This window comes from Vibrio aestuarianus, assembly GCF_012395185.1.
In the GTDB taxonomy this organism is placed as follows: Bacteria; Pseudomonadota; Gammaproteobacteria; order Enterobacterales; family Vibrionaceae; genus Vibrio; species Vibrio aestuarianus.
This window is the reverse complement of the sequence record NZ_JAAZTU010000010.1, coordinates 1-115,343: the sequence shown is the minus strand read 5'-3', so window position 1 is coordinate 115,343 and position 115,343 is coordinate 1. Positions and strand designations below refer to the sequence as shown.

Genomic DNA, 115,343 nt, shown 5'->3' with positions numbered 1-115,343 from the left:
TCAAGAGCGGCCATACAACCAGTACCGGCAGAGGTAATTGCTTGACGATAATTATGGTCCATAACATCACCAGCGGCAAAAACACCTTCGATGCTGGTTTGTGTTGCGTTGCCGTTAAGACCTGATTTCACAACAATATAGCCATCTTTCATTTCAACTTGGCCTTTGAATATTTCAGTATTTGGTTGGTGGCCAATAGCAATAAATGCGCCCATTACCTCAAGCTGCTCGGTTTCATCAGATTGAGTATGTTTCAAACGAACACCGGTTACGCCCATATCATCACCTAACACTTCGTCTAATGTACGGTCGGTATGGAGAATGATATTGCCGTTTTCAACCTTATCCATCAGGCGGTTGATTAGGATCTTTTCTGCACGAAATGAATCACGACGATGGATAAGGTGTACTTCAGCGGCAATATTTGACAGGTACAGTGCTTCTTCAACGGCGGTATTACCACCACCGATAACCGCTACCTTTTGGTTACGGTAAAAGAAGCCATCACAGGTTGCGCACGCTGAAACCCCACGTCCCTTAAAGGCTTCTTCAGACTCCAAACCCAGGTAACGCGCCGATGCTCCGGTTGAGATAATAAGCGCATCACAACTGTATTGCGCACTATCCCCTTTAAGCTGAAATGGGCGCTGTGATAAGTTCACTTCATTGATGTGGTCAAATATGATTTCAGTTTCAAAACGCTCGGCATGCTCTTTCATTCGCTCCATCAACGCAGGCCCTGTTAGGCCTTCTGCATCTCCTGGCCAGTTTTCCACTTCTGTGGTTGTTGTAAGCTGACCACCTTGCTGCATACCAGTAACAAGTACAGGGTTGAGATTAGCACGAGCCGCGTAAACGGCGGCGGTATAACCCGCAGGACCAGAACCAAGAATAAGAAGTTTGCAATGTTTTACGTCGCTCATGTGCGCTCCAGTATCGAAGATGCTCGAAAAATTAGGTTCGATTGTAGGGAATATCTATGGGCAATAAAAGAATTAACAAGCGGGTTTTTAGAAATAAATAGTTATATGACTGAGGGACTTGGGAATGACTAATGAGCTTGATGACGCAATGCTGTACCGCAAAACTCAAAATATTGCACAAGCCAATCTTTGGGACATTATTTAATCAGCGTTCTGCGAACCTAGAGCAAGGATATTCGGTAGACATCGGCATAGTGGCGCCTATACTTGTCTCTTCTCGTTTGTATTTGATAGTAAAAATTAGAACCTGTTCTGAAATGACAAGCTTTCTAGTTTGACACATTAAATTGATTTTTAACGTTAATTAAAAGGTTGCCAATGAAAGAGTTAATTATCCACATTATTACGGTGTTTATGGGCTTTTTTGCCATCATGAATCCGATAGCAAACACACCTATATTTCTTGGGCTAACCAGTGGCGACGATAGAGATACCGTTAAATCGATAGCATTTAGATCGGTGTTCATCGCATTTATTATCGTGTCGATTTTTGCGATATCAGGAAAAATCATTTTTGATATGTTTGGCATCACTTTGTATGCGCTGCGCATTACTGGGGGAGTGATCGTATTTCTGATTGGCTATCGCATGCTACAAGGTGAATCTTCACACAATAATAGTCAGAAAAAAGCCGGAGAGGCAGTACAGAAAGACAAAGATGTCGCATTAGGGATCGCCGTTTCACCTCTTGCTATGCCTATCTTGGCGGGGCCTGGCACTATTGCGACAGCGATGAACTTCGCAACAGAAGGCGGCATTGCTGAAACCGTTGTCACTATTATCGCTTTCGGATTATTGTGCGCATTAACCTGCATACTTTTCCTGTTTGGTGAGCGTTTTGTTAAAGCGATTGGGCCTAGTGCACTCAACGTAGTAACGCGAATGATGGGGTTGATACTGGCTGTTATTGGTACACAAATGTTGATCGAAGGAATCCACCAAGCCTACCAATCTTTAGGTATTTAATTTATCAAACTGAGTGAGTCCCCATCAACATATATGGTGTTGATGGGGAATAAGCGTCCTAATAACATCAAGTTACTGGCAATCATTTCGATTCATTATGCTTTTTCTGTGTCAATGCTCTGCACCATCTCTTCTTCATTTCAGCTTTAGACTCACCACACTGGGGACTGTTCTTAACTGGCTGATTTTTAAATGTTTAAATATCCATCTAGTGACCTTATCTAAATAATCAATAGTGAAGACTGTTGTTTTGGTTTTTATGGCCAGCTTGTGGTTGATTTTTGGATTTATATTTTTTATTTGATTAAATTATCGGAGTTAATGTTCGCTATATCTTGAATTTGTAATATTTCAACGTATCCTTAATGTAAAATTATTGTTAAATAAAGATTGAAAGTATGTGCTTTCATTAAGGAGTCGATGATGTTAAACGCACATGAAAACACCCTGCATATTACTCGATTGAGCCAAGAGGCGATTCAACAATTAGCGCCATCGTTTGCTCAACTGCCTCATACAGAACATGCTGACGGCCAGTACCGTTTGCGTCGTTATTCGGTGATTCGATTGATTGATGGAAAAGTTGAACCGCTGGACAAGCACGATTTTATGCAAACGGATCAAATCAATCATTTTCAAGGCAACGTGATCCGCCATTTTGATCCCATTTTGCCCTCAACACTACAAAGCTCGGCAATGAATGAAGTGTGTACTCTGTTCGTTCAATCTAATGGATTGCCTAATGGGCAAGAAATTGAAATTCACCAAATTCGAATTTCAGCGGTTTATGATGAAACACAAGTCGCTCCAGAAGGGGTCCATCAAGATGGTTTTGACCATATTGCCTTGGTTGGCATTAATCGCCATAACATCGTGGGTGGTGAGATCATGCTGTATAACGACAGTCATGAGGCTCCTTTCTTTCGTAAGATTTTAGATGATGGGGAAGTTGCGATGCTTGCTGACAGTAAATTGTGGCACAACGCCAGCCCAATTCGTTCTATTGAACATGGTGAGGAAGGTCATATGGATGTGTTTGTATTAACGGCAAAGGGGGGTAAACATGACCTTCACTCCTGAAAAAGTTCGATCGCAGTTTGATGCATTGTCTCAACAGTATGGCGGCAAGCCAGTCAGTTTTTTAGATGGGCCCGGTGGCTCTCAAGTACCTCGCACTGTATTAAGTGCAATGATGGAGTATTTAGGACACTTTAATTCCAATTTAGGAGGGCATTTTTTTTCTAGTCGACACACGACAGATTTAATGCAGCAAGCACGTGAATCGGCACAAGCTTTGCTCAATGCTGAATCATCGGACAATATTGTCTTTGGCGCGAATATGACCTCACTCACATTTCAGCTTAGCCGCGCTATTAGCCGTGATTGGCAACCGAATGATGAAGTGATCGTAACCGCTTTAGATCATTACTCGAATGTTTCCAGTTGGCAACAAGCCGCGCAAGATAAGCAAGTTATCGTTCATCAGGCCAAAGTTGTTCAAGATGATTGCTCGCTGGATATCGAACATTTACTTTCGCTGCTAAATAGCAAAACTAAATTGGTTGCGATTACTTATGCATCAAACACGACAGGCTCGATAGTCGATGTAAAGCGCATTATTGATGCTGCGCATCAAGTGGGAGCCATGGTTTATGTTGACGCCGTTCATTACGCTCCTCACCATTTGATTGATGTTCAGGCTTTAGGTTGCGATTTTCTTGCCTGTTCAGCGTATAAGTTTTTTGGACCACATGTAGGGATCGCCTACATTGCCTCACACTGGTTACACGCACTGAAACCTTATAAAGTAGAACCTGCAACCAATATAGGCCCTGGCCGTTTTGAAACCGGAACGCAGAGTTTTGAAGGGCTAGCTGGGGTTATTGCTGCGGTGGAATATTTGGCTCAATGGGGCGATCCACACCGTACTCTCAGACAGCGTTTAGTAGAAAGTTTTGCGCAATATAATCAGCATGAGAATCAATTAAGCGAGTATTTTCTATATAAACTGCAGGCATTAAAGTCAGTTACGCTTTACGGCATTGATAAAGCTGACAGCCAATTACGCACCCCTACTTTTGCTATTCGCTTTGCACATCATCATCCAGAACTCATAGCGAAAACCTTGGGTGAACATAATATTTGTGTGTGGAATGGGCACTTTTATGCGCTAGGTTTAGTGCGTCAACTTGGTCTTGAAGAGAGTGGGGGCGTCGTACGCATCGGTTTTATGCATTACAACACGCGAGAGGAAATAGACCGACTATTTGCTGTGTTATCAACGTTTGATTAATGAGAGTCAAAAACCTCATTCAGCGAATGAGGTTTTCTATAAATAGACGCAAGGTTAGTTTGAAACCTCGACCTCATATGAGGTGAATTTACGAATATTGATTACGCCAGTGTCAAACAGCAAATATTGACCTTTGATGCCTTGTAAAATGCCTGATACGACCGGGTTTTTATCAAAATTGTGTGAGACAATTTTTTTCGGATGCTGCTCTACTGGGTATTTGATAGCAGTTATGTTCTCATCCAAAGTTTGGATCGCATCTTCACCAAATTGCACTTTAAGTTGCGCAATTTTGTCCTCAATCAGAGGACGTAACTGGGCAAATTTAGCTTCAAGCGTTATGGGCTCACCATCACCTTTCAGTAATTCACGCCAATTTGTTTTATCAGCAATATGTTTTGCAAGCTCTACCTCCATCAAACCGGAAAGATAACGCGTTTTCACTTTGAATATTGGTAACCCTTGTGTTGCACCTTGATCAATCCAACGTGTTGGAATTTGTGTGTGGCGGGTGATCCCTACTTTCAAACTAGAGGTATTAGAGAGGTAAACATAGTGGTCAACCATGCAGTTTTTGTCAGCCCATTCAGGTTCACGACATGTTCCTTGATCATAGTGACAGGTTTCAGGCTTCATGATGCACATATCGCAACTAGCGAGTTTTCTCATGCAGACAAAACAGTGCCCTTGAGAATAACTTTTCTTGGTTTTTTTACCGCATGAACAACAATAAATATTACCCGTGTGAGTGAGTGTTAATGACTGGCCGATGAATTGATTGAGGTCAATCAGTTCATCCCCTACCGGTAATTGATAAGAGACGTGATCATTGAGACTAGAATGTAATTTCTTCAGTGTACCTGTCGCTAAGAGAGACATGACATATACTCATTATTGTTAGTTTGAACCATTCTAACAGAAAAAGAGCTGCCTTTGGCGGGGGTGTGTTTAGACCGTGATTGATTTTATTTAAGCGTTGGCTAAATAAGTATTTATTGAAGTTGGTCGTAAAATGGAATGATAAAAGTCAATTAAACATAGAAATTTTGGCACCAATGTATTAAAAACAAGACATTGTTACTGTTTTTTCATTGGGCAAAAAAAGTAAAGACAATGTTTAACCTTCAAGGAGTGAAGGTTAAACATTGTTAGGGGGTAATTACATGACGGCTTTCCCCAGATTTCTGGTCGGATTGATGCTCTTAACGGTCATTATAGTAGTGACATATCTTGCTATTGGTGATCAAAAGGTACTAAAAATCACACCCTCTCAATACTCTTTTCATCCAACAAATGATCAGTTTGATGGGGGGCTATCGACATCTGAGCTAAGTCTTCAAAATGGGCAAGCACATCTTAGTTGTGATTTGTTACCAAGTAACTACCAGTGGCCTTATTGTGGGATTTCTATTCACGCTAATGATGATCCTCGGGTCGGTTTGGATTTGTCTGATTATCACACCGTTAGGTTGAGTATTGATTTTACGTACAGTCAATCAGCCTCTCCTCCTGCGATACGTTTTTATCTGCGAAATTTTAATCATGAATATTCAACCATTGAGAATGAATATACACATAAATACAATGGGTTAGAGTTCTCGCTTGGGGATAAAAGTGAGATTGAAATTCCGATGGCAAACCTTCAAGTCATGACGTGGTGGTTGGTGGATAACCGCATTGGTATTGAACATTCTGCACCCGAATTTAGTAATGTGAATAAAATTGAGTTTGCTACAGGGTCTGGAAGTGAACTCGGCCATTATGAGATGCACGTCAATAGTGTGGAGTTTATCGGCGCTTATGTTAACGGCGAGCATCTATTTCTATTTTTATTGAGCTTTTGGATGTTGGTTGGTTTATCTATTTCACTCAATGAGATGCGAAAAAGTCGGCATGAGGCCCAACTTGCACTACAGCGCCAAGAGCATTTAAAAATTATTAACCGTACACTTCGTTCTCAAAATATTAAGTTTGCCGAAATGGCCCATCGCGACTCTTTGACCGGTGCGTTAAACCGCAATGGGATTCGAGAGTGGTTAAATGAGTACGCACACAAGGTGCGTTGGTCTGATACTCAATTTTGTATGTTGTACATCGATATTGACCATTTTAAACGTGTCAATGATAGCTATGGCCACACGACCGGAGACGATATTTTGCGAGAGTTTGCCATGGTAACAATGAGTATTCTTCCGGAAAAAGATCGCTTAGTTCGGTGGGGTGGGGAAGAATTTATTGTATTTTGCGTTGACACTTCGCTCCAAGAAGCTTGTGCTAGAGCTGAAAAATTAAGGCGCAGAGTTGAAGCACACCTTTGGGTTCATGGTGATAAGTTAACGTGCAGTATTGGTGTTGCTATGATGGGGGACGAACGTATCACTGAAATGATTGCCAGAGCTGATGATGCTTTGTATCAAGCAAAAAACAAAGGGCGTAATCGTGTTGAGATTAACTACGGGCTTGTACAACGAGAAGCGAGTTAGTTGCGTTTTTCAGCGTGAGAATCATCAATCATGATCGGTTCTTTAGGCCCCAGAAACCTCGGCTGTGTATGGATGATATAGAGGTCCAAGAAGGCTTTTGTTCGAGCAAAAACCTCGCGTAACCTCACTTTAAAACCAGAGCTATTGGTCGGGCCAGACACGGCTAAACATTGGGCGTTAATGTTATGGTGGTTCGCAATGAATAGCGCGCGCTCACAATGAAATTGCTGAGAAATGATTAAGAAGTTATCGGTTTCAAAAATACGCTTCGCTCGTATGATGGAATCTAAGGTTCGAAAACCAGCATAGTCCAAGTAGATACTTTCAGTTGGAACTCCCGCTCGTAATAAGTCACGTTTCATTGTCCAGGGTTCATTGTATGAACGGTGGGCATTGTCGCCACTCAGTAAGAAGTTTTTAACTTTTCCTTGATCATAGAGAGAAATAGCCGCCTCTACGCGGTGGGTATAATATTCATTGAGTATTTTCCCCAAATATTTGCTGGTTCCAAGTACAACCGCGACTTGGAACTCACCAACTTGCGACTGGTCAGTCAAAATTTGCTCAGACGCTTGCCAGCTTACCCAGCGATCGATACCAACAACGCCTACACATAGCAAAATCAATAAAACAGATGCATAACGAAGTGGTTTGGAAAGATATTTTTTCCAAAAATTCTGGAGTTTATGTGAGAGGGAAGAGTTTAACACTAAATTTGACGGTTCCTTTGCGCCCATATTCCGATAACAGTAAAAGATAACATAACAATGCTAAACATCATGCCTTGTTCTAACTTTGAAAGTGTCTGAGCAAGGTAAGGGCTTGCTTTGATAATGATCAAACCGTAACCAAAGGCGTTAATCAATATAAATGCCAATGTACGTACAACAAAGTGCTGATTGCGCATTAATCGACGCATAAAAGCGTTGATATCCGAGCCTAGCATCACCAATAAACAGGCGATGAAGGCTGTAGAAATCTCACCCAGATAGGGAGCAATATAGTGCCCTGCAGGGGCCAAAAAATTCATCATATTGATTCACAAATAAAGCCGCTAGCGTTTTGCTCGGCAGTGCGTTTCCCTTACTCATTGAAGTTGTAGCGAGGCATGTTGCGCTTGCTAACCCCAATCACAGCGTTGATTTAGTGATTGGGGCAGTAGTTTACTTGTCGCTAACCTGCAATTGGATAATACAACGGATTGCTTATCAGTTAGAACGCTGTGCGTTTATAACGGCGATAGGTCGGTTGCCAGAAATGCTGCTCGATGGCACTTTCTAATACATCGTCAGAGATTTCAAGAGCAACACCCTGTTCAATTGCCTTTTTAGCGACAGCGAAAGCGATTTTTTTAGAAACTGAGTGGATCGCTTCTAGTGGTGGAAGCAATGCGCCGTGGCCGTTTAGTGCCAGTGGTGAGCACAAGGCTAGTGCACGACTGGATTCCATCAGCATTTCATCGGTGACGCGGCTAGCGTTAACCGCTAGCACGCCTAAGCCGATGCCTGGGAAGATGTAGCTATTATTGCACTGCGCAATCGGGTAGGTTTTACCATTGTGCTGAACAGGATCAAACGGACTGCCAGTAGCAACTAAGGCTTCGCCATTTGTCCAACGAATAATGTCGTTCGGTGTCGCTTCTACGCGACTGGTTGGGTTGGACAATGGGAAAATGATCGGACGTGGGCAATGCTTGTGCATTTCAGTGATCACTTCTTCACTGAACAAACCAGGGGCACCAGAGACGCCAACCAAAACGGTTGGTTTACCATTACGCATTACATCGTGAAGTGAGAAGCCGCTGCCTTCAGTCACCCAATCTTGTGTATTGGTATTTTTTTGCACTAGACGTTGTTGGAAGTCGAGTAAGTTAGGCATCCCTTCCTGTAATAGACCCCAGCGATCCACCATGTAAACTTGAGAGCGCGCTTGTGCATCAGAAATGCCTTCAGAAACCATTTGTGCGATGATCGCTTCAGCAATACCACAACCAGCAGAACCTGCGCCTAAGAAGGCGATACGTTGTTCTGATAGCTGACTGCCTGCCGCTTTACAAGCTGCCAATAATGAACCGACGGTAACTGCAGCGGTGCCTTGGATATCATCATTGAAACAACAAATGCGGTTTTTATAACGTTCAAGCAGCGGCATGGCATTTTTCTGTGCAAAATCTTCGAATTGGATCAAAGCATCAGGCCAACGACGTTGTACCGCTTGAATGAATTCCTCCACAAAAGCGTCATATTCTACACCAGTAATTCGCGGATGACGCCACCCCATGTACATAGGATCTGCAAGTCGTTGCGGGTTGTTGGTGCCAGCATCAAGAACAATCGGCAGTGTGTAAGCTGGGCTAATACCGCCACATGCGGTATAAAGTGCCAGTTTGCCGATCGGAATTCCCATGCCGCCAATGCCTTGGTCACCTAAACCTAGAATGCGTTCACCATCGGTCACCACGATGACTTTCACGTTATGGTTAGCGGCATTATTTAATAAGTCATCAATACGATCTCTATTTGGAAATGAGATGAACAAACCGCGTCCACGGCGATAAATATTCGAGAAATTTTCACATGCGGCACCCACCGTTGGTGTATAGATGATAGGCATCATTTCAGTAATGTGATTTTGTACCAAACGGTAGAAAAGTGTCTCATTGGTATCTTGGATATTGCGTAGGTAGATATGCTTGTCCATATCACTTTCGAAGCTACAGTACTGCTGATAGGCACGTACCACCTGTTCTTGAATGGTTTCCGTTGTTTCAGGAAGCAGCCCTTCTAAATTGAACGATCTGCGCTCTGACGCACTAAATGCACTGCCTTTATTGAGCAGTGGGGTACTGAGTAGAGCAGGGCCAGCATAGGGTATATAAAGAGGGCGTTTGTCGTTATTCATTGTAAGCCTATTATAGGGTGGAGAGGAAACTCGAAAATGATAACGGTTTACTCATGATATTGTAAATAGATGGGCCATGATACATAACGCAGAATACTGAACTAAAGGGGACAAAACGTTATCTTGCACCTACTTCAAGTTGTTTGAGTATATAATCCTCTACAAATGTCTTCAGACTCTTATTTACATGCAATTTTTACCTATTGATACGCTTGAAACGTCATTCAAATCAGAGCTACTTGTTCAGCATTTAGTCGTTGAAGCAGAAACGGGGTCAGGGAAGTCGACTCGCTTACCTTTGTGGTCATTACATTTGGGCAGAGTACTAGTGATTGAACCAAGACGTATCGCTTGTACCTCGTTGGCAAGTTTTCTGGCCAATGAACGTAATGAACCTGTAGGTAAAACGATAGGTTATGCGATCAAGTTAGAGCAGTATTTCGATGCCAAAACACAAGTTGTATTCGTAACACCTGGTGTGGCTTTACGTTGGTTTGCTGAAAATAAATTGCATGATTTCAAGGTGGTCATGGTTGATGAATTTCATGAACGCCGCTGGGATACCGATCTATTAGTGGCATTGCTCAATCAGCAGCAAACACATCGTATCGTTTTAACTTCAGCAACGATTGAGGGAGATAAGCTGGCACGTTATATTCGTGGTAAGCGGTTAGTGGCGCAAGGTCGAAAGTTTAATGTGGCTGTTAACTACCGTGCCAATGACAGCCGCCAGCTTCCAGATGCAAGACATTTAGAGCAGCGAGTGAAGGCGGAGGTCGTTAGTGCTTATGGAGCAACTCAAGGTGATATCCTAGTTTTTCTCCCTGGTCGTAAAGAAATTCAGCAATGCCAACAGGCATTATCTAACATCGAAGATTTACTGGTGCTGCCACTTCATGCGGCGGTGTCAGAGCATGAACGTGAGCTTGCATTAACGATCCAACCGCAACAAAAAGTCATTCTTGCTACCAATGTAGCGGAAACCTCACTCACTATTCCTAATGTGACAGTTGTTATTGATAGTGGCTTAGAGCGCAGAACTGAGCAACGCAATGGTCGTACCACTTTAAGTTTAAAGCATATTTCTAAAGCTAGTGCCAATCAGCGCTCGGGACGGGCAGGGCGTGTGATGGATGGAACCGCGGTGCGGCTATATGGTCAACATGCCGCACTTGCTAATGTCACGCCACCAGAGCTACAACGCGAGGAATTGGTTGAAGCTATGCTTGCGAGCGCGAGTTGTGGTTATCCGTTGTCGAGATTAACATTTCTAGAGCCGTTGCCAGAAAAAGCACTAAAGAGTGCACTGACTATATTGCGCCAGATGGACGCCATTGATGAAGATGGCCAAGTTACAGAGCATGGCTTACAACTCGCGCCACTTCCTATTGACAGCTTATATGCCGATTTAGTCACGCGAATGCCTTCAAAAGCATTGAAAGAAGCGATGGTTGATTTAACCGCTGCCCTTTCGGTCTCTGCTTCACTCTATTCGTTATCCAGTAATGAGGAAGCATTAGATTCCTTAGTACAGCAAGAACCTTGTCAGTGCGATGGGCAATTATTGATCCGAATAGTTCGTGGAGAAACTTTTAGCGGGGTAACGGTTGATCAACAGGTTCTTAAGGAAGCAAAGGGACTTTCAGCACAAATGAGAGCAATCTTCGTGTTGCCCCACCTAGACGTTGCCTCCCGTTATCAAAGATCTAGTTTGGCAAAAGAAATCGCTCGTTTACACCCTGAACTCGTTTTTGTTCGTCGAGAAAAACGTCGAGATGCGCTTGGTAATGGCCAAATGGAAGTTATGCCAGCAAGAAACAGCCGTTTTAGCCAAGAGTGTCAAGCAGCATTGGTATTAGACCAACACAGTTTGGCCGGGCGAGGCGTTAAGCAAACGCTGACCTTAGCGACAGTAATGATGCCAATTGATCTGGCGATAATTGATGAACTTAATTTGGGAGAGTGGCAGCAAGATGATGTTATTTATGAGAATGGCAAACTCAATACTCGTTTGAATCTGATCTACGCGGGACGCAAAATTGTAAGTCGACAGGTTGAAGCTTGTGGTGAGTTTGCCATTATCCCCTTAGTTGAAGCGGTTAAAAATGGCGATATTCTACCGGGTTTAGCTCAGACTCGGATGACAGAGATTGCGCATTGGCGCTTATATGTTGAGCTTGGTTTGGATGAAACAAAGACTTCCCACCACAACATGACTTTTGATCGTTGGTTTAAAGATCAGCTTAAAACATTAGAAGTTAGCAGCTTAGAAGATCTATCGATATTTGATGTCGACGATTTTGAGTTTGATGGTATTCCATATTGGCAGTATGAGGATTTTGCTAATACTTACCCCTTTGAGCTTTATCTAGGTGATCTTAACTTAAGCGTTGAATACCATGTTGCTAAGAAGCTCATTTATCTTGTGTATAAAAGTGGTTTACGAAAAGGTGATCCTAAACGTTGGGAGTTACCAAGATGGCAAGGCTTTAGAATTCAATATAAAAAAGCGAGTCGTATTGTCGATATAAGGTGATGTTTTCCTTCACTGTTTGAAATATTAATCAATCAGGCACATATGTCGTAAAGTCTGTTTGTGTTTTGTTACATAACTGATTTTTATATAGCTATTTCGCGGGAAGTTTGGGCATAAAAGACGATTTTTTTATATCCTATTGCTATATAGATAATCTTATATGATATTGAGTACAGTATGCTGCTAATTTGTCGGAGGACAAAATGAATACACAAGAAATAAATCGTGCCGTGTTCGATTACACGACATTTCTTGGTGCTTCGTGTAATAAAAAATGGACTTTTATTGAAGCGATGACGTCATTTGCGCCGATCTTTGGGATGATGTGGAAAGACAGCATTAAAGAATTATCGACTCCAGAAGATCGCTTGTGGGAAATGGCGCTAAAATCGTTGTCACCACGTCGTAGTGATGAATCTAATCTCATTTCATTAGTGAAACTTGCGAAGCTAGAAGGGATCGATGAGCTAACTTTAGTGATGCCATATCCATTAGACTCGGAGCAGATTCAGGCGATTGAGAGTAAAAGCAAAACACTCATTCGAACGACCAAACCAGATGAGTTTGTCATTACGCTATAGATAGTATATGTCTACATATAATAACGGGGCGTATAGCCCCGTTGTCTTAAATACCAGCCTATCGACCTAGTTAATTAAGCCATATTGCGTACTTAAAATATCAATGATCTCTTGTTTTGGATTTTTGCTAAGTTCGACAGGGCGACCAATGATCTTTTCCGCAATTCCTAAGTATGTTTTTGAAATGTCCATCAGTGCTTCCAAAGGTAAAGCATTATCACGAGCGAGTGCCTCACGCTCAGTCATTCTTTCTTTATTAAGTAAGATATCGGGATCAGGAAAATAGTTAAGTAAGAATTGGCGGAAACCTTCTTTGGAATTTTCAACGATTTCCCCATGCTGGTAAGCATTATTATCCCAAATACGAGATGAATCTGGCGTACCGACTTCATCCATATAAATCAGCTTTTCAACACCGTTGGTATCAGCCACGTAACCAAACTCAAATTTAGTATCAACGAATATTTGATCCACCTTTGTAAGTGCTTGACTTATAACGCCAAAACCTTCCTTCAGTAGTTTCTCATAAAGTGCAATATCGTCAGCGCTGTTGAAGTTGAAGGCAGAAAAATTTTCTTCAATGTTGCGGCGGGTTATGTTTACATCGTCAGCTTCAGGTACGCCCGGTATGCCTTTTAAAATGCCTTTTGTTGATGGTGTAATTAGCATTTCAGGTAGGGCTTTATCTTTTTGTAGCCCTTCCGGAAGCTGAATACCACAGAATTCACGCTCGCCTTTCTCATACGCACGCCACATTGAACCAGTAATGTATTGGCGGCAAATAGCCTCAATTTTTACTGGTTTGGCTTTTTGAACAATCCACACGAAAGGGTGAGGGATATCTAGGATATGGCTATCAGCTAAGCCATTATCTTTAAACAATTTAAACCAATGGTTTGATATCGCATTCAATGCTGCACCTTTACCGGGAACACCTTTGATGTCACCTTCAGCGTGCCAAATACAATCAAAGGCCGATATTCTGTCGCTAATGACCATAATTGCCAAAGGGGCATCTGGTGCGACGTTGTATCCTTTTTCTTGAATTAAACGGCGGCTGTCTTCTGCCGTTAGCCAATAAACGGAGCGGACTTTACCACTGTGAACAGGTTGGTGAGTGCGAATTGGGAGGTCGTCATTGACGGCAAGAACTTGATCAGCGAGGCTCATTTAGACATTCCTATCTTTTTCAAACGTCATACAGAGAAGATATCTCTAGCATAAAGCAGGTATGGATATCGATTAACTGTGCGCATCATACCAGAACTATTGCTCGCTGCCAGATAAATAGCAATCGTTTGCTTTGTATCTGGCTACTTTATTGGATTTTGAGTTTATAGAAAGAAATAAAGGAGAAAAATAATGAAAAAACCTTCCCAGAGGGAAGGCAAAAGACAGTGTATAAACGTTGATCTTAATTAATGGAATTGTGGATGTCTGCCTTCAACGAAAAACACTTCACATTGATGTTCTGCCGCCAACTGTTTCAATAATGCTTGGTTAACCGTTTCGATGCCGTTTGAGGCGATAACGGCGCTAGCATTACCTGATCGAATTGCTTTAATCACAATCTCTAACTCAGATAGAGATTGAGAAGGTTTCATATGAATTACTCTATCGCAATGTATGTTAAAGGAAGCAAATTGTTGGTATTGAGGACGAGGGCATTCAGCGGTAAATAATATCCACTGTTGTTGCTGTTGAGACAGTCCAGCCAATGTTGACATCATGTTCTCTACAGTACCCTTTTGCGGACGTGAAGAAGTATACCGATGATGTCTAACTAGAGTGTGTGATCTAAAATTTGCTTGAAACATAACACTGTCCTTTTACACATGCTGTATGTGTATACAGTATTTTAAGAGGTTGGTTTGATCAAGTTATTTTTGTTGTTTTTATCAGCAAAAAAGATCGATTTAATTATAGTTTTTGTTTTAATTTATTGATTTAGTTTGAGTTTTTTGAAAACTTCGTCTGTTTAAAAAAACAACGACATTACAGGTTTTGTGATCTAGATAGACTAAGGATGACCGTAGTAATACCTGTATATCCATCAGTTACGCGGGATTGAAGTTCGATAGCTTACGTGGATAAATCAAAAAAGCGCCAAAAGGCGCCTTTCTGTCGAACATATATGACTTTACTGTGAAAGTGACTGTCGTTCTCTTACTGCTTGTTCTGCAATATTAAATTGTCTTACGTCCATTCTTGCAAACTCATTACAGTTTTCACATGAGTTGTGCGATTTCCCATCAATATAGTTGTGTTTAGTTAGTAGCTTTGGTTGTTTACACCAATCGCAGATACCTTCAATCGTAAACATTTTATCTCCCCACCTAGACTATTTAGGTGCAATTCTCACGCGAGATTATCCCATATTAAAAACAGATAAGTTAACTATTTGTTACTAAAATTGAGATGGAGATCGATTGCATTACCTTTATTTTATTAGGGTGAAGGTTAGCTATGAAACATCCAGAAATGAAATTTACTTTTTATTAACACTGCACAAGATGATTTTTAACGCAGCATTCAAACGTTTCATTTCATCTTGAGAACCTTTTAGATCAGGATGATAGATTTTTGAAAGTTGTTTATAACGGAGCTTAATGGCTTTTTCATCGGGAAGAGCCGAGGGTTTGAATCCAAATAGCGTACATGCCAGCAACAGTTTTTGATCTTGCGATTGGTTTGCATGCAGCTGTTGCAGTCTTTTGAGTTCTCTAAATAGGGTTTCTAATTGTCTCTTTTGTTGTTTGATGACGAAAGCTTGGGACTGATTGTCTTTTTGTAATTTATTGTTTGTTTGATTCTTATTTTCGCGGTGTCTTTTAATCAAAAATCGACAGATGTACCAAGTGACTAAGCAGATGATCGCTAGCACAATCAATGATAAGTAATCAGTCATGATGTCGGCTTGCGGTTTTGTTGTTGATGCTGAACTTATTGATGCTTCTTCTTCAGAAGTGGTGGTGAATGCACTGTTTAGTTGTTCAATAGAAGAAATTTGTTTGGCTCGTTGTTTATTAAATTTTTCCTCGAGCACTCGAGCATAACCTTCTTCAGCTTGAGTATTTTCGGCTGCCGCAGCATGGTACCAAATTTCTGAAAGTTCAAGTGGCGATGGGGATGATGGCAGTGTTTCATACAGCTGAGCAAGTCGCAGTTGAGCATCAATGTTGCCAGTGGTTGCCAGATCGGTTAGCCAGAAAATAGCTTGGGAGGTACTTTGGGTCGTTCCTAAACCTTTGAGATAGGCATCGGCCAATTTGAGTTTAGCCTGAGGGTGATCATTATGCGCCGCTTGTTGATACCAATAAAAAGCATTGTCCAGATTTTTCACAACACCATTGCCTTGTTGGTAACTCAAGGCTAACTGATATTGTGCATTCGGGTTCTGCTGCTGTGCTTGAGCGGTCAGTTCTGTCAATGAATCAGCCATAACAAATGAAGAGATTAATAGGCATAAACTCAGGACAAATCTCAAATTATCACCTTCAAGTTACGGTTTATGGCTATACACACTTTAGTTGAATTGCATCAGATAAACAGAACATCAACAAGTATTTCTGATTATTTGAGTCTCTTGGGGACTGGAGCGCCATCTATAGGGCGACTCACCGATATCTTGCGACCTTTTTTGAGCCCCGTTTCGTAGTCTGCGGTGATATTTTTCATCGCATCTCTAAGTTGCTGTTTGAAGGTTTCGCGATCAATGTTCTTGAATTCTTTGTCGATGTAATTATTGATTTTATTATTCGATTCATCATCAGCGGTAATGGTTGGCAGCTTTTCGAGAGCTCCTTCTATCCAACCCGATACAAACGAATTGACGCGACGAGTGACCTCTGTGTTAGACGTGCCACTGCCTGCAAAACTATTTCTAAATTGACCTGTGTGCTCATTCATTTCACGATAAATGATGTCAAAAGCAAAAGCGGCAAAAATAGCGCGATCAGCCTCACCAATAAACTCGACACGCTTAAGACCTTTATGGTTCAGCAGTACCGCTTCAACGCCAAACTTGGTGTTAATACCACGAATGACACGTAGCAATGAAGAGCCAATAGAAGTAGGCAATAAGTGAGTGGATTGGGTTTTGCCCATCTTGATAAATTCAATATCATCTTTATCAAGTCCATACTTGAGCATGAGGCGGTGAGCCATTTTGATGGCATTAGCCGCTTCATTCACATTAGCGGAATTACCAAGCTCAAGGCATTTAGCGATTTTCTTTAAGGCTTTTTGTTTATCCATCAATTTGCAAATACAGTGCTTCAACTTTTAGAAAAGTTCGGCATTTTAGCGGTTTTAAGTAGGAAGTGAAAGCCAAGCAGAAGTCGCTGCCTAGTTTTAGGCAGCGAGAGTAGCGATTAAAGGGCGTTAAATCCCCAGTTCATCAAGTAAGTCAGTGGTAATATCTGTATTACTATTTTGTTGTTCGTCGCGTTTTGCTTTCTCTGAAAGTTTTTGTTGAGTCGCTTCTAAAATGGAATCAGGGCTTTCATCTTCTTGGATCTCAAACTCTTCAAGTTGGATAAACTCTGTTTTATCCATCGCTAACTCAAGATAGAAAATATTGTTATTTTCTGTCGAGAAGGTTACTCGGCGGGCTTGAGGTCGGTCTAAATTCGTATCAACAGACAAAATAACCTGTTTATTTAACGACAGCATTTTGGGTTGGTTTTGAGTGATGTTAGTTTGCAGTTCTTTACGGATTTTGTTGGTGAAATCACCCACGAGTTGGTTCATCAATTCACCAAGCACGTCACCCACTTCATCGGAAGTGTGTAATACCGCAAGTTCTTCCTCTGGCATCCCCATATTGCGCATATAGCTGGTGTATATTTCTAATGCTGCTTTAGCTGTAAAGTTAATCACCACCAGTCCAGAGAACCCCCCATCAAACAGTACAAAACAACCGAAATCGGGCTTTAGTGATGTCTTGTTGATTTTTTGCACCATGGCTGAGTAGGCGACATTGGTTGCTGTCGCTGAGCTGAGTACGCCCGATACAGATTGGCAAAGTTTCAACAAGATGTCTTCGGTCGTAACAATTTTATTTTTTTTCATTCTTATATCCGTAATGTGCAATGGCTTAAAAAAGGCTGATATTGAATCCAATAAGAAAAATGCAACCCATAGATCCATTCTTGCATTGAGATTCTGATTTGATCACCTTTTTAAATGTTGTAAAGTGACGAAATTCAAAGATTAATATCAAATTAACCATTAACCCACAGCTGATTGGATCAGCGCAGTAGGGGCAGGAAGCAAATGTTACCAAGACTTCACCACCAATCAGACGTCGATCCCGTTGTTTTGAGCTTTTTACAACAACTCAAAGCAGAGGGGTTTAGCGGCGATATTGAATCACAATACTCTAGTCGACTCGCCGTTGCTACTGACAACAGCGTTTACCAGCAATTACCTCAAGCGGTGGTCCACCCAAAATCGACGCATGATGTATCTCTTATAGGTAAGATTAGTTCAAAACCTGAATTTGAGAGAGTCACATTTTCACCGCGCGGTGGTGGTACGGGGACCAACGGCCAATCGTTAACGAAAGGCGTTGTGGTTGATTTGTCTCGCCATATGAACCAAGTTATTGAAATTAATGCAGAAGAAGGATGGGTACGTGTTCAAGCTGGTGTTGTGAAAGATCAGCTTAATGATGCGGTACGCCCTTATGGCTATTTTTTCTCGCCCGACCTTTCAACCAGTAATCGCGCTACATTGGGTGGCATGATTAATACTGATGCTTCTGGACAAGGGTCATTGAAATATGGCAAAACCTCAGACCATGTGCTGTCGTTACAAGCGGTATTTGCCGATGGATCACAGCTTGAGTCTGATATGTCACTTGGTATGGCTGAACAAGGTTCATTTGCAGAGCAAGCGTTACAAGTGACCGAAGCGGTGTGCCGTGAAAAGCGGGCGCAAATTGTTGCGAAATTCCCAGCACTTAACCGTTTTCTGACCGGTTATGATCTCAAAAATGCCATTGATGAAGAAAGTGATTCGTTTAACCTGACCCGTGTATTGTGTGGTGCAGAAGGATCTCTGGCATTTATTACCGAAGCCACGCTAAACCTAACCCCTATCCCTAAAGCACGTACGTTAGTCAATGTGAAGTACAATACTTTTGATTCAGCACTGCGTAATGCTCCTTTGATGGTCGAAGCCAAAGCGTTATCGGTTGAAACGGTTGATTCAAAAGTACTGAACCTGGCCAAGCAAGACATCGTTTGGCACAGTGTTAGTGACTTGCTCGCAGATGTCCCAGGCAAGGAGATGCAAGGCATCAACATGGTTGAATTTGCAGGGCAAGATGAACAAGAGGTTTCGGAGCAAGTTCAAGCACTAACAGCGCGCCTTGAGAAAATGCTTACCAATCAAGAAGCTGGCATTATTGGCTACCAAGTGTGTAGTGATTTAGCTAGCATCAACCGTATCTATAACATGCGTAAAAAAGCGGTTGGCTTATTGGGCGCGGCAAAAGGCCGAGCAAAACCAGTCGCATTCGCCGAAGACACGTGTGTACCGCCAGAAAACTTAGCAGACTTTATTGCTGAATTTCGAACCTTACTTGATAGCAAATCGCTCAGTTATGGCATGTTTGGTCATGTGGATGCAGGAGTTCTTCACGTTCGACCAGCATTAGATTTGTGTGACCCCCAACAAGAACTGATGATGCATGAAGTGTCGGATGAAGTCGTCAAGCTTGTCGCGAAATATGGCGGTTTGATGTGGGGTGAGCATGGCAAAGGTTATCGCTCACAATACGGTCCTGAATTTTTTGGTGAGGAACTGTTTACTGAATTGCGACGAGTCAAAGCGGCGTTTGACCCACACAATAAGATGAACCCCGGCAAAATATGTACTCCTCTCGATACTAATTTTGAATTAGTGAAAGTGACGGATACTAAACGTGGGTACTTTGATCGCCAAATCGATGTTCAAGTTCGTGACAGTTTCAAGCAAGCGATGGAGTGTAACGGAAACGGTCTCTGTTTTAATTATGATACTAGCTCTCCGATGTGCCCATCGATGAAAGTCACCGCTGATCGTCGTCAATCACCAAAAGGTCGAGCAGGGTTAGTCCGGGAATGGTTACGCCAATTAACGGAGCAAGGTGTTGATATTCTTGATCTTGAAAAACAAGTGCTAGAATCGTCACCTACCATCAAAACAATGATTGAGCGTGTTCGTAATTCATTAAATAAACGTCATCAATACGATTTTTCTCACGAAGTTTATGAAGCGATGAATGGCTGCTTGGCATGCAAAGCATGTGCTAGTCAGTGTCCAATCAAAGTGGATGTACCGAGTTTTCGTTCGCGTTTCCTCAATATTTACTATTCACGCTATCAACGCCCAGCAAAAGATTACTTGGTTGCAAATATTGAAAGCATGTTGCCGTTAATGGCGAAGGTACCACAAGTGGTAAATACTGCGCTTTCACAAAAGTGGGTGCAAAGTTTGACTGCATCAACGGTTGGGTATGTCGATGCACCGCTGTTGTCTGTGCCAACTTTGGCAAAACGTGTGGCTGGCCATAGCGTTGATTTTAACTTGCAGCGTTTGGCTGGATTATCTCAACAAGACCGTGATCAACATGTGATTGTGGTGCAAGACCCATTTACAAGCTATTACGATGCAGACGTGGTTGAAGATTTTATCCAATTACTGATCAAATTGGGCAAAAATCCAATTCTGTTGCCGTTTAAACCTAATGGTAAAGCACAACATATTAAAGGTTTCTTAAAACAGTTCACCTCAACAGCGCAAAATACCGCGGCATTTTTATCACAAGTGGCTGATCTTAATATTGCGATGGTCGGTGTTGACCCGGCTCTAGTGCTCTGTTATCGCGATGAGTACAACGAGATTCTGGGCGATAAGCGTGGTGATTTTGATGTATTGACTGTGCATGAATGGTTGTTGCCTCGTTTGGCCGAGTTTAATGCTAGTGAAGCTTTAGATACCGAGGCTTGGTATTTGTTTGCTCATTGTACCGAGAAAACAAAGTTGCCTAATGCAGAAAAAGAGTGGGGGATGATTTTTACTCACTTTGGCGCAAAACTTCATACCGTTCCTGTCGGTTGTTGTGGCATGGCTGGAACCTTTGGTCATGAACTCGATAAACTTGAAATGTCCAAAGATATTTATGGTTTAAGTTGGCAACCAAGTTTAGAAAAATTGCCGAAGGAGCGCTGTTTGATCTCCGGTTATTCGTGTCGTAGCCAAGTTAAACGCTTCGAACACTTTAAACCAAAGCATCCTCTACAAGCGTTGTTAGCCTTGGTGTAAATTATCCGAGTGTTGGTTAAGCAAATAGCCCAGTTTGTGACTGGGCTTTTTTCTAGATTTTATGGCTATACTTGGAGTTGCAGTAAGATTGAGAGAGTAAACGATGGATAAATTAGAACTTAAGATTCCACCAGTCGCGGTGTTTATCGTAGCACTGGTGTTGATGAATCGTCTTTCCCACCTCTTTGTTTTTGCCAGTATTACATTGCCTTTACCTGCGGTGGTATTTGCGATTTGCTTCGTGCTTTCCGGCATTGTCGGCTTGTGGGGCATTCATGAATTTCGCAAAGTGCAAACGACGGTTAATCCAACTAAGCCGGAAAACGCATCATGTGTTGTTGATAGTGGAATCTATCGTTACTCACGCAATCCTATGTATTTAGGGTTGCTTTTACTACTTTTTGCTACGGCTTATTGGCAACAAAACATACTAAGTTTTGCCATTGTCTTTTTGTTTGTGTGGTTTATGAATCGGTTACAGATCCTACCAGAAGAACGGGTTTTGGAGAGACTGTTTGGTGAGGAGTATGTGGATTATAAACAGCGAGTGAGACGCTGGATTTAAAAGCCCCGCCAAGTTGGCAGGGCTATGGGTGTGTATGGTTGTTATGCAGCTGCAGAAAACTTAGCTAGAAACATCTCTTTGCGTTCATTGAAGCGGTTAACCAAATCATCAACGGCATCTTGATCGTAAGGCTTGAGGCCACTTGCCACCATGCGTTTTACGCCTTTACCGACAACTTCGCCTTCCTCTTTAAAGACAAAATTCAGGGTAACTACGCCACGTTTACCATCCACATCAAAGGATGCACCGGAAAACGACACTTCAGGATGAGTTAGATCTAAGCGGTTAAATTCCACTTCCATGCTTTCATAAATAACCAATGGACGTTGGCAGTTGATCATCATCTGCGCTTCTTCCATTAGTGGAACCATGATGTGTGGGAAGTTCATGCCTGAGAATTGAACGTAATTAGTGACCACATGCTCGATAAAGGCCGCATCATGACTAACTTGGCCTTCACGGTTCATATGCAAGTATTCTTTACCACTCGTATCAACGACTGCACTTTCTTTATCACACTTATTTTCAATATGCAGTGCTATGCCGTCGTTCACCATGCCAGAAAAATTAAAACGCATTTTTTGGCTGATGCCTTCTTTTTGCAACAGCACTGCAAAGAGAAGATCGCCCGGCACACAGAAGCGCTTGCTATCTTCGTCGTGAATCGGATTGAAATCGCCCGCCACTTTTTTTGCAAAATGGCTCGCTTGTTGGCGAGTGAATTGGAATTGCTTGTCTTGATGTAAAAAATAAGGAGTCAGAAACATAATTTACGCTTTCTAGCCAAAACTGCGTTGGATTATAAGCGAAGAAAGCTGGATGAATGGTCTATCCAGTGAGATGAGCCTCACAAAAGGTGAGGCTCAGGTCGGTGTTTAAAAGCTCGGTAGTAGCATGTCGGGCATTAAGTGGTTATGAACGGCCAGCTTGAGTAGCGTATTGGCCTGTTCAATATCCGGTGAGAAGTAACGGTCTTTATCGTAAAACGGTACTTTCTCGCGCAGGATTTGTTTGGCTTCTTCGACTCGTGTTGATGACTTGTTGGGCGCTCTGAAATCTAGCCCTTGAGCTGCTGAAAGGTATTCAACGGCCAAAATTCCCCGTGTATTTTCGCTCATATCACGTAAACGGCGGCCAGCAAAAGTGGCCATGGATACGTGATCTTCTTGATTAGCTGAGGTTGGTAAGCTATCAACCGATGCCGGATGGGCAAGGGTTTTGTTTTCACTGGCAAGCGCTGCTGCTGTAACTTGCGCAATCATGAAGCCGGAGTTGACGCCGCCATTATCGACTAAAAATGGAGGCAGCTTGCTGAGTGCACTGTCGATCAAAAGTGCCATACGTCGTTCAGATAAGCTACCGATTTCGGCAATCGCGAGTGCTAAGTTATCCGCAGCCATAGCAACAGGCTCTGCGTGGAAGTTGCCGCCAGAGATAATGTCACCGTCATCGGCAAAGACTAATGGATTGTCTGAAACCGCATTGGCTTCAACTTGCAAAATTTCAGCAGAATTGCGAATTTGTTGTAAGCAAGCACCCATAACTTGCGGTTGACAGCGCAGTGAATAAGGGTCTTGTACTTTTTCACACGCGGTGTGTGAATCGCCAATTTCACTACTAATATCCAGCATATGTCGATAAGCTGTAGCGGCGTCCATTTGGCTACGATGACCGCGAACACGATGAATGCGTGGGTCGAATGGTCGACGGCTGCCTAGCGCCGCTTCAACTGACATGGCACCACACACAGTTGCTGATGCAAATAAATCTTCAGCAGCAAACAACCCTTCGAGTGCAAAAGCGGTAGAGGCTTGTGTGCCGTTTAGTAAAGCCAGTCCCTCTTTTGGTGCGAGGGTAATGGGTTCTAAACCTGCAATTTTTAATGCTTCTAAACCGGAAATCACCTCACCGTTGTGGCGTGCTTGACCTTCGCCCAGTAACACGGTGCTCATGTGTGCCAGTGGCGCAAGGTCGCCAGAAGCACCCACGGAACCTTTCTGTGGTACACAAGGGTAGACTTGGCTATTTACCAGCTCCATCAATGCGTTAATCACCGCAAGGCGAATGCCTGAAAAGCCTCGAGATAAGCTGTTGATTTTTAATATCATCATCAAACGAACGGTTTCATCCGACATGAATTTACCGATACCAGCTGCGTGTGAAAGGACAATGCTTCTTTGCAGAGTTTCCAGATCTTCAGGTGCGATTTTGGTATTGGCGAGCAGGCCAAAGCCGGTGTTGATGCCGTAAACGGTACGGTTTTCGGCGATAACTTGCTCAACCACTCGAGTGCTGGCTTCAATATCTGGTATAGCTCTTGGATCAAGCGATACCACAACCGGTGAACGACTGATTTGGCGCAATTGTTTTAGGCTTAGTTGCCCTGGTTTAATAACAAGATTCAACATTTTCATGGTCCTTACTTCAGTTGCGCAAGCTCTTGGTTAAGCATCGGTAGATCCAGTTTTTGTTCTTTAGCACAACGTTTCGCAATGTCATAACCCGCGTCAGCATGGCGCATCACGCCAGTTGCTGGGTCGTTGTGTAGTACGCGAGCAATACGTTGTGACGCATCGTCACTTCCATCGCAGCAAATAACCATGCCAGAGTGTTGAGAAAAGCCCATCCCGACACCGCCACCATGATGTAAAGAGACCCATGTCGCACCGCCTGCGGTGTTGAGTAATGCATTGAGCAATGGCCAATCGGAGACGGCGTCTGACCCATCCAGCATGCCTTCGGTTTCGCGGTTCGGGCTCGCGACTGAACCTGAATCTAAGTGGTCGCGACCAATGACGATTGGTGCTTTGAGTTCGCCATTTTTAACCATTTCGTTAAAAGCTTGACCGAGACGTTCACGATCTTTCAAACCAACCCAGCAGATACGTGCAGGGAGACCTTGGAAGTGAATCCGCTCACGTGCCATATCTAACCAGTTATGTAGATGAGGGTTGTCAGGGATCAACTCTTTGACTTTTTGATCGGTTTTATAAATATCTTCTGGGTCGCCAGAAAGCGCGGCCCAGCGGAATGGCCCAATCCCTTCACAGAATAATGGGCGAATGTAAGCAGGGACAAAACCAGGGAAATCGAACGCGTTTTCAACGCCTTCTTCTAATGCCATTTGGCGGATATTATTACCGTAATCAAGAGTTGCAGCGCCACGTTGTTGCAAGGTAAGCATTGCTCGAACTTGGATCGCCATTGATTGCTTGGCCGCTTTTACCACTTTGGCTTCATCTTCTAAACGAGTTTGAGAGGCGAGTTCCATGCTCCAGCCGAGTGGTAAATAGCCGTTTAGCGGATCGTGTGCTGATGTTTGGTCAGTAACCACATCTGGGGTGATATTGCGTTCGACTAACTGCGGGAAAACGTCCGCCGCATTACCGAGCAAGCCAACAGAAATCGGCGTGTCTGATTGCGCAATCATCGTTAAAGCCTCATCTATGCTGGTGGCTTTTTTGTCGACATAACCAGTGCGAAGACGATAGTCGATACGTGACTCATCGCACTCAACAGCAATCATTGAAAAGCCCGCCATGGTGGCAGCTAGCGGTTGTGCGCCACCCATTCCACCCAGACCACCGGTTAATACCCAGCGGCCTTTCGCATTACCAGCAAAGTGTTTTTTGGCAACTGCGACAAAGGTTTCATAGGTTCCTTGAACAATGCCTTGTGAGCCGATGTAAATCCACGAACCTGCGGTCATCTGGCCGTACATCATTAACCCTTGTTTATCGAGCTCACTAAAATGTTCCCAATTTGCCCAGTGTGGTACTAGGTTAGAGTTCGCAATTAACACCCGAGGCGCATTCTTATGGGTAGGGAACACGCCCACGGGTTTACCGGATTGAACCAGCAAGGTTTGGTCTTCCTCCAGACGTTCTAGCACTTCTACAATTTTATCAAAACATGCCCAATCACGAGCTGCTCGGCCAATGCCACCGTAAACGACGAGCGCATGTGGGTGTTCGGCTACGTCAGGATCTAAGTTATTCATCAGCATGCGAAGCGGCGCTTCAGTTAGCCATGATTTAGCGCGCAGTGTGGTGCCATGCGGCGCACGAATAGTACGTGTGGTATCCAGACGTTGACCTTGAGAGTGGTGCTGCGTCATGTTGAGACTCCTTGTGTTTGGTTCCATTGGCTATTGTTGTTATGTCGCCAAGTGTAGGGTTGTTCAAAAAAGTTAATTGTTGGTCATCGCGTTGGCGATGTCCCAGCACAGCCGTGCGGCAAGGCGTGCAGTTTGGTTGTCGACATCAAATTGAGGGTTGTACTCGGCGATATCGGCAATCAGCAATTTGTTTTTGTGATAAAGAATTTTATCGAGATAAGGGGCCAGCGCGTCATAACTGACACCGCGAGCCGCTGGGGCACTGACCCCTGGCGCGGTAGCCGCGGGGAAAACGTCTAAATCAATGGTGAGGTAAAGATAATCACATCGGTTGATAAAATGCTGTAATTCACGGAGGTGATCAATTGGGCTTAATGTCGAAAATTGAGAGTCTTCCATATACAAAACCCCCAGTTCTTGAGCTCGTTTAAACAGCGCTGGAGTATTACTGGCACGACTTACACCTAAGCAGGCGTAGTTAAAATCCCAACCCTGCAGCTGACAAAATGAGTGGATTTGATTGAAGGGTGTGCCTGAACTTGGTTTGATCTCTGCCGTGTCTGATTCAAACACGCGTAAATCAAAATGAGCATCGAAGTTGATGATGCCGATTGTCGGTTGTTTTGTTTGGTTGTGTTTAAAATGTCGAGCAAGGCCCTGAAAACTTGCCCACGCTACTTCATGTCCCCCGCCTAGTACTATGACGGGCATATGATTGAGTGCTTTAGCAACGATATCTGCACAGCTTGCTTGAGCCTGTTCAAGTTCGTCCCCTTCGCAGCGAATATTACCTAAATCGTAAAATGTTGATTTTTTATGCCACGCTAAATTAGCTAACGCTTGTCTGATTAGGTTCGGAGCATGTTGAGCTCCAATACGTCCTTTATTACGCGCAACGCCAGCATCGCATTCAAGACCGACGACAGCAACGGCGTGATGACGTTCAATATGTAGTGCTTGAAGTTCATCGACTTGGCAGCAGTGAGCCTGATGATGTACACGAGTGCCTAACTCGCCATCTTCCACATCATCACGACCTTGCCAGTTAAAGCTATGTTGGGTGCTAGGTAAATTTGGGTTAGTCATGAGTGAGTTCTCCATCAATTACGCGAGCATATAAACGAGGAATACCCACTTGATAACTTAAATCAGCAGGGTGGGTTATGTTCCAAATGGCTAAATCGGCGTCATACCCAGTTGCGATGACACCCCGCGACTGCGCGAAACCGAGCGCTTGCGCTGCATGCTGAGTCACACCACGTAATGCTTCCTCTGGGGTTAAATTGAAGAGAGTACAGGCCATGTTCATCATCAATGTAAGGTCTGCAAATGGTGAAGTGCCAGGGTTTATGTCGGTGGCAATCGCCATGGGAATAGTATGTTTACGCAGTAACTCTATTGGTGGGCTTTGGGTTTCACGCAAGAAGTAAAATGCGCCGGGTAGCAATGTTGCTACCGTGTTGGATTGTGCTAACGCTTTTACGCCTTGCTCATCCAGATACTCGATGTGATCAGCTGATAAACCCTGATAATGCGCCGTTAAAGCGGTTCCACCTGAATTTGATAGTTGCTCGGTATGGCCTTTAACCTGTAAACCATGTTTGATTGCTGCTTGGAAGACCTTTTCTGTTTGCGAGAGATTAAAGCCGATCGATTCGCAAAACACATCGACACTGGTTGCTAGCTTTTGTTCAGCAACTTGCGGGATGATTGTTTGGCAAATATGGTCGATATAGTCATCGGCGCGGTGTTGAAATTCTGGTGGAATGGCGTGGGCGGCGAGTAGCGTGGTGACGACTTTAATGCGGCGATGGTTTTCCAGCATCTTAGCTGCTTTGAGCATTTTTATTTCATCATCAAGCGTTAAACCGTAGCCAGATTTGATCTCTACAGAGGTGACTCCTGATCGGATGAGCCCCTCTAAACGAGGCAGAGCAAGCTCAACCAACTCTTCAACCGAAGCCGCTCTTGTCGCGTTGACGGTTGATAAAATACCGCCACCTTGTTTTGCGATCTCTTGATAGGGAATACCTTGCAAGCGCATTTCAAACTCATTGGCACGGTTACCGGCATAGATCAGATGCGTATGACAATCGATCAACCCCGGAGTTACTAGCTTATCTTGGCAATCAATAATTGGGCAGTCATAGTTAGGATAGACAGGTTCGTTAGCACTGAGCAGAGAGTGAATTTTTCCTGCTTGAATATAAATGGTTTGAGGCGCACTGGGTCGGTAGCCTTGTTTACCCTTTTCCATGCTGACAACTCGAGCATTAGTCAGTATCAAATCCATGGTTGCTCTCACTTTCTCTATGCAAGTTTACAAATGCTTAAATGTATATACAAATAAATAAGGCAAAAAGGCAGCTTGTGCAAGAGTAATGTTGCGGAACTGTGATCGAATGGTGAAATGTTAAACTTTAGCTGAGCAGTACTTTAGAGGTTAATTTGTACTTAGAACCTGGATGATAAAGCAGTGCAGAACTGACTAACTTATCGCCACTCCATGTTCTTCGATTTAACAGCAAGCAAGGCTCATTGCTCGTTAACTGTAATAATTGCTTGGTATGAGAATCAGGGATAATCGCTTCTACGGTATGCTCAATGGCGCTTAACGGGCAGTTTTGCGATAAATACTGGTTAGGAGTGATTAAAGAGAAATTTTGCTCAAGGTAGTGAGGTGCATAGCGGCAATTGACCCAGCGCACCTCTAGTTGTAAGGGTGAATTATTCTCAAAGTGTATGATTTCACTATAAAAAACCTGAGTTCCAAGCATGACGCCAAGTTTGGTCGCTACATTTTCGTCGGCGGCTAATGCTACTTGTTTGAGCACTTTGCTGTGGTAATTTTTCCCGCGGCTAATCACTTCATCAGCGATGTTGCGGATATCCAGCAGCGGTGATTCTGCTTTCTCTTCAGGGGCGCAAACAAATGTACCGAGCCTAGGCCGGCGTTGTAGTTTGCCATCAGAAACCAAGTCTCTAATCGCTTTATTGACGGTCATTCGACTGACATTAAATTGCTCAGTCAGTTCTAACTCAGTACTAATACGATGACCTACCGGCCAGTGACCCGTTTCTATATTATCTAAAATAAACTGTTTTATTTGTTTATATAATGGTGAGGCTGACATCGGTATTATCGGTTTTAATTGAATATACAAATAATTAATGAAGTGACTGAAAAATGCAATGTTTAGATACTGTCGATGCGTGATGTTACTACTCATCTCACATCAATAAACTTATTTGGGCTTTGGTGAATAACCCCTTAGAATGTTTTTGTTTGATAAATTAGAGAAAATATAAATGACTATACCCACTGAAATGACTTTTTTCGCGCGTTTCGAAGCGGATATTTTGGCAAAAAAGAAAGTGATCACCATTCGAGATGAAAGTGAGAGCCACTATCAGGCTGGTTCGATCGTAGATGTGAGCACGTTGGAAGAAGGGAAGTGGTTTTGTCGACTGAAAATTGACGCGGTAGAGCCTATTTTATTCAGTGAACTGAGTGAGTTTCACGCTGCGCAAGAAAACATGAGCTTGGAAACGCTCAAGCAAGTTATCCAAGATATTTACCCTGGGATAGAGCAGTTGTATGTGATTCATTACCAACTGGTGGAAAGCGATGCCAGACACAAATAGCACGACTTAAAAGTAAAGATATGCGTTACCTAGGTTAGAAACAGCAACGCCAATCAAAGCGATTGGCGTTGTATTCCGATATGGATACGATTAATCGCGTTTCCATAGGATATGGCAAAACTTTTTGTCTGGGTCGCGGCTGACGAGCATTCTTGCGAACACATCATCTAGCACATCGTCTTGTTCATTCACAAGGCCGATCAATACTTCCGCGTAATCTTCCTTATCAACGTCGAAACCCACGTGTTGAACCCAATCATCGCCTACATCAACTAACTCGGCAGCTCCGCGCTCTTCGAACTGCATGGTAAATAGAATTACATCTGCTGGTTCTAAGTTGTCAGGAGCCATCTCAAGGAAGATGTCATAGGCAGCGTCGATCGCGTCGTCGTAAGAAATTAAATCAGACATTATTATGCTCGGCTCATGTATTTGCGTTCAGCAGTGTTCACAATAATGCGATCACCCGTTGCTACGTATTCTGGTACTTGAACAACTAGGCCAGTGCTTAGTCGTGCAGGTTTCGTACGTGCTGATGCAGAAGCACCCTTAATAGAAGGGTCAGTCTCTTCAATCACAAGTTCTACTGATGAAGGTACATCTAGCGCAACCGCTGAACCGTCTACAACGACGACGAACATACCTTGAATTTCTTCAGTGATGAACAGTAGTTCGTCTGCGATCTCGTCTTTTTTGAACGTGAACTGAGTATAATCTTCATTGTCCATGAAAATGTACTCGTCACCGTCAACATAAGAAAACGATACAGCGCGACGGTTCATATCTACGGTATCAACAAAATCGTCAGCTTTTAGACGTTCATCAACACGAGTACCAGTGTTTAAATCAGTACAACGCAACTTGTAGATTTTAGAACCGCCACGACCACCTGGAGTAGTCACTTCGATATCTTTGATGAGTAGTGTTTTACCACCAGAAACGATGGCAAAACCTTTCTTTAATTCATTCGCCTTTGGCATGGAATTTTTCCTTCATACTTAATTTCGGCGCATTATACCTTGCAGCTCTAGAAAAGGAATATCTTGATTGATCGGTTTGCATGGTAGAACATGGCGTGCGTGTTCCATTTCTCTATTAATTAACGTTTTTTGTTATGTATTTATCGGTTATCGACCCTAAACAAGCTTTTCAAACTGAATACCAAGCAGCGATTGATGATCTCATCAGGTTTCTTCGTGCGGGTTTGGGGGACAATCTGCACAGTGTTTATTTGTATGGCAGTGTGGCGAGAAAAACAGCACGTTATGGTCGCTCAAATTTAGACGTTGTAGTGGTCACACACGCGGATTTCCCCGAAACTCGAACCACGTTACTCAACACCATTAAATGGCGTTTCCAAAAGAGTTTTCCACACATAACGGAAGTGTCGATAAAAACGGCGTTAGTATCGGAGGTTGCCTCGCTCGATAGTATTTTTACGTGGGGCTTTATGCTTCGCCACTGCTGTGTTTGTGTTTGGGGAGATGACTTAGCTGAGTGCTTTGGTGATTTTGAACCCAGTTGGGAGATTGCCAAGCATTGGAATATGGATGTTGAAGATTGGGTGCTTTTTTACCGCGATAAAATCGCCAAAGCCAATTCTGCCAGTGAGCAGAGCAAAGCACAGATTGTGATTGCTAAAAAGCTATTGCGGGCAAGTTATTCACTGGTGATGTACCGTGACAAAGGTTGGTTTGATGACCCGATTGAATGTGGTCAACAATTTCTTCGTTATCACCCAGAAAAGGAAGTTGAAATCAATAGGCTCGGTATTTTGTTATCTGGGCGGCCGATTGCCAAACGTTCGGTGATCGGTATTTTAGATTCCTATGGTCACTGGCTTGTAAAGCAGTACAAAAAAACAGAATTTCGGATTGGCTGATCGTGCGCTGGTACCATCGTATTAGCGCATGATAAATGATGACGTTGGTAGTACTTAGATATTTCGTTGCTAGCCTCTATTTTAGAAGAGGCCCAACTGAGGTTGACTAAGCTGTTCAAAATTCAGTTCAACAAAAGGCAAAATGGCTTCTGCGACGGGCTGCAATTGTTTATCGATATAGTGCTGATAATCGATAGGACTTTTTAAATACTCTTTAGGCTCAGGACCATTAATAGTGATTAAGTACTCAATGCGCCCTCGGTTTTGATATTGCATTGGTCGTCCGAGTCGCATGTTGATCTCATCGGCTAGGCGAGCTGCTCTGACTTGTGGTGGCACATTTTTTTGATATTCATGTAACTTACGTCGTAGACGTTTTTGATAAACCAGTTCATGGTCGAGTTGACCACTTTGTGTTTGCTCGACAATCTCTCTGATGAAAGCTTCGGGGTTTTCACCTTTAAAAATCATCGAATACAGCCGATATTGAAAGCGTTGTGCGAGCGGTGTCCAGTCGGTTCTCGCACTTTCAAGCCCTTTAAAAATCAGCCGTTCTTGTTCACCTTCACCAATTAATCCAGCGTAGCGTTTTTTAGAGCCGGTTTCTGAACCACGGATCGTTGGCATAAGAAACTTACGGTAGTGGGTTTCGTATTCAAGCTCTAAAATTGAGCTAAGCTGATACTCTTCTTGTAAATGCTCGGCCCACCATTGATTAATAAAGTCGACCAGTGCGTTGCCGATATCATCCGCTTGCTGCTGTGAGAATTCGCCACCTAAAGAGACAAAGGTTGAATCGGTATCACCGTAAATGACTTGATAACCCTTTTCTTCAATCAGCTTTTTGGTCTGCTTCATGATCTCATGCCCACGCATAGTGATGCTCGAAGCTAAACGTGTATCGAAAAAGCGGCAACCTGAAGACCCTAATACCCCATAAAATGAGTTCATGATGATTTTTATCGCTTGAGAAAAAGCTTTTTCATTGTTCTTCTTAGCGAGATCTCGAGCCGCCCATAAATTTTCGATCATCTCGGGCAGAAAGTGTTTGTTACGATGAAATTGCCCACCACGAAAGCCTGGTACTGCTTCGTTTTCATTGTTACCCACTGTGAGCTGTAATCCCTCAATTAACCCTAGCGGGTCGATGAGAAATGAGCGGATGATAGCGGGATAAAGACTCTTAAAATCCAGTACCAACACTGAATCATATAAGTTAGGGATAGAATCCATAACATAGCCACCGGGGCTAGCAACCCAGTTTTCCGGCTGTAAATTGGGCGCAATATAACCGGCACGATGCAATTGCGGTAGATACAGATTCGTGAATGCAGCCACTGAACCACCAACGCGATCTAACTCAACCCCAGTGAGACGTGAGCGCTCTATAGCAAAATCCAGTAAATGCGTATGTTGGAAAATCTTATTTACTAGCGCACAGTCTTGCAGGTTGTATTTAGCTAACGACGGTTTGTCTTTTCTAAACATGCGGTTTATTTCATCCATACGATCATGCACGTTGTGGATGTCTTTGCCTTCACCCAGTAATTCTTGAGAAACGGCTTCGAGCGACCATGAGCGAAAGTGGTAAGTCGCCGTTTTTAAAGTATCAATTCCATCAAGTACTACACGTCCTGGAATGGTGATAAAACCTTGCTGACTTTGGTTTGAAGTACGAAAGAAGCTGTGTTGATTACCACGTCCGATGGTTAATTTGGTGTTGTGCCATTCTGCTCGTTTGTGTAATAACCGGAAGTCAAAGTCAATCACATTCCAACCAATGATGACGTCCGGATCAAACGCCTTAAACCAGTCGATAAGCGCTTGCAATAAGGCACGTTCATCTTTTACCCATTGGATCGCTGTTTCACTGGGCTGCGGTTCGCCAATCATAATCACACGACTATCCATTGGGCTATCAAAACCAATTGAGTAGAGAATGCCTTTTTCTGAGCATTCTAAGTCGAGAGAGACGACTTTGAGGCTAGGAATGTAATGCCCGGGGCGACATTTGGCCTGTTCAACTTTTAAATAACGGCTTTGGTGAGTGAGTAAACCGGTGAATTCAACACTGCCTTTAATGAAGCGTTCCATCAGAAAGCGATCGGCCAGCTTGATATCATCTTCTAAAGTTTGAATCTGTTGCTGTTTTAAGAGGGTAATCAGTGCTGCATAGGTGTGGAGCGTCGGGCAATAGCAGGCGGCCAATGGGTTATGTTCGAAATCTTTTAATTCCAATGCCTTACAATCGACAGACAAGCTGTGTTGGCTTGCCAAACTCTGAACCTGTTCTATCTCCAGTTGGGAGATGAAAAATACTGGCTTTTCGCCACGGATGATCAACTGGCTCGGTCCTTGCGGAGTTGCTAGCCAAAGTTCGATATGAGTGGCACCTTTGATGTCTCTTGCATGACGAGTGAGCAAAAAGCCTTGTTGAATACTCAAGCGTGGTTGATCCAGATTGTAGTCATTTTCTTAAGCTGCATCATATCAGAGCTCAGATCCAAATACTTGGCTTCTCATATTCTGGTTAATGATATGTTGTTGCCTGCGACAATTCGATATGCCGTGTCAATCACTACCAACCAATTGATTTGCTTTTGTTTTGTTTTGCTATGAGGCTGGTTGCATTTTTATGGTGAGCTTCAAATTTGTCAAAAAATGATCTCAATTGATGGACACTTATTTGCTAATATAATGAAACTATTGATTTGTTGATAAATTCTCACGGATTGATTAGCAAGGTAAATAAGTACTTGCCAAAATTTCGGTTAGAGCACATATTCAGTGTAAGCAAAAACCAGATTTTAAGTTAATATAGGCAGCCATGCTGTTATCCACTACCAAGTGGGTGCAGAGCCAATAGATGAGTGTGGAGATACAAGAGTGATTAGTGTTTTCCTTGTAGATGATCACGAGCTGGTTCGCACAGGGATACGACGTATTATTGAAGACGTCCGTGGAATGAACGTAGTAGGGGAAGCTGTCAGCGGTGAAGAATCTGTAAAATGGTGTCGCAACAATCATGTCGACGTTGTTTTAATGGATATGAATATGCCGGGGATCGGTGGTTTAGAAGCAACGAAAAAGATTTTACGTTTTAACCCAGACGTAAAAATTATAGTGTTGACTGTTCATACTGAAAACCCGTTTCCTACCAAAGTGATGCAAGCAGGAGCCGCCGGTTATTTAACCAAAGGGGCTGGTCCTGACGAAATGGTCAATGCGATTCGGATAGTGAATAGTGGTCAACGCTATATTTCACCAGAGATCGCTCAGCAAATGGCATTAAGCCAATTTTCACCAGCTTCTGAAAATCCATTTGCTGATCTCTCAGAAAGAGAGTTGCAGATCATGATGATGATCACTAAAGGTCAGAAAGTGACGGATATTTCTGAGCAGCTTAACCTTAGCCCTAAAACGGTGAACAGTTATCGCTACCGTCTATTCAGCAAACTGGCTATTAATGGTGATGTAGAGTTGACTCACTTAGCTATTCGACACGGAATGTTAGACACTGAGACCCTGTAGTGACGATTCCGTTTGATTCGGCTGCTTTCCTTAAAACAGTCACTAATCAGCCCGGTGTGTACAGAATGTATAACGCCGAGGCTGATATTATTTATGTTGGCAAAGCTAAAGACCTCAAAAAGCGCCTTTCTAGTTACTTTCGGAAAAACATCGATAGCGAGAAAACGCGCGCGCTTGTTAGCCATATCGCCAAAATTGACGTTACCGTAACGCATACTGAAACGGAAGCGTTGATCCTCGAACACAATTATATTAAGCAGTATTTACCTAAATACAATGTGTTATTGCGCGATGACAAGTCTTATCCGTATATTTTTATCAGTGGGCATAAACACCCTCGGCTCTCTTTGCACCGAGGTGCAAAAAAGCGCAAAGGAGAGTATTTTGGCCCGTATCCTGATTCGGGTGCGGTTCGGGAATCTTTGCATCTCATCCAGAAAATATTCCCAGTTCGGCAGTGTGAGGATACGGTGTACAGTAACCGAACGCGACCGTGTCTAATGTATCAAATTGGCCGTTGTGCTGCGCCTTGTGTCAGCAGCATCATTTCTGATCAACAATATGCTGAGTTAGTCAATTTCGTGCGCTTATTCTTACAAGGCAAAGACAACCAAGTATTGGAAATCTTGATTCAGAAAATGGAGCAAGCGAGCCAAACGCTTCAATTTGAGCAAGCGGCTCAATTTCGAGACCAAATTCAAGCCATACGACGCGTTCAAGAGCAACAGTTTGTTTCCGAAGATAGCATGGACGATATGGATGTCTTAGGTTTTGCTCAAGAAAGTGGCATTGCGTGTATTCATATTTTAATGATCCGCCAAGGTAAAATCCTCGGAAGCCGCAGCCATTTCCCTAAAATTCCCAATAACACCACTCAAGAAGAGGTGTTCGATAGCTTTTTAAGTCAATACTATTTAAACCACAATGAGGCTCGTACGATCCCTAGCCGCATTATTTTAAATTCAGGATTGCTTGAAGATGCAAAGCCATTACAAGATGCATTGCAAAGTGTCGCTGGTCGTAAAATCTCTTTTCATGTCAGTCCTACTCGTACACGTGGTCGATACTTGAAATTGGCGAACACCAATGCATTGACCGCAATTACAACCAAAATTAATCATCGGATGACTATCGGCCAGCGTTTTAAAGCACTTCAGTCGGTATTAGGCGTTGAAAATATTATGCGCATGGAGTGTTTTGATATTTCGCACACCATGGGAGAAAGCACCATTGCATCTTGCGTGGTCTTTAATCAAGAAGGTCCGGTGAAGCAAGAATATCGTCGTTATAACATCACTGGCATTACCGGAGGTGATGACTACGCCGCGATGGGGCAGGTACTAGAACGTCGATATTCAAAACAAATTGATGTCGAAAAAATACCGGATGTGATTTTTATTGATGGCGGTAAAGGCCAACTCAATCGAGCGCATCAAATCATCACCGCGCATTGGCAAGATTGGCCTAAAAGGCCGATATTGATTGGTATCGCTAAAGGGATAACTCGTAAACCGGGCTTGGAAACACTGGTGACTATAGAAGGTGAGGAGTTTAATCTTCCTAGTGATGCGCCTGCTTTACACCTTATCCAACATATTCGGGATGAAAGCCACAATCATGCTATTGCTGGTCATCGAGCCAAGCGCGGAAAAACCCGTAGAACGAGTGCGTTAGAAGAGATTGAAGGGGTAGGACCAAAGCGCCGACAATCCTTATTAAAGTATATGGGTGGATTACAAGAGTTGAAGCGGGCAACTGTTGAAGAAATCGCCAAAGTGCCGGGGATCAGCCATTCTTTAGCTGAAAACATTTATCAGGCATTGAAACAATAAGTAAAATGACGCAACATTAACGCGCCATGGATAAGAGCCTAAAAATATGCGTTTAAATATTCCCAACATTTTGTCTTTGTTACGACTTTTCCTTATACCGGTATTTGTCGTTGTATTCTACCTTCCTTATGGCTGGGGGCCTTTTGCGGCAGCAATGGTGTTTTGGGTCGCAGGGTTTACCGATTGGCTTGATGGAATGTTGGCGCGTAAACTAGGCCAAACCTCTCGTTTTGGTGCTTTTATCGATCCTGTTGCTGATAAAGTCTTAGTTGCCACAGCACTTATTTTGATTACTGAGCATTATCATAGCATTTGGATTACCATTCCTGCGGTCACAATGATTGCTCGTGAAATCATTATCTCGGCATTAAGAGAGTGGATGGCAGAAATTGGCAAACGTGCCAGTGTGGCGGTTTCTTGGGTGGGGAAAGTTAAAACCGTTACGCAAATGTTCGCACTATGGATCCTTATCTGGCGTTATGACGATTGGATGGTCTGGTTAGGTTATGCTGCGCTTTATGTCGCCACAGTATTGACGTATTGGTCTATGGCTCAATATTTGATGGCGGCCAAAGATGACCTCCTCAATGAAGAACATCATTAAATAACGGGCTACGGCCCGTTTTTTACGTTTAGTCGGTTCTGTTATCGGTTTTTATCTGCGGTAAAGTACAGTTATCTCATAGAAATGACGCCATATTTTGCTATTAAATTGAGCAAATCAGCCGTTTTTGAATGCAAAGTAGTCAAACGATTTAAAAACTAAAAAAATAGTGTTGACTCATTTCATCGAATCCGTAGAATGCATCCCGTACTCAAGAGGAACGCAACAAAGTAGCGCTTCGATTGAAGTAACAGAGGCGCGTTGGCAGAGGGGCTATGCAGCGGATTGCAAATCCGTGGACCTCGGTTCGACTCCGGGACGCGCCTCCATTTGCGACACTAGCTCAGTTGGTAGAGCGCAACCTTGCCAAGGTTGAGGTCACGAGTTCGAACCTCGTGTGTCGCTCCAGAATTTTGCGATATTGAATCTAATTTCGATATCTTTAAGATGGTGTTACTTAATTTTGTAAACAGCATCGCAATCAAGAATTGCGTGCCCTGGTGGTGAAATTGGTAGACACAAGGGATTTAAAATCCCTCGACTTTCGAGTCGTGCCGGTTCAAGTCCGGCCCGGGGCACCATCTTTTAACTGCATAAGCAGTATGCGACACTAGCTCAGTTGGTAGAGCGCAACCTTGCCAAGGTTGAGGTCACGAGTTCGAACCTCGTGTGTCGCTCCAAAATTAAAGCCTCAGCGAAAATGCTGGGGCTTTTTTACATCTAAATACTCGGCATTTTTCCTTGCGCGTAGTGCAACCTTGGCAAGGTTGAGGTCACGCTTTTAGTTCAAAAGAAAGCGAACCTCGTGTGTCGCTCCAAAATTAAAGTCTCAGCAGAAATGTTGGGGCTTTTTTACATCTAAATACTCAGCATTTTTCTTTGTGCGTAGCGCAACCTTGGTAAGGTTGAGGTCACGCTTTTAGTTCCCCTATCTTAAATTTCTAATCTGTGATCGATGATGCTGATAGAGAACATATAGTTTTCATTTCTGACTCAGTGGCTGTGAATAAATTGATATATAATTCCACTACACCCTTCCTATTTGAAGTTGCAGCGGTGTTGGCTACGTTTGCTTACCCCAATCACATAGTTTATCTATGCTCATGGGGATTCTCTCACTTGCCGCCTACCTGCAACTCCTAGTAGTTTGGGTATATATTTTCATGGATTAGTGTTTATTGTCTGTATGGTTGCAGGCTTTATGGGTGGATAGTGTGACGAAATCATTTCTTTGGGATAAACATTTTGAAACGGGAATTGGCGATGTTGATGAACAACATCAATATTTGGTTGGGATCATCAACCAATATGGTGCGCTTATTTCTGAAAATAATATTGCAGAAGAAGATGTTCGAGTCGCACTTTTTGAACTTTCTCGATATGCCGAATTCCATTTTAAGGAAGAAGAGCAATTGATGAGAAACAAAGGAGTTTATCCTAGCCATATAGAACAGCATATTAAGGTCCATAGAGCTTTTATGGCTGAAGTTGCGAGTATGCAGAGTTTTATTCATCAACAGGATGACGGCTCGGCAGAACAATTGTTGGATTTTTTAATTCACTGGTTGGCTTATCACATACTCGGTATTGATCAAAACTTGGCTCGGCAGATAAAGGCTATTGAGTCAGGTCTATCGTCTGAAGAAGCGTACAGACAAGAAGAACGGCAGCGAGACTCTGCAACAGAGCCACTGTTAAATGCGTTGAATGGTTTATTTGAACAAGTATCGATGCGCAATAAGGAGCTACTAAAACTCAACCAATCACTTGAATATAAAGTTGAGGAACGGACTAAACAGCTATTAGAGGCGAATAAACGTTTAGAAGAGTTGTCGCTAACCGATGCACTGACGTCGCTTCCTAATCGCCGTAGTGCTATGCATCACTTGCATGTATGTTGGACAGAAGCTGTGCAACATCGATATCCATTAGTTTGCATCATGATCGATGCCGATCATTTTAAAGTAATTAATGATAGCTGTGGTCATGATGCAGGAGATAAGGTGTTGATTGAGCTGGCTCACGAATTAAAATATGCCTTCCGTAGTGATGACATTGTATGTCGTCTTGGGGGCGATGAGTTTTTCGTTATATGCCCGCATACTGATCTAAAAGGCGGCCTGCATATTGCTGAATCAACGCGCCAACGTGTTTCCAAAATGCGTGTTAGCACCGGGGCAACAGATTGGCGTGGAAGTATCAGTATTGGTGTCGCGGCAATCAGTGCCGATATGAAAATATACGATGAATTAATCAAAGAGGCGGATAACGCACTGTATAAGGCTAAACAAGCTGGTAAGAATTGCGTTTATCCAACGATGTAACTAAAGCTCCTTGATCATCCAGACATCGCAACCATTGTGCTCCGTACCGACCATCGGCTCATTTAAGTGGGAAAACCCAAGTTTCTCATATAGACGAATGGCCGATGTCATATTGGATAATGTGTCTAAATAACACGATTGATAGCCCATATCTTTAGCGTATTTCATGCAGGTTTCACTGAGTTTTATCCCTAATCCGTGGCCGCGACTTTCAGGCAACAAGAACAATTTTTTGAGTTCGCAAACCTCTTGACTGCTATTAAATGCAGCGATACCAGCCCCCCCCATTACTTTTCCATCCATTTTTGCGACCAGATAAATACTTTTTGTTTCTATGCCGTAGTATTGGCTCATTTGTTCAACTTCTGCATCTGAAGGGCCAAAACCCTCACCAACAGCGCCAAATTCTGCACCTACCGATTTGATGATGTGACAGATATCTTGATCATCGGAGGGTGTGATTTCAGTAATGGTAATGTCCATATGTGTTTCTCTTATTAAACATGATTGTTTGGGTATAGTTATTGGTCTTACGAATGGAAATATCAAGCTATTGATGGATGTGTTGACCGCGACAAATCAACAAAGCAAAGATAATGTGTTTTTTTTCACCAATAGAAAGGCTTGATATCATTTCAATTTGGCTTTAGTTGTGGCTTTAGATACTATGTGTAGCTATCTGAAAAATACAAAACATCCGATACGGACACTACCAACGGGTAGATGAGGAAACGATGCAACATCTAGAAGAGATTATTGCTAATGCGACCGCTGCGATCAACGCGGCGGATTCGTTAGTCGCACTTGATGAAGTGCGTGTTCAGTACCTAGGCAAAAAAGGCGAGTTAACGACTCAACTCCAAAGCTTGGGTAAATTGCCACCGGAAGAACGTCGTGCAGCAGGTCAAGAGATCAACGTTGCAAAAGGAACGGTTCAACAAGCGATTGCAGCTCGTAAAGATGAGCTACAACGTGCTGAACTAGAAGCGAAACTAGCTGCCGAAACCATCGATGTTACTTTGCCTGGTCGCCGTATTGAAAATGGTGGTCTTCACCCAGTGACTCGCACGGTTGAGCGTATTGAGCAATTCTTTGGTGAGCTTGGTTTTAATACTGAGTCTGGTCCAGAAATTGAAGATGCGTTTCACAACTTTGACGCGTTGAATATTGCGGAAGATCACCCAGCTCGTACTGATCACGACACCTTCTTCTTCAACCCTGATTTAATGCTGCGCACCCATACTTCTGGTGTGCAAATTCGTACCATGGAAAACGGCAAGCCTCCTTTCCGCTTTATCGCTCCAGGTCGCGTTTACCGTAATGATTACGATCAAACTCACACGCCAATGTTCCACCAAGTAGAAGGTATGTTAGTTGATGAGAATGTAAACTTTGCGCAGCTAAAAGGTATTCTCAACGATTTCTTATGTAATTTCTTTGAAGAAGAAGTTGAGGTTCGTTTCCGCCCGTCTTATTTCCCGTTTACAGAGCCTTCAGCAGAAGTGGATGTAAAAGGTAAAAACGGTAAGTGGCTTGAAGTTTTAGGTTGCGGTATGGTCCACCCGAATGTACTTCGTAGTGTTGGTATTGACCCTGAAAAATACTCTGGTTTTGCTTTCGGTATGGGTGTTGAACGTTTGACGATGCTTCGTTATGGCGTGAATGACCTACGTGCGTTCTTCGAGAACGACTTACGTTTCCTTAAACAGTTCAAGTAATTCAAAGGGTAGAGATACAATGAAATTCAGCGAATCATGGCTTCGTGAGTGGGTAAGCCCTGCGGTTACAACTGACGAGTTAACACACCAAATCACAATGGCTGGCTTAGAAGTAGACGATGTTCTACCTGTAGCTGGCGAATTCACTGGCGTAAAAGTAGGCCAGGTCGTTGAGTGTGCTCAACACCCTGACGCAGACAAATTGCGCGTCACCAAAGTTGACGTTGGCGAAGAAGAGCTACTGGACATCGTTTGTGGTGCATCTAACTGCCGTCAAGGAATTAAAGTTGCCGTGGCTACGGTTGGCGCCGTGCTGCCAGGTGATTTCAAAATCAAAAAAGCAAAATTACGTGGTCAACCTTCTCACGGTATGCTTTGCTCATTTACTGAGCTAGGTATTGACGTTGAATCAGATGGTATTATGGAATTGGCTGAAGATGCCGTTATCGGTACCGATTTCCGTGAATTCCTTAATCTCGATGATGTAACGGTAGACGTAGATTTAACCGCTAACCGTGCAGACTGCTTCAGTATTCGTGGTCTTGCGCGTGAAGTTGGCGTTTTAAACCGTGCAGATGTTACAGAGCCAATGGCTAAAGGCGTTACGCCATCTATTGATGATGTTGTCGCTATTGATGATGTTGTCGCTATTGATGTGCAAGCACCAGCGGCATGTCCACGTTATCTTGGCCGAGTAGTTAAGAATGTGAATGTTCAAGCGCAAACCCCACTATGGATGCAGGAAAAACTGCGTCGTTGTGGTATTCGCTCTATCGACCCTGTCGTGGATATTACAAACTACGTTTTGCTAGAACAAGGCCAGCCAATGCATGCTTTTGATCTAGCTAAGATCGATGGTGGTATTGTTGTTCGTTTGGCTGAGCAAGGTGAAAAGCTAACGCTTCTTGATGGTACGGAAGCTGAATTAAATGCAGATACACTCGTAGTTGCCGACCACAATAAAGCATTAGCGATTGCGGGCATTTTTGGTGGCGAAGGATCGGGCGTTAGTTCAGAAACAAAAGATGTATTGCTAGAGTGTGCATTCTTTGCACCGGATCATATTCGTGGTCGTGCGCGCAGCTATGGCTTACATACAGATTCTTCAATGCGTTTTGAACGTGGTGTCGACTATGCACTACAAGCAAGCGCAATGGAGCGCGCAACGGAGCTTCTAGTTGAAATCTGTGGTGGTGAAGTCGCGCCTGTGGTTGCTGTAGAGTCTGCAACAGACCTTCCAACGCCAAATACGGTTACATTACGTCGTACTAAGTTAGACAATTTGCTAGGCCACTCCATCTCAGATGCTGATGTTGTAGAGATTCTACAGCGTCTTGGTTTGACGGTAGAAGTGACTGATGAAGGTTGGAGTGCAACTGCACCGACATGGCGTTTCGATATCGCGATAGAGCAAGACTTGGTCGAAGAAGTGGGTCGTATATACGGCTACAACAACATCCCAAATCAAGCCCCTATTGCTGCGTTGAGCATGAATGATCATAAAGAAGCTAATTTACCGCTTAAACGCGTTCGTAACCTTCTGGTTGATCGTGGTTATCATGAAGCTATTACTTATAGCTTTGTTGAACCTGAACAGCAAAAGTTAGTGGTTCCTGGTATTGATCCATTGGTTCTGCCAAATCCAATCTCTGCGGATATGTCAGCCATGCGCCTAGGTCTAATTCAAGGCCTATTAAATACTGTTGTTCATAACCAAAAACGTCAGCAGCCACGTGTTCGTTTATTCGAATATGGCCTGCGTTTTATTCCTGAAGCAACGGCAGAAAATGGCATGCGTCAAGAACCGATGCTAGCGGGTGTTATCTCAGGCACTCGTGGTGAAGAACATTGGAATATGGAAACAGCGACGGTTGACTTTTTTGACTTGAAAGGCGACCTAGAAGCGATTCTAGAACTAACGGCTAATGGTAAAGCATACAGCTTTACAGCGGTTAAGCACCCTGCGTTACACCCTGGACAATCTGCTGCAGTTATTCTTGATGGCGAAGTTATTGGTGTGATTGGTACTGTGCATCCAGAACTTGAACGCAAGTTTGGTTTGAATGGTCGTACGGTCGTATTTGAGATTGAGTGGTCTGCGATTGACAGCCGAGTAATTCCAGAAGCAGTTTCGCTTTCTAAGTTCCCATCTAACCGTCGTGATATCGCATTGGTTGTCGATGACTCAGTAGCATCAGGCGACATAGTAAATGCATGTCGTGCAGCTGGTGGTGAATTGCTAAAAGACGCAAAACTGTTTGACGTTTACGTAGGCAAAGGTGTGGAAGAGGGTAAGAAGAGCTTGGCTATTGCGCTTAGCCTTCAGTCGCTTGAGCGTACATTAGAAGAAGCCGATATTGTTAGCGCGGTAGACGCTATTGTCTCTGCTGTTGGTGAGCAATATGATGCTGCACTGCGTGATTAATCACTACTTAACAAATTAGTGACAGGTAGCAGGCTCATTAGAGCCTGCTTTTTTATGCGTTGAACAATGAATTTCCCAGCCAACAAGTCTATGATTTTATAGAAAATAAATTTTTTCATAAAAAAATAATGATAGTTGTTCATAGTGTGAAATTCTGTGTCGGTTTGTGAATTCGACATAAACCACTAAATTATCAGTACTTTTTTGAAATCGTCAATGCCAAACACTAGCTATATAGCCATGATATGCGTCTTTTTGATGAAATTATTAATTTTGTTGAGAATAAAAAAGTTGGCGAAAATCAGAAGCTTGGCATACACTTTTCAAGTAGAGCCGATAGGTTGTTGATTGGCTAAGCGAAAATGCTTCGGTGCTGCTGATTGGCAGCAAGGTTTAACATAGCTTTGAGGGAAGTTTTATGGCGCTCACAAAGGCCGAATTGGCTGAAAACCTGTTTGAAAAGCTTGGATACAGTAAACGGGATGCCAAGGAAACGGTTGAAGTGTTTTTCGAAGAGATTCGTAAGGCGCTTGAAAGTGGCGAACAGGTAAAACTATCTGGTTTTGGTAATTTTGATCTTCGAGACAAAAATGAACGTCCGGGTCGAAACCCAAAAACAGGTGAGGATATTCCTATCTCCGCTCGACGTGTCGTAACGTTCCGCCCAGGGCAGAAATTGAAAGCCCGAGTCGAGAACATTAAAGTCGAAAAATAGACCGAGCAATAGACCACGCCTAGCGTGGTCTTTTTGCATTTATCCTAAATTAAGTTTTAAGCTGCTTGAATATGAGTAGTTATGTAAGGCTGCCATGCATTTTGATAAAGCTCTATAGATTGACGTCTGAACTGAGCTATCTTCGCCATTTCAAATTCATTCAACGCACGGCGTTCGCTGGCAGCGTTACGTTCAAATTGTTGGATTTTTTCATACAGTTCATGCTCTGGGCCATTTTTCACATCGGCAATCGCTTTGAGGTGTAATTGTACCTCAGCAATGACATTGGTCTTAGGCAGTTGGACTAGTAAGTTTAAATCGCGATAGCCAGAAGCACCTGGCGATTTAAAACGATTTTTTACTTTAACAATTGTTGCTTCACGGTTGAGTACCTCATAGGCTTCAACCAGGCTAGGTACGTCGTTAGCGACAATGGTTGCTCGAGCTAAATCGGTAATCCTATCTGCGCGCCCATCGAGTTCATGTGCAATTTTTGTCAGTGCGCGATCTCTTGATTTAACACCCGCGAAATATGCTTCGGTTGACGTTAATAGCGCAGCACTTTTACATAGCGTTTCAAGTTCAAACTGAGCTTGATGCGCTTTGCTATAGAGTACTTCAAAGTCGTTATATGGTTGCAAAGGCTGGGTGTTGGTCGATTGAATGCCATAGAGACCGCTAAGGCTATGTTTGAAGAGTTTTGATGATAATTGGTCTTGTTGAGACTCGTTGACTTCAGGAGCACTTTCCGAAATCAGTGGAACAGCAGCAAACGCTGGTGCACGGCTTAATACTAGTAGCATCAATGCTGTGGTTCGTAGAAATAAGCTCATTGACTCTCCTTACGGGACGTTTAGGCAAAAGGGAAACTTAAAAGATCCTAAAAACGTCTAGCTCGAATTATGCAACGAACCGGAGATGTCTAAAGACTATCTTGGGTTCAATCGGTGAAACTCAATCTTGATGAATCAGTAAAACTGTTAACTTTGAAGCTGCTCACGTAGTTTGACTTTAGTGCAGTGTTTTTTTCTCATCAAGTTGTACTCAAGTATAGCGGGTGAAGATTAACCAAACATGAATGAATTTGTTTTGATGCTACCGGATGCGCAATAGATAGGTTAGGCTAGTGAACTTACGTCGTTTAACGGCACGTATATATGAGTGATGAGAGCAAGCAATAAGATGAAAGATCCTGAGTTTTGGCACAATAAATGGGCTGCTAATCAAATAGGTTTCCACTTAGAGGATGTAAACCCACTGTTGATTGAGTTTTGGGGGCATACTAAGCCGCAGCGAGAAGATAGCGTATTTGTTCCTTTGTGCGGAAAGAGTGAAGATCTGATCTGGTTAGCTTCCAAGCATGATGTTGTTCAAGGTGTAGAGCTGAGTGAAATCGCGGTTCGTTCATTTTTTTCCGAACATTTTTATACACCACAAGTGACACGTATCAATAGCTGGCATGAACTTTACCAGTTTGATGAATTATCGATCTATTCAGGTGACTATTTTACAGCCCCTATTGAGGCGGTTGATATCATCTATGATCGAGCGGCTTTGGTTGCTTTGCCGCCAGAAATGCGAATTGAATATGCAAATAGGCTAAAATCACTTTTAAAGCCAAAAGGTCGCATTTTGTTGGTTAGTTTGGATTATGTTCAAGATGAAATGTCTGGCCCTCCTTTTAGTGTGTCTGAAGAGGAAATACGCCAGTTGTATTCGGGTTATACTGTGACCCATTTGTTACGTGATGATGCCGATGAATCACATCCTAAAATCAATAAGCAAGGGTTGACTCGTTTTGCTGAAGACGTATGGCTTATTGAAGCAAACTAATATAGTGAAAGTAAAAATAGGCAGGGTATCTGCCTATTCTATTTAGAGATCAATATAAGCTAATAAATGACTTTGACTTTTTTAGCACTATCAATCGCATCTTCAATTGCGCTTTCAACACAAGAGCGGCGCGTCAAAGTCACACCAAGTCGACGTCGGCCATCAATGTCAGGTTTACCAAACAAGCGAATTTGAGTTTTCGGCATGGCAAGAGCTTCGTCAATGCCATCAAAGCGAATATTGCTTGATGATCCTTGGCCAAGAACCACTGCTGAAGCACTGGGACCATATTGAGTAATGGAATGGATTGGCATGCCGGTAAAAGCACGAACGTGCAAGGCAAATTCAGACATGTCCTGAGAAATTAAGGTCACCATTCCCGTGTCATGTGGACGAGGTGAGACTTCGTTAAAAATGACTTTATCACCCTTTACGAACAGCTCTACGCCAAACAGACCGTAACCGCCCAACGCATTCACAACTTGCTCTGCTACGTACTCTGCAGCTTTAATGGCATTAGCTGACATGGCTTGAGGCTGCCAAGACTCACGGTAGTCACCGTCTTCTTGGCGATGTCCGATTGGGGCGCAAAAGTGCACACCATCAACGGCACGCACAGTGAGTAGCGTAATTTCGTAGTCAAAATCGATAAAACCTTCAATGATGACTCTACCTGCTCCTGTTCGGCCGCCTTCTTGAGCGTAAGTCCATGCCTTTTCCACATCCTCGGAAGACTTGATCACACTTTGTCCTTTACCAGACGAGCTCATGACGGGTTTTACTACGCATGGAATCCCAACTTGTTCTACTGCTGCGATAAAATCGTCGTGACTGTCGGCAAACTGGTAAGGCGATGTCGGTAAGGAGAGTGTTTCTGCGGCAAGGCGACGAATTCCTTCTCGGTTCATCGTCAGTTGAGTAGCTTTAGCTGTAGGGACAACGTTAAGGCCTTGCGCTTCCAATTCGACAAGTTTACTGGTGGCAATCGCTTCGATTTCTGGTACAACGTAGTCTGGTTTTTCTAGTTCAATGATTGCTTGTAACGCATCACCATCGAGCATATCTATTACATGGCTACGGTGTGCAATTTGCATCGCTGGTGCGTCGGCATAACGATCACATGCGATCACTTCTAAACCCAAACGTTGACATTCAATCGCCACTTCTTTACCTAATTCTCCTGAACCAAGCAGTAAAACGCGAGTGGCATTTTCACGTGTAGCAGTACCAAACATAGTGAATCCTTACATTCATGCAAAAAGTAATAGCGAAAACAGCCAGAATGATACTGAAAATCAGCACAAAAGCAAACGTTTGCTTTTGTGCTGTAATCAATATTTTTAGCGCATGTTAAAGAGTTCATTATGAAAATGACAGCGATCTAACCCCATGCTGATTAACTGCTCTTTGAGCGTTTGGCCAAAAATTTTGGGGCCACAAAAACTCACTTCACCTTGTTGTAAATCTAATTGGTTTGCGATTCGTTGGGCACATAAACGTTGGTTATGACTGGCGGTATACACTTGCAACGTCACATTGGGTAGTTTTGGAACCAGCCGATTGAGTAATTCAACAAAATATTGTTGATGGTCTGATTCACGGCAGTAATAGAGTGTGATGTGCTGGCTATTATTATGGGGAGTAGAGCTAAGTCTTTGTAACCAAGCAAGAAAAGGTACGATACCAATGCCAGCTCCAACCCATACTTGCTCACGACTAGTGGGTATGTTGAATTTCCCATATCCACCTTCAACCGTTACCTTTTGTCCCACGAAGATAGAGGTGACTAAGTGGTGGGTATAATCACCAAGATCTTTTACGGCAAACTCAATGTGATTGTTATGCCTCTGGTAAGACAAAATGGAAAATGGGTGAGGTGGCTCTTTATCATCAAAACTTAAATAAGCAAACTGCCCAGCTTGGTAAGAGAGAGGTTTAGATAGCTGAATTGAAAAGTGCACAATATCACCATGACCGCTTTCATCTAAGATCGGTTGAACATGGCTAACTTGCCCGGTCACTTTGTTTGCTTGCCCGATGCGTCCTGATAAGGAGATCAGGGCGCAAACCGAACCAAGTAGCGCTAGGCTAACAATGACGATATTCATGCCCATCGTTTCCGAACTAATATCAATTAAGACAATGGAGTGGAACGCTCCGGCCATGAAGATGACACCGCCAAGTTTGTGCGTGAATTTGAAATGGCGATAGCTGATCGCCTGAAACAAACTGATTCCAACAAAAATAACGAACGCGTAGAAAGCGAACTCTCCCACATCTTTAGCTAGTGCGGCCCAAGGAATAGCATCTTGTATTTGGTGGATACGATTTTGTCGGTGCGGTCGTTCGAGCCAACCCAATAATATTAGCCATTTGGGAATTTTCATAAGTAGCCAATGGCAGGTTAAAGCTATTGTGGCATGTATCCCGAGCGATTTATGTACCGCGTAGCTTTTATCCAGCCCGTCTAGCCATTGCTCCACTTTCGAAAAGCGCATTGCGGTCAGCATTGCAACACTCATATAGGCTAAAGCAAGGAAGCCAGTCAAGATAACAAAGTGATGTCGCCAGTAGAAGAAGTCTACGGTGTTATCCCATGTCACCACCACTGAGGGCAACCAAAGCAATAGGCAAACCAAGAAGATCATTTTCATGACTGATAACCCACAAAATTGACATGGTTATTATCTTAGACCTCTGGTGATGCTCTGTGAACCTAATTCACCAATCTTTACATTCAATGGTTCTTGCTTGTTCTATAAGTAAGATGAACTATAGCAAGAGGGCAACAGTGAGTAGAATTGGTAGTGTAATCAGGCAAAAGAAATTACCAAACAATACCATTGACGCGACGTTTGTTGGTTCAATATTAAAACGTTCTGCAAACAGATAGTTCATGACGGCAGGGGGGAGCATGGTGAACAAAACCATCATTTGTAGCTGCATAGTGGGTAATGGAATGAAGTAGTAAATCAGCAGAAAACTCACAGCCCCAGTGGCTAAAGATAACAAGCTAGAAATCACCCCGACTTTGAACCCTGATAATTTCAAATTGATCATCTGAGAACCGAGAGAAATTAACATCACGGGAACCGCGGCTTGCCCCAGTAATGACGTCGCTTCATAAAGAGGTTTCCAAACGGTAATGCCCAATACATTCAATGTCATAGCAATAGCGGCGGCGATGAATAACGGCGTAGAAATGATCTGCTTAAATGGATTGCCTTTACTAAGAAGTGCTAGGCCAAGGCTAATATGTAGACATGCTGAAACCACAAATAATAAGACGGCTGACCCTAATGCAGACTCGCCGAATGTATAGGTGAAAAGCGGAATCGCTAAATTACCGCTATTGCGAAACATGTGTAATGGAGCCCACGCCTTATAGTTAATTTTCATCATCAAACAAATGGGAATCATCAAAAGAGCGGGGATCAAAACGGCCACTAAGGAAGCTACAATCAAGGGAAGTTGCTGAGTGTCGAGTGGCATGGTTGCTAGAGATGAAAAAACAAGAGCCGGAACGAAAGCGTCCATATTGATGCGATTAATGGGGCGAAAATCTGGTTTTTGCCAACGACCTATCATGAACCCTACGCCCACTAAGGCTATGACCGGGAAAAGAATATTAACCACTTGCTCAAACATAAATCAATCCGTTGATCTTTAAATGAAACCCTTACGCTAAATTAACAGCCTTTCACAATGCCGTCATGGTTTTGGATGGATTTTTATTAAATGGTATGAGTATCGCTTGTTGTTTTCCGCCAATAAAAAATCCCCGATTGCTCGAGGATTTTTTATGCCACTATCATGTGGTTAAACCATCAGGTAGGAAACGGGAATATCAGGGTTAATCACTTCGAGAGTTGATTGTGTATCTGCGAGGTGACTAATATTTCCTTCGGCCATTTCTACTAGTGCCGCGGAAGTAATTTGGTCAAAACTCTCACCGCTCATCATTAACTGTGTCAAGGCAACTTGTAGTGGTGGTAGGCTCGGATTGAAAGCCGCGTTTTCAGCATAAGAGCCAATAAAGGTTTTGCCACTTTCGACTCGTAAGGCAACACCGCTTAGGTTCTTTGTGTAAGGGGCATAGCTGCGGTTTAGACCTGTTAGCGCGGCCAGTATTAATTGATCACCCTCACTGGTCATTTTGCCATGATCTGCACTCGCCATCAGGCCTGATTCGATACCAAGATCAGACGGTCCGAAGGAATCAGGTAAGTATTCCTCGAGAGATTTTTCGTCACGTTCTGGCAATTGGATGGTCAATGATTTAGCGGTGGTTAGCTCATTCATAAACTGACGGCAGTGACCACATGGGCTGAAATTCACGGTGACATCAGTTATACCTTGTTCACCTTTCATCCAAGCGTGGCTGATTGCGCACTGCTCCGCATGAACGGTTTGGCCTAACTGTGCGCCGGAAAACTCCATATTGGCACCAAAATATAAGCGACCTGATAAGCCTCTTACAATTGCTCCCACATAGAAGTTAGAAAGTGGCACATAAGCATAAGCTGCAGCGAAAGGCAGCAAGGCGAGGCGTAATTCCGAGTCTTCCAATCCAGATATTGCAAGCAACTGCTCAAACTGTTCTGGTGATAGAGTTGCATCAAAGTCATCTGACAGCATAATAGCGGCCAAAAACTCTGCAATCGGTTTTGGTGTATCAGCTAGTGCTTGTTCAATACGGCTTTTCATAGTGAATCCTTATCAATGTATTGAAGTCTATTCTAGGTGACAAATGAAAATTCTCCGTGATTATGATCACATTGATAAGTGTAACGATATTTCATTTTTCATAATTAGAGTGAGGTCACACATGATATCGATTGCAGCCTGAGATTAAGTGAAAGATGTCAAATACCTCTTGTCAATGTTTGTTTGTAATCTATCGGTTATTGTAATGATTATAGGGTTGCTAACCACACTGAAAAGGCAAAAAAGCTTGGCGCTAAAACCGATGTAATGACACCGCACACGACTAAAGCCAGAGAGCTGAAAGCGGCATCACGAGGATCTTTCTCAGCACAGGTTGCGGTACCCAAGGCGTGCGATACGGTTCCCATTGTTAATCCTTTAGCGATCGGGTGCGTAATACCTAACAGGTTATAGATAGGGTAGGCGAGAATCGCGCCAAATAATCCAACTATAACCACCAAAATGGCGGCAACCGCAGGTTCTCCTCCTAAGTTACTCGACACTTCCATTGCGATCGGTGTAGTTACGGATTTTCCCAGCAAACTGGCGATTAACTGAATATCGGCTTGCATATACACAGCGATCATACTGGCGGTCAGCATCGACATAACACTGCCTACACCACAGGCCAATGTAATGATGCGCCAGTTCAAACGTATTTGTGGCAGTTGTTCATACAAAGGATAAGCAAGCGCTACCACGGCAGGTTGCAATAGCAAACTTAACCATTGATTATCTGCATAGTAGGTTTCAAAAGGGACTTTAAAAAACAGCAAAATAGGAATAATGATTACAAGGCTGATTAATAAAGGGTTCATCAGTGGTGTTTTGCATTTTTTGCTAAGCCAGCGCGTGAAAAAAAATACCAAGATAGTTACTAGCAGCCACATTACTTATTCCCCTTTTTCAAAAAACGATCCAGCAGCCAGCCAAGAGAAACAAGCACAATTAATGTGCCACCAACGGCACTAGCAAGTATCGGTAACGCATTGTTAATGAGTATCTCAAAATGCTCCATTAAGCCAACGCTTATCGGAACAAAAAGCAAAATCATGTAACGAATAAACAGGCTAGCACTTGGTTTAACCCACTCTACAGGGACCAATCCACTGGCCATTAGTGCAAATAGGATCAGCATACCAATGATGCTGCCAGGAATAGAGATACCAAGCCAAGTTTGTAGGTTAATGCCCGCTAGTAGGCAAAGTAGAATTAGGCCTAATGAGACAATGTATTTTGCGAATGTATTCAACATAAAAATTGTGCCGTGTCTAAGTCAGAAACGTTGAGTGCTGTTGGTTAACAAGGTAAGACTGAATGAGCTAGGCAACCGCTTCGCATGCTGTTGCCTAAATAGTTAAATCGTCTTACTGCCAGCTAGTCATATTTTCAACGGGTAATAGTTTCCACGTAATGGTAAACGGATTTTAAAATAGCGATTTTCTTTTCGTCACTCTCATAGGTATGAACTAAGTTTTCCAAATTGAGGCTATATTCTTCAATACGATTTTCAAAATATTCACGGCAATGTGCAGCCCAACGCTGTTGTTCTTCATCGCTCAGCGTCAAAGGGTAGTTGCGCGCGCGATAACGAAATAGTAGGGGCTCAATCCGTTTATCACTAAAGCTAATCTCTAAAGCAGATAAATTTACCGGGTCGGTCTCACGGATAATATCCATAGCGGCTTTATCCGAAGGCGAAAAGAATCCGTCATACAGCTGGCTATCGACATCATCATTGGCCGGATACTCTCGCTCGATACTGTACAGGCCAACCAGTTTTTCCCGGATTTTAGGGTGTTGTTTAATCACGGCTAAGTTTTGTAAACATACCGTTCGATCAATCCCTATCTTTTCTGCATTTTCCGCGGTTAACGTTTTGGCCGGTGCTAAAATTGGGCATTTATTAAGGTGCACCAGCTTGATTGGTACGGGCTGCTCATCCGGTGCAAGATCGTCTCGTTTTGTGTATAAGCGTTGCTGTAACTCTTCGACGTTTAGGTCTATCAATGGCTGCGGGTTTTTCGCAAGATCAACCACAATCACTGCGTTTTGGTTAGTGGGGTGCCAGGCGATTGGTACAATCCAACTGGTGTATTGGCATTCACGGCCGAGCATGCCAGAAACGTGCATCAGTGGCGTCATGTTGACGATATCAACGAGGTCATTGAGTTTACGTTTGTGGCGCATATTGAAAAAGTAATCAAACAACTTAGGCTGCGCGGCTTTGACTTTCTTTGCAAGTTCGATGGTAGCGATAACATCGGCCATTGCATCATGAGCATTCGCGTGTTCGATACCGTTAGCGACAGATAAATGCTCTAATTTAAAACTGGTGAACCCATCTTCATTTTCTGGCCAGTTGATACCCTCTGGGCGTAATGCATGGCATGCACGCATAACATCAAGTAAATCCCAACGTGAATTGCCTTTTTGCCAGCTCCATGCATACGGATCAATAAAATTTCGGTAGCAAGTGTAGCGTGTGACTTCGTCGTCAAATCGAATGCTGTTATAGCCAAGGCTGGTGGTATTAGGGGTTGATAGCTCAGCGTGTATTTTAGCTATAAATTCTGGCTCGCTAATACCATGACTCATCGCTTTTTGTGGGGTGATACCAGTAATAAGCGCCGCTTCTGGAGAGGGGAGGTAATCAGCAGGAGGTTGGCAATAGATAACCAACGGCTCGCCAATAATATTGAAATCCATGTCGGTGCGAACACCAGCAAATTGGCTAGGGCGATCCTTTGCTGGGCTTACTCCCCAAGTTTCATAATCAAAAAAGAAGAAAGTAGGCGTGTGCTCTTGTCGCATTCAATAGTATCCAGTTGCTGAAAGGTTAGGTTTATTAGACCATTGCCCGTCTTACATAGCAATGTGTGAAGCGATATGGAGCTGTAATCATCAGCGAAAAAGAAAAAACCGATGCATAGGAATCGGTTGTTCACGAGTAATCAACAGTAAGCGCTTACGCTTGCTGCTGTTGCACTTGTGGTGTTTTCTCACCAAGCAGACGGCTAGTAATTGTCCCCGCAGTCATCGCCCCAGAGACATTCAATGCGGTACGAGCCATGTCGATCAGTGGTTCGATCGAGATAAGCAAAGCGGCAATTGTTACAGGTAAACCCATGGCAGGTAGTACGATAAGCGCCGCAAAAGTTGCGCCGCCACCTACACCGGCAATGCCAAACGAACTGATCGCAATAATACCAACAAGAGACAAAATAAAGTGGATGTCCATTGGGTTAATACCAACTGTCGGCGCAACCATTACCGCTAGCATTGCAGGGTAAATCCCCGCACAACCGTTTTGGCCAATTGTCGCACCAAAAGAAGCGGAGAGATTTGCTATTGCTGGTGGAACATTAAGTTTAGTGATCTGAGCTTCTACGTTCAAAGGAATGGTGGCCGCAGAGCTGCGTGAAGTAAACGCGAAAGTCAGTACTGGCCAAATTTTTTGGAAATACTCTTTTGGGTTTACACCGACAAACGACACTAAAATGCCATGTACGACAAACATAAGTGCAATTGCGACGTAAGATGCGACGATAAAGCCGAGTAAGTTCAGAATGTCACCAGCGCTTGATGTTGCAACAACCTTCGCCATTAAAGCGGCAATACCATAAGGGGTCAGCGCCATAACCATTTTTACTAGACGCATCACAATTGATTGCGCCGCTTCAACAAAAGTGCGAATCGGAGACGCGAGCTCCTCTTTTTCTTGCATCACTTTTCGTGCTGCAACACCGGTTAGCACACCAAAAATCACCACGGCAATGATAGAGGTCGAACGAGACCCCGTTAAATCAGCAAAAGGATTAGTTGGAATAAAGCTCAATAGCATTTGAGGAATGGTGAGATCACTCACCGTTGAAACTCGACTTTCCAATACCGCAATGCGCGCGGTTTCTCGTGCACCTTCAACCAAACCTTCGGCGGTGAGGCCAAAAGTTTGTGTGACAGCAATACCAATCAACGCAGAGATTGCAGTTGTGAACAGGAGGATAGAAATTGTCAGTCCCGAGATTTTACCCAGTGAGCCACCTTTATCTAATTTCACCACCGCGGCGATCATGGAAACTAAGACCAACGGCATGATGACCATTTTTAGTAGCCCAACGTAACCGTTACCAACAACATTTACCCAGCTTAATGTTTCTTTGATTATAGGGTTACCTTCACCAAAAACGAGCTGTAAAGCGAGACCAAAGGCACTACCAAAGATTAAACCGAGGAGCACTAGGCGAGAAAGAGTGTGGGCTTTTTTCTGTTGTCCGAATAGAAAAAACAGAATGCCAACAAATACCGCTAATGAGGCGATAACTGCAACTGACATGTGAGACATCCTTAAAAACTGGGGTACCCAGTGCGATAACGTTGCGTTTTTAAAACAACTTCACCGACTTTGGGTTTTATAAAAGAAAGAGTAATTGAGGGTGAACATATCGGACAAATAGCGTGAATGAAAATATGAAATAAATATTATTTAGAACAAAAGGTTATCAATACCTTTGTTTTGATTGATTTTAATGCACTTTGGTTGAAATCTGACTTATTTATCGGTATTTGTTAAGCAGTGTTAACATCTCGGAAGAATGTAGAACTTCAACATGGCGAACTTGCTGTTGAAAAAGGCTATATAAAAGGCTTCGCGCTACATCTTGAGCTGAGATCGGAATTAGGTTTCTCATCCGTCCGACCAATAGTGGTTTCATCAAGCAAAGGATACGCTGTGTCCATTTTTCATCGGTACGTTCAATAGCTCTTTTGCCAACCAGTGGTCCAGGCCTAACAAAAGTTATCTGTTCAAAACCCATGCGACGTATGGCTTCTTCCATACGTCCTTTACATCTTAAGTAATGAGATGATGATCGTGCTTTGGCCCCAAGGCTTGAAACCACCGCTAAACGCTTTACGCCAAGTGTTTTCATAGTTTGCGCGACTTGGCATACTAATTCGTAGTCTATTTTTTCTAACCCCTTTTTTGAGCCTGCTTGTTTTAATGTTGTGCCTAAAGTAATAACACCAAGCTCGGGGCTGATATTTTCTTCATCCCAATGAGTGATTTGTAAATCAGCTTGAATAAACTCGTGCAGTTTCTTGTGTTTAATTCCAGAGCTTTTTCGTACCAGCGAATAGATACGAGAGACGGCTTGTTCCTTTAGCATCATTTCTAATACATGCTGTCCAACCAGACCTGACGCACCAGCCATGATCACAGCCATACTTCGCTTATCCATCGTTGCCTCTATTTTCTTATGTTCATCACCATTGTATCTCAGTATTACTTATCTATTAGACTTATTATTAGCGTTCCGCTGAACTCACTTGCCGTCTACCCGCAACTTCAAGTTGTTTGGGTATATCTTGTTGAAGCATAGCCGATTTATCTCAATACAAGTAAACTATGATTTTTCACGGAAGACCTGAACAATAGATGTTAAAACAAAAACATAGACAAATTATTCGCCAGACCGTATTGGTGTTTGTTGGTGATGACTCGATTACAGACGCTGGAGTGACAGTGTAATGTTCAGCGCGTTAAGGTATCAACTGGAACTGTTTTGGTTGGCGTTAAGTTTTTTTTCACGTTTGCCAATCCCTGAAAAGACTCCTTATTCTAGCGATAGAATGAATCGCTCTGGACGCTATTTTGCTTTAGTTGGATTACTACTAGGTGCAATATGTGCAACATGCTACAGCGGATTGAGCCTTATTTTTCCAGCTGAGGTCAGCATTGCATTAACCATGGTCATTAGCTTATTGCTCACTGGCGCTTTTCATGAAGATGGTCTGACCGATATGGCTGATGGTATCGGTGGTGGAATGACGGTTGAACGCCGTCTCGCTATTATGAAAGATAGCCGTATTGGTACTTATGGCGCGTCAGCGTTAGTCATGGCGTTACTCTGTAAGTATCTCTTTCTCAGTACGCTAGTAGGGTACAGTAATCTGTTTGTGGTATGGCTGGTCGGTTATGGGTATAGCCGCGCCATTGCTGCATCGCTGATTTTTGATATGCCTTATGTGAGTGATCTCGATACCAGCAAAAGTAAGCCGCTTGCTAATAAACAGACGTTTTCAGAGCTATGTTTTTTACTGTTGTGCGGTTTATTGCCCTGCTTTTGGCTGGGTTTGCCTGTGGTTATCGCTTTGATTGGGTTGGCTATCGTTTTTCGCACTTTATTTAAATCTTGGCTAATGGCTCGCATCGGAGGGTTCACTGGTGACTGTCTGGGGGCTGCCCAGCAGATTATGGAGCTGTTGATCTACTTATTGCTGATTGCGTTTGCTCAATATGGTTTTCTAACGATGGGAGTGATCGAATAATGGTACATCTCATTTTAGGCGGTGCTCGTAGTGGAAAATCTCGATTTGCTGAGCAGAATGCTCAACAAGCCTACCATATGTTGTTAGCAGAACATCCACACGCACAGCTGCATTATGTCTCTACAGCCATTGCTTTTGATGATGAAATGCGTGCGCGTATTGCACATCACCAGCAGCAAAGAGACGATAATTGGCAAGAACATGAATGCCCTTATCAATTGGTTGAGCAGTTAAAAAATTTCTCATGCAGAGATATAGTATTGGTTGATTGCTTAACGTTGTGGATGAATAACATTATTTATAACCATGGACAGCAAGCCAGTGAGACACAAATCAAACAGCAGGTTAGCGGGTTGTGTGAAGCCGTTGAACAATCGGCGGCTAAGATTATTCTTGTCTCTAATGAGGTTGGTTTAGGTGTTATACCTATGGGAGAAGTCTCACGGTTATTTGTTGATAATGCAGGCTGGATGAACCAAGCATTAGCGAAAGTTGCACAACGAGTGAGTTTTGTTGCTGCCGGCTTACCGATGACGTTGAAAAGCTAGTGATGATCAATATCTACCTGCTGCGGCATGGAAAAACGCAAGGTAAGCCCGCTTTAAATGGCCGAACTGATGTTTTAGTGGCTGCACACCATCAGGATCAAATTTGCGATAAATTAATGGCTTCTGGCTACTCATTCCAACACCTTATTTCGTCACCACTCAAGCGTTGCTCGGATCTAGCCCGTCGCTTGGTCGCTAACCATGCTGTTAGACAGTGTGATTTCGAACTTGGTTTCCAAGAGATGGATTTTGGCTGTTTTGATGGTGTCCCATTTGATGAGCTCCAAGCACAGTGGCCTATTTTAGAAACATTTTGGGCAGATCCCGCCACACACCAATTGCCACAAGCAGAAAGTCTGGCGGATTTTCACCAAAGAGTCACCAATGCTTGGGAGCGTCGTTTAAAGTTATTGAGTAATGATACTTTGATTATTGCTCATGGCGGAACAATCCGGATGATCTTAGCGCATGTGTTGGGGAGTGACTGGCAAAATCCCGCGTGGTATTCCACATTACAGATAGGAAATCAGTCCGTTACTCATATTCAAGTGCTGAAAAAAGAGGCGATTCATTTAACGGTGAGAAGCATTGGAATTCCACTCTAGCAACATGTTTGTACATTACAGAGTATGGAGTAACTATTAGATTTAATGATAGAATTTTCCGCAATCAAAGCCGAGTATATGGCTTAGTGTGTTTTTCGAACAAGTTGATAAAGTTATCGCCAATTTTTAAATGTTTTGCCTCTGCATGTCTTAATAAGTGGGATCGTCTCTACATAATTCATCAGCACAATTCATTAACATACCGCTGTGCAATAAAGGAGTAACGCATGACGAAGTCCCTCTTCCGCCAATCTTTTCTAGCTGATAGCCTAGATTTAGGCCAAGAAATGGCCTCAGGTGAAATAAAAACTACAGCAGGTATTACACTCAAAGTGCTTCAGCGAGGCGTATTGGAAGTCATTCCCGTTAACTACAGTGCTAATAGTAAAAATATCATAATCTCTTGTGGTATTCATGGTGATGAAACGGCCCCAATGGAGTTAGTAAATAAACTGGTAGATGATACTCTATCTGGGTTTCAAGCGATCAAACATCGCTGCTTATTCATCATTGCTCACCCTCAAGCCACTAATCAACACACTCGCTTTGTACAAGAAAACTTAAATCGTCTGTTTGATAATAAAACGGGGAATCCGACGTTAGAGCGCGATATTGCACGAAACCTGAAACAGTTGGTAGGGCGCTTTTATGAAAACACGACGGAAGTTAGCCGCTGGCACCTCGATCTGCACTGTGCGATTCGATTGTCTAAACACTATTCATTTGCAGTGAGCCCTAAGTCTCGTCATCCAGTACGCAGCCATGCCTTAATGTCGTTTATCGATAGTGCGCATGTGGAAGCGGTTTTATTGTCGAACTCACCTTCTAGCACCTTTAGCTGGTATAGCGCTGAACATTTTGCGGCGCAGGCATTAACGCTCGAGCTTGGACAAGTGGCGCGTATTGGCGAAAATAATTTAAAGCGCTTGGTTGCTTTTGATTTGGCAATGCGTGACTTGGTTTCAGCTGAGACTCCCGAGCATTTACCCAAGAAAGCGGTAATGTATCGTGTTAGTCGCACCATAGTACGCATGCATCAAGACTTCGACTTTATGTTTGATGATAGTGTCGAGAACTTTACCGCGTTCAAGCATGGGGAAGTCTTTGGTCACGATGGTGATAAGCCGTTGATGGCGAAAAATGAAGGTGAGGCTGTTGTATTTCCTAACCGCAAAGTCGCAATAGGGCAGCGGGCAGCATTGATGGTCTGTAAAGTAGCGACACGTTATGAAGATGGTCAATTAGTCTACGATTAAACGATGGTTATCACTTTAAGGCGCTTAAGGTGACTGGTTGTGGCTATAGCGCTTTCTATTTTAATGGCTTAACGGTAAGGTTAGGCCATTATTGTTTCTCTTGTATACAAATAAGTGCATGAACTTCAATCAGTTACTCTTAAAAAAACAGCGCCGTTGGCATTTTGCCTTGTATTGGATGTTGGCATTGTTGGTCGGCTTTAGCGCACTCTATTTAATGATAGGAGAGGTGTTTATCTTTCCGTTTCAGGCTCTCACCTCACTTGAATGGCAACTTGTGGCACAGCTTCGAGCTCCTCGACTATTGTCCGCTATCGTGATTGGTGCATCGCTGGCGGTGTCAGGGGCAACCTTACAAGTCTTATTAGGTAATGTGCTAGCAGAACCTGGTGTGTTGGGTATTTCCGGAGGAGCCAGTGTCGCGATGGTCATTGTCTTATTCTTATTCCCAACCTTGGCTTCACCGGAAGTCTTTATGCTATCAGCGGTAATCGGCGCTATGGTATTTACCTTACTGCTTGTGAGCATGGCTAAAGCGATGCGTTTGAGTACGACTCGCCTTTTATTGGTTGGTGTCGCATTAGGTATTTTGTCTGGAGCGATCGTCACTTGGGCATTTTATTTTAGTGATGATCTCGGTTTAAGGCAGCTTGTTTACTGGTTAATGGGCAGTATTGGTGGAGCAAGTTGGTATCAGCATACGCTGTCGCTTGTAGCGTTACCGATTATTACGTGGCTTGTGCTACAGGGCAAAACCTTGGACAAATTAATGCTGGGAGAAACACACGCTAGGCAGTTAGGGGTTGATGTCGAACGGTTACGCTGGAAACTGATTTTAGCGGTGTCTGTATTGGTTGGTGCAGCAGTAGCTTTGGGGGGGGTGATAAGTTTTGTCGGTCTAGTGGTTCCTCATTTACTGCGTTTGGCGTTCGGTTCTGAAAATCGTTATTTGTTGCCGATGTCTGCATTGTTTGGTGCGCTGTTATTGGTGTTTGCCGATATTATTGCACGCACGGCATTAATCAGTGCTGAACTACCGCTTGGTGTGGTGACTACCACGCTCGGTGCTCCTATCTTTATTTGGATGTTATTAAAAAACCATGATTCACGTTAATACGTTGCAAGTAACCAGTTTACAAGTAGGAGCGCGTTTACTGCCGCTCTCTTTTCGTTGCAAAGCAGGAGAGGTGCTACACGTTATTGGCCCTAATGGCAGTGGTAAAAGTACTCTGCTTGCGGCATTAGCAGGCGTTATTGAAAGTAAAGGCATGGTGCAAATTGGTGATGTTAATATTAATGACGTGTCGTTAGAGACTTTGTCGTTACATCGAGCGTATCTTTCTCAAAGCGATAAGCCAGCCTTTAACCTACAAGTGTTTCAATACCTTTCGTTAGCCATTCCAAGCTGTGCAGATCTTCATTCAGAGGCCGTTAACCAAGCGGTTAATGACATTACTCGCCTGTTAAATATCGAAGATAAATTGCATCGTTCAATTCACCAGCTTTCGGGGGGGGAATGGCAACGTGTTCGCTTGGCCGGAATCTGCTTACAAATTTGGCCATCGATCAATCCATACGCCAAATTGCTCATTTTGGATGAACCGAGTGCACCGCTCGATATCGCACAAGAGGTTTTGCTTTATCGTTTAATTGAACATATTGCACAGCAAGGTATTGTGGTGATTATGGCTAACCATGACTTGAATCGGACATTGCGCCATGCAGACAGCGCACTGTTGCTAGAAAGGGGAGTTCTGCAAAGTTTAGGTGAGGTGGAAACAGTGCTCAGCAGTGAGCGATTAAGTCAGGTGTTTCAAATGCAAGTAAAACACGTTGATGTGGAAGGTAAACCCTATCTTATTTTTGATTAACCGTAGTGTATTACTTTTGTTCGACAGCACAACTCTCGTGCATTAAGCACAACTTTGGAGCATGTGCTTATCAGTGAGTCTAACTTGGTTGAAAAAAAGACTAACAAAAACAATGTGTTGAGTTAAACGAAAAGTTGGCATGCCAATCGCATTATTAGAATCGATACATTCTCGTTCTTGTTAGGCTTTTATAAGTCTCTTTAACCACCTTGCTCCCACAAGGTGGTTTTTTTTATTTATTGCGTCAGTGACGCTAGATCCGCTGGGCGGTAGTAAACCGATTTTAGAACTTTACCTTGGCGAATGGTTTTGGCGTCAGAAGCGAAGTCTTGTGCGCATTTCGCAATAATATAATCGCCTTTCTGTACTGCCATGAGTTCGATACCTTGCTCTGCATAATACGCTTTGGTCTCGGCATATTCCTTTTCATTACGGCACACTTTGCTCATGTTTGAGCTGTGTACTTCATCCCAGCACGGGATAAAATCGATACCACGGTTAACGGCAACATTAAGCAGCAAATCGATCAGGTAGCTGATTGCAAGGTTGTCAGCAATATTACTATGGCCTAGGTGGACTAAACGGCCCATCAACACATAAACCGTGTCGATAATCGCGTCAGCTTGTTCGGTTTTATTGTCGGCTTCTGCAAGTTCAGTCAACTCTTCAATCGCCAGTGAGGTATGTAGCGTGTCGGCTTTGCTGTCTAAACTGCCAGCATCAGCAACAGGTAGGTCAAAGGTGCTACGAAACTCTGTGATATCGCGGTAAAGGTGATCGTAAATCTCTTGAGTAAGCTTAGATAAATGCATTATCTCGGTCCATTGTGTTGGTTGGTATTGATTGCGTCGCATAGTAACAAACTGACGGCGATGCTGCGAATTATGCTTCGTGCTTCGCGCAGAAAATCACTGTCGACTATTTAAAAAAAGATAGGGGAAAAGTTGCTGACGTTCTTGTTCACTAAGGTTACTGACGCGCTCAATATTGGTGTCAGGTATCGCCTCTGGATTAGGGTAGTGCTTGAGCACCCTTTCCATGCTCTCTTCACGGATTAAGTGAAATATAGGGTATGGAGAGCGATTGGTTAGGTTCTCATCATCTTCAGGCTCGGTGCCACCGAAGCAGTAGTCAGGGTGGAAGGTTGCCACTTGGAAGATACCTTCCCAATCTTGTTGACGAATTAACGCTTCAACCCAGTCGATAAATAGGTTGTAGTCGAAAAAGTCCTGCAGCATATTGGGTACTACAACTAACGTAGTTTCTAGTGTTTTTGCCTCACAGCCATCTAGCTCAAGCAACTGTTCAAGAATATCTTGCAGTAATAACTCTTCTGTATCAGCCGTACTGACAAAGGTTTTAATCTGTTGATTACGCTGTGGCTTGGCGGCAAAAGGACAGAGGTTTAGACCGATAACGACATCATTTAGCCACTGTTCGACGTGTTCGGTAATGACCGCTGTATTCAATGTTGAGCTCATGATTGTAATTGCGCTGATGAATTTAGCGCAAGCATAGCATGAGTTAACCTAAGACTTCACCAATAGCTGAGGGCTTTGCGAGGGAACGGTCGTAGTGGTGAAGCTTCCAGCATAAATAGAACATGATGGCGTAGAGCAGCATACCGCCAGACACTACCATCGCCCATCCGCCATGTTGCCAACAATAGAGTAAGAAGAAGCCGCCAATACTGCCACCAACATAATAATGCATCAAATAAAGAGCAGTCGCTGTTGCTTTGGCGCTCGTCGCCTTCTGGCTGACCCAAGCGTAAGCAAGCGTATGGGTAAAAAACGCGCCAGAGCTTATCAGCATTAACCCAATAAGCATCAATGGAATCGATTCAACCAGTGCTAACCACATGCCGGATAAACTGAGCAGTGCTCCTAGCATCATGCCTGAAATCGCGTTATAGCGTCTACTCCAGTGAGCAGTCAATTTAGAACTGAGTGTTCCGGCTAAGTAGCATAGGAAAATCAATGAAGCCAAGCCAATGGGCAGTGAATAAGGTTCCGTTACTAGCCTAAAACCCATCACCGAATATAGGTTTACAAATAGGGCGAAATTGGTGCCGCCAATTAACATCGCAAACCAGAGGGTGCGATTGGATAGATGCTTCAATAAGGCGCGATTATGATGGAAAAATAGTCCGCGCTGTGGCACAAAGTTTTGTTGGGTTGGCAGCAACAATACGACCACGATAGCACTGATAAAGGTAATGAAGGCGATGACGATAACCGCTTGTTGCCATCCAAAAGCGTCAGTCAGGATTCCCCCTAAAATACGTCCGCTGATCCCACCAAGTGAATTGGCCGCAATGTAGCCACCAATTGCTTGATTAAAAGCCTGAGGAGTGAGCTCTTCAGCCATGTAGGCCACGGCAACAGAGGCAAAGGCGGCTAGCGCAATTCCCATCAATGCGCGCGCCAATATTAAAACCCACAATTGTTGGCTTATCAGCATCAAACCGCCAATAAACGGCATCATAAATAGACCCATAAGCATCACTTTTCTTCGACCAATCGCTTCAGAACCTATAGCCCAAGGCACCAAGCTAACTGATAAAGCGAGAGTTGATGCAGCAAATAACCAGTTGATTTGTGTTTCGGAGACATGAAAGTGAGTAGCCAAATAGGGCAGCATTGGCTGAAAAAGATAAAGATTACAAAACACCAAAAATGAGCCTAGAGCTAAACCCAAGGTCACTTTTCGATACGCTTTATTGCCGACTTCAATCATGATTTTTGCTCAATTTCTTAATAACGTGATCACAATATCAGTGCTTTCTGAATTGATAAAATATATTAAAATTATCATCGTTATATATTTTGCATATCTAGATGGATGCCAATATCTATGGACACTCGCCACCTGAAACATTTTACCGCTGTTGCAAATTACGGCAGCTTTACATCTGCGGCCAGAATGTTGCACATAGCTCAGCCTGCGCTCAGTATCTCCATTAAAAAATTTGAGCAGCAATTAGGTGTGGTGCTGTTTAAACGAGACGATCGCAAAGTCACGTTAACGCACGAAGGCCAAGTGCTGTATGAACACGCTGCGCGAATTTTACAGCAGTTAGAAGATGCGCAATTGGCGATGGATGAGCTCAAAGGTTTGGTAAAAGGTGAAGTTAGGTTAGGTGCGCCAAGTATGATGGGGTCATACTTTTTTCCAGAAATTGTCATGGCGTTTAAAAGTCACTTTCCTAATTTGAAGATGACGGTAATTGAAGCGGGTACGCAGTCGATTAGGAAAATGCTACTTTGCGGTGAGCTGGATATTGGCGTAATTTTGAATCATGATCTTCCACCCGATCTAGAAGTTGACCCTCTACTGTCATCGCAAATGGTCGCAGTAGTCGGTAAGCAGCACGAGCTAGCGCAGCAAACGTCGATTGATTTTAATACGTTTTTTGAACATGAACTGGTGATGTTTAAACCGGGTTACTTCCATCGAGAATTTATCGACAAAGTGTGTAAAGAACATAAGCTTTGCGCCAATTTCTCCTTTGAAACCAACTTGCTACCGATGATACTTAGTATCGTCAAGCATGAATATGCTATTACGGCATTGCTCGAGTTGGTAACGGAAAACGAAGCGGATGTTCAAGCTGTGCCTTTTAACCCACCGGTTTGGTTAGATTTAGCGTTAGCATGGCGTAAAGAGGGTTATCTATCCAATGCAGATCGCACCTTCATTGAGTTCGTGAAGCAATATGTTTAGGTGCAAGGCGTTAGTTGCTTTGGTAGATTTTTTCGAAGTTAGTCGGGTTCCAACCAATCAGCACTCGGTCACCAATTTTTAGAACAGGGACACTGCGCGCACCAATGGCGTCTAGTTCTTTACGGCCACGCTGCATTTTGGCGTTGCATAGCCGATATTGGATGCCTTTGGCATCAAGGTAGCGTTGTGCATCTTTGCAGTGAGGGCATTTATCTTTAACGTAAAGGACAACGCGTTTCATGTGGTTCACTCATTGGATCTATTTCAAAAGGCTGAGCAGTTTACCGATAGCGCAGCATGGTTTCAACTGTTCCCTCTCAGTGTGCTTATCCTGTGGATTCGGGTGAGATAGATGAAAGCATAAGGTGATTCAGTTACACTATGCGCCTTTTATTTTGTCAGTCGATATCCAATGCATCCATCTCTTCGCTATATACAAGGTTACCCACCACATATCATTTCACAGGTCGAACAGCTAGTGACGGCGGGAAAACTAGTCACATGGTTTGAACAGCGCTACCCGCAGCGACATATGATTCAAAGCGAAAAAGCGTTATTCACCTATGCCATTGAGCTTAAAAACCAGTATATGAAGAAGACACCACCGATTAGTAAAGTGATATATGACAATAAAATTCATATAATTAACAACGCATTAGGTTTGCACAGTTATGTGGCAAAAGTGCATGGTGGAAAAATAAAATCAAAAAATGAAATTCGCATCGCCAGTGCCTTTAAACAAGCGCCAGAACCTTTATTACGTATGCTGGTAGTACATGAACTTGCTCATATTAAAGAGAAAGATCACAACAAAGCGTTTTATCAGCTTTGTTGTCACATGGAACCCAACTATCACCAACTTGAGTTAGATGCGCGACTATTTATGATGTATCTCGATTTAAAAGAGGGACAATAATGCCACCTAAAACGACGCACCAGCATAAAAAACGCCAAGTTTCCTCCGTTCAGGATAAGCAGGTTAATTCTCATATTAAGCAAGGGTTACACCCTCGAAACAAACACCGTGGGCAATATGATTTTCCCGCGTTAGTTAAAGCTATGCCTGAGCTAGAAGCGTATGTGATCACTAACCCAAAGGGAGCGGCGAGTATAAACTTTGCTGATCCTAGCGCGGTCAAAATGCTCAATAAGGCGCTGTTGGCGCTTCACTACCAAGTGGTTAACTGGGATATTCCTGAGGGCTATTTGTGCCCACCGATCCCTGGCCGCGCAGATTACATTCACCGAGTCGCCGACTTGCTATTAGAAGAGTGCGCTGAGCTAAAGCATCAACAAGTGACCGCGTTAGACATTGGTGTTGGAGCAAACTGTATTTACCCTATTGTTGGCGTGAGCGAATATGGTTGGCGTTATATTGGTAGTGATGTTGACCCTGTTTCAGTCAAAGCTGCTCACCTAATTGCTACCGGTAATCCTTCATTAATAGGGCGTATTGAATGTCGATTACAGCAAGATTCAAAGCACATTTTTAAAGGGATTATTGAAAATGGTGAACGCTACGATGTGACGACTTGTAATCCGCCTTTTCACGCTTCCATGGCACAAGCCCAACAAGGTACAGAACGAAAACTGAAAAACTTGCAAGCTAATCGAGCGAAAAAAGGTCAAGAATTTGTGTCGCAAGGCGTTAATAAAGGTAAGTCGCCAACGCTTAACTTCGGTGGACAAAAAGCCGAGTTATGGTGTCCCGGTGGTGAAGCGGCTTTTATTCAAAATATGGCGTTTGAAAGTAAACACTATGCGCAGCAAGTACTGTGGTTTACAACCTTGATCTCCAAAAAGGACAATGTTCGTTGGATGAAGAAAAATCTAGATAAAGTTGGTGCCGAGTGCGTAAAAGTCATTGAGATGCAACAAGGGCAAAAAGTGAGTCGATTTATTGCGTGGAGTTTCCAAAATGCTAACCAACGCAAGCAGTGGCTAGCGGTAAAGTGTTAGTCTAATCAAACTAACTGTTTATCAATCAAAGAGTAATGAGCAACAGCATAATAGGAGTGAGGTATGGAATTTGACATTTATATGCCTTGCCAACCAGACTGGTTGTGCCAGCCATTTGGTTATTTATTTGCGTTGTTATTTGTTGTTGGGCTTGGTTTTTTTATCCGTATTTTGTATCGAGAGTACAAAAAACTTCAGCGTTCCCAGAAAGTAAAGCGACTACGTAGGACGCATTATCGAGATCGCAAAGGTGGCAAAGATGGTCGGCCTACTAATATTAAGTAACTCTCAGTTATTGAGTAGCACTGAGCAAAAGTTAGCCTCTTTCAGTTAAGAAAAAGTATCGAGTAATGTCTGATACTTTTTCTCTAACGTTGTGTTTCCTGCTTTTCTTTCCAGTTCAACCAATAGTTGTAAGGATGCTTTTTGATAACCATAACGTTGGTTTAATTGCATCAGACGAAGTCGAGCTTGAGTATATTGTTGGGCGTTGATTTCTAGTTTTGTCAGTTGTAGTGCAGCACGAATACGATCGGGGTCATGATTTAATGTTCGAGTAAAATAGTAGCGTGCTTTTTCCTCATTTCCTGACTTCAAGGCGCAAAAGGCCGCGTTTTCATAACTCGAGGCCGTGAGGTAGTAATCAGGTTGAATTATGGCTTGGTTGAAAAATTGGTCGGCTTGTTCATATTGTCCTTGCTTACATAAAAAAGTGCCGTAGTTATTGAGCACATTGCCGTTTTTCGGATGGGCTTTCAACGCCGCATGGTAAGTATGCCGGGCGGCGTCAGTTTCCTCTACCATTTCATGATAGTGCGCCATGGCAAGCTGAGTTCGATAATCATCTGGCGCATAGTGTATTGCTTTTTCTAAATTTTCACGCGCTTTGCTCATATTGCCATTGTCTAAATAGCCTAAACCAAGCGCAAGACGAGATTCAGCCATGTCGATAGGATTATGCTTGATTTCTGAATCACTGTTCTGCGCAAGGTGATTTTCTGTAACAGTTATGCACCCTGAAAGTACTAAAGGATACAGTGCGGTCAGCATTCGTATCATAAGTTTTTCTCCCAGCAAATGTGCGGGCTATATTAGGCAAGTCAAGCTGTTAAAGGAAAGTGAGATGACAACTATGCGAGTTGCCCCCGTTTTTTTATCAATGGTTTAATAGTGAGAAATTAGTCAAACAAGTTATGTATTCGGTTTTCGTTATATTGCGTTACAACCTACTATGAATTTATCCATTTCTTTTTTTGGGAACACATTATGGCATTTGGAAAAAGTCGCATTCTGCCGAACTTCAATTTTTCAATTCGTGTTTATGTTTCGGTGCTATTTTTTGCAGTTGCCATTGTGGTTAGTACAACTCAGATTTGGCTGACGCAAAACAGTTTGAACAAAATGTTATTGCAGTCAAATCAGGCGTTGTTTGAGCGTATTGCCAGTGAAACTCACACGATATTCTCAGCGAAATACCATTCGGTCTTTTCTGCGGTTCGTGGGCTATCATCATCTGATTTGATGACGGCGAACAATATTGAAGAACGTAAAAAATTTGTGCCCGTGATATTTGAATTGTTAGCTGATTCAACCGCAGATTCGGTTTATCAAGTTGGTTATCCAAATGGGGACTTATTTGTTGTGACTATGTTTGGTCCTGATATTAAAAACAGCGATTTTGATGCCCCAGCGAATACGATGTTTATGGTCGAAAACCACTCGTTTACCACGAAAGAGAATACACATCTTTTTTATGATGGGAATAAACAGTGGCTTGCTACCACAAGCAGTGTCGATAACAGGACTGATAGCCGTACTTTTTCTTGGTTTCAAAATACCAAAATAAACGGGGTTAATATCTCAGTTCCTCACTATTCACAAAAACTTGGTCAATTTGGCTTGGATGTGAGTCAACGACATGCTTCTGGTGCCGTCGTGTCTGCTAATTTGTTATCTAAGGAACTGTCGCGAACTTTACAGCAAACGCTGAAAAAACCGTCTTCTATACGTGTACTTTATGACAGCAGTGAGTATGTTTATGCCTATAGTGACCCTTCGGTATTTGACAAGCAGGCTAATTTTAGCAATCAAAGTGAGCCTATGGTCAAGAACATTAATGAAGCCGTGATGTTGTCAGCTATTGAGTATCATGCTAGTGAATCTAAGAGTGAAAAGAATACGCTACATAGTGAGTGGATAAATGGGGATCTGTGGTACACCCAGGTGGTGAATATCCCAATTTATAAGAAAGAAGATTTGTATCTTTTGATTATCGCCCGAGCTTCGGACTTATTTGATAGTGGTGAAGAGATCTTATTTAATGCATTGCTAAGCTCATTTTTGTTACTCCTGATTTTATTACCGATGATCTATTATGTATCTCGATGGGTATCGAAGCCAATCAAACAAGCATCGCTAAAAGCGAAGTCTATTGAAAAGTTGGACTTTACAGTATCGCCTTTATCCCCTTCAAACATTAAAGAAATCAATGAGCTGCGCGGTTCTTTGTCAGGGATGCAAAATACACTCAGCCGCTTTATCTCCATGACCAATGCTATCGCACAAGAACACAATCTCGAACAACTTTTGGGGAGAGTGTGTAAAGATACCGCACGCGCAACAGGTTCAAAAGGAACGTTCGTTTATCTCTTAGATTCAGAAAAAAACAAACTGGTTCCACACTATGTTTGGGCTGAGGGTACGGGAGAGCGTAATGTTGAACAATACCAAACCTTAGATGTTGATGATGAGCGTCTAAAGCAATTGATGGATAAACTTATTAGACAACAGACTTATGTTGCAATATCGGCTAAGCAACTACGTAAATTCTCGTCCAAGCCCATTGCGCAGCCATCAGACTGGTATCTTTTTTTTCCATTGCTTGATCGTAGACGAAACGTGATTGGTACGATCGGCTTTTCTTCCTCGGAAGAAAATAAGCAGCGTATCCTTACTCATCAACTTCATTTTATTGAAGCGCTGACAGGTTATATATCAGTTACAATTGAAGCGCGTAAAATGTCGGCGGAGCAAAAAGCATTATTAGATTCAATTATTCAGTTAATGGCGAGCACGATTGATACCAAATCTCCCTACACAGGTAACCATTGCCAACGAGTCCCGGTATTAACTCAGTGGTTGGCAAAAGCGGCTCATGATAACGATGATACTTATAGGGGTTTTCGCTTAAATGAAGAAGAGTGGGAAGAGTTGCGCATTGCAGCATGGTTACATGACTGTGGGAAAATAACTACACCAGAGTATGTGGTTGATAAATCGGTGAAGTTAGAAACGATATATAACCGAATTCATGAAATACGAACACGCTTTGAAGTGCTAAAACGAGATGCTGAAATTAAGATGTATAAAATAGCGCTGAAGAATGAATTACCAACAGAATTACGCCAGCAATTAGAATTACAGTGGCAGCAGTTGGATGATGAATTTGCCTTTATTGCACAGGTTAATCAGGGGGGGGAGTTTTTATCTCATGAGTCAATTGAACGTATTGGACAAATTGGTAACCGTTCATGGGTCAGAACACTCAGCAACCGACTTGGTCTGTCATGGGTAGAGGCAGAACGTTACTCAGACAAACCAGAGTCACTACCAGTGCAAGAGAAGCTTTTACAAGATAAGCCTGAGCATCTTATTGATTGGAAAGTTATTACTGAAACCGACCTTCGGTTCTCTATGGTAAAACCCCAATATCAAGCTAATTTGGGGGAGCGGTATAATTTATCTATTCAACGCGGCACCTTGACAGAGGAAGAGCGGTTCATCATCAACGACCACATTATTCAAACAATAAAAATGTTAGAGCGATTACCGTTCCCCAGCTCAATGAAAAATATTCCAAGTATTGCTGGTGGACATCATGAAAAAATGGATGGCACAGGTTACCCTATGGGGCTTAAAGCCGAGGAAATGCCACTTACAGCAAGAATTATGGCGATTGCCGATATTTTTGAAGCACTCACCAGTTCTGATCGACCTTATAAGAAAGCGAAAACATTGTCTGAGTCGATTAACATCATGAGTTTTATGGCTAAGGATCAGCATATTGATGCCCAGCTATTTAAGCTATTTCTGACATCGGGGATTTATCAGCAATATGCCGAGCAATTTATGGCCGCAGAGCAGATCGATAGCGTTGATATCTCTAAATACGTAGCGGCGTAAGAGAGGCGTTTTAACCAGCAAACTTGAGTCAGCATTCCGTTAATAATGGAAGGCTAGGATGACAGAAGGTGACTTAGCAAGCCATCCTCTGTCATTTACTTAATACACGATCTAATTTGATGTTGACGAAAATGAAAGTGCTTTAGGTATCTTTTGTAAATTTATCTTCACTAAAGTGTTCAAGATCATATGGCGTTTGTTGGTATACACAATAGTTCAACCAGTTAGCAAATAGCAAATGGCCATGGCTTCTCCAGCTTGCTATTGGTTTGTTGTCTGGGTTGTCATTGGGATAATAGTTGACAGGGATCGCAGGCTCCATACCTTCACTTAGATCTCTAACATATTCACCGTGCAAAGTATGGGCGTCATACTCTGGATGCCCGGTGACAAACACATTGCGCTTATCTTTGGTTGATGCCAGATACACGCCTGCTACATCAGAGGTGGCGAGAATGTCTAAATCAGTATGCTCTGCTAAATATTCAGGTGAAAAGTCAGCGTAGCGTGAATGCGGTGCTAAAAATGAGTCATCAAAACCACGCAAAATAGGATGGAATGGATTCTGAATTTCATGATGGTAAACACCCGACAGTTTTTCTTTTCGTGTGCGTTTAGGCAAATTATAAAGCAGCTTTAGCCCCGCTTGCGCAGCCCAACACACATACAATGTTGACGTAACATGATTTTTGGCCCACTCCATGACACTTTTTAGATGATCCCAATAAAGCACATCTTCAAATTGCACCAAACCGAGTGGAGCACCGGTGATGATTAGTCCATCAAAATTGCGATGTTTAACCATTTCAAACTGACGATAAAAGTTATCTAAATGCTCATTTGGCGTATTTTTACTTGGGCGGTCATCAATTCTCAGTAGTTCGATATCTACTTGTAGTGGGCTATTAGACAGTAGACGTAGAAACTGAGTTTCTGTCTCGATCTTCTTAGGCATTAAATTTAAGATCAAAACTTTAAGTGGACGAATGCCCTGAGTCGAGGCGCGTGTTTCTGACATCACGAAAATGTTTTCGTTACGCAGCACATCACTAGCGGGTAGTTGATCGGGGATCTTAATCGGCACAGCTTTCTCCCTAAGCTATATCGTGGACGTCTATACTTCCAAAGTTAACTCAATAAAAACTGATTGTCGACAGTAAAGTTAATCTAATTGAAAATTCGCTATACCTTTCCAACTCGCCGCTTACCTGCACTTCAAGTCGTTTGGGTATATAGTGTGCCAACGTCCAATTTGATTATGCTGCCGTTTATGACATTAACGCTAACTTTAGTTCGAGGTTTACCTGGCTCGGGGAAATCCACCTTAGCCAAGGCAATGTCAGGTCGGCATTTAGAAGCTGATATGTACTTTGTTAATGAGCATGGTGAATACCATTATCACCCGGAAAAAATCCAACAAGCACACCAGTGGTGTCAACGGCAAGCACAGCAGTGGTTAGCTAAAGGGGAAAGCGTGGTTGTGTCGAATACTTTTATCCGTCATTGGGAGATGAAAGCGTATAAACAATTAGCTAAACGCTACAAGGCGAGGTTGAAAATAATCATTTGCCGCGGGCAGTTTCAAAATGTTCATGGGGTTGATGACGCCACTGTTGAACGCATGCGCCAACAGTGGCAAGAGTAAGGCTAGTGAACTCGACGCAACTGATAAAGAGCGAGTGCTCCCCAGCCCGCCGTCTGTGCCCACAATAACCACCACTTTGGCTCAATTTGAGACCAGGATGCGCCCATTTGGTTTAGACCAAGGAAACCTTGAATTGCTGGTGTACTTGGGAATAGGTTTGATATCCACACCATTGGACTAGGAATTGCTTCGATTGGCCAAATAAAACCAGCAGAGAAAACCAGTGGCATTGAACTTACCAACACCACAAGGGTAACTAATTCACGTCTTGGTGTAATCGCACCGAGCCAAATGCCGATGAAGCAACAGCAAAGTAAAAAGGGTAAAAGCAGCAACAGTATTTGTGATGCATTGCCAATCGTATTAACACCATGTGAACTAAAGCTCGCGCCAAAGTAATACATACTGAGAAGATAATAAACGACAACCAAAACTACACTGCGTGCCAGTAGCAGCCGCAAGGGAGTGGTGTTTGACCAATACCCATGTCCATGTTTTTGCGTGCCTCCCATTAGCCCCGATGCCATCACTAGGGTTTGTTGTAAGATCAAAACAAACACGGCAGGAACGACGTAATCAACATAACCCATGCGTGGATTAAAGGTGGGCTTAAGATTGATGTTTGTTGCTGAAAAGTGCTGTGAAGCGAACGCCATAGGTTCACCTTCAATAACTAAACGCGAAACCTTACTTTGTGCGGCCAGCGTACCACCAGCTTGCACAAGCCCCTCAACAATAGTGCCATACACTAAAAAGTAAGAAGCATCGCCAGCGTAAGCGAGCGTGGGGCTTTTGCCTAGTAATAAATCTCTGTAGAAATGTTCAGGAATGACGAGAATACCGCTGACTTGTCTGTCCAAGAAAGCGTGTTTAGCTTCTTCAATGGTACTATTTCTCTGAACAACCTTAACTTGAGGGGTTGCGTCTACCATGCGTTCAAGTTGATAACTGGCTTGGCTCTTATCTAAGTTGACGATGGTTAGCAACTGCCCTCTTGGTGTTTGTTGAGTATAGGGCAGTGGATATAAAAACGAATAAAAAACAACCCCACCAAATACGGTGAGTAAGACAACCGGATTGGTAAAGAATGCTTTTAACTCCGCTTTAAGCAGAGCGAGGAATTTTATGGTTTCAGTCATGGTTTAACTGCTCTGCTTTAATATGTTTTTTGATCAACAATAGTATCAAGGCTAGTGGTAACGCATAGCCAAACATAGGGACCAAATATTCAAATGAACGCCATGCGCTGGAATCATAACTTACTTGACTGACCTGTACCTCGATATAGTGACTAATAGGCAATATATTACGCCATAACTGTGCGAGAGAGTTCATATCTGTTGCGGGGAAGGTGATGCCCATAAAGGCAAAGCTTGGAGCTGTGTAAGCACCAGCAAAACTCATTGCTCTTGCTGAGTCTAAGGTCAAGAAAAAGAACAGTGCTCCCATGATAATGCAGGCTATAGTCGTGAAAATTTGCGCAATAATTAAAATGCCAAAGCTCCCTTGCATTGGCCAATCAAGCCACTGATAAAACCAGATCAAAAACCCTATCCCTTGCAGCATAAATAAAGGGATATAGTACTTGAGAGTTCGTGCTAATACGTATAGTGGTCTGTCACCCAGCCAGTTTTTTAACCCAAAATGACGATAGTTAGCCGCGAGTATCATAATGGTGCTAACAACAATCACAATTTGCCAGATCGCGGGTATAGCGGCTGACACTAAAAATTGGGCATAGTTGGTGTTTAGATTAAATAATGGCGTCAGTTGGGTGCGTATTGGAACGGCTCGTCCCATTGCACTCAGGGTAGTTTGGTTGCTTGACGCTAACGTTTTCATCACATCAATCTGTGCGTTGAAGGTACTTTGAGCTTGTACAACAGCAGAATTGATTAACTTGCCAACCAAAATATATTGGCTATTAAAAAAGGTGGAAACTTGTGGCTGTTCACCACGCATGATGGATTTATCGAAACCATACGGAATGACAACGTACGCATAAATATCGCTTTCAATAAGCGCAGCTTTAGCCTGACTAACGTCTTGGTAGTGTTTCTCAACCGTTAGGGTAGAGGTCGCATCAAGCTCCCTCACCAATTGCCGTGATAGTTGGCTATGAGATAAATCTACGACGCCAATCGATAAGTCACGAGCAATGCCTTGTGAAAAGATCCACCAAATACTGAATGCCAATACAATGGGCACCCAAGTTAGGCACGACAATAACCAAGGGTCATGACGCAGTAAAGGCCACTGTGGACGTGGTTGAATTGACATACGGCTTATAACTCAACCACTAAACTCATACCCATACGCAGTCCTTCAATTTGCGTTGTCGGGCGTGCTTCAACTTCGAATGTACGTAGGTCAAAGCCTTGAGAGGCATCAGTCGAGCGCCAAGTGGCGAAGTCACCCATCACGGCAATATGAGCAACTTGAAACTCTACGTTGGTCTCTAGTGCTGGGATATAAGCATTAAACGTTGCTCCTTTCTGGAAGTGCTTGAGTTGATCTTCACGGACATTAAGCACCGCCCACGACTGTTTGGTATCTACCACGGTAACAACTGGGAATCCTTGTGGGGCCAATTCGCCACTTTTTAACAGTACTTGTGAGACTTCACCATCAAACCAACTTTCAATTTTGGTATCCGCTGCGTACGCTTCAACTTCTGCTACAGCACCAGCAGCCATGCGTTCTTTTTCTGCAGCGGCTTGCTTGGTTTCAGAGCGAACTCCTTCTTTTGCCATTTGGTACATCTGAAAAGCTGCGCTTTCTGTATATTTTGCTGCTTGCCATTGGGTATTAGTTTCATCACGTTTTTGTTCTGCTACCACACCGTCACGGTAGAGGTTATTAACGCGCAAGTAGGTTTTTTCCATCAAATCAGCAGCAGCTTTGGCTTTTAGCCACTGATCTTTAGCTGCTTGAATTTGTTGGTTTCTAGCACCATTTTCAGCTTCTTTCGCTAATGCACCCGCGGCTTTTTGCCCTGCAATCGCTTGTTCTAATTTGGCTTCAATTTCTGGGCTATGCAGTGTAAAAATAAGCTGTCCTCGTTCGACAATGTCACCTTTTCGCACTAAGACTTGGTCAATACGACCTGGTACTTTTGAAGAAATGCTGTATTGCTCTGACTCAATTTGACCTTGTAGACGGATCGGCTTTGGTTGATAAGCTTGATAAAAGCGGTATCCCACCCAAGAGATCGCAATGATAGCTGAGAGAGCAATCAAGGTTGGTTTTACGGCTTTCATAAGGCATCCTCTTGATCAATTGATGGGTTGGTTAATGCTGTATTTAACGGAATTGCTGATTGTTTGTAGTTAGGAAACGTATTCATTTCGCTAGTTAGTGCCAATAATTTGTTCAAAGAGAGTAGGTAGTTAAAGCTGGCCAATGAGCGTTGAGTTTTAATGCTTGCTAGGTACAGTTCGGCATCGACGACATCTAATGACGTTGCTAGGCCCTGGCTGAAAGCTTTTTGGCGTAAGCGTAAATTCTCATTGGCAAGTGATAAGCTAGAATTTAATCCGGTAGCTTCTTCTAAGGCTTGTTCTGCTTCGAGGTAGGTTTTTTCAACCAAAACACTCAAATCTTGTTTAGCTTGTGCTTTTAAATACTTTACTTGCGAGATAGCGCTATGAGCGGCTTTGACTTGATCACTACGACCAGAAGATTCGAGCAAAGGAATATTGACCCCGACACCCACTAACCAATCTGGTTTTAACTGGCTGGCCAGTGAGTCATCTTCATAGAGGTTGTAATCCCCATAAAGATAAACTTCCGGATAATATTTGCCTTTTTCGGCTTTCATTAAACTGTTGGCTTGTTTTTCTTTTGCTTCAAGTAACGCAAGTCCTGGATAAGTGTTCAGTGTTTGATCAACAAAAATCGAAAGAGGAGGCAAGCTGCTGTTAATAAACAGTGAACCATTGGGCTCAACTTTTTCATTTTGCCCCAGAATTTGTGTCAAAGCACTCTGTGCAATATCTAAGTTCTTTTGCGCTTTCTTGCGCTCTACAATCGCTTTATCGAGAGAAGCTTCTGCTTGTAAACGTTCGACATGTGCAATCTGACCTTGTTGCTCAAGTTTCAATGCATTATCACGATGTTTAGTTAGACCCAATTCTGCGGCTTGGCGTGTTACTAACACCTCTTTTGCCAGCAACACACTGAAGTAGTATTTGCTGAGATCTTCATAGCGTGCTTGAGTCTCCATCGCTAACTGGCTTTGTGCCTCTTCTTGCCGACCTTCCGCTGCTGACTGTGCGGCATCAATTCGTCCGCCAGTAAAAATAGGCCAAACAGCTCGGATCGAAGAGCTAAAAATATCGCGTTCAGCAATGGTTGATGTTATTGCGCCGGCACTAGCAATTATAGGTCCGAAAATTGGAGGTAAAGAAGGGGAAATAGATTGCCCTGTGCTATCGAAGATCTGTTTTCCAGATAGCGTTATATCTTGATCCAAACGTGTATAGTTTGCGCCTAGAGTTACGGAAGGTAGGTTTAAATTATCGGTGGAATTTTTGATGTGCTGATAACGTTCCACGTTAGCCCGACCAGCAGCAAGAGAATTATTGCTTTCTTGCAAAAGTTCCCACGCTTGTTGGAAGGAGATCGGCGCAGCAAATGGAGAAGAGGAAGCTGCGCCAAATAATGCAGATAGTACAAGACTGATGGTTTTCGCTTTCATGCTAAGCTCGAATTGTAATAATTAGAGCTGATACTCTAATTATTTGCTGTCTAAGTCAACAGCACTTTTATGATTGAAATGCCGACTAGTGGCGTGAATTATAGACACTAGCACGGAATGCATCTCAATAAAATTCAATGCTTATGATGAGATGGGCAAAAGTAATCGGCTCTCCATTCAAGTTTTTGGCTACCTTGCATTGTGGAGAGGACATCTTTTCCAGACATCTGCGGGAAAGCGAGTAACACCCTTAGGTCTTCATTCGACTCCGTTTTGAGTTCATAAGCTCTTACGTGTGTGAATGTTGAATGCAGGTTATCAAACAGCATGTCCCGAGAAAGGCAAATTCCAAAGGCATCGCGTTTCATTGTAAGTTTCCTTCTGACAATGTTGTGAATCGATCGATAGCAATTGGTATGGTTATTATAGGGCTATCTCCAACGAGGTGTGTTCTGCCACTACCTCATCGTTTTTGCTCATTAAGTATACAAGTCATATGCAGTGATGAACTAAAAAATACCTAAATTCTGCGTGATACTCATCACAAAAAAATAATCACAACATTTTATGTGTGTTGATGCTTATTGTGGGTGGTTGATATTGCATCGCAAACACTCATCAACCTTTTAGTATCCTCAATGTACCGCTGTGTTCACAGATATCTCTTTCTTTTTTCGATTGAATGTTAAATTAGTGTTATTTTTCGGCGAAAGGAGATCAATATGGTTTGGAGTCATATCAGCTTTCGTAAACGGATGCTGATTATCATGACCTTGTCTGGACTTATCGAATTACTGCTATTAGTTGCAGCAGGGTTTGTCTATATCAAGCACGAACAAGAACAAGAAATGGGGTTAAAAGCTCTCGGTGTTGCATCGTTTTTAGCACAGTCACCGAGTATCGTTACTATGATTGAATCAGCCAGTGGCAGTGAGCACCAAGAACGATTTCGAGAATTAACACAACTTATTGGCGCGGCATTCATCGTAATTGGCGATCAAAATGGTATTCGCTTGGTACATCCCATTGATGGACGCATTGGTTTACCGATGAAAGGAGGCGATAACGAACAAGCCTTGGTGCAAGGTCAGTCATATGTCTCTTTTGCACAAGGCTCATTAGGTAAGTCGGTTCGGGGCAAGGCCGCGGTATTTAATGCAGAAGGTCAGATTATTGGTGTTGTCTCTGTCGGTTATTTAATTGAACGTTTACAAGATCGCATAGAGCCCTTTTTAATTTATCTTATTGCAATGGCACTGTTGGTTGTTGCCGCCAATGCAGTGGTATCGAGCTACGCGTCTCGGCGTTTTCAAAAAGCGATTTTAGGTTTTGAGCCAGAAGAGATCGGACGCTTGTATGTAGAGCTCGATGTGACTATGAGCACCTTGAAAGAGGGTATTTTAAGTATTGATCATCAAGGTGTTCTCCGCTCCATCAACAAGAGTGCTTGCGACATTTTAGGTATTGATAGAGAAACCGCGCTCAATAAAGCGCTTTCTCTTTCGTTGCCTCAAAGTGACTTGATGACAGTTATTGAAAGTGGCCAGCCGGATAACGACATTGAACTGTTTCTGAATCAACAGCGTTTAATTGCGAATCGTAGTCCTATAACGGTTGATGGAAAAGTGGTTGGTGCGGTGTCTAGTTTCCGTCTGCGGGACGAGATCAACGAATTGACCGAGCAATTATCGCAAACCAAAGAGTATGCAGAAATGTTGCGTTCACAAACTCACGAACATAGAAATAAACTCAATACTATCAGTGGATTAGTGCAAATGGGTGAGTTGGAAGCAGTACAACAGTTGATTGGACAAGAAACCGCTCACTACCAACAGCTTATCGAGTTTTTAAGAGAAACGGTGAAAGACCCGCTGATAGCCGGAATGTTGCTAGGAAAAACGGAACGAGCACGTGAGTTAGGGCTGGAATTGATTGTGGAAGAAGGTTCGCGTTTAGAACCTTTGCCTAACAGGATCAACGCTGAGGATATCGTCACCTTGTTGGGAAATCTCATTGATAATGCGTTTGATGCCACACTTACTGCTATTCGAACTGAACAGCGAATTACCCAAGAGCGGCGTATTATAGAGGTCTCTATTGGCGACTACGGCAATGAAATCATCCTTGAGGTGAATGACCAAGGATGTGGTTTACCTGAGCAATGGTCACCAGAGATGCTGTGGAAAAAAGGGGTGTCGAGTAAAGCTTCTCATAACCGAGGTGTTGGCCTGTATTTAGTGAAGCAATTGACTGATCGTTATCAAGGCAGTCTTGAAATGAAGAGCAACAAAACATTTGGTACAAGAGTGACCGTTTATTTACCTAAGGAAGAACAAATATGAATACCCGTGTCATGATCATTGAAGATGATATTGCTATTGCGCAATTGCATCATCGCTACCTGACACAAATCAGCGGTTTTGATGTGGTTGGCATAGCCACGACACAGGCTGAAGCTGTGATGCAATTAGAGCTATTAAAACCGAATTTAGTTTTATTGGATGTCTACTTACCAGATGGCACGGGGCTCGACATTCTGCAACAAGTTCGTGGCAATAACCAAGGATGTGATGTCATTTTAATCACCGCTGCTCGTGATGTTGAAACATTACAACAGGCAATGCGCGGTGGTGTTGTGGATTACCTTCTCAAACCGGTGATGTTTCCACGCTTAGAATCTGCATTGAAGAAGTACCAAATTCAGCAAAGCGAGCTTGGCTCTGCCACTGACCTTGATCAAGGGCTGGTCGACAAAATGTTAACCGCAAGCTCAGGTGAATCATCGGTTCACCGTCGTTTACCTAAAGGTATCGATTCAGTCACCTTGGATAAAATACGTCATTTATTTAACGAGCCTTGCAGTCTAACGGCCGACGAAGCCGGAGAGCAGATTGGTGCTAGTCGAACCACGGCAAGGCGCTATCTTGAGTATTTGATTAGTGGTGGTGAATTAGAGGCAGATTTAAATTATGGCACTGTTGGAAGGCCTGAGCGTTGCTATAAAAAAGTGATGAGATAGCTGGCTCTATTAGAGGAGTCTTTTTCCACAGCATGTAAGTATAGGGTAAAGTTGTTACTTAGCTGTTGTTTCGTGGGAATTTCCATTACCAGCTTCATTTATTATTTAACTCATGATGTTTTTATATTTATTCGTAGAAATTTTCGATTAACTAGACGACTTTTCGAAGTACATCTAAAGTTTAAGAACAAAAGGCAGATAACGTTACATGAGGTAAAGAATGAGCACACTAAAAACCATGCGTTTTATTCTACTTACCGTTTTGTTGACCATGTTCACCGTGATACCCGTACATTCGAGTGGCCTTGAAAGTCTGACTTATTATACGGAATCTTATCCGCCTTTTAATTTTGTTGAACAAGGCGCTGTGACGGGTATTTCGGTCGATTTACTCCAAGAAGCTGCCATTTTGTCTGGGCACGAGGTTTTACTCAGTCAAGTCGTTTTGCAACCATGGGCTCGTTCGTATCGCTCTGCTATTTTGAAAAAAGATGCGGTGCTTTTTTCTACAACCAGAACCGAACATCGGGAAGATCTATTTCGTTGGGTTGGGCCGATTGATACTATTAAAGTGACGATCATTGCGCGTAAAGGAAGTAATATTACGCTAGAAGAACCTTTAGAAATCACATCATATAAGATTGGTGTCATAAGAGATGATGTTGGCGAACAATTATTACTTCAATATGGCGTTCCTAGGGAATCAATGCAAGAATCGACCAATGTTACCATGCTGGCAGAACTGTTGATAAAAAAACGTATTGATTTAATCGCTTATGATGAACGATCTGCGCATTGGTGGATTAAGCAAGCGGGATACAAAACAGATCAGTTTGAAACGGTTTATGTCTTAAAACAGGGATTACTTTACTATGCTTTTAACAAAAATGTGGACCAAGCCCTGTTAGACGATTTACAAAAGGGTATTGATAAAGTTAAAAATACCAATAATGATGATGGCGTGAATCGATATCAAGCCATACTAAACAAATACCGATAACCACCTTTAAGATTAGTGACCAGTATGAGCAACCCAAGTAGTACAATTTTAACTGAAAGTGGTACCAACGAACTTGAAATCATTGAGTTTCATTTAGAAAAGGTACTGCCAGATGGACGCACGAAAACCTGTTATTACGGTATTAACGTTGCGAAAGTAAGGGAAGTGATACAAGTTCCTGACACAACAGATTACCCAAATGCACAACCCCACATGATAGGTGTATTTTCTTCACGTGATGTTCTTACTCCGTTGGTTGATCTTGCGGGGTGGTTGGGCGTACCGACGAGTCAAACATTAGAACGAAAATTTGTTATCGTGACGGATTTTAACCGTATGACTAATGGCTTCTTAATTGACAGTATTAGCCGTATCCATCGTATTTCTTGGAATGATGTTGAATCACCGAGCCAATTTCTTGAAGCTGGTGAACAAGACTGTGTAGTGGCCGTGGTACGTAAAGACGGTAACCTGATCATGATCTTGGATTTTGAGAAAATTATTGCCGATATCAACCCTGAATTGAGTATGGAAAAATACGACGTCAAGGTGGATCGTTCTGTTGATTTGAATCAAAAAATGGTCAATAAACGTAATGCCAAAACCGTTATGGTTGTTGATGATTCAGCGTTTATTCGTAGTTTAATCCAAGATACGTTGAGTTCAGCGGGTTATAACATTATCGCCTGTAAAGATGGTGGTGAAGCTTACGAAAAATTAATGGACATTGAACGTGTTGCTAAAGCCGAAAATATGGCGGTTTCAGAATTGGTTGACGCGATCGTTACTGACGTAGAAATGCCACGCATGGACGGTATGCATTTACTTAAACGTCTACGCGAGAATGATGCGTACCGTGATACCCCAATTGTCATGTTCTCATCATTGATGAGTGAGGATAACCGAGGTAAGGCACTGGCCTTAGGCGCGAATGACACCATTACCAAACCAGAAATTGGTAAAATGGTGACGATGATGGATAAATATATCTTCGAATAATTGTTCGTTATCTAAGCTTTTATGGGCCTCTGTTTGAGGCCCATTGCTGCAATCCTCCACTTTTATTGCAAAACTGTGCTCAAAATCCATTGAGTGTTTGAAAAAAGTATTTTATCCCTCGCTAAACAAACCATATCTCCCATAAACGAACTATAGTTGAAATAGTTAACGGCTTTGGATGGCATTATGAAATGGGTTTCTCTTTTATTGGTTTGTTTTAGTGCTCAAGTGCTTGCACATGAGCGTGTCCTAACCTTACGTCTACCTACGCTGCAAGATAATGGTCACGCTTATTATCACGAACTGCTTATTGAAGCACTGAAAGCGGATGGTATTAATGCCAATGCTGTGGCGACGGAGAAGAGTATTCCGCAGAAGCGTATTACTAAAATGGTTGAAAATAATCAGTTGTCCGTAATGTGGTTACTTCAAACCAAAGATCGCGACGCGCAGTATCCATCAGTCAACGTACCTCTGACCAATGGGCTTATTGGGCAAAGAATATTGTTAATTCCGCCACAGCTACAAAGCACATTTGACCAGATCCACACTTTGAGTGATTTACAGCGTTCAGGTTTAACGGCAGGACTCGGTATTAGTTGGTACGATGTCGACGTATGGCGAGCAAATAACCTTCACGTTTATGAACAAGACGGAGAGTGGCGGGGGCTATACCGGAAATTATCGGTAGAAGGTCCTATCCATTATTTTCCGAGAGGAATGAATGAGATCTCCTATGAGGCTGAATCTTACCCTTACCTTGCTATCGAGCAACGTTTGATATTGCAATATCAAAGTGATTTTGTTTTTTACCTTAGTCAAGATGCGAAACCCTACAAACCGATCATAGAGCGGGCTTTGATTAAGGCAAGAAGCAGCGGGTTAATGAATAAGCTAATTAATAAACATTGGCGTCATAGCCTAGATGCTCTTCACCCTGAAAATAGGACGATTATTCCCTTGCAGTTACCTGAATAAATTTAACCCTCCCTTAACTAAACAGGCTAAGTGCTTGATGGGACTAAGATCAAACTCTATTACATTGGTTGAAATGTAGTAATCTTTCATCTTCACTTGATCCTCATTCTACGGTTTGTATTTCAGATCACATTTTTCCCAAAATTCCGATGTTTACCTTTCATCTCCTTTGTCCTGATTGTGATTGAACTCTGTGTTTTGACTCTCATCCTTTAGCTCTACGCCCTAAATATAGCGAAGCAAGGGTGAGGTAATGAGTGGTGCCGCAATTATAACGTTAACCTAGGTAAATGTAGTCATACATCTACTGACTCAATGGTTTTCTGCCAGTAGTGAGAGCAGGACTAGCAATAACGTTAAAACACGGATTTCAACAATGAAAACAAACCTAACAAGAATGACTTTAGCGTTTGCTTCAATTGGTATGCTAGCGGGTTGTAATGACTCGCTTGAAGTTCAAGTCATGGATGGGTATTTAACTAATGCTCATGTTTGGCTAGATGTAAATAGCAATCACCAATTTGATCAAGGCGAACCGCAGGCTTATACCGACGACAATGGTATCGCGAAAATTAATGTCAAAGGTCTGCACGGTGATATAAAAAATCATTACCTGATGGTATCGGTCACTAAAGGGGAAAGCGTTGATCAGGACATACCAGCGGTGAAAACGGCGCGTAGTTATGTCATGACTGCTCCTGCCAATTACCCCGTCATTAACCCTTTTACGACCTACCTTAGTGTGCAGATGCAGCGTGGCCAGAAAGAGAAAAAAGCACTCGCAGAACTGAAAAAAGCGTTGCGCATTCCGACACTGGATATAAAAGCAGATTACGTCGATAACAACATTGTTGTTGCTCAGTCGGCGAAAGCGCTGGCTCAATTATTACCTTCTACTATCGAGCAATCCATACTGCCTGAACTTTCGAATACGTTAAAAAAAGCCAGTCAATTATTTGGTAATGAGATCAAAAAGGCCAAACGAGATAAAACGGATATTCGTGATAAAACGTTGATGCTTGAAAATGGTGAGCCAGTCATTGGTTTCGACAGTGATAGAGATGGCGTCGCAGATTTAGTCGATCTATTTCCCCATGATATTCAAGAGAGTATTGATTCCGATCATGATGGTATTGGTGATCACGCCGATTGGGATGATGACAATGATGGTTGGTCAGATGAAACCGAATGGCGATTAGGTTCCGACCCTTATAACGCTTCTAGCCACCCTGTTGATAGCGATGGTGATGGTATAGCGGATGTCGAAGATGATGACCGTGACGGTGATGGTTGGAGTAACGCCGATGAAGAACGTTTAGGCACAAGTGCTGATGATGAAAACGATCAACCGGCAGACCTTGATAATGATGGCATTACTGATAGTGAAGATGACGATATTGATGGCGATGGCGTTAACAACCAACAAGATGTGTTCCCACGAGATCGCCTAGAAAGCCTTGATACTAATAATGATGGGTTAGGGGATTTTGCCTCTAGCGATGACGATGGTGATGGTATCCCCGATAGTATTGACCCGCAGCCGAAACAGGCAGATAACTCGACAACTGAGCCAACGCCACGTTATCAAGAAGCGATTATTTATTACCTCCGTGATGACAATAATTATGACGGTTGGGGGCTACATCTGTGGAATAACGGTAGTTGTGACTCAGTCTCTGAGTCTTCCCTCAATGGCGTAGATTGGGGTAACCCTTATCTAGCCTCTGAAATTGATCCAACTTACGGTGCGATGTATCGTATTCCACTAAAAGCAGAACACGGCAATTGCATGAACTTTATTGTTCACAGTGGTAACGATAAAGCGCTGGGCAGCGATGATCTTATCCTTGATTTTGTAAAGGGTAATACGCTTTACACACGTCATGGTAGTACGGCGCTGAACTATTCTCCGAATGAGCAAACTAATGTCAGCATCGAAGGCGCTGCAGCACACTGGCTGTCTGTGAATCAATTGGCGTGGTTTGATCACAGCAAAGCGGCTAGTTATGAGCTCTGGAGCCGAGCACAAGCTGGTGGTGACATTACCCATCCTGAACAATTTACCCATTACCCATTAGCGCTGTCAGGGGTGACAAACAATGCTCGCTTCCCACACTTAACTGGTCGAACAGCATTTACGCTGGATGTGAACGACGAACAAGCTAAAGCATTGTTGAAAACACAAATGATTGCAGTCGCTCGAGATACTGAAGGTAAAGTGCTTGTTGCAACAAAAGTGCAGATCCCCGGTGTCGTTGATAATCTTTATACGGCGGGTAGTCATGATGCGGATGAAGCGAAACTTGGTGCTTGGATAGATGGTAATAGTGCGCACTTTGCATTGTGGGCTCCAACCGCACAGCAGGTAGAGCTTTATCTTTATGACCAAGATAAAACTCTTCGTAGTCGCTCTCCGCAGTCGATGGTCGAAGATCCAACTACGGGTATTTGGCACTACCAAGGTGATAGCGCACTTAAAAATAGTTTTTATCGTTATCGCGTACAAGCTTATCATCCGAAAACGGCGCAACTTGAATGGATGACCATTACCGACCCGTATTCGCAATCACTCAGCACATCTAGTCTCTATTCGCAATTAGTTGACTTAACTGCGGCTGAATCAAAACCGGATGGTTGGGATGACCAAGCCATCCCTGAACTGAGCAATCCTGAAGATAACATTCTTTATGAATTGCACATTCGCGATTTTAGTAACAGTGATAATCAAGGAACAGCGGCATACAATGGCAAATACCTCGCCTTTTTGGAAGATGAACGAGACAGCGTTGCACAACTAAAAAGTTTAAAACAAGCAGGTTTAACCACCATTCACCTGTTGCCGAGTTACGATTTAGCCTCTATTCCAGAAGAGGTGGAAAAACGGGTTGATCTTAATGACACGGTAGCAAAATTGTGTGGCATTAATCCGCAAGCGTCATTGTGTTCTGATGGCACGTCAATGAACGCGACCATTCTTTCGCTGTTGGAAAATACCGATCCTAATACGCCACAAGCGCAAGCTTTACTGGCGGATGTACGGCCTTTAGATAGCTTCAACTGGGGCTATGATCCCTTCCATTACAGTGCACCTGAAGGAAGTTATGCAGTGCAAAGTGATGGTGTGTCACGGGTGAAAGAGTACCGCCAAATGGTGCAAAAACTGCATCAACTTGGATTTAGAGTGGTGCAAGATGTGGTCTATAACCATACCTATTCGTCAGGCTTGTATGATAAATCTGTGTTGGATAAAGCGGTTCCCGGTTATTACCACCGTTTGAATCCAATTACTGGTGCGGTTGAAAACTCAAGTTGCTGTGATAATACCGCTTCAGAAAACCGTATGTTTGAGAAGTTAGTTGCCGATAGCGTAATGATGTGGGCGCAAGACTACAAAATTGACGGTTTCCGCTTTGATCTGATGGGCCACTTGATGAAATCCAGCATGCTGGCCATCTATGATGCGGCGAAGTCGGTTGATCCTGACACTTGGTTTTATGGTGAAGGCTGGAACTTTGGTGAAGTTGCTAATGGCGCAAGAGGCGAAAATGCGACGCAGTGGCCAATGGCTGGAACGGGTATTGGCACTTATAACGATCGATTGCGCGATGGTGTACGTGGTGGTGGTCCTTTTGACAGCGGAGATGCACTATTAACTACCCCGGGTTTTGCTAACGCTGGTGATCGTTTTAATGATGAATTGAAATCTAAAATGGATTTAATTCGTTACGGCATGGCAGGAAACTTACAAGCCTATCCTTTGCAAACAGCGAGTGGAATGACGGTACTTGGCCGAGATTTTCAATACGGTGGCCAAGGTGCAGCCTATACGCTCGACCCGCAAGAGTCGATCAACTATGTCTCTAAGCACGATAATCAAACATTGTGGGATTTTAACCAGTATAAAGCGCAACCGGAAACTAGCTCGGCTGATAGAGCGCGCATGCAAATCATAGGTCTTGCTCCGGTGATGCTAGGGCAAGGCGTACCTTTCTTCCACATGGGATCTGAGTTACTTCGTTCAAAATCGATGGCGCGTGATAGCTACGACAGTGGTGATTGGTACAACCGCGTTGATTTTAGCAAGCAGAGCAATAACTGGAATGTGGGATTGCCTAGGGCTGATAAAGATCAAGCCAACTGGAGCGCAATTCAAAGTGTGATTGCCAACCCTAACACGGTGGCATCACCACAAGATATTGCGTGGACAGATAACGCGTTCAAAGCATTACTCTCGATTCGTGCGCAAACACCGCTGCTTAAACTGATTTCAGAGCAAGAGGTATTGAACCGCGTGCGCTTCCATAATACGGGGCCAAATGCTCAGTCTGGCATGATAGTGATGTCGGTTAATGATGGTATTTCAGCTGGTGTGGATCTGGATCCAAACGTAGAGGCGATAGTGGTTGCGATCAACGCTAATACCGCAGAGCAAAGTGTCGTGATCCCGAATGCGCAGCGCTTTGTACTTCACCCGACCTTGATAACTTCGCAGGATGCACGAGTCAAAGAGAGTCGCTTTGATAATGGGCGCTTTACTGTTCCTGCTTTAACTGCGGCCGTTTTTGTTATGCCACAACAAGGCGAACAAGGATCAGGGCTTAGCGTCGAAACTCCACCCGTTGATGTTGCACCTTACGGCACAACGTCGGTGTATGTTCGGGGTTCGATGAATGGTTGGGGGCTCACTAATCTATTAACTTATCAGCAAAATGGTCTCTATGCATTTGAAGGCTATTTAACGCCTGGCGTATACGAATTTAAAATTGCCTCTGAAGATTGGAGCACTTTAAATCTCGGTTTTGGTGGATTTAGCAGCGCAAATGGTTCGGCAATGCTGGAAGATGCGGGCAACGGCAATATCAAGTTGACAGTGACTGAGCAAGGCGTTTGGAAATTTACGCTGGATGCATCAAATGCGTCACAATTGGTGGTTGGGGTGTCAGATACCGGTATTGATTATGCCTGTTATCAAGATACTAACCCTGCGTGTGATTTACGCATTTATCAAGTGATGGTGGAATCGTTTGTTGATGGAGACTCAAATGCTGATTATGGCGTGGGTTATGGAAATTCCCACCACCGTGGAGATTTACAAGGCATCATCAATAGTTTGGATTACATTGCGAGCCTCAATGTCAATGCATTATGGTTAACCCCAATCTTTGACTCCTGTGCAGGCCAAAATGGGGATGATAAGCTTGATGCAACCGGCTATTTTGCTTGTGATTACTTTAATGTCGATCCAAATTTTGGTAGTAATGCCAAACTCAAAGAACTCATCGATAAAGCGCATCAAAAAGGGTTGTACGTATTATTAGATGGTGTATTTGGTCACACTAGCGCTGTCGGTGTTAAAGCGTCACCAAGCGGGAAATTACCGCAACTTCACAGCGGCGAAAGCGGTTATCCGGGGCAGTTAGTGACTTATCCAAACCAAGCGAGTGAAACTTTCTTTAGTGAAGTTGCCACCTATTGGATTCGTGAATTTGGTGTTGATGGTTGGCGTTTAGATCAAGCTTATCAAGTTCCGCTTGATACGTGGCAAACGCTGCGTGCGGCAGTCGAACAAGCCTCGCGAGATAACTTCAATGCAGGTAAATCATGGGGTACGCTCGGCTATATGGTTGGTGAAGTGTGGCAAGGTGCGGATGATATTACCCAAACGGCTTATGGTAGTGATGCCAATCCAGCGCTCTCTTCTGCATTTAACTTCCCATTACGCTATGGTTTAGTGCAAGCATTAGCAGTGGAAGAATCTGGAGCAAGCGGTAGCGCTAGAAGCCTAGAGGCAAGCTGGAATAGCCGAGCGAAATCCCCTTACCATGCGATGCCCAATTTAATGCTGGGTAACCATGACTTGGTGCGCTTTGGTGACCTTATTCAACGAGGTAATCTGGGAGACTATTACGCTCGTCACCAAGCCGCATTCAGTTTCCTTGCTGCTTATTCTGGCCCTATCACGCTCTATTATGGAGAAGAAATAGGTGATGAAGTAGAAAACTTCGCGGCAAAAGTAACTCAAGATTGTGCAATTTTAGGTTTGTGTGATGACCACGTCGCTCGCTCTAGCGGTAAAGTTGATGCGGTTTTATTTTCACCACAGCAACAAGCACTGAAGAGCAGTGTCAGTAAATTGATGTTATTACGCAGTCAGTATCCTTCTTTAGCCAAAGGTGAACGACGCAATGTGTGGATTGATGACACTCTGTATGCTGATCTTAAAGTGCATGGAGATGAGCAGATCCTTTATGTACTCAATACCAGTACGGAAGAGCGAATCTTCAATCTTGATATGGGGTTGATCAAATCGACAACTCAATTGATTGATTTAATGAGTGAAGAGGTAATTGGTACGCAATTTGGCACAACGACAATAAGCGTTCCTGCATTAACTGGGCGTCTGTTATTGATCGATTGATCTTCATGCTATAGCCAAACTACTTGGAGTTGCAGGTAGGCGGTAAGTGAATGAATCACCATGAGCATAGACATGCTATGTGATTGGGGTAAAAGAACGTAACCAACATCGCTGTGGCTTCAAGTAGAAAATGTATAATTAAAAGCTCGCTTCGGCGAGCTTTTTCTATTTGAATAAGACATCAGTTGCGCGTACTCTCGCCTTGATAGCGCTTACCCTGTGGATTAAGTCACCCTCTGCGACAAATCCACAGTAATAAACTAGCCAATCATTAGAACTTCGTTTATTAATTAATGAGTTAGAAAATCACTTCAGGATAGCTTTTATCGTATGACCAATATTTTTATCATTGTGGCACTGCTCGTCATCTTTTTCATATTCATTCAAAAATATGTGATTAAACATGATGATACAAAAGACTACAGCTACAAGAGAAAAAGCGCGTTATTGAATGCTTCTGAAAGCACGTTTTACAACGCATTAAAATCAGCCGTAGGTGATCACGCTGTTGTATTGGCCAAAGTCTGTATGTCGAATATGGTCTCACCTAGTGCAAAACTTAACAAAAAACAGTGGTTCATTGCCAATAGCCGTATTGCCAAAAGCTACTTCGATTTCGTTGTCTGTGACCCGAGAACATTTGAGCCTAGAGTGATCATTGAACTTGATAATGGCAAAGAGCTATATAAAGGCAAAGTTGAAAGAGAAAAGTTGCTTATACATGTGTGCAAGTCAGCGAGTATTCCTTTAATTGGCGCCAATATTAAATATAGCTACCAAGTCAGTAAGCTACGAAGGTTATTAGCAGCCCATATCGATTTGATCGAAACCGACAAAGAAGTGCGATTTTGTAAGAAGTGTGGTAGCCCAATGATCATTAAAATTGCCAGTCAGGGTGACTTTAAAGGCCGTCGCTTCTTTACTTGCAGTCGACAGCCTCATTGTACTTACACTGAAAATTATAATGTGGTGTATGAGTTTGATGATGACAATCAAGAGTTTTGACGGGTAAGCTCTGAGGATTCTTGGAGATGTTCATCCGTCTGACATATTCTAACCTGATTTCGGCCATTTTTCTTTGCTCGATAAAGCTCAACGTCTGCTAATTTCAGCAAAGCCTCCAGCTTATCACCATCTCTATATTTACAAATACCGACACTTAAAGTGAGTTCGATACGTTTGTCACCATATGAATAGAGGTGTTGACTGATGCATTGACGGAGCTTTTCTCCAATGCGCTCAGCTTGCTCGATATCGTGGTCAAACAAGGTGACACAAAACTCTTCGCCACCAATACGATATAGGTTGTCATCTCCAACGATCTTGGACATTAAATACACAGATTCGATAAGTACTTTATCACCAGCGTCATGACCATAGGTATCATTCACTTGTTTGAAGTAATCAAGATCTATCACTAACAGACACAGTGATGTGTCACTTTTATATTGTTCAAAGTGAGCATAAGCATGAATAAGTGCTAATCGATTATGTGCACCCGTTAACGTGTCTCTTGATGCCAAGTACCTTAATGAGTTTTCGGTATCTTTTCTGTTGGATTCAAAAATGTGCGCGACAGTCCATATCGCACAGTAGCAAAAAGCAAGATTAATCATCATTGGTATGGTGTTGTATACACCGCTTGACGACGATTGATAATAAACGTTGAACAGCTGTACCGTGAGAGTAACACCTGCCGCAATTCTTCCATGCCTAACTCCCATCAACAGATAAAGTAGAACAGGGAAGAAGCTTGTCCAAAAAAACAGCCCGTTAGCAATTGGCTGTACAAAGGTGCCGACACCAATAATGAGAATAAGAAAGTAAACATACAAGTAGATATGTGCAAGCGAGTGAGAACTTTGTTTTGCCTTACTATAGACATAGGTGGAGTAGCACATGAATATGAACTCCAATGTCGCTAACTCATAACTATGAGTATAAAAAATATTAAAAATAGTGAAGAACAGCGCGACAATCGTGAGCAGTAAACTTAAACCACAGAGAACGGAGGCCCGTAAGTGATGAGTCTGATTGAAAAGCCTAGCATCCATGCGCGTTTTCACCATATTGCATAGTTATAATAATGACAGCTATAGTACGAGATAATTAGATCGAATCAATACTTGGTTTCACATAACCTATAAACTTAGACATCGTGATCTGTGCCACGCTTTTGTTTGACTGGAGTTTTTACTGAAAAATCACCAAAAAGAATAAAAAATAACCAAGCTGGCGATAGATACGCCAACTGGCTCAAAAACAAAGAAAATAGACTTGCACCATAGAAAAACAGCCGTTAATATCCACCTCGTTCACAAGATATGCGTCCGTAGCTCAGCTGGTTAGAGTATCGCCTTGACATGGCGGGGGTCGGTGGTTCGAGTCCACTCGGACGCACCATTTTGATTGCATCATTAATGCATAAGAACAAAAAATTTGGGTCTATAGCTCAGTTGGTTAGAGTACTACCTTGACATGGTAGGGGTCGGCGATTCGAGTTCGCCTAGACCCACCAAATTAAACAACAAAGCCCGCTAAAAAGCGGGCTTTGTTGTATCTAGAGTTTATCTCGCTTCTCCCAAGTTTCCCCATTCTAATTTTTCATATTTATGCGTTCAAATTTCATTGAGCTATACCTGATTGTGACCATCTGTGCCAACCCAATATGTGAATTTAGGATGGATTCAATTCCATCTGGTTTTACTTAAGTGGTATTAGCTGAAAAGAAACGGCCTTGCAGTAAACAAGGCCGTGCAGTTAAATCAGAGAAATGTGTGTTAGCTGATGATTAGTAGTAGGCAAAAAAGTTAATCCACAAGGCATTAACGATATCGATAAAGAAACCACAGACCAGCGGCAAAATAATGAAGGCCCGATGGGCGGCGCCGTGTTGTTGGGTTACCGCTGTCATGTTCACGATGGCTGTTGCCGTAGAGCCTAATGTCACACCGCCAAAGCCGGCACAAATCACCGCAGCTTCGTAATCCTTACCCATGGCTCGAAACACCACAAAAATCGTGTAAAGCACCGACATCAGTACTTGTAGACCAATGATGACCATGATGTAGAAGAAGCTGCCTTCTAGCTCCCATACTTTTAGGCCCATTAAGGCCATGGTTAAGAACATGCCTAGACAAATATCTTGGATTAATGACAGACCTTTTTCACCATCACGCACATTATTTAATAATTTAGTACTGTTCTTTCGTAATACGTAAATCTTTAAGCTGTTACCGATGAGGATACCGGCTAACAAACAGGCCACAAACATGGGTAATTTTAAACCTAGCTCGGTTAAGGCGGCATTGATGAAATGCCCCCCGATAAGGGATAAATTTAAGAATAACCAAGCCCTTAAAACACCAAAGTAATCAACTTGTAGCCCTTTTTCACCGTCTTGGTGAGTGGTACCTATATCAAGTTCGCTATCATGGTTACCGGTTAGTTTATGGCGTTTCATTAAATAAGCGGCGATGGGGCCGCCAATCGAACACGCTGCAATTAAGCCTAAGGTATTGGACGCAAGTCCTAGCTCTAAGGCATTGGCAATACCCAAATCGTTGACAAAGGTTGGGCCCCACGCCATTGCTGTGCCTACTCCCCCTGTGAGGGAGATTGAGCCAGACATTAAACCCGCCTTGGGATCAAAGCCAAATAGAGTGGCAACACTGATGCCTAACAGGTTTTGCAAAAAAATGTATAAACCGGCAAGCAGCAATAGTACTAATAAAGGTTTTCCCCCCTTGATAAGGGTGGCAAAGTCGGCTTTTAGGCCAATCCCCGCAAAAAAGTAGAGCAATAGTATATCGGCCACGTCTAGTTCAAATTGAACTTGGATGTTAAAGGCGTAATACAAAATACCGACGATACTGGCGCAGAAAAAGCCGCCAACGACCGGCTCTGGAATACTATACTTTTGCAATATCGTGCTTTTGGAAATGATGTATTTCCCCATAAATAAAGCAGTGATAGCCAAAGTAAAAGCCAAAAAAGCTTGCACTTGGACCAGTTGTTTTACTGCTTCATGAATTATATTTGGTTCCATTGGAGAGTTTACCCTTGTCAAAAAAGTCGATTTTACTGAGTTAACGCAATCGGGTTACTGCATTCTAGATGGTATGGTTAAAAGGATAAAGGAGTAACAATAAAAAAAACAATGGCTTGATATTGCAGAATAACAGGATATCTTAAACACTTTTTGATACAGACAAAATGCCAATAGCGTGTCGAGTCAGCTCCACTGGCGCGATGACGAGTTTGTACGGTGTTTGTTGGCAAAAACATAGAACAAAAACTGATCCGCACCATCAATACTGGACAACACGCTAAGCGATTTTCCATACTTTTACTTATTCATGAATAGCTAATGTTCAATTTTCTGAAACGCGTTCCTGTCCAAAAGTGTGTTTGATAGCCAAAATGGAAACTGTGATCACCAAGCGATTCTGTTGTATCCTAACTACCAGGACCTGCCCGTAGCAGTAATGACCGTTCCTATTGTTGTGTAACTTTCTTACACTCTACTCTCGTATTTTTGTTGAGGGTTGGTGTTTGGTTTTTATTGCGCTTAGGCTACCTTGTCGTTATTTAATCGAATCTCGTTGTTTGGGCTTGGTCATCTCAAGCGTAAGCGGCAGCAGCACCAAACTAAATAGCAGAATGCTACTTAACGCTATCGACAGCACCACGCCTATTGAATGCATTCCCTGATGCTGAGCGACAATGAGCGCACCAAACGTCATCAAGGTCGATAAACAACTCACTAATGTGGCATTGGGAGTGGATGTGGCAAAAAAGGCGTGAATGTCACCTTCTTTACGAAAACGGTTGACGATGTGAATACCGTTGTCCACACCCAGTCCGAATATGAGTGGAATGACGATGATATTGGCCATATTGAGCGACAGCCCCAGCCAGTGCATCAGACCCAACGTGGTTATGGATGATAGGATCAACGGAATAAAGATAAGCAAAATATCGCGTTTGTTGCGGATCGCCATCATCAGGATCAAGCTGATAAGCACGATAGCGAGTAAGATCGCTTGCTGAAAAGCTGAAACGATAATCTTACCCACTTGTTGCTCTGCTACGGCACGGCCTACGGCATTGGGGGCGATCGCTTGAACTTGACTAATAAAACGCGCTACGTTGTCGACATTGGTCATGTCATCTTTAGGGGTAATGGTAACGAGAAATTTGCCATTATCACTGACAAAGCGATTCAATAGCTCTGCTGGTAGATCGTCCATACCTGGGTTATCACTCGTCTGTATCGAATCCATCATGCCTGTTAGTCCAGAAAACAGTTGTTGCTCTGTATCGTCTGGCAAAGTATCAGGCAGTTGTTCTGCTCCCTCCCACTGTTTTTCAATCGCACTTTGCTTAAACTCGGTATAGCTGAGCGGGGCGGGAAGATCTGCCAATTGCAGAGTTTGCATTAATCTACTCTGGCGAGCTGACCAGTCTTGGGGCAAAAAGTCAGTTGCGATAGTCACGTGACTAACGGATGACTGTGTGATGAGCTGCTGTTTCCACTGTTGCGCTTGCTGCTCATCCTCGGCAATTGCGTGTAATTGGTAGCTTGAACCCAAGCCCAGTTGTTGCAATTGGTTCAGTGCGACAACCGAAGCTGAATCCGGGTTTTTTAGTACCAAGGTAGAAAAGTCGAACTTAAACTGGCTCGCGCCAACCAACATCAGCACAAACCAGACGCCTACCGCGACAATAATCCCACGTGAATAACGATGAAGGCGGACACCATAACGCTTGCTGAGGCTGTGGCTTTCTTTACTGCGATTGGTCGGAAAACCGAACAGTTGAAAAAACACGGGCACGATGACAAACGTGGCCACTAGGCCCAACAGCATGCCGAGTGCTGAAATCACGCCAAGCTCACCCAGTCCGGTATACGCCGTTGGATAGAAACTCATAAAACCAATAGCAGAGGAGAGCGCACACAAGCTCAATGGCCTGATTGAATGCTGAATGGCGAGTTTGGTGCTGACGATATTGTCAGGATTACCCCTACGTTGTTCTTGAATGTGCAAGCATAAGTGAATGGCAAAATCGACGGCTAGACCAATAAACATCACCATAAAGACGATCGAGATGGTGCTGTAGTGGCCGATTAAGGCTAAACCTGCGGCGAAGGTCCAGGTTAGTCCAATTAATACGGTGACATAACAAGCTAAAATGACCCGTAATGAACGTATACCAATAGTTAAAATCAGTAGTAACCCAACCAAAGATGCGCTTCCCGCAAAGGCAATGCTGTTTTCCGCATCGTTAATTTCATCAAAATCAAGCGCAGTTTGTCCGGTATAGCTCACTTCTACGCCGTTTGGTTTGGGAATAGATGCAATGGTGGTGTTGAGGTTATCTATGATGGCGCGATTAGGATTTTTTTGTTGGTTATTGGCCGCACCCGCTAACGTAATCACAAAGTGCTTGGGAGTATTGAGCCCACTTTGCATCGTTTGTTGCCAATCAACAAGATTGGACTGACTCGCGGTCAGCAGAGGCTCAAGCGATGCACTGTACGCAGAGTCGTGCTGACTGATTAAGGCGAGATAGTGTTCAATTCTATTTGCTGGTAGCTGTGACGCCAAAAACGCAGGAGCCACAGACTGTTCGAATTGCGTCATGAATTGTTTCAAATCGTCTTCTGGCAAAAAACCGAGCGCGTATTGATCGAACCAAGTTAAGGAGCTGGGCGCAAATACATCCAGAATCATATCTTGTTGGGAAAACGCCTCGGCTAGTTGATTGGTGTAGGTTTTGGCCTGCTGACCATTTTGCCCGCTGACCAAAACGGTGATGTTGCCGTTATCTGGTAACAGCCGATTGACTTCATTCAGATTATCTAGCCATTCTCCCTCTTGTTGAACTAAGGAAGACAAGTCGGCATTAACCTTGAAATGTTGCTGACCATACCAAGCACTAAAGGTGGTCACGATGATGATGAAACTGGCCAGCCAAACAGGGCGAGCGTTCAGGAGAGAAAAGAGTTTATTCACAATGTTTGCTAGATTAGTCACATTAAATATGTGTCTATTCTAGCGTTAAACCCGACCAATTTGGATGGAAATATTGTCTGGTGATCTAAATTGGCAGATTGATTCCATCGTCTTCACTACTTAACGTAGCACAAGCATTAAGTGGGGGCGTTATTTGATGTGGAAAATCTGTTCTGTTTCTAGCGATGTCATGGCACGGACTTGGCGCCAGATGTAATAGAAAATGCCAAACATCATCAACATACTTGGGATTGCAATCATCGGGTAGCTGTACAGTGTCATCTTACCCAATTCTTCATTAAAGGCCGCAGTACCTGCTGGGCTCGTTACAATCCAAGTGGCGAGGAAATAGTTCATTGCCGATGAAAACGCGAAGGTGCTGGCAAACAAGTAATTTGAAGACATTAAGCAGCGTTCAAATGCTTCAGTTTTGCCATTCTCTTGCAAGCGCTCGTTGATCTGCGGTAGGTTCAACACGGTGTCATTGAGCAGTATTTTTTGCATCAGCGGATAGCGAGTAAAGGTGGAAGCCAATACAGCAAGCCCGATCAAACCTGGAATTAAGGCCTCTTTTAGTGCTAACCAACGTGTATCCAGCTCCAGCAGACCGATACCACCGGTTAATAGCACACTGATAAAACCGAGTGCGGAAATGAAGTTAAATTTCTTATTCCGAATCAGATCCATGCCACCGTAAATGATCGGAAATGCCAGCGCGACAGCCAGTGCCATCGCTGTTCCTAAGTGCTCATCGCCACTAAATTTCATTAATATGAAGGAAGGGATGAATACGTTAAACAGGATCTCGAATAGGGGATTGGACTTTTTCGCTGTTGTGTTACTCATAATTCTACTGACTCTACAATGTTGTCTGCCATTTTACTCTGATATGGAGTGTTCATCCAGTCACGTCAGATGTAAAGGGTTAAAGCCTTGAGTTATGTAACGACTTATGAAAGTGATGTGTTTGATTTAATAGCAAGGCTTATATTTGGAAGTGTACGTATTAGGTACAATTCGCGTGCGTGTCGCTCGATCATTCAATTTAAGACATCACATTTTCTTCTGTGCATGGTACTTTCGTTATCAAATCCCACCCAAGTTTAGCTCACAATTTTCAGAGCGAAGTTAGAGGGTTACGCAACGCATAGAGCGAACCAATCTGATGTTACATTCCAGACTTAAGCGTTTAGTTCGTAAGAACATCGGTTTTTCAAAGTCAGAAGAAATGCATGATAAGGTTATCAGAACCTTTATGAATAAGAATTCTATTGGCAGATCAACTGATTTGAGTCTCAACTAGGAAAAGATTGATGGCACGATGAAGATAGAACCATTTTCCTTTCACCCTGGTGTAAGTTTCATTGAGTTGCCATGAGGCGTTTTCATTGCACTTCAGTTTCGTACGTTAAGCCCTAAAACTCGGACTTTTATTAAAACGCTGGCTTTACCACTCCCATTCCTTCTCAAAAGCTCGTTTTTCTTTGAGCTCTTCAATTCGCTTTCGGGTGGCCATTACCTTGTTATCGTCGGGATGACGTTTAATTGCGCTTTCTTTTAGGTAAAGCCTGTATTGCTCTGAATTAGCTTTTGGACGGTTTTTTTCATATCACTTTCCTTTTTAGGGGACGCCAAAAAAAAAGATGCCTCACCGAGGATGCGTCAAAAGCATGTAAGCATGAGCACTATTCTGATAGGGATAGTCAGATAAGGGCAAAATGCAGGTTTACTGTCTAAAAAAGCAGTCACTATGGCAAGTGAATCTATGCTACAAAACTCATACTTTGTGGTTATTTTAAGATTTATGAGTAAAATAATTCGACCAGACTGATTTGTATATCGAATAATATTTATAGAGTGACATTTATTTTTCTAAGGATAGAAAGTGTGAATATTGATGAAATAAAAGAAACAATAGCTCAGGATTTATTGGATGAAATCATCATCGTAGAATATGGGGCGGCTCCACAGTGGACTATCCGTTTTGTATTAAACAATAACGATGTTCATATTTTTACTGATTGTAGCGGCCAAATTATTGAGTTATTAGAGTTAAATTTGGCAATTAAAATAGCCGTTGTTTTAACCAAGAATGTATCGTGTAAAATATCTCGTATAAAAAGCGAGTAGTGCCCAACCCAAAGTTTTTCTCGCAATACAATGGCAGACCTTAGCCAGTTGATTGATAGGAGACCATAATTTGATAGACCAACGATGAATGGTGGCATGGTCAACATTCATCCCTCGTTCTCGTTGAATTTCTTCAATTCCCCTTCACTGAGTTTGTATGCGAGGTCATAGCGGATGGTTTCAATCATGACTTCTGAAGGAAAATGGCAGCCTTTAAATATTAAAATTCAGAGTGAGATATGAGTATTGCGTAGATTCTAAGCTAAGGTATGAAACTTTGTGACATGACCCAAAATTCCAATATCAACCTCAAAAAGCACATAAATATGAACCAATGAGCATATGTACTTGCGCTATAATCAGCCATACCCCAACAAGCCAGGTAATAACATGTACTATTACTATAGAGGATTTAAAATACAAGTAAGAGGGAATGTGAAATACGTTCAATTAAGTAAAGGTCGGAATATCTCTGACACTTGTTCACTACGACTCAAAAAAAACATAGATGATATTATTGATCTCAACACTGGCGCAAATTCATCCCAAAAGCCAAAAGATCAATTCTGGAAAAATCAGATAAAATCAAAGCATTAAAAATAATACGTGCCATATGTCGGGGTTCTTTCGCAAACGTGGATGAAGGCGTAATAAAGCTACTACTCTACGCTAGCATGTCTGTACTAGTGTGGCAGGCTCTTCCGTCCTCAGCCAAAAATCTAACTACCCCTTGTTCAATATCCTCAGTGACTCAATGCCGTTGTTTAAATACTTAACTTACCGCTGCTGAACGTCCTGACGGAACTTACAATTGTATAGTTCACTGCCGCACAGGCCGATCTAAAGGTATACTCATTGAAAATCGTTGTTAGGTGTGCATAATGCACCGAAGTTCGCAAGTTATTTGCCTTTAACTTGTGATGCTTGCCCGATAAGTAGGGAATAAGGCTCATTTATTACGCTCGATACACGTTTTTAATCAAACCCGATGAACCCTCTATTTCAATATTCATGAAGCATTCTGACTTAAGTCGTAATCAAAAGGTAAAAGATGAAATTAAAATCGGTTATAGCACTCAACTTATTACTAGTAAATGCACCAAGCTTTGCTGCTGAAAGCGTCGCTCCCACGGGAGTTAGACCTTGTTGCGCCTTTGGTATTCATATGAAGTCTGAGTTAGGTGTGATTCCAGTTCCCTTTTTTAAAGTGGATAACATTGTTGAACTGTCTGACCTAGAACAACATAGGTACAATGATGGTAGCCAGGGTGTTACAAGTAGCTTATTGGGAACTGGCGATGAAAAAAATGGCCTGATTTATACTAGCAAAGGCGGAATTATCGATACTGCTCATGTTCGAGATACCGCGGACTATACTGCATTTTTGTACACACAAATTAAAGATAACCTAGGAACGGATATGCAAATTGTCTTAGACGATGAATTGCGTAGCCGTGTTATCAACTTAACCCAACAAGCCGTTGGCATGACTGCTGATGAACAAAAATTGGCTGAAATACAGTTAAGTGCACTTCTCGCTTTTCGTCTTGCTCAGTGGCATGAAATTGCACAATGGTTTGGGTTCACATCTGTGAAGGGGTTTAAAGAGTACCCTTCGGCATTCTCTCCTGAAGATCTCTATTCAAACATGCTAGGTTCTATCATTGCCATAGAGGTATTGCAAAACTTGCCAGAGCTGACGAAAGAAACATACCAAGTGGCATTCACGGAAGTGTTTCAACGTAAGCTTCAAGAGCTAGGTGCCCAAGATTACGATCGTACTGAAAAAATAATGAATGATATGGATGGCGCGTGGTGGGATAGCGGCAAACGTCTACCTGATAAATGGGTAGTAAAAACTCGAGACTACACACCTCGTCTTACGATTAAGCCTAATTGGGGCGATACTGAAGAGCGAGTGACACTTTCATTGGAGCCGCTTGCTAATTTGGAGTCGTGGGGATACCTAACCTTAGTTGCAAGTAAAAAAGAGAAAAATTTCTCTGCGTTACCTTCGGAGCTCACAAGTAAAAAAGTATGGGTGACTGATGATTTTACGACGATAGCTAAATTTGCGAAATCTATCGATGATAAACATGAACTAAACCGAAACGAACTACTTCCGCCTTACTAAAAGTTCTTTGAATTGAATGAGTTTCTAGCATGATACTAAAAATCCCGCCGAATATGGCGGGATTTGACTAGATAATGAAGAGACTTATTTAAATGGCAGACTCTTTACTTGTAACCGAATTTTTACGAGCAGCATTGACCAGCAATATACCCACAGTCAACACGATAGAGCCACACAGCAAGAATAATAAACGACCAGTTGGTTCGTTAGGAATGAGCGCCATCGTAAGGATACCAAAACCTGCTGTACAGATAAGATTACCTAGCATTGAGCGCTGTTTTGTATCCAAATTCTGTTGCTCTTCACCTTGCGCAATAAGCGGTGTATTCCAGTTTTCAAACAGTTGATCAACTTCTTTCTCGCGTTCAGGTGACAGGCCTTTGTAGAAGCGTGTGGTAAGCAAGAAGAAACCACCAGTTAGAACTACGTGAGCCGCTAAGCTAAGACCAACTTTCAGATCAGCCCATTCACGACCTGTTAGTGCTTGGTCAAGGCCAAATAGGTGCTCAATGTCGCTTGCTTGTAGTGAAATACCAAATACATAAGAGACGACACCACCAACAATGAGCGTTGTCCAACCCGCCCAATCTGGTGTTTTACGCACCCACATACCTAGTAGAACAGGGATCAGCATTGGGAAACCAATCAAAGCACCTACGTTTAATACAATATCAAATAGGCTTAAATGGCGCAGTGAGTTAATAAACAGACCAATCGCAATGATGATGATGCCCATCATAATGGTTGTTAGTTTACTAACCATCACCAATTCTTTCTGTGTGGCGTTTTTACGTAAAATAGGTTGGTAGAAATTACATACAAAGATACCAGCGTTACGGTTCAAGCCAGAGTCCATTGAAGACATGGTTGCTGCAAACATTGCAGACATCAGCAAGCCAACCATACCAGCAGGCATGATGTTTTGAACGAAAGCAAGATAAGCAGCATCACCAGCTTTGTTACCCATAGAAGCGTATTGAGCCGCGAAATCTGGCATAAATGCACTGACATACCAAGGTGGTAGGAACCAAATAAGCGGACCAACAATCATTAAGATACAAGCAAGCCCAGCCGCTTTACGCGCATTTTCACTGTCTTTCGCACAGAGATAGCGATAAGCATTGATACTGTTGTTCATTACACCGAATTGTTTTACGAAAATGAAAACCACCCAAAGAATGAAAATGCTGACATAATTGAGGTTATTACCGAACATGAAATCACCGTTGAAGTTTTCAACGATGTTTCCGATGCCACCACCATGGAAGTAAGCCGCGATAGCACAAGTGATCGTCACCGCCATAATGACGAGCATTTGCATAAAGTCAGAAGCAACAACAGCCCAAGAACCACCAGTCACCGCCATAATAACCAGCACGACACCTGTAAAGATGATGGTTGCTTCCATTGGAATATCGAATACGGCAGCAACAAAAATGGCCAAACCATTTAACCAGATACCTGCAGAAATAAGGCTGTCAGGCATACCGGCCCATGTAAAGAATTGCTCAGATGTTTTACCGAAACGTTGACGAATGGCTTCAATAGCCGTTACGACCCGCAGTTGACGGAATTTTGGAGCAAAGTAGATGTAGTTCATGAAATAGCCAAATGCGTTGGCTAAGAATAGGATTACAACGACGAAACCGTCACTGAATGCGCGTCCTGCAGCTCCTGTAAACGTCCATGCTGAAAATTGTGTCATGAAGGCAGTTGCACCCACCATCCACCACAACATTTTGCCGCCCCCACGAAAATAATCGCTAGTTGAGGTGGTGAATTTTCTAAACATCCACCCAATAGCAATTAAGAACATGAAGTAGGCGAGTACCACGATAGTATCAATAGTCATTTTTCAGCCTTAAAGGTTTAAGTCAATTATCTAAGACGTATACTATCTTATCGCCTGGTTTATTTGTAGTACAATAACTCTTTATCGTGATCTTAATCTCACCATTTTTACCGTTAAAGTTTGTTTACACGGCCTTTTTTGCATGTTTTATGGGGTTTTTGATGAGTTAATACGAAATGGGAAACATTACCACCCTTCAATTGTATTACTAAACTTCGTGATTTGATAAGGCGATGTATGGATATTACGCGAATAGGGAAATAGACAAGATAGATAGCGAGGAGAGAAAAAAGCCCCTTGCGTAAAGAGGTGCAAGAGGCCGGACAGAATAAAAATAAACTTACGCGTTAACGTGAGCGACGGCATCACGAACTAATGTGCCTAGCTCTTCCCATTGACCTTGATCAATCAGTTGAGTTGGAACCATCCAAGTGCCACCACATGCAAGTACTGATGATACAGATAAGTAGTCATCGATATTGTTTAGACTTACTCCACCGGTTGGCATGAATTTTACGGGGTATACTGCTGATAACGCTTTTAACATATTCACACCGCCAGAAGGCTCGGCTGGGAAAAACTTCAAGGTGCGTAGTCCCATCTCCATTGCTTGCTCAACTAAACTTGGGTTATTAACGCCAGGTACGATTGGAATATTCTTATCCAAACAATATTGAACCGTCCGTGGGTTAAAACCAGGGCTAACAATAAAGTCGACACCAGCTTCGATGGCTTGGTCTACTTGATCGTTAGTTAAAATCGTGCCTGCACCGATTAACATTTCTGGAAATTCATCACGCATTGTACGAATTGCTTCAGCAGCACAAGGAGTACGGAAGGTGATTTCTGCACAAGGCATACCATTTTCCATCAGTGCTCGGCCCAGTGGGATTGCATCTTCCACTTTGTTAATAGCGATAACAGGGATAACTTTGAGTGCAGAAAGTTGTTCGTTTAATGTCGACATGGTTTTATCTCTTTGTAAGCAAAATAAACCTCAGTTAAGAGGTTTATTAAAAATATTATAAGGATAGCTTTGGCATAGCTTGCTCTGGGATGATAGCGCCGTGATGCTGAATAACACTACCAGCGACGGTATGCCCAGCAAATGCAGATTCTTTTGGTGTTCCACCACACAGGCGTTTTGCCAAGTATCCAGCACTAAATGAGTCACCAGCGGCTGTGGTATCGACCACGTTATCGACACGTGTTGCTGGTACATACTGTGCACATTCGGCATCAATCACCAAGCAGTCTTTACTGCCACGTTTGATAACAATTTCTTTTACGCCAGCTTGAGTCGTACGGTCAATACACTGTTCAAGATAGAGATCACCATAAAGCAGCTGCTCATCATCAAAGGTTAGTAGGGCCGTGTGCGTAAACGTAAGCATTTTTGTATAGTTTTCGATAGCTTCTCGCTGGCTATTCCACAGTTTAGGACGGTAGTTGTTATCAAAAATAACTTGCCCCCCTTTTGCTTTGTATGCCTCTAAGAAGCTAAACAGAGTATTGCGGCCGTTTTCTGTGAGAATTGCTAATGTAATACCGCTTAGGTAGATAGCATCGAACTCGAATAATTTATCCACGAGCGTAGGGGAGCTTGTTTGATCAAATAGGTATTTTGCCGCAGCATCATTACGCCAATACATAAAGCTACGCTCACCAGTACTATCGGTTTCGATGTAATAAAGCCCAGGTTGTTTATTTTCAATACGCAAAACAAGCTCGGTGTTTAGTCCCTCAGCTTGCCATTTCTGAATCATGGTTTCGCTAAATGGGTCTTGGCCGAGTGCCGTAACGTAATTGGTTTGTACTTGTTGTGCTTTTGTTAGTCGAGACAGATACAAAGCCGTATTTAGCGTGTCACCACCAAAAGACTGGGTAAATGCACCCGCTTTTTTTTGCAGTTCAACCATGCACTCACCAATGACGGCGATCTTTACAGAGTTCATATTCTTACCTTAATCAGCGGTGTTGGTTGTGTTAACTCAGGAAGTCTGCACGAGCAGGAGAAAACATATCAAGTAATATACTGTCTTGCTCAAGAGCAACTGCACCGTGCACAAAGTGCTTAGGTGCGATATAAGCATCACCAGCTTTAAGTACTTTTTTTACACCATCGACTTCAGCTTCAAAGCTACCGCTTACTACATAACCAATTTGGTCATGAATTTCGTGTGCGTGCGGAGCCCCAATAGCGCCTTTATCAAAACATAGATGGACAGCCATTAGCTCGTCAGTGTAACCAACAATTTTACGCTTGATGCCACCGCCCAACTCTTCCCAAGGATTTTCTTGCAAATTAAAGAAATGGTTCATGTAGGTTCTCCTAAGCAAATATCTAATCAAATTTTCATGCTGGGTATTATAATCAAATCCACAATAAATAATACAATATGTTTTTATTGTGTGATGCTAATCAATCTCATCTCATTTTTTTGTTTATAATCAGTTGTTTGTATTTTCATTGATCTTTGGGTAGCTGTATGAACAGCCTCGTTGAAAAGGGAAATTTGTGATTTCCTTCATTATTTAACGAGTATTTAGTATGATTTAATCTCATATTGTATTACTTTATGCGGAGTTTAAGAAACGAATCTCTTTAGTAAGAGGGTGACAAAAATTATGACGACACAACCAATTTTGCTGACGGATGCAGAAATAGAGCAGCTTCACCAAGAAATAGGACGCCCTAGCTTAATGGGGAAAACTATTGAAGCGTATAAGAAAGAGGTGGAGGCATTTATGCGTTTGCCACTTGATGTTCCTGGACATGGTGAAGCGGGTGGTTATGAACATAACCACCATAAACAAAACTATACGTACATGAACTTAGCCGGTCGTCTTTTCTTGATCACTAAAGAGGATAAATACGCGAAATTTGTCCGTGATTTATTAGCGATTTATGCCGAAAAATACCTCACGTTTGATTTTCATGTTCAGAAAAACACCAATCCAACGGGACGCTTATTTCACCAAATTTTGAATGAGCATTGTTGGTTGATGTTTACGAGTTTAGCCTACTCATGCGTTGCTTCTAGCATGACAGAGCAGGAACGCCACGCTGTTGTGACGCGTATTTTTGAACCTATGCTGGACATGTTTACCGTTAAATACGCTCATGACTTTGACCGAATTCATAACCACGGCATTTGGGCTGTGGCGGCGGTTGGTATTTGTGGTTTGGCGATTGGTAAACGTAAGTACTTAGACATGTCGGTCTATGGCTTAGAGCGTAATGAAACGGGTGGTTTCCTAGCGCAGATTTCACAATTGTTCGCGCCTTCTGGCTACTACATGGAAGGGCCTTACTATCACCGTTATGCGATTCGCCCGACCTGTGTGTTTGCGGAAGTGATTCACCGCCATATGCCTGAAATTGATATTTATAATTATAAAGACAAAGTGATTGGCAATACGGTACAGGCATTACTTGCCACCGCGTATCCGAACGGAGAGTTCCCTGCATTGAATGATGCTTCACGTACCATGGGCATCACTGATATGGGTGTGCAGGTTGCGTTAAGTGTTTATGCAAAACACTACGGATCTCAAGACTCTGGTGGTGTTGATAATAATATTTTAGGCATGGCGAAAATTCAAAATTCAGTATGGATGCATTCGTGTGGATTGGAGTTGTCACAAGCGTATGAGAAAGCAACGGCTCAGCGTGAAATTGGCATGCCTTTTTGGCCAAGTGTTGAGCTTAATGAAGGTCCTAATGGTGATAAGGGCGCACAAGGCTTTATCCGTATGCAGGATAAAAAAGGCGATGTGTCTCAACTGGTGATGAACTACGGTCAGCATGGTATGGGTCATGGCAACTTTGACACGCTCGGTATTTCGTTTTTTAACCGCGGTCATGAAGTACTGCGTGAATACGGCTTCTGTCGTTGGGTTAATGTTGAGCCTAAATTCGGCGGCCGTTACCTAGACGAAAACAAATCGTACGCTCGTCAGACCATTGCTCATAACGCAGTAACGATTGATGAAAAATGTCAGAATAACTTCGACGTTGAACGTGCAGACTCAGTACACGGTTTGCCTCATTTCTTCAAAGTAGAAGATGAGAAAGTCAATGGCATGAGTGCATTTGCCAACGATCACTACGATGGTTTTGACATGCAACGCAGCGTATTCATGCTAAACATTGAAGAGCTAGAATCTCCGTTATTGTTAGACCTATATCGCTTAGATTCTACAAAAGGCGGTGAAGGTGAGCACCAGTACGATTACTCCCATCAATATGCAGGTCAGATTGTTCGTACTAACTTTGAATACCAAACTCATAAAGAATTAAATACCTTAGGCAGTGATTTTGGTTATCAACACCTTTGGAATGTAGCCAGTGGTGAAGTAAGCCAAACGGCATTGGTAAGTTGGCTACAAAACAACACCTACTACACATGGTTGGGCACAAGTTCAAACGACAATGCTGAAGTTATCTTCACTCGCTCTGGGGCAAATGATCCATCATTCAATTTACGCAGTGAACCAGCATTCATCCTTCGCAGTAAAGGTGAATCAACCTTGTTTGCTTCAGTACTTGAGACACACGGCTACTTCAATGAAGAGTTCGAACAGTCAGTAAGTGCGCGAGGTGTTGTACAAAACATCACTATTATTGGTCATAATGACGTTGGTTCCGTTGTCGAAATTAAGACTGCGGTTTCTGACGTAATCGTGATGATCAGTAATCAACTTGGTGCAACAGAAAACACCAAACACACCTTAGAATTCCATGGTAAAGCATACAGTTGGACAGGTTTCTATTCTTTAGAAATCAAGCAATTAGAGCAAGGTTCCACTGGGCAGGAGAAAAAATAATGAGCTATCAACCACTATTACTTAACTTTGAAGAAGCCGCAGAGCTTCGTAAAGATCTTGGCAAGGATAGCCTGTTAGGAAAAGCGCTTGCGCGTGATATTAAACAAACTGACGCTTATATGGCGGAAGTTGGCATTGAAGTGCCAGGTCATGGTGAAGGTGGCGGCTATGAGCATAATCGCCATAAGCAAAACTATATCCATATGGATCTTGCGGGTCGTCTGTTTCTCATTACCGAACAAGCGAAATATCGTGATTATATCGTGGATATGCTTACCGCGTACGCAACGGTCTATCCAACGCTTGAAAGCAACGTAAGCCGTGACTCTAATCCTCCAGGTAAGCTGTTCCACCAAACGCTGAACGAAAACATGTGGATGTTGTACGCATCTTGTGCTTACAGCTGCATTTATCACACGATTTCAGAAGAGCAGAAGCGTCTTATTGAAGATGATCTTCTTAAGCAGATGATTGAAATGTTCGTAGTCACTTACGCACACGACTTTGATATCGTACACAACCATGGCCTATGGGCAGTGGCTGCGGTAGGTATCTGTGGTTACGCGATAAATGATCAAGAGTCAGTGGACAAAGCGCTTTACGGCCTGAAACTAGACAAAGTCAGCGGCGGTTTCCTCGCGCAACTTGACCAACTGTTCTCGCCAGATGGCTACTACATGGAAGGTCCTTACTACCACCGTTTCTCGCTACGTCCAATCTACTTGTTTGCAGAAGCGATTGAACGTCGCCAGCCAGAGCTTGGTATTTACGAATTCAACGATTCAGTAATTAAGACAACCTCTTACGCGGTATTTAAAACGGCATTCCCAGACGGCACATTGCCAGCACTGAACGATTCATCAAAAACGATTTCTATCAATGATGAGGGCGTAATCATGGCAACGTCTGTGTGTTACCACCGTTACGAGCAAACGGATACCTTACTTGGTATGGCAAATCACCAACAAGACGTATGGGTTCATTCATCTGGTCAAACACTTTCTAATGCGGTTGCAAAGGCAGAAAATATAAAAGCATTTAATTGGGGAAGCCTGTTTGTTACCGATGGCCCTAAAGGTGAGAAAGGTGGCGTAAGCATTCTTCGTCACCGTGACGATCAAGACGACGACACCATGGCGTTGATCTGGTTTGGTCAACACGGCAGCGATCACCAGTACCACTCAGCGCTTGATCACGGCCACTACGACGGTCTACACCTCAGTGTATTCAACCGTGGTCATGAAGTGTTGCACGATTATGGTTTTGGTCGTTGGGTAAACGTTGAACCAAAATTTGGCGGTCGTTACATTCCAGAAAATAAATCTTACTGCAAGCAAACCGTCGCTCACAACACAGTAACGGTTGATCAAAAAACACAAAACAACTTCGATACCGCATTGGCTGAGTCTAAGTTTGGTCAGAAGCATTTCTTTGTTGCCAACAATAAATCTTTACAAGGAATGAGCGGCTCTATTTCTGACTACTACACTGGCGTCGATATGCAACGCAGTGTGCTTCTTGCTGAAATTCCTGAATTTGAAAAACCGCTAGTGATTGATATCTACCGTATTGAAGCGGATGCAGAGCATCAGTATGACTTACCAGTCCATCATTCAGGTCAAATTATTCGTACTGATTTTGATTACCAAATCGAAAGTACGTTGAAGCCACTTGGTGAAGATAACGGTTACCAACATCTATGGAACGTTGCGTCAGGTAAAGTGGAAGGTAGCTCACTGGTTAGTTGGTTACACGATAACAGTTACTACAGTATGGTCACTAGTGCGGTTGAAGGGAGTGAAGTAATTTTTGTTCGCACAGGGGCAAATGATCCAGACTTTAACTTAAAGAGCGAACCTGCATTTATTTTGCGTCAGTCTGGTCAAAACCATGTGTTTGCATCAGTACTAGAAACTCACGGTTACTTTAACGAATCTATAGAGGCATCGGTAGGTGCTCGCGGTCTTGTTGAATCTGTGTCTGTTGCGGGCCATAACAGTGTCGGGACTGTTATCCGCATACAGACCACTTCGGGTAACACTTACCACTACGGCATTTCAAACCAAGCTGAGAATGAACAAAATACGCTTCATTCGGTAGAGTTTGGTGGTGAAACGTTCTCGTGGGAAGGTGCGTTCGCCCAACTATAATATTTTCGACACTCATATCTTTGCGGGAACGAAGATAGAGATTACATCGGAAATAAGTCCAAGCCAGATAGCTGATGTTATCTGGCTTTTTTTGATATGACGAACTAGATATTGGATTTGAATATCGGTGTGGAGGCTGTAGGAGAGAGGAACACCCACTTTCCTATCGAGTTGCTAGCGCTATAAATTTAGTCATACATCAGCTTTTCAGCTTTCTGCATATCGAATTCTTTCAGTGACTTTCTGGCTAAATGCCGGAACGGCAGCATCTTAACGATTTCTTCAAAGGGCTGAATCGCGAAGGCCCAAAAAATTGACCCATCGAAAACAAGCACAATCAACGCACATAACGGGATTGAAATAATCCACTGACCAGTGAAATTAATCTTAAAGACATCGGTGGTTTTTCCTAGGGCTCGTAAGACATTGCCATGCACCGTGTTATAACCTCGAACGATAGGTAAAAAGATATATAACGGAGCAATAGCAGCCAGTGCATGGTAAGTTGATGGCGCTAACTCTGGGTAAATATCACCAATGACAACACTTATTGCTGCAAAAAGCCCTGCACAGAGAATGGAAATGTAAACCGCAACATCAATACTAGTATCGACATCTTTTACAAGGCTATCCATTTTACGTGAGCCTATCGCTTGGCTGATGGTGATCGCTGAAGAATGAGCCCAGGCCGTGATAAATTGAGATCCTGCGCGAACCCAGGGCATAACGAGTGTAATCGCTACATAAGCGTTAATATTCAGTTGTGAATAGATTAACTGATAGATAGTGGCCCCTATCGATAGAATGGTAATGTTTGCCGCAACTGGAAAAATTTCAAGGAAGTGCTGGCGAATATTACGAGCTAATGAAGGTAAGTGAGGGCGGATATCAAGATTAACGTGTGAACCGAAATGTAAACAAACCGAGAGATACAACAACCGGACACCAATCGCGATAAGACTTCCAAGTGCAGCCCCTTGAACACCAATGCCTTCAAATTGAGAAAATCCATGTATGAAAACAAAAGACAGTAAGGCATTGAGCGGCATTTCAATTAAGTAGCCTTTGAAAGGGATTTTTGTCCTTCCTAGGCCATTAAACAGGGCGATCATCACCTGTGTCAGTGCGGTAAATAACACAAGGTATTTGGAAATACTGAGGTAACTGTTGATTTGTACGTAAAGCGATGAATCATCGGTCAGTAATTGGATCAACGATTGGTCAAACATCGTTAACAGTAGCCAGAAAAAGATGGCAGCTAACGAATTGATGATTAACCCAGACAAAAAAGCCTTCGATAGTGAAGTATTTAACCCAGAACCAACTGCGCGACTTAGTACTAATTGAGTGCCGTTAGCCAAAGCCATCTGAATACCTAATACAAACGCAATTATCGTCGTCGCGATACCCATAGCTGCTAAAGAAAGTTCACCTAGTGGAGATACAAGCAGAGTATCAATCATTAACATTGACTGCATTAAAATGGCATTAAGCGCCAATGGCCAGGCGAGTGATAGATTCTTTCGAAGGTAAGATTGGGAAGACACAAAGACCACCTAAAATAAAAGCAACAACAAGGTGGCTTTGTGCGCCACAATGGTATTGCGCAAATGAACTTCAATGATATTTAACCGCAAAAGACAACTAGCTTATTGCAAGTTAATTCACGTTGCTTGCGGCTCAACTTTCTGTTTAATAGATATTTAATATCTCGCTTATCGGTTAGCTAGCGATATGGGCGAGTTTTTGGTTTTCATCATCTAGCAGTTGTTGCGAAGCAATTCTAGCTTGAGAAGCATTACCCGTCATGATGGCATCGTAAATGGCCTTGTGCTCTGATAAACAGAATCGACCACCTTCGGCGGAATGGTCGATAAACTGTTTAAAAATAGCAGACAAAATATTGCTAAACGGGATGTAAAATTGATTGTCTGTTGACAGAAAAATAGTCTGGTGAAACTGATGATCATTGAGTGCCCAGCTGTCGTAATCAAAGCTGTTAGCAGCCCGCGTCATTTCTTGGAAAAAAATCGACAGCTGTTTACGTTGCTCCACAGTGGCATTGGTTGCAGCAAGTGCACAAGCTTCTGGTTCTAAGGCTTTTCGTAATCCTAAAAACTGTGAAAGGAAAGGCTGAATATCGTCTAAATCTTGAATCCAGTCGAGCAATTGAGGGTCTAGAAATTGCCATTGTGCACGGGGAGAAACTAAAGTGCCTACCTTTGGCTTAGACTCAATAAGTCCCTTAGCTGAAACCAATTTTGTTGATTCTCTTAACGTAGTTCGACTGATCCCGAGCTGCTGACACAGTGTCATTTCATTAGGCAGTTTATAATGTTCTTTAAGCTCACCTGATAATATTTTTCGTGCTAGTTGCCTAGCAACTTGTACATGAATTCTTCGGCTAGAATCTTCAACCAAGGAGAATAGCGACATAGTGGCCACCTTATGCAGTGCTGTGTTTGAAGCGTAATGATTAGAAAACCAAGCAAAAATGCTCCTCAATATGATATAAATAATACAATATTACCTTGTTAATTCAAATGACAAGCTGAACCATTGGTCAAATATTGTGATTTGAGCTCAAGATATGTGATTTGGTGCACGCTTATTGGTTACAGTGATGACGTGGAAGAGGGGGCAAGCAAGGATTGGAGCATGTCATTGATACAAGAAAGTCAAAATAGCAGTTTAAAAGCACTTAAATACATCACGTTTATAGAAAGTAGGTTTGTTGCCATTGAGTATAAAGTGCTATAATTTTCGTTAAATAATACATATTAAAAATAAGTAGTAACCTATGGCGAGTGCTTTTAATTCTATCTCTGATTCAAAACGTAGTTTGCATGTACAAGTTGCTCGTGAAATTGCACGTGGCATTCTTTCTGGTGATTTACCCCAAGGTTCGATTATTCCGGGGGAGATGGATCTTTGTGAACAGTTTGGTGTTAGTCGAACTGCGTTGCGTGAGGCTGTTAAATTATTGACATCCAAAGGACTTTTGGAGTCTAGGCCAAAAATTGGCACACGCGTTATGAACCGAGCTTACTGGAACTTTTTAGACTCTCAGCTTATCGAATGGATGGATGGGTTGGCTGACAACGATGAATTTTGTCTTCAATTTCTCGGCCTCCGATATGCCATTGAACCTGCTGCTTGTGCTTTAGCTGCTCGCAATGCAACGGCAGAGCAACGGATTGAACTTTCTGCGGCTTTCCAAGCCATGTGTGAAGTGGCTGAAGCTGAAGAGTTTGACCAACAACGATGGTTGGAAGTGGATACAAAATTTCATAGTCTGATTTTTAACTCAACAGGCAATGATTTCTACCTGCCGTTTGGTAACATTTTGACCACTATGTTTGTTAACTTTATATCGCACTCTTCTGAGGAAGGAAGTACCTGTATTAATGAACATCGCCACATCTACGATGCGATTATGGCTGGTAATAGTGAAAAAGCTCGCCAAGCTTCGGCAGACCATTTGCAGGCGACGAATCACCGGTTGCCAGTCGTTAATTAGTTCAAAACGACGTATTACGCTTCTGTGATTAATTTTAAAAAAAGCATACATTGGTATGCTTTTTTATTTTGTTGATTATATATTAATACTAATTAATCACAGGTATTCGCTATGACACAATCTCTATTGCCAAATATTGTTCAGTTTGTTGGTCAAATTGATCCCTTTGATAAAGTTCCTAAAGAGGCATTAAGAGAGCTTTCTAACCATATTCAAATTGTGTATCTCGCCAAAGGTGAAGTCATTGACTTATGTCTAGAAGGTCAAGATAAATCCTTTAATGGAATTCGAAGAATAACCAAAGAAAGTATAATAAACTAATTATAATTCCATCTTTCATTACTTATTTTTTAATGTAATGCATTAAATGGTTAGATTATCAGTAAGTGAGATGATAAATATATTAGCGCTTCAATAAAACATATGCAGATTATGACTATACTGACTTTCGTGATTGCAAAGATGGTGATAATAAGCAATCAACGATATTTCTCGAAATAAAATCTATTCAAGAAATAAAACTTAACAAAATACGCCATATATAATCATGATATTTATTTAATGGAGTCATAAATGTTTGCAAGTCCCATTTCTGCTGAAAAAAAAACACACACAAAGATGTAGAAGGTGAAAAAACCTGTCCATCTTTCACCGTACAGAAGGTTAGCCACTCGCCTTGCAGAGGTTTACCTACATTTCTACAACCCTCTTCGACGAAACTTGCGGATCAAGATCGCAACACTGAGCGTGAAGGAAGAGCTCATCAATCTACATGGATACAGTCCTATTTGGCGGGTATGACGATTGCAACTCCTCGTCGAGTAAACACAGACCAACAAAGTTTAGTGAATATAGGCATTGAAGAGCGCCATATCTCAAAAATCAGAGGGGACAATGTCAGCTCAAACATCTTGAAAAAACTGGAGAATCTTACTTTAGAGCAGCAACAGCAACTGAAAGATTTTGGGATTGTCGGTGATACATTAAGCAATTTAGTAAACGGTGCTGGGAGTGGTTCAAAAAATCTAAAAAATCTAAATGCAGTATTGGGTATCACGCCAGAGCAAAAGGAAAAGCTAAGTAATTTTGGGATCACCCCCGACAAATTAGTTAAAGTACTCGGACATTATGGCGGTTCCAAAACTCTGGAGGTATTGCTTAATCTCACGCCAGAGCAGGAAAAAACATTGAATGATTTGAGAGTGGTAGGTGATAAATTTGTCTCTATTGTGGAATGCGATGGTGGTTCAATAAACATAAAGGCATTGCTTACACTTACGCAAGAGCAGAAGGAAACGCTAAATAATCTGGGGATCACTGCTGACAACTTAATTCGTGTAGTCGGGCAGCCTGGTGGTTCTAGAACTCTGCAGGCCGTGCTGGCTCTTACGTCAGAGCAAAAGGAAAAGCTAAGTAATTTTGGGATCACCCCCGACAAATTAGTTAAAGTACTCGGACATTATGGCGGTTCCAAAACTCTGGAGGTATTGCTTAATCTCACGCCAGAGCAGGAAAAAAC

Annotated in this window: 95 protein-coding genes, 6 tRNA genes and 3 pseudogenes (1 of these 104 running past the window's edge); 51 read left to right on the top strand and 53 right to left on the bottom strand. The window is 42.8% G+C overall.

Annotated elements, in window-relative coordinates:
* Window positions 1–923, bottom strand: the 5' portion of a protein-coding gene (gene trxB / locus HGG78_RS06995; RefSeq protein ID WP_172532420.1) for a thioredoxin-disulfide reductase. Its footprint begins 37 nt before the window's first position; 923 of the gene's 960 nt are visible here — the first part of the coding sequence; its start codon is at window positions 921–923; its stop codon lies beyond the left edge, outside the window.
* 378 nt (window positions 924–1,301) lie between these two features.
* Here trxB and HGG78_RS06990 point away from each other — a divergent pair, with 378 nt between their 5' ends.
* The 3 genes from HGG78_RS06990 to HGG78_RS06980 all read left to right on the top strand — a co-directional run bounded on the left by HGG78_RS06990 (window position 1,302) and on the right by HGG78_RS06980 (window position 4,242).
* On the top strand, window positions 1,302–1,949 hold the full coding sequence (locus HGG78_RS06990; protein WP_172532419.1) for a MarC family protein: 648 nt from the start codon (window positions 1,302–1,304) through the stop codon (window positions 1,947–1,949).
* A 423-nt stretch (window positions 1,950–2,372) separates the two neighbouring features.
* Window positions 2,373–3,029: a 2OG-Fe dioxygenase family protein gene (locus HGG78_RS06985; RefSeq protein WP_172532428.1), complete on the top strand. Its 657-nt coding sequence runs from the start codon at window positions 2,373–2,375 to the stop codon at window positions 3,027–3,029.
* Window positions 3,013–4,242, top strand: a complete 1,230-nt coding sequence (locus HGG78_RS06980) for a cysteine desulfurase-like protein (RefSeq protein ID WP_172532418.1) — start codon at window positions 3,013–3,015, stop codon at window positions 4,240–4,242. Before HGG78_RS06985 ends, HGG78_RS06980 begins: the two co-directional genes overlap by 17 nt.
* Window positions 4,243–4,296: 54 nt before the next feature.
* Here HGG78_RS06980 and HGG78_RS06975 read toward each other — a convergent pair whose 3' ends face one another.
* Window positions 4,297–5,121 carry a DUF2797 domain-containing protein gene (locus HGG78_RS06975; protein ID WP_172532417.1) on the bottom strand — a complete coding sequence of 275 codons (825 nt, stop codon included), beginning with the start codon at window positions 5,119–5,121 and terminating at the stop codon, window positions 4,297–4,299.
* A 284-nt stretch (window positions 5,122–5,405) separates the two neighbouring features.
* On the opposite strand from HGG78_RS06975, the gene HGG78_RS06970 reads away from it, so the two are divergent.
* The gene (locus HGG78_RS06970) at window positions 5,406–6,725 is read left to right on the top strand and encodes a GGDEF domain-containing protein (protein WP_172532416.1); all 1,320 of its coding nucleotides are present in this window, start codon (window positions 5,406–5,408) and stop codon (window positions 6,723–6,725) included.
* Here HGG78_RS06970 and HGG78_RS06965 read toward each other — a convergent pair.
* The 3 genes from HGG78_RS06965 to HGG78_RS06955 all read right to left on the bottom strand — a co-directional run bounded on the left by HGG78_RS06965 (window position 6,722) and on the right by HGG78_RS06955 (window position 9,626).
* Window positions 6,722–7,462 carry a SanA/YdcF family protein gene (locus HGG78_RS06965; protein WP_172532415.1) on the bottom strand — a complete coding sequence of 247 codons (741 nt, stop codon included), beginning with the start codon at window positions 7,460–7,462 and terminating at the stop codon, window positions 6,722–6,724. The two genes, HGG78_RS06970 and HGG78_RS06965, sit on opposite strands and share 4 nt — an antisense overlap.
* Window positions 7,435–7,758, bottom strand: coding sequence for a DUF3392 domain-containing protein (locus HGG78_RS06960; RefSeq protein ID WP_172532414.1), 324 nt, complete (start codon window positions 7,756–7,758; stop codon window positions 7,435–7,437). The genes HGG78_RS06965 and HGG78_RS06960 overlap by 28 nt, the downstream gene beginning before the upstream one ends.
* Before the next feature lie 179 nt (window positions 7,759–7,937).
* Window positions 7,938–9,626, bottom strand: a complete 1,689-nt coding sequence (locus tag HGG78_RS06955; RefSeq protein ID WP_172532413.1) for an NAD-dependent malic enzyme — start codon at window positions 9,624–9,626, stop codon at window positions 7,938–7,940.
* Between the two features lie 187 nt (window positions 9,627–9,813).
* Between HGG78_RS06955 and HGG78_RS06950 the strand changes: the two genes are divergently transcribed.
* Window positions 9,814–12,162 (top strand): helicase-related protein, encoded by a 2,349-nt coding sequence (locus HGG78_RS06950; RefSeq protein WP_172532412.1) that lies wholly within the window; start codon window positions 9,814–9,816, stop codon window positions 12,160–12,162.
* Between the two features lie 203 nt (window positions 12,163–12,365).
* Window positions 12,366–12,743, top strand: a complete 378-nt coding sequence (locus tag HGG78_RS06945; RefSeq protein WP_053309337.1) for a hypothetical protein — start codon at window positions 12,366–12,368, stop codon at window positions 12,741–12,743.
* 66 nt (window positions 12,744–12,809) lie between these two features.
* On the opposite strand, the gene HGG78_RS06940 is transcribed toward HGG78_RS06945, so the two are convergent.
* The 6 genes from HGG78_RS06940 to HGG78_RS06915 all read right to left on the bottom strand — a co-directional run bounded on the left by HGG78_RS06940 (window position 12,810) and on the right by HGG78_RS06915 (window position 17,816).
* On the bottom strand, window positions 12,810–13,913 hold the full coding sequence (locus HGG78_RS06940) for a phosphoribosylaminoimidazolesuccinocarboxamide synthase (protein WP_172532411.1): 1,104 nt from the start codon (window positions 13,911–13,913) through the stop codon (window positions 12,810–12,812).
* A 248-nt stretch (window positions 13,914–14,161) separates the two neighbouring features.
* On the bottom strand, window positions 14,162–14,560 hold the full coding sequence (locus HGG78_RS06935) for a hypothetical protein (RefSeq protein ID WP_053309339.1): 399 nt from the start codon (window positions 14,558–14,560) through the stop codon (window positions 14,162–14,164).
* 323 nt (window positions 14,561–14,883) lie between these two features.
* Entirely contained in the window at window positions 14,884–15,066 is a 183-nt protein-coding gene (locus HGG78_RS06930; protein WP_080996297.1) for a hypothetical protein, read from the bottom strand.
* A gap of 165 nt (window positions 15,067–15,231) precedes the next feature.
* Entirely contained in the window at window positions 15,232–16,185 is a 954-nt protein-coding gene (locus tag HGG78_RS06925; RefSeq protein WP_172532410.1) for a J domain-containing protein, read from the bottom strand.
* 131 nt (window positions 16,186–16,316) lie between these two features.
* Window positions 16,317–17,000 carry a DUF2786 domain-containing protein gene (locus HGG78_RS06920; protein ID WP_053309341.1) on the bottom strand — a complete coding sequence of 228 codons (684 nt, stop codon included), beginning with the start codon at window positions 16,998–17,000 and terminating at the stop codon, window positions 16,317–16,319.
* 126 nt (window positions 17,001–17,126) lie between these two features.
* Complete coding sequence (locus tag HGG78_RS06915) at window positions 17,127–17,816, bottom strand: DUF3334 family protein (RefSeq protein WP_053309342.1); 690 nt, start codon at window positions 17,814–17,816, stop codon at window positions 17,127–17,129.
* Between the two features lie 204 nt (window positions 17,817–18,020).
* Between HGG78_RS06915 and ydiJ the strand changes: the two genes are divergently transcribed.
* Window positions 18,021–21,056: a D-2-hydroxyglutarate dehydrogenase YdiJ gene (gene ydiJ / locus HGG78_RS06910; protein ID WP_172532409.1), complete on the top strand. Its 3,036-nt coding sequence runs from the start codon at window positions 18,021–18,023 to the stop codon at window positions 21,054–21,056.
* 103 nt (window positions 21,057–21,159) lie between these two features.
* Window positions 21,160–21,621: a methyltransferase family protein gene (locus HGG78_RS06905; RefSeq protein ID WP_168521789.1), complete on the top strand. Its 462-nt coding sequence runs from the start codon at window positions 21,160–21,162 to the stop codon at window positions 21,619–21,621.
* 41 nt (window positions 21,622–21,662) lie between these two features.
* Here HGG78_RS06905 and HGG78_RS06900 read toward each other — a convergent pair whose 3' ends face one another.
* From HGG78_RS06900 to hutC, 6 genes are all read right to left on the bottom strand, one after another.
* The gene (locus tag HGG78_RS06900; RefSeq protein WP_172532408.1) at window positions 21,663–22,388 is read right to left on the bottom strand and encodes a DUF3581 domain-containing protein; all 726 of its coding nucleotides are present in this window, start codon (window positions 22,386–22,388) and stop codon (window positions 21,663–21,665) included.
* Window positions 22,389–22,496: 108 nt separating this feature from the next.
* Entirely contained in the window at window positions 22,497–24,029 is a 1,533-nt protein-coding gene (gene hutH / locus HGG78_RS06895) for a histidine ammonia-lyase (RefSeq protein WP_172532407.1), read from the bottom strand.
* A gap of 11 nt (window positions 24,030–24,040) precedes the next feature.
* A complete protein-coding gene (gene hutU, locus HGG78_RS06890) occupies window positions 24,041–25,738 on the bottom strand; it encodes a urocanate hydratase (RefSeq protein ID WP_172532406.1) in 1,698 nt (565 codons plus the stop codon).
* Between the two features lie 72 nt (window positions 25,739–25,810).
* Window positions 25,811–26,824, bottom strand: coding sequence for a formimidoylglutamase (gene hutG / locus HGG78_RS06885; RefSeq protein WP_172532405.1), 1,014 nt, complete (start codon window positions 26,822–26,824; stop codon window positions 25,811–25,813).
* The gene (gene hutI / locus HGG78_RS06880; protein ID WP_172532404.1) at window positions 26,817–28,031 is read right to left on the bottom strand and encodes an imidazolonepropionase; all 1,215 of its coding nucleotides are present in this window, start codon (window positions 28,029–28,031) and stop codon (window positions 26,817–26,819) included. The genes hutG and hutI overlap by 8 nt, the downstream gene beginning before the upstream one ends.
* Window positions 28,032–28,158: 127 nt before the next feature.
* The gene (hutC, locus tag HGG78_RS06875) at window positions 28,159–28,872 is read right to left on the bottom strand and encodes a histidine utilization repressor (protein ID WP_254068145.1); all 714 of its coding nucleotides are present in this window, start codon (window positions 28,870–28,872) and stop codon (window positions 28,159–28,161) included.
* Between the two features lie 175 nt (window positions 28,873–29,047).
* On the opposite strand from hutC, the gene yqfB reads away from it, so the two are divergent.
* The gene (gene yqfB, locus HGG78_RS06870; RefSeq protein WP_053309350.1) at window positions 29,048–29,383 is read left to right on the top strand and encodes a N(4)-acetylcytidine aminohydrolase; all 336 of its coding nucleotides are present in this window, start codon (window positions 29,048–29,050) and stop codon (window positions 29,381–29,383) included.
* A gap of 90 nt (window positions 29,384–29,473) precedes the next feature.
* On the opposite strand, the gene HGG78_RS06865 is transcribed toward yqfB, so the two are convergent.
* Together HGG78_RS06865 and yeiP are read right to left on the bottom strand one after the other, a co-directional pair.
* Complete coding sequence (locus HGG78_RS06865; RefSeq protein ID WP_053309351.1) at window positions 29,474–29,794, bottom strand: HI1450 family dsDNA-mimic protein; 321 nt, start codon at window positions 29,792–29,794, stop codon at window positions 29,474–29,476.
* 2 nt (window positions 29,795–29,796) lie between these two features.
* Complete coding sequence (gene yeiP, locus HGG78_RS06860) at window positions 29,797–30,363, bottom strand: elongation factor P-like protein YeiP (RefSeq protein WP_053309352.1); 567 nt, start codon at window positions 30,361–30,363, stop codon at window positions 29,797–29,799.
* A 134-nt stretch (window positions 30,364–30,497) separates the two neighbouring features.
* Here yeiP and HGG78_RS06855 point away from each other — a divergent pair, with 134 nt between their 5' ends.
* On the top strand, window positions 30,498–31,265 hold the full coding sequence (locus HGG78_RS06855) for a nucleotidyltransferase domain-containing protein (RefSeq protein ID WP_168521804.1): 768 nt from the start codon (window positions 30,498–30,500) through the stop codon (window positions 31,263–31,265).
* Between the two features lie 81 nt (window positions 31,266–31,346).
* On the opposite strand, the gene HGG78_RS06850 is transcribed toward HGG78_RS06855, so the two are convergent.
* On the bottom strand, window positions 31,347–33,710 hold the full coding sequence (locus HGG78_RS06850) for a DNA polymerase II (RefSeq protein WP_172532402.1): 2,364 nt from the start codon (window positions 33,708–33,710) through the stop codon (window positions 31,347–31,349).
* Between the two features lie 441 nt (window positions 33,711–34,151).
* On the opposite strand from HGG78_RS06850, the gene uvrY reads away from it, so the two are divergent.
* From uvrY to HGG78_RS06810, 8 genes are all read left to right on the top strand, one after another.
* On the top strand, window positions 34,152–34,796 hold the full coding sequence (gene uvrY, locus HGG78_RS06845; protein ID WP_053309355.1) for a UvrY/SirA/GacA family response regulator transcription factor: 645 nt from the start codon (window positions 34,152–34,154) through the stop codon (window positions 34,794–34,796).
* The gene (gene uvrC, locus HGG78_RS06840) at window positions 34,796–36,628 is read left to right on the top strand and encodes an excinuclease ABC subunit UvrC (RefSeq protein ID WP_172532401.1); all 1,833 of its coding nucleotides are present in this window, start codon (window positions 34,796–34,798) and stop codon (window positions 36,626–36,628) included. The genes uvrY and uvrC overlap by 1 nt, the downstream gene beginning before the upstream one ends.
* Before the next feature lie 46 nt (window positions 36,629–36,674).
* Window positions 36,675–37,232: a CDP-diacylglycerol--glycerol-3-phosphate 3-phosphatidyltransferase gene (gene pgsA / locus HGG78_RS06835; protein WP_053309357.1), complete on the top strand. Its 558-nt coding sequence runs from the start codon at window positions 36,675–36,677 to the stop codon at window positions 37,230–37,232.
* Between the two features lie 255 nt (window positions 37,233–37,487).
* A tRNA-Cys gene (locus HGG78_RS06830) sits at window positions 37,488–37,561 on the top strand.
* Between the two features lie 3 nt (window positions 37,562–37,564).
* Window positions 37,565–37,640 (top strand) — tRNA-Gly (locus HGG78_RS06825).
* Between the two features lie 86 nt (window positions 37,641–37,726).
* A tRNA-Leu gene (locus tag HGG78_RS06820) sits at window positions 37,727–37,813 on the top strand.
* A 23-nt stretch (window positions 37,814–37,836) separates the two neighbouring features.
* Window positions 37,837–37,912 (top strand) — tRNA-Gly (locus tag HGG78_RS06815).
* A gap of 534 nt (window positions 37,913–38,446) precedes the next feature.
* On the top strand, window positions 38,447–39,556 hold the full coding sequence (locus HGG78_RS06810) for a GGDEF domain-containing protein (protein ID WP_261927416.1): 1,110 nt from the start codon (window positions 38,447–38,449) through the stop codon (window positions 39,554–39,556).
* Here HGG78_RS06810 and HGG78_RS06805 read toward each other — a convergent pair whose 3' ends face one another.
* Window positions 39,557–40,039, bottom strand: coding sequence for a GNAT family N-acetyltransferase (locus HGG78_RS06805; RefSeq protein WP_168521815.1), 483 nt, complete (start codon window positions 40,037–40,039; stop codon window positions 39,557–39,559).
* Between the two features lie 251 nt (window positions 40,040–40,290).
* Here HGG78_RS06805 and pheS point away from each other — a divergent pair, with 251 nt between their 5' ends.
* The 3 genes from pheS (at window position 40,291) to ihfA (ending at window position 44,414) form a co-directional block, all read left to right on the top strand.
* Window positions 40,291–41,274, top strand: coding sequence for a phenylalanine--tRNA ligase subunit alpha (gene pheS, locus HGG78_RS06800; RefSeq protein ID WP_053309359.1), 984 nt, complete (start codon window positions 40,291–40,293; stop codon window positions 41,272–41,274).
* Window positions 41,275–41,293: 19 nt separating this feature from the next.
* The gene (gene pheT, locus HGG78_RS06795; RefSeq protein WP_172532400.1) at window positions 41,294–43,699 is read left to right on the top strand and encodes a phenylalanine--tRNA ligase subunit beta; all 2,406 of its coding nucleotides are present in this window, start codon (window positions 41,294–41,296) and stop codon (window positions 43,697–43,699) included.
* Between the two features lie 418 nt (window positions 43,700–44,117).
* Window positions 44,118–44,414: an integration host factor subunit alpha gene (ihfA, locus tag HGG78_RS06790; RefSeq protein ID WP_053309362.1), complete on the top strand. Its 297-nt coding sequence runs from the start codon at window positions 44,118–44,120 to the stop codon at window positions 44,412–44,414.
* A gap of 56 nt (window positions 44,415–44,470) precedes the next feature.
* Here the strand turns inward: ihfA and HGG78_RS06785 are convergent, their stop codons facing one another.
* A complete protein-coding gene (locus HGG78_RS06785) occupies window positions 44,471–45,247 on the bottom strand; it encodes a RelA/SpoT domain-containing protein (protein ID WP_168521818.1) in 777 nt (258 codons plus the stop codon).
* A 349-nt stretch (window positions 45,248–45,596) separates the two neighbouring features.
* Between HGG78_RS06785 and HGG78_RS06780 the strand changes: the two genes are divergently transcribed.
* Window positions 45,597–46,247, top strand: coding sequence for a thiopurine S-methyltransferase (locus HGG78_RS06780; protein ID WP_053309364.1), 651 nt, complete (start codon window positions 45,597–45,599; stop codon window positions 46,245–46,247).
* 59 nt (window positions 46,248–46,306) lie between these two features.
* On the opposite strand, the gene purT is transcribed toward HGG78_RS06780, so the two are convergent.
* From purT to HGG78_RS06735, 9 genes are all read right to left on the bottom strand, one after another.
* Window positions 46,307–47,482, bottom strand: coding sequence for a formate-dependent phosphoribosylglycinamide formyltransferase (gene purT, locus HGG78_RS06775; RefSeq protein WP_053309365.1), 1,176 nt, complete (start codon window positions 47,480–47,482; stop codon window positions 46,307–46,309).
* Window positions 47,483–47,587: 105 nt separating this feature from the next.
* Window positions 47,588–48,901, bottom strand: a complete 1,314-nt coding sequence (locus tag HGG78_RS06770) for a ferredoxin reductase family protein (RefSeq protein ID WP_171979623.1) — start codon at window positions 48,899–48,901, stop codon at window positions 47,588–47,590.
* 118 nt (window positions 48,902–49,019) lie between these two features.
* Entirely contained in the window at window positions 49,020–49,895 is an 876-nt protein-coding gene (locus HGG78_RS06765) for an AEC family transporter (protein WP_172532399.1), read from the bottom strand.
* A gap of 171 nt (window positions 49,896–50,066) precedes the next feature.
* Window positions 50,067–50,954, bottom strand: coding sequence for a cytidine deaminase (cdd, locus tag HGG78_RS06760; RefSeq protein WP_172532398.1), 888 nt, complete (start codon window positions 50,952–50,954; stop codon window positions 50,067–50,069).
* Between the two features lie 209 nt (window positions 50,955–51,163).
* Window positions 51,164–51,844 (bottom strand): LrgB family protein, encoded by a 681-nt coding sequence (locus tag HGG78_RS06755; protein ID WP_172532397.1) that lies wholly within the window; start codon window positions 51,842–51,844, stop codon window positions 51,164–51,166.
* Window positions 51,844–52,209, bottom strand: coding sequence for a CidA/LrgA family protein (locus HGG78_RS06750; protein ID WP_053309370.1), 366 nt, complete (start codon window positions 52,207–52,209; stop codon window positions 51,844–51,846). The genes HGG78_RS06755 and HGG78_RS06750 overlap by 1 nt, the downstream gene beginning before the upstream one ends.
* Window positions 52,210–52,343: 134 nt before the next feature.
* Window positions 52,344–53,768: an exodeoxyribonuclease I gene (sbcB, locus tag HGG78_RS06745; RefSeq protein WP_172532396.1), complete on the bottom strand. Its 1,425-nt coding sequence runs from the start codon at window positions 53,766–53,768 to the stop codon at window positions 52,344–52,346.
* A 154-nt stretch (window positions 53,769–53,922) separates the two neighbouring features.
* The gene (locus HGG78_RS06740) at window positions 53,923–55,290 is read right to left on the bottom strand and encodes an L-cystine transporter (protein WP_172532395.1); all 1,368 of its coding nucleotides are present in this window, start codon (window positions 55,288–55,290) and stop codon (window positions 53,923–53,925) included.
* Window positions 55,291–55,510: 220 nt separating this feature from the next.
* On the bottom strand, window positions 55,511–56,194 hold the full coding sequence (locus HGG78_RS06735) for an NAD(P)H-binding protein (protein ID WP_172532394.1): 684 nt from the start codon (window positions 56,192–56,194) through the stop codon (window positions 55,511–55,513).
* 289 nt (window positions 56,195–56,483) lie between these two features.
* Between HGG78_RS06735 and HGG78_RS06730 the strand changes: the two genes are divergently transcribed.
* The 6 genes from HGG78_RS06730 (at window position 56,484) to btuD (ending at window position 61,564) form a co-directional block, all read left to right on the top strand.
* The gene (locus tag HGG78_RS06730; RefSeq protein WP_172532393.1) at window positions 56,484–57,284 is read left to right on the top strand and encodes an adenosylcobinamide-GDP ribazoletransferase; all 801 of its coding nucleotides are present in this window, start codon (window positions 56,484–56,486) and stop codon (window positions 57,282–57,284) included.
* Window positions 57,284–57,832 carry a bifunctional adenosylcobinamide kinase/adenosylcobinamide-phosphate guanylyltransferase gene (cobU, locus tag HGG78_RS06725; RefSeq protein ID WP_172532392.1) on the top strand — a complete coding sequence of 183 codons (549 nt, stop codon included), beginning with the start codon at window positions 57,284–57,286 and terminating at the stop codon, window positions 57,830–57,832. Before HGG78_RS06730 ends, cobU begins: the two co-directional genes overlap by 1 nt.
* A 2-nt stretch (window positions 57,833–57,834) precedes the next feature.
* Entirely contained in the window at window positions 57,835–58,437 is a 603-nt protein-coding gene (locus HGG78_RS06720; protein ID WP_172532391.1) for a histidine phosphatase family protein, read from the top strand.
* A gap of 227 nt (window positions 58,438–58,664) precedes the next feature.
* Window positions 58,665–59,693, top strand: coding sequence for a succinylglutamate desuccinylase (locus tag HGG78_RS06715; protein WP_172532390.1), 1,029 nt, complete (start codon window positions 58,665–58,667; stop codon window positions 59,691–59,693).
* Between the two features lie 118 nt (window positions 59,694–59,811).
* Entirely contained in the window at window positions 59,812–60,807 is a 996-nt protein-coding gene (btuC, locus tag HGG78_RS06710) for a vitamin B12 ABC transporter permease BtuC (RefSeq protein WP_168521840.1), read from the top strand.
* Window positions 60,794–61,564 carry a vitamin B12 ABC transporter ATP-binding protein BtuD gene (btuD, locus tag HGG78_RS06705; protein ID WP_172532389.1) on the top strand — a complete coding sequence of 257 codons (771 nt, stop codon included), beginning with the start codon at window positions 60,794–60,796 and terminating at the stop codon, window positions 61,562–61,564. Before btuC ends, btuD begins: the two co-directional genes overlap by 14 nt.
* 236 nt (window positions 61,565–61,800) lie before the next feature.
* Here btuD and HGG78_RS06700 read toward each other — a convergent pair whose 3' ends face one another.
* From HGG78_RS06700 to HGG78_RS06690, 3 genes are all read right to left on the bottom strand, one after another.
* Window positions 61,801–62,376: a nucleoside triphosphate pyrophosphohydrolase family protein gene (locus tag HGG78_RS06700; protein ID WP_172532388.1), complete on the bottom strand. Its 576-nt coding sequence runs from the start codon at window positions 62,374–62,376 to the stop codon at window positions 61,801–61,803.
* Between the two features lie 96 nt (window positions 62,377–62,472).
* A complete protein-coding gene (locus HGG78_RS06695; RefSeq protein WP_168521844.1) occupies window positions 62,473–63,045 on the bottom strand; it encodes a DUF1415 domain-containing protein in 573 nt (190 codons plus the stop codon).
* A 43-nt stretch (window positions 63,046–63,088) separates the two neighbouring features.
* Complete coding sequence (locus HGG78_RS06690) at window positions 63,089–64,303, bottom strand: MFS transporter (protein WP_172532387.1); 1,215 nt, start codon at window positions 64,301–64,303, stop codon at window positions 63,089–63,091.
* 117 nt (window positions 64,304–64,420) lie between these two features.
* Between HGG78_RS06690 and HGG78_RS06685 the strand changes: the two genes are divergently transcribed.
* The gene (locus HGG78_RS06685) at window positions 64,421–65,290 is read left to right on the top strand and encodes a LysR family transcriptional regulator (RefSeq protein ID WP_172532386.1); all 870 of its coding nucleotides are present in this window, start codon (window positions 64,421–64,423) and stop codon (window positions 65,288–65,290) included.
* Between the two features lie 10 nt (window positions 65,291–65,300).
* On the opposite strand, the gene HGG78_RS06680 is transcribed toward HGG78_RS06685, so the two are convergent.
* Window positions 65,301–65,531, bottom strand: coding sequence for a glutaredoxin family protein (locus HGG78_RS06680; RefSeq protein WP_053309385.1), 231 nt, complete (start codon window positions 65,529–65,531; stop codon window positions 65,301–65,303).
* 171 nt (window positions 65,532–65,702) lie between these two features.
* On the opposite strand from HGG78_RS06680, the gene HGG78_RS06675 reads away from it, so the two are divergent.
* The 3 genes from HGG78_RS06675 (at window position 65,703) to HGG78_RS06665 (ending at window position 67,534) form a co-directional block, all read left to right on the top strand.
* Window positions 65,703–66,206, top strand: coding sequence for a M48 metallopeptidase family protein (locus HGG78_RS06675; protein WP_172532385.1), 504 nt, complete (start codon window positions 65,703–65,705; stop codon window positions 66,204–66,206).
* Entirely contained in the window at window positions 66,206–67,249 is a 1,044-nt protein-coding gene (gene rlmF / locus HGG78_RS06670) for a 23S rRNA (adenine(1618)-N(6))-methyltransferase RlmF (protein ID WP_172532384.1), read from the top strand. The genes HGG78_RS06675 and rlmF overlap by 1 nt, the downstream gene beginning before the upstream one ends.
* Before the next feature lie 63 nt (window positions 67,250–67,312).
* Complete coding sequence (locus HGG78_RS06665; RefSeq protein ID WP_053309388.1) at window positions 67,313–67,534, top strand: hypothetical protein; 222 nt, start codon at window positions 67,313–67,315, stop codon at window positions 67,532–67,534.
* Between the two features lie 45 nt (window positions 67,535–67,579).
* Here HGG78_RS06665 and pilW read toward each other — a convergent pair whose 3' ends face one another.
* Window positions 67,580–68,308, bottom strand: a complete 729-nt coding sequence (gene pilW / locus HGG78_RS06660) for a type IV pilus biogenesis/stability protein PilW (RefSeq protein ID WP_053309389.1) — start codon at window positions 68,306–68,308, stop codon at window positions 67,580–67,582.
* Window positions 68,309–68,515: 207 nt separating this feature from the next.
* Between pilW and HGG78_RS06655 the strand changes: the two genes are divergently transcribed.
* On the top strand, window positions 68,516–71,431 hold the full coding sequence (locus HGG78_RS06655) for an HD domain-containing phosphohydrolase (RefSeq protein WP_172532383.1): 2,916 nt from the start codon (window positions 68,516–68,518) through the stop codon (window positions 71,429–71,431).
* Between the two features lie 142 nt (window positions 71,432–71,573).
* Here HGG78_RS06655 and metA read toward each other — a convergent pair whose 3' ends face one another.
* Window positions 71,574–72,515, bottom strand: coding sequence for a homoserine O-acetyltransferase MetA (gene metA, locus HGG78_RS06650; RefSeq protein WP_053309391.1), 942 nt, complete (start codon window positions 72,513–72,515; stop codon window positions 71,574–71,576).
* 186 nt (window positions 72,516–72,701) lie between these two features.
* Here metA and HGG78_RS06645 point away from each other — a divergent pair, with 186 nt between their 5' ends.
* Window positions 72,702–73,076, top strand: coding sequence for an ATP-binding protein (locus tag HGG78_RS06645; protein WP_053309431.1), 375 nt, complete (start codon window positions 72,702–72,704; stop codon window positions 73,074–73,076).
* A 2-nt stretch (window positions 73,077–73,078) separates the two neighbouring features.
* Here the strand turns inward: HGG78_RS06645 and HGG78_RS06640 are convergent, their stop codons facing one another.
* The 5 genes from HGG78_RS06640 to HGG78_RS06620 form a co-directional block, all read right to left on the bottom strand.
* A complete protein-coding gene (locus HGG78_RS06640; protein ID WP_053309392.1) occupies window positions 73,079–74,215 on the bottom strand; it encodes an ABC transporter permease in 1,137 nt (378 codons plus the stop codon).
* Window positions 74,208–75,356, bottom strand: a complete 1,149-nt coding sequence (locus HGG78_RS06635) for an ABC transporter permease (RefSeq protein WP_172532382.1) — start codon at window positions 75,354–75,356, stop codon at window positions 74,208–74,210. Before HGG78_RS06635 ends, HGG78_RS06640 begins: the two co-directional genes overlap by 8 nt.
* 5 nt (window positions 75,357–75,361) lie before the next feature.
* Window positions 75,362–76,336, bottom strand: a complete 975-nt coding sequence (locus HGG78_RS06630) for an HlyD family secretion protein (RefSeq protein WP_172532381.1) — start codon at window positions 76,334–76,336, stop codon at window positions 75,362–75,364.
* Complete coding sequence (locus tag HGG78_RS06625) at window positions 76,333–77,775, bottom strand: TolC family protein (RefSeq protein ID WP_172532380.1); 1,443 nt, start codon at window positions 77,773–77,775, stop codon at window positions 76,333–76,335. Before HGG78_RS06625 ends, HGG78_RS06630 begins: the two co-directional genes overlap by 4 nt.
* Before the next feature lie 134 nt (window positions 77,776–77,909).
* On the bottom strand, window positions 77,910–78,143 hold the full coding sequence (locus HGG78_RS06620) for a hypothetical protein (RefSeq protein WP_053309396.1): 234 nt from the start codon (window positions 78,141–78,143) through the stop codon (window positions 77,910–77,912).
* Between the two features lie 354 nt (window positions 78,144–78,497).
* Here HGG78_RS06620 and HGG78_RS06615 point away from each other — a divergent pair, with 354 nt between their 5' ends.
* The 7 genes from HGG78_RS06615 to HGG78_RS06585 all read left to right on the top strand — a co-directional run bounded on the left by HGG78_RS06615 (window position 78,498) and on the right by HGG78_RS06585 (window position 91,194).
* Entirely contained in the window at window positions 78,498–80,117 is a 1,620-nt protein-coding gene (locus tag HGG78_RS06615) for an ATP-binding protein (protein WP_172532379.1), read from the top strand.
* Complete coding sequence (locus HGG78_RS06610) at window positions 80,114–80,794, top strand: response regulator (RefSeq protein WP_053309398.1); 681 nt, start codon at window positions 80,114–80,116, stop codon at window positions 80,792–80,794. Before HGG78_RS06615 ends, HGG78_RS06610 begins: the two co-directional genes overlap by 4 nt.
* Before the next feature lie 220 nt (window positions 80,795–81,014).
* Window positions 81,015–81,794, top strand: a complete 780-nt coding sequence (locus HGG78_RS06605) for a substrate-binding periplasmic protein (protein WP_172532378.1) — start codon at window positions 81,015–81,017, stop codon at window positions 81,792–81,794.
* Between the two features lie 24 nt (window positions 81,795–81,818).
* Window positions 81,819–82,793: a chemotaxis protein gene (locus HGG78_RS06600; protein WP_053309400.1), complete on the top strand. Its 975-nt coding sequence runs from the start codon at window positions 81,819–81,821 to the stop codon at window positions 82,791–82,793.
* Window positions 82,794–82,979: 186 nt separating this feature from the next.
* Window positions 82,980–83,771: a hypothetical protein gene (locus HGG78_RS06595; RefSeq protein ID WP_172532377.1), complete on the top strand. Its 792-nt coding sequence runs from the start codon at window positions 82,980–82,982 to the stop codon at window positions 83,769–83,771.
* Between the two features lie 376 nt (window positions 83,772–84,147).
* Window positions 84,148–90,189: a pullulanase-type alpha-1,6-glucosidase gene (pulA, locus tag HGG78_RS06590; RefSeq protein ID WP_172532376.1), complete on the top strand. Its 6,042-nt coding sequence runs from the start codon at window positions 84,148–84,150 to the stop codon at window positions 90,187–90,189.
* A gap of 330 nt (window positions 90,190–90,519) precedes the next feature.
* Window positions 90,520–91,194, top strand: a complete 675-nt coding sequence (locus HGG78_RS06585) for a DUF2726 domain-containing protein (RefSeq protein ID WP_172532375.1) — start codon at window positions 90,520–90,522, stop codon at window positions 91,192–91,194.
* Here the strand turns inward: HGG78_RS06585 and HGG78_RS06580 are convergent.
* On the bottom strand, window positions 91,182–92,243 hold the full coding sequence (locus HGG78_RS06580) for a GGDEF domain-containing protein (protein WP_053309404.1): 1,062 nt from the start codon (window positions 92,241–92,243) through the stop codon (window positions 91,182–91,184). The two genes, HGG78_RS06585 and HGG78_RS06580, sit on opposite strands and share 13 nt — an antisense overlap.
* 272 nt (window positions 92,244–92,515) lie before the next feature.
* On the opposite strand from HGG78_RS06580, the gene HGG78_RS06575 reads away from it, so the two are divergent.
* Window positions 92,516–92,592: transfer RNA gene (locus HGG78_RS06575), tRNA-Val, on the top strand.
* A 38-nt stretch (window positions 92,593–92,630) separates the two neighbouring features.
* Window positions 92,631–92,707: transfer RNA gene (locus HGG78_RS06570), tRNA-Val, on the top strand.
* Between the two features lie 273 nt (window positions 92,708–92,980).
* On the opposite strand, the gene gltS is transcribed toward HGG78_RS06570, so the two are convergent.
* The 3 genes from gltS to HGG78_RS06555 all read right to left on the bottom strand — a co-directional run bounded on the left by gltS (window position 92,981) and on the right by HGG78_RS06555 (window position 98,054).
* Complete coding sequence (gene gltS, locus HGG78_RS06565) at window positions 92,981–94,237, bottom strand: sodium/glutamate symporter (RefSeq protein ID WP_053309405.1); 1,257 nt, start codon at window positions 94,235–94,237, stop codon at window positions 92,981–92,983.
* Between the two features lie 538 nt (window positions 94,238–94,775).
* Window positions 94,776–97,208, bottom strand: coding sequence for an MMPL family transporter (locus HGG78_RS06560; RefSeq protein ID WP_172532374.1), 2,433 nt, complete (start codon window positions 97,206–97,208; stop codon window positions 94,776–94,778).
* A gap of 150 nt (window positions 97,209–97,358) precedes the next feature.
* Window positions 97,359–98,054: a VC0807 family protein gene (locus HGG78_RS06555; protein WP_168521961.1), complete on the bottom strand. Its 696-nt coding sequence runs from the start codon at window positions 98,052–98,054 to the stop codon at window positions 97,359–97,361.
* A gap of 286 nt (window positions 98,055–98,340) precedes the next feature.
* On the opposite strand from HGG78_RS06555, the pseudogene HGG78_RS06550 reads away from it, so the two are divergent.
* A pseudogene (locus HGG78_RS06550) lies at window positions 98,341–98,511 on the top strand (IS1 family transposase); the annotation flags it as partial.
* Between the two features lie 6 nt (window positions 98,512–98,517).
* On the opposite strand, the pseudogene HGG78_RS06545 reads toward HGG78_RS06550, so the two are convergent.
* A pseudogene (locus HGG78_RS06545) lies at window positions 98,518–98,616 on the bottom strand (DDE-type integrase/transposase/recombinase); the annotation flags it as partial.
* A 479-nt stretch (window positions 98,617–99,095) separates the two neighbouring features.
* Between HGG78_RS06545 and HGG78_RS06540 the strand changes: the two are divergent.
* Together HGG78_RS06540 and HGG78_RS06535 are read left to right on the top strand one after the other, a co-directional pair.
* A complete protein-coding gene (locus HGG78_RS06540) occupies window positions 99,096–99,338 on the top strand; it encodes a hypothetical protein (RefSeq protein ID WP_053309408.1) in 243 nt (80 codons plus the stop codon).
* A 1,051-nt stretch (window positions 99,339–100,389) separates the two neighbouring features.
* Window positions 100,390–101,472, top strand: a complete 1,083-nt coding sequence (locus tag HGG78_RS06535) for a DUF4056 domain-containing protein (RefSeq protein ID WP_053309410.1) — start codon at window positions 100,390–100,392, stop codon at window positions 101,470–101,472.
* 88 nt (window positions 101,473–101,560) lie between these two features.
* Here HGG78_RS06535 and HGG78_RS06530 read toward each other — a convergent pair whose 3' ends face one another.
* From HGG78_RS06530 to HGG78_RS06515, 4 genes are all read right to left on the bottom strand, one after another.
* On the bottom strand, window positions 101,561–103,324 hold the full coding sequence (locus HGG78_RS06530; RefSeq protein WP_172532373.1) for a sodium:solute symporter family transporter: 1,764 nt from the start codon (window positions 103,322–103,324) through the stop codon (window positions 101,561–101,563).
* A 340-nt stretch (window positions 103,325–103,664) separates the two neighbouring features.
* Complete coding sequence (locus tag HGG78_RS06525) at window positions 103,665–104,291, bottom strand: bifunctional 4-hydroxy-2-oxoglutarate aldolase/2-dehydro-3-deoxy-phosphogluconate aldolase (protein WP_053309412.1); 627 nt, start codon at window positions 104,289–104,291, stop codon at window positions 103,665–103,667.
* Between the two features lie 55 nt (window positions 104,292–104,346).
* Complete coding sequence (gene kdgK, locus HGG78_RS06520; RefSeq protein WP_171981120.1) at window positions 104,347–105,279, bottom strand: 2-dehydro-3-deoxygluconokinase; 933 nt, start codon at window positions 105,277–105,279, stop codon at window positions 104,347–104,349.
* Window positions 105,280–105,310: 31 nt separating this feature from the next.
* On the bottom strand, window positions 105,311–105,646 hold the full coding sequence (locus HGG78_RS06515; RefSeq protein ID WP_171981121.1) for a cupin domain-containing protein: 336 nt from the start codon (window positions 105,644–105,646) through the stop codon (window positions 105,311–105,313).
* Window positions 105,647–105,952: 306 nt separating this feature from the next.
* On the opposite strand from HGG78_RS06515, the gene HGG78_RS06510 reads away from it, so the two are divergent.
* Together HGG78_RS06510 and HGG78_RS06505 are read left to right on the top strand one after the other, a co-directional pair.
* The gene (locus HGG78_RS06510; protein WP_172532372.1) at window positions 105,953–108,154 is read left to right on the top strand and encodes a heparinase II/III domain-containing protein; all 2,202 of its coding nucleotides are present in this window, start codon (window positions 105,953–105,955) and stop codon (window positions 108,152–108,154) included.
* On the top strand, window positions 108,154–110,304 hold the full coding sequence (locus HGG78_RS06505) for a heparinase II/III domain-containing protein (protein WP_172532371.1): 2,151 nt from the start codon (window positions 108,154–108,156) through the stop codon (window positions 110,302–110,304). Before HGG78_RS06510 ends, HGG78_RS06505 begins: the two co-directional genes overlap by 1 nt.
* Window positions 110,305–110,492: 188 nt before the next feature.
* Here the strand turns inward: HGG78_RS06505 and HGG78_RS06500 are convergent, their stop codons facing one another.
* Entirely contained in the window at window positions 110,493–111,860 is a 1,368-nt protein-coding gene (locus tag HGG78_RS06500) for an MATE family efflux transporter (protein ID WP_080996299.1), read from the bottom strand.
* 166 nt (window positions 111,861–112,026) lie between these two features.
* On the bottom strand, window positions 112,027–112,740 hold the full coding sequence (locus tag HGG78_RS06495; protein WP_053309417.1) for a FadR/GntR family transcriptional regulator: 714 nt from the start codon (window positions 112,738–112,740) through the stop codon (window positions 112,027–112,029).
* Window positions 112,741–113,104: 364 nt separating this feature from the next.
* On the opposite strand from HGG78_RS06495, the gene HGG78_RS06490 reads away from it, so the two are divergent.
* From HGG78_RS06490 to HGG78_RS06480, 3 genes and pseudogenes are all read left to right on the top strand, one after another.
* Window positions 113,105–113,824: a FadR/GntR family transcriptional regulator gene (locus HGG78_RS06490; protein ID WP_053309418.1), complete on the top strand. Its 720-nt coding sequence runs from the start codon at window positions 113,105–113,107 to the stop codon at window positions 113,822–113,824.
* Window positions 113,825–113,935: 111 nt separating this feature from the next.
* Window positions 113,936–114,115, top strand: a pseudogene (locus HGG78_RS06485) (hypothetical protein); the annotation flags it as partial.
* A 506-nt stretch (window positions 114,116–114,621) separates the two neighbouring features.
* On the top strand, window positions 114,622–115,343 hold a 722-nt coding region (locus HGG78_RS06480; RefSeq protein WP_172532370.1), incomplete at its 3' end, for a hypothetical protein.

Excerpts from the sequence above, each read along its gene's own strand:
- kdgK (WP_171981120.1), bottom strand. The coding sequence starts at position 105,279 with ATGAACTCTGTAAAGATCGCCGTCATTGGTGAGTGCATGGTTGAACTG.
- HGG78_RS06905 (WP_168521789.1), top strand. The coding sequence starts at position 21,160 with ATGGATAAATTAGAACTTAAGATTCCACCAGTCGCGGTGTTTATCGTA.
- HGG78_RS06615 (WP_172532379.1), top strand. The coding sequence starts at position 78,498 with ATGGTTTGGAGTCATATCAGCTTTCGTAAACGGATGCTGATTATCATG.
- HGG78_RS06975 (WP_172532417.1), bottom strand. The coding sequence starts at position 5,121 with ATGTCTCTCTTAGCGACAGGTACACTGAAGAAATTACATTCTAGTCTC.
- HGG78_RS06960 (WP_172532414.1), bottom strand. The coding sequence starts at position 7,758 with ATGATGAATTTTTTGGCCCCTGCAGGGCACTATATTGCTCCCTATCTG.
- yqfB (WP_053309350.1), top strand. The coding sequence starts at position 29,048 with ATGACTATACCCACTGAAATGACTTTTTTCGCGCGTTTCGAAGCGGAT.
- HGG78_RS06635 (WP_172532382.1), bottom strand. The coding sequence starts at position 75,356 with ATGTCAATTCAACCACGTCCACAGTGGCCTTTACTGCGTCATGACCCT.
- gltS (WP_053309405.1), bottom strand. The coding sequence starts at position 94,237 with ATGGAACCAAATATAATTCATGAAGCAGTAAAACAACTGGTCCAAGTG.
- HGG78_RS06600 (WP_053309400.1), top strand. The coding sequence starts at position 81,819 with ATGAGCAACCCAAGTAGTACAATTTTAACTGAAAGTGGTACCAACGAA.
- HGG78_RS06680 (WP_053309385.1), bottom strand. The coding sequence starts at position 65,531 with ATGAAACGCGTTGTCCTTTACGTTAAAGATAAATGCCCTCACTGCAAA.
- HGG78_RS06675 (WP_172532385.1), top strand. The coding sequence starts at position 65,703 with ATGCATCCATCTCTTCGCTATATACAAGGTTACCCACCACATATCATT.
- HGG78_RS06985 (WP_172532428.1), top strand. The coding sequence starts at position 2,373 with ATGTTAAACGCACATGAAAACACCCTGCATATTACTCGATTGAGCCAA.
- pilW (WP_053309389.1), bottom strand. The coding sequence starts at position 68,308 with ATGATACGAATGCTGACCGCACTGTATCCTTTAGTACTTTCAGGGTGC.
- HGG78_RS06495 (WP_053309417.1), bottom strand. The coding sequence starts at position 112,740 with ATGTCGCTATTCTCCTTGGTTGAAGATTCTAGCCGAAGAATTCATGTA.
- cdd (WP_172532398.1), bottom strand. The coding sequence starts at position 50,954 with ATGAAAAGCCGTATTGAACAAGCACTAGCTGATACACCAAAACCGATT.
- HGG78_RS06605 (WP_172532378.1), top strand. The coding sequence starts at position 81,015 with ATGAGCACACTAAAAACCATGCGTTTTATTCTACTTACCGTTTTGTTG.
- HGG78_RS06855 (WP_168521804.1), top strand. The coding sequence starts at position 30,498 with ATGTATTTATCGGTTATCGACCCTAAACAAGCTTTTCAAACTGAATAC.
- HGG78_RS06965 (WP_172532415.1), bottom strand. The coding sequence starts at position 7,462 with ATGGGCGCAAAGGAACCGTCAAATTTAGTGTTAAACTCTTCCCTCTCA.
- HGG78_RS06980 (WP_172532418.1), top strand. The coding sequence starts at position 3,013 with ATGACCTTCACTCCTGAAAAAGTTCGATCGCAGTTTGATGCATTGTCT.
- HGG78_RS06970 (WP_172532416.1), top strand. The coding sequence starts at position 5,406 with ATGACGGCTTTCCCCAGATTTCTGGTCGGATTGATGCTCTTAACGGTC.
- ydiJ (WP_172532409.1), top strand. The coding sequence starts at position 18,021 with ATGTTACCAAGACTTCACCACCAATCAGACGTCGATCCCGTTGTTTTG.
- HGG78_RS06770 (WP_171979623.1), bottom strand. The coding sequence starts at position 48,901 with ATGAAAATGATCTTCTTGGTTTGCCTATTGCTTTGGTTGCCCTCAGTG.
- pheS (WP_053309359.1), top strand. The coding sequence starts at position 40,291 with ATGCAACATCTAGAAGAGATTATTGCTAATGCGACCGCTGCGATCAAC.
- HGG78_RS06805 (WP_168521815.1), bottom strand. The coding sequence starts at position 40,039 with ATGGACATTACCATTACTGAAATCACACCCTCCGATGATCAAGATATC.
- HGG78_RS06620 (WP_053309396.1), bottom strand. The coding sequence starts at position 78,143 with ATGAAACGCGATGCCTTTGGAATTTGCCTTTCTCGGGACATGCTGTTT.
- HGG78_RS06785 (WP_168521818.1), bottom strand. The coding sequence starts at position 45,247 with ATGAGCTTATTTCTACGAACCACAGCATTGATGCTACTAGTATTAAGC.
- HGG78_RS06950 (WP_172532412.1), top strand. The coding sequence starts at position 9,814 with ATGCAATTTTTACCTATTGATACGCTTGAAACGTCATTCAAATCAGAG.
- HGG78_RS06865 (WP_053309351.1), bottom strand. The coding sequence starts at position 29,794 with ATGTCTGATTTAATTTCTTACGACGACGCGATCGACGCTGCCTATGAC.
- HGG78_RS06990 (WP_172532419.1), top strand. The coding sequence starts at position 1,302 with ATGAAAGAGTTAATTATCCACATTATTACGGTGTTTATGGGCTTTTTT.
- HGG78_RS06720 (WP_172532391.1), top strand. The coding sequence starts at position 57,835 with ATGATCAATATCTACCTGCTGCGGCATGGAAAAACGCAAGGTAAGCCC.
- HGG78_RS06630 (WP_172532381.1), bottom strand. The coding sequence starts at position 76,336 with ATGAAAGCCGTAAAACCAACCTTGATTGCTCTCTCAGCTATCATTGCG.
- hutU (WP_172532406.1), bottom strand. The coding sequence starts at position 25,738 with ATGACGCAGCACCACTCTCAAGGTCAACGTCTGGATACCACACGTACT.
- HGG78_RS06915 (WP_053309342.1), bottom strand. The coding sequence starts at position 17,816 with ATGAAAAAAAATAAAATTGTTACGACCGAAGACATCTTGTTGAAACTT.
- HGG78_RS06625 (WP_172532380.1), bottom strand. The coding sequence starts at position 77,775 with ATGAAAGCGAAAACCATCAGTCTTGTACTATCTGCATTATTTGGCGCA.
- pulA (WP_172532376.1), top strand. The coding sequence starts at position 84,148 with ATGAAAACAAACCTAACAAGAATGACTTTAGCGTTTGCTTCAATTGGT.
- HGG78_RS06930 (WP_080996297.1), bottom strand. The coding sequence starts at position 15,066 with ATGTTTACGATTGAAGGTATCTGCGATTGGTGTAAACAACCAAAGCTA.
- HGG78_RS06655 (WP_172532383.1), top strand. The coding sequence starts at position 68,516 with ATGGCATTTGGAAAAAGTCGCATTCTGCCGAACTTCAATTTTTCAATT.
- HGG78_RS06535 (WP_053309410.1), top strand. The coding sequence starts at position 100,390 with ATGAAATTAAAATCGGTTATAGCACTCAACTTATTACTAGTAAATGCA.
- HGG78_RS06735 (WP_172532394.1), bottom strand. The coding sequence starts at position 56,194 with ATGGATAAGCGAAGTATGGCTGTGATCATGGCTGGTGCGTCAGGTCTG.
- hutG (WP_172532405.1), bottom strand. The coding sequence starts at position 26,824 with ATGACTAACCCAAATTTACCTAGCACCCAACATAGCTTTAACTGGCAA.
- HGG78_RS06640 (WP_053309392.1), bottom strand. The coding sequence starts at position 74,215 with ATGACTGAAACCATAAAATTCCTCGCTCTGCTTAAAGCGGAGTTAAAA.
- btuC (WP_168521840.1), top strand. The coding sequence starts at position 59,812 with ATGAACTTCAATCAGTTACTCTTAAAAAAACAGCGCCGTTGGCATTTT.
- HGG78_RS06585 (WP_172532375.1), top strand. The coding sequence starts at position 90,520 with ATGACCAATATTTTTATCATTGTGGCACTGCTCGTCATCTTTTTCATA.
- btuD (WP_172532389.1), top strand. The coding sequence starts at position 60,794 with ATGATTCACGTTAATACGTTGCAAGTAACCAGTTTACAAGTAGGAGCG.
- HGG78_RS06780 (WP_053309364.1), top strand. The coding sequence starts at position 45,597 with ATGAAAGATCCTGAGTTTTGGCACAATAAATGGGCTGCTAATCAAATA.
- pgsA (WP_053309357.1), top strand. The coding sequence starts at position 36,675 with ATGCGTTTAAATATTCCCAACATTTTGTCTTTGTTACGACTTTTCCTT.
- cobU (WP_172532392.1), top strand. The coding sequence starts at position 57,284 with ATGGTACATCTCATTTTAGGCGGTGCTCGTAGTGGAAAATCTCGATTT.
- HGG78_RS06525 (WP_053309412.1), bottom strand. The coding sequence starts at position 104,291 with ATGTCGACATTAAACGAACAACTTTCTGCACTCAAAGTTATCCCTGTT.
- HGG78_RS06700 (WP_172532388.1), bottom strand. The coding sequence starts at position 62,376 with ATGCATTTATCTAAGCTTACTCAAGAGATTTACGATCACCTTTACCGC.
- HGG78_RS06755 (WP_172532397.1), bottom strand. The coding sequence starts at position 51,844 with ATGTGGCTGCTAGTAACTATCTTGGTATTTTTTTTCACGCGCTGGCTT.
- HGG78_RS06740 (WP_172532395.1), bottom strand. The coding sequence starts at position 55,290 with ATGTCAGTTGCAGTTATCGCCTCATTAGCGGTATTTGTTGGCATTCTG.
- HGG78_RS06750 (WP_053309370.1), bottom strand. The coding sequence starts at position 52,209 with ATGTTGAATACATTCGCAAAATACATTGTCTCATTAGGCCTAATTCTA.
- HGG78_RS06505 (WP_172532371.1), top strand. The coding sequence starts at position 108,154 with ATGAGCTATCAACCACTATTACTTAACTTTGAAGAAGCCGCAGAGCTT.
- HGG78_RS06955 (WP_172532413.1), bottom strand. The coding sequence starts at position 9,626 with ATGAATAACGACAAACGCCCTCTTTATATACCCTATGCTGGCCCTGCT.
- HGG78_RS06580 (WP_053309404.1), bottom strand. The coding sequence starts at position 92,243 with ATGGATGCTAGGCTTTTCAATCAGACTCATCACTTACGGGCCTCCGTT.
- hutC (WP_254068145.1), bottom strand. The coding sequence starts at position 28,872 with ATGTCAGCCTCACCATTATATAAACAAATAAAACAGTTTATTTTAGAT.
- HGG78_RS06490 (WP_053309418.1), top strand. The coding sequence starts at position 113,105 with ATGGCGAGTGCTTTTAATTCTATCTCTGATTCAAAACGTAGTTTGCAT.
- purT (WP_053309365.1), bottom strand. The coding sequence starts at position 47,482 with ATGTTTGGTACTGCTACACGTGAAAATGCCACTCGCGTTTTACTGCTT.
- HGG78_RS06945 (WP_053309337.1), top strand. The coding sequence starts at position 12,366 with ATGAATACACAAGAAATAAATCGTGCCGTGTTCGATTACACGACATTT.
- hutI (WP_172532404.1), bottom strand. The coding sequence starts at position 28,031 with ATGGATTTGATACTGACTAATGCTCGAGTTGTCAGCATGGAAAAGGGT.
- HGG78_RS06685 (WP_172532386.1), top strand. The coding sequence starts at position 64,421 with ATGGACACTCGCCACCTGAAACATTTTACCGCTGTTGCAAATTACGGC.
- HGG78_RS06765 (WP_172532399.1), bottom strand. The coding sequence starts at position 49,895 with ATGTTTGAGCAAGTGGTTAATATTCTTTTCCCGGTCATAGCCTTAGTG.
- HGG78_RS06555 (WP_168521961.1), bottom strand. The coding sequence starts at position 98,054 with ATGAGTAACACAACAGCGAAAAAGTCCAATCCCCTATTCGAGATCCTG.
- yeiP (WP_053309352.1), bottom strand. The coding sequence starts at position 30,363 with ATGCCAAAGGCGAATGAATTAAAGAAAGGTTTTGCCATCGTTTCTGGT.
- HGG78_RS06920 (WP_053309341.1), bottom strand. The coding sequence starts at position 17,000 with ATGGATAAACAAAAAGCCTTAAAGAAAATCGCTAAATGCCTTGAGCTT.
- HGG78_RS06665 (WP_053309388.1), top strand. The coding sequence starts at position 67,313 with ATGGAATTTGACATTTATATGCCTTGCCAACCAGACTGGTTGTGCCAG.
- HGG78_RS06645 (WP_053309431.1), top strand. The coding sequence starts at position 72,702 with ATGACATTAACGCTAACTTTAGTTCGAGGTTTACCTGGCTCGGGGAAA.
- HGG78_RS06595 (WP_172532377.1), top strand. The coding sequence starts at position 82,980 with ATGAAATGGGTTTCTCTTTTATTGGTTTGTTTTAGTGCTCAAGTGCTT.
- sbcB (WP_172532396.1), bottom strand. The coding sequence starts at position 53,768 with ATGCGACAAGAGCACACGCCTACTTTCTTCTTTTTTGATTATGAAACT.
- HGG78_RS06690 (WP_172532387.1), bottom strand. The coding sequence starts at position 64,303 with ATGATTGAAGTCGGCAATAAAGCGTATCGAAAAGTGACCTTGGGTTTA.
- HGG78_RS06715 (WP_172532390.1), top strand. The coding sequence starts at position 58,665 with ATGACGAAGTCCCTCTTCCGCCAATCTTTTCTAGCTGATAGCCTAGAT.
- HGG78_RS06900 (WP_172532408.1), bottom strand. The coding sequence starts at position 22,388 with ATGTTTCTGACTCCTTATTTTTTACATCAAGACAAGCAATTCCAATTC.
- HGG78_RS06515 (WP_171981121.1), bottom strand. The coding sequence starts at position 105,646 with ATGAACCATTTCTTTAATTTGCAAGAAAATCCTTGGGAAGAGTTGGGC.
- HGG78_RS06935 (WP_053309339.1), bottom strand. The coding sequence starts at position 14,560 with ATGTTTCAAGCAAATTTTAGATCACACACTCTAGTTAGACATCATCGG.
- HGG78_RS06510 (WP_172532372.1), top strand. The coding sequence starts at position 105,953 with ATGACGACACAACCAATTTTGCTGACGGATGCAGAAATAGAGCAGCTT.
- HGG78_RS06530 (WP_172532373.1), bottom strand. The coding sequence starts at position 103,324 with ATGACTATTGATACTATCGTGGTACTCGCCTACTTCATGTTCTTAATT.
- hutH (WP_172532407.1), bottom strand. The coding sequence starts at position 24,029 with ATGTTGAATCTTGTTATTAAACCAGGGCAACTAAGCCTAAAACAATTG.
- ihfA (WP_053309362.1), top strand. The coding sequence starts at position 44,118 with ATGGCGCTCACAAAGGCCGAATTGGCTGAAAACCTGTTTGAAAAGCTT.
- HGG78_RS06610 (WP_053309398.1), top strand. The coding sequence starts at position 80,114 with ATGAATACCCGTGTCATGATCATTGAAGATGATATTGCTATTGCGCAA.
- HGG78_RS06730 (WP_172532393.1), top strand. The coding sequence starts at position 56,484 with ATGTTCAGCGCGTTAAGGTATCAACTGGAACTGTTTTGGTTGGCGTTA.
- pheT (WP_172532400.1), top strand. The coding sequence starts at position 41,294 with ATGAAATTCAGCGAATCATGGCTTCGTGAGTGGGTAAGCCCTGCGGTT.
- rlmF (WP_172532384.1), top strand. The coding sequence starts at position 66,206 with ATGCCACCTAAAACGACGCACCAGCATAAAAAACGCCAAGTTTCCTCC.
- HGG78_RS06925 (WP_172532410.1), bottom strand. The coding sequence starts at position 16,185 with ATGGCTGATTCATTGACAGAACTGACCGCTCAAGCACAGCAGCAGAAC.
- HGG78_RS06695 (WP_168521844.1), bottom strand. The coding sequence starts at position 63,045 with ATGAGCTCAACATTGAATACAGCGGTCATTACCGAACACGTCGAACAG.
- HGG78_RS06940 (WP_172532411.1), bottom strand. The coding sequence starts at position 13,913 with ATGAGCCTCGCTGATCAAGTTCTTGCCGTCAATGACGACCTCCCAATT.